Consider the following 81,398-nt stretch of genomic DNA (forward strand, 5'->3'; position numbering starts at 1 on the left):
TCCGGTCCGACAACCGCTCACCCGACAACTTCACCTGCCCAGGCCTTGGCACAACACATCCAACGACCAACACAGCTCAAAGTCACCGGTATTGGCCCTAGTTGTTCTGTCCGGGGAGGTTGTGGACGCGGCCGGCTGGGGTCTGACCGCCGATTCCGGTGTGTGGTCGGTGGTAGTTGTACCAGTCCAGCCAGTCGGAGAACGCTGCTTGCCGTTCGGTGCCGGAGGTCAAGGTCGTTGGTAGGCCCATTCATCGAGCAGGGTGCGGTGGAATCGTTCGACCTCGCCGTTGGTCCGGGGACGCCAGGGGCGGGTCCAGCGCGGGCCGATGCCCAGGTCACGGCAGGTCTGGCGCCAGGTGTTCTTGGTGCAGGCCCAGGCGTTGGCGGTCAGGACGCGTTCGACGGTGATGCCTCGTGCGGCGGACCGTGCTGTGGCGCGGATCAGGAAGGATGCGCAGGTCGGGGCGGTCTCGTCGGGCAGGTCTTCGGTGTGGGCGAGGCGGGTGCGGTCGTCCGGGGCGGTGGGTGTGCGCAGGGGCTGGTGGTGCGGGTGGCTGGACCGGTCCTCCATTCCTGCCGGGCCGTGTGACCGGTAGCGGCCGGCCCACCGGGCCGCGGTGGTGTGGCTGACCTGGAAACGTTCCGCGGCCCGCCGCAGTGGCCAGCCCCCTTCCACGACGCACCGGGCCAGACGTAGCCGGCCCGTCGGAGTCAGCGGGGCATTACGGTGGGAGACGAGGGCCTCCTGGCAGTCGGCGGTAGATGTAGCAATCCACACCGAACCCAGGAGGCCCTCACCTGTTCAAGCACCCAGCACGCGTGTCACCACCGTCCCGGGACAGCAGGGCGCCCTGTCGGCGGTGTTCATCGGCGGTTCCCTGCGCCGGACCAGAGTTCCGGGCGGGCCGGGGGTGCACTGACCGCGCGGGTGGTGGGGTGTTCTCTTCGGGGTGAGGGCCGGCGGCAGCGGCGGGCGGGCTTCAGCGGTCGTGCCGTGCGGCAACTGCGTCGTAGGTGGCCGTCAGGGAAAGGTTGACCGCTTCGGGACTTCGCTGGGCGACCCGGATGAACAGGATGTCAACCAAGGCGAGTTGGGCCATCCTGCTGGCCATGGCCCCGGGGCGGAACCGTGTCTCGTGGGACACGGTGGTCAGCACAGAGCTTGCGTGCCACGCCAGAGGAGTGTCCTGGAAGTTCGTGATCGCGACGGTGTACGCGCCGGCTTTTGCTGCGGTTCTCAGCGCGGCGATCGTCTCGCTGGTACGGCCGGAGTGGGAGAAGGCGATGGCGACACTGGCCGGGGGCAGCACGGCTGCGCTGGTGATGGCGAGGTGCGGGTCGATCCAGCAGTTGGTCAGGCGGCCGATCCTGCGCAGTTTCTGCTGCAGATCCTGGCCGGCCAGGCTGCTCGATCCCGATCCGTAGATGTCGACGACGGGTGACTGGATGATCGCTTCCACGACGCGGTCCAACTCCACGACGTCCAGTGCTTCGGCGGTACCTTCGATGGCGCGAGCTTCGTGGTACGCCAGTTTGCGGGCCACGGCGAGGGCGTCGTCCTCAGGGTTGATCTCGGCATCCTCGATACCGAAGCTGAGCCGTCTGCTTTGCTCGTCGGCGGCTGCGCGGGCGAGCGCGATGCGGAAGGCCGGGTAGCCCGATAGGTCCAGTGCTCGGTAGAGCCGGGTGACACTGGCTGCTGAAGTGCCGCACTGTTCGGCGAGCGTGGTGATGGTCATCTCCGACGCTTCCGCAGGTGTGGCGAGGGCGAGTTCGGCGATGCGGCGTTCGGCCGGTCGCAGGCCGGGGAGTGCCTGACGCAGTTTCTCCAGGACATCGGCAGTCATGGTGACTCCTCTGGTGTCTGATCGGCACAGGCGCGTCGGCGCTGCCGACTCCCCGGCGGGGCGGCCGTCACGGCGCACTCCTGTGCCTGAGGCCCACACTCTCCCATGCTCTGGCCTGGGAAAAGAGCATCATGAGAAAAAGTTACACGCTAGGCACTTGGCATGGAAATTTTTGTGAATATGCTGCTCCGCAGTATCCGGTGTCACGGAAGTCACGTGATGCCGCGGATCTGCAAGAGGAGAGCAATGCCCAGATCACACGCCCCCGCTGCCAAGCTCGTGCTGGCCGGCGGCATCGCAGCGACGGTTCTCATGACGACGACCGCATGTTCGGGTGGCGCCGGCGGAACCGGTGTCGGCCCCAACGGCGAGGCGCTGGTGTTCGGCATCGGAGCGGACCCCACCCAACTGCTGCCTTGGACGGCAACTGCCGTGCAGTCCAACCAGGTTCTTGGGCAGGTCTACAGCTCTCTGTTGGACGAGGACTCTCGCCTCGCGCCGGCCGCCGGCCTGGCCGACCTGCCCGAGGTCTCCGACGACGGACTCACCTATACCTTCACGCTGAAGCCGAACGTGACCTTCTCGGACGGATCGGCGCTGGATTCCGCGGACGTCAAGTACAGCCTCGAAAAGATCCTCGACCCGGACACCAAGGCGGTCGCGCGTACCTCCCTGGCGGACATCAAGGCCGTCACCGCGCCGGACGCCGGTCATGTCGTCATCAAGCTGAGCAAGCCCAACTCCTCGATCCTGTCCGCCCTGAGCGGTGTGAACAGCTCGATCCTGCCGTCGGACAAGTCTCTGAGTGCCCTCAAGACCAAGCCCGTCGGCACCGGCCCGTACTCTTTCAAGAGTCGCACCGCCAACCAGTCGGTCGTGCTTGAGCGCAACGACACCTACTTCCGCGGACGCCCCGGGCTGAGCACCCTTGAGTTCCGCGTCATCGAGGACAAAAGCGCCATGGCCTCCGCGCTGCGCTCCGGAACCGTCGACATGGCGATCTTCGACGACTCCGTCACCGCCAAGACGGCCACGTCCAGCTCGGTGAAGGTCACCGATGTCGACCAGCTCGACTACCACGCGCTCCAACTGCGCGCCGACGCCGCCGTCTTCAAGGACACCGACGTGCGTCTCGCCGTCCAGTGCGCCATCGACCGGGAACAGGTCGTCAAGACCGCTGCCCTCGGCCAGGGCGAGGTCGTCGGCCCGATCACCTCCCCCGCCTACGCCTCCTCGCCGGACGCCCGTCCCTGCCCCGGCCATGACCTCGCCGCCGCCAAGAAGCACCTCTCCGCAGCCGGCAAGTCCAAGGTGTCCTTCACCGCGATCGTTCCGCAGGGCCTGTACTCCAGCGCCGCCGACGAGGCCCAGAACATCCAGGCCCAGCTCGCCGAGGCCGGCATCACGATGAAGATCGAGACCCTGGACTCCAGTGCCTACGTCGACCGCTGGCTGGCCGGCGACTTCGACGCCGCCATCGCCCTCAATGGCACCGGCAGCGACCCGGCCACCTCGTACACCCGCTACTTCACCTCGGACGGCAACTTCAACAAGCTGGCCGGCTACCGTTCCGCCGGCCTCGACAAGCTGTTCGCCCAGGGCATCGAGACCTCCGACATCGCCGCACGCAAGGAGATCTACGGCAAGATCGCCAAGGAGTTGGAGGACAACGCGGTCTGGATCTGGCTCTACAGCGGCCGCAGCTACATCGCCACGAACACCCGGGTGACCGGCTTCGAGGCGATCACCGACGCCGGCCTGCAGAGCCTTTGGAAGACGAAGGTTTCCTGATGCGGACCCTGTCCTATCTCGCCGGTCACCCCGTCCTGCGCAGGGTCGGGGAGGCCGTCCTGACCCTGCTGGGCGTCTCGGTTCTGACGTTCGTCCTGCTGCGGGTGCTGCCCGGTGACCAGATCACCGCCTCCTACGGCATCGACGCAGGTGAGCTCACCCCGGAACAGATCGCCCAGCTGCAGGCCTACTACGGGGTGGACAAGCCCCTGGTGGAACAGTTCTTCTCGTGGCTCGGCGGTGTCCTCACCGGCAACCTCGGTGTCTCCTCGAACGCGGGACAGAGCGTCGCGGACCTGACATCGCAGGCCCTGCCCGTCACCGCGGAGCTGGCCGTCCTGGCGATCCTGCTGGCCCTCCTGATCGGCGTGCCCGCCGGCCTCCTCGCCGCCTCCCGTCCCGGCGCCCTGCGCGACACCACCGCGCAGACCTTCAGCCTGCTTTCGCTGTCCGCGCCGGTGTTCCTCACCAGCACGGTGCTGGCCACCGTGCTGGCCAACAGCTTCGGCTGGAACCCCAACGGACTGAAATACGCGCGGCTCGCCGAGGACCCGCTGCTCAACCTCCAGCAGATGCTGCTGCCCGCCCTGGTCCTGGGGGTGAGCATCGCCTCGCCGATCATGCAGACCACCCGGACCGCGATCCTCGACATCCGCGGCGAGGACTTCATCCGCACCGCACGAGCCAAAGGCGTACCCGAACGCCTGCTCCAGACCCGGCACGTGCTGCGCAACGCCCTGATCCCCATCGTGACGATGAGCGGCCTCCAGTTCGGATTCCTGCTGGGCGGAGCCGTCGTCGTGGAACAGATCTTCTCCCTGCCGGGGATCGGCCGCCAGGTCCTCATCGGCATGGGACAGAAGGAGTACTCCGTGGTACAGAGCACGGTGCTGGTCATCGCCGTTCTGTTTGTGCTGGTCAACCTGCTGACCGACCTCGTCTACCGGCTGGTCGACCCCAGGGTGTGGTCGCGATGACGACGGCCACGCTCGCTCCCGCCCCCGTGGAGGAGACGGCCAAGCGCGAGCACGTGTTCAAAACGCTGCTGCGCAATCGGTCCAGCCTGATCGGTGGCGTCCTCACCCTGATCGTCCTGCTCACCGCCGGCGTGGGCGTGCTCGGTCTGCTCCCCCACGACCCGACCACCCAGGACGTCGCCGCGGCCCTCCAGGGCCCCAGCGGCTCCCACTGGCTCGGCACCGACCAGTTCGGGCGCGACGTGTTCGCCCGCGTCGCCTCGGGCCTGGGCAGCTCGCTGCTGGTCGCGAGCGTCTCGGTCGCCATCTCCGGCGTCCTCGGCATCATGCTCGGCGTCCTCGCCGGCTTCTTCGGCGGGGTGACCGACCGGATCATCGGCGTGGTGACGAACATCCTGTTCGCCTTCCCGTCGCTGCTCCTGGCGCTCGCCCTGGCCGCCACGCTCGACCGGAGCTGGCAGACCGTTTCCCTGGCCATCGCCGTGGTCTACCTGCCGATCTTCATCCGCGTTGCCCGCGGCCCGGTGCTCACCCTGCGCTCCGCCGACTACGTGACCGCCGCCGCGGCCCTCGGACAGCGCAGGACGGCCACCCTCTTCCAGCACATCCTGCCGAACATCCGGAGCATCATCCTCGTCCAGGTGGCCCTCACCATGTCCTGGGCGATCCTCACCGAAGCAGCGCTGAGCTTCCTCGGTTTCGGCACCCCGCCCCCCGCAGCGTCACTGGGAGTCATGGTCTACGACGCCCGCGCGCTGAGCAGCATCGCGCCCTGGCTCCTGGCCGGCCCCGGTCTCGCCCTGGTCGTCATCGTCCTCGGTCTCAACATGCTCAGCGCCGGCCTCCGTGACGTCCTCGACCCCCGCTCCGGAGACCGCCGATGAGCTCCGCCGAACCGGACTCCACCACCCTCGACTCCCTGCTCACCGAGCGCATGGACGGCATCGGCGTCATGCTCGACGCCCTGCCCACCAGCGAACTCGTCCACCTGATGAACGACGGCGACGCGGAGATCGCGGGAGCCGTGCGCAGGCAGTCCGCCGCCATCACGGCCGTCATCGACGCGGCCTGCCCCCGCATGGCCGGAGGAGGACGCCTCGTCTACGTCGGTGCGGGCACCTCCGGGCGCCTCGGCATCCTCGACGCCTCCGAGATCCCGCCCACCTTCGGCGTGCCCCCCGGCCGGGTTGTCGGCGTCATCGCGGGCGGCTCGCGCGCCATCACCGACGCCGTCGAAGCGGCCGAGGACAGCGCCGAACAGGGCCGCGCCGACATCGACGCCCTCGGCGTCGGCTCCCTCGACACCGTCGTCGGCATCGCCTCCAGCGGCCGTACGCCCTATGTCCTGGGAGCCGTCGAACGTGCCGCCGAGCACGGCTGCCTGACCGTGGGCCTCTCCTGCAACGCGGGCGCCCCGCTCTCCGCAGTCGTGGAACACCCGCTGGAGGTCGTCATCGGCCAGGAGATCGTGCGCGGCTCCACCCGGCTGCGCGCGGGCACCGCCACCAAGATGGTGCTCAACATGATCTCCACGCTCGCCATGGTCCGCCTCGGCAAGACCTACGGCAGCCTCATGGTCGACGTACAGGCCACCAACGAGAAGCTGCGCCACCGCGCAGTCCGGATTGTTGTCACCGCCACCGGCACCGACGAAGACACCGCCCATCGGGCCCTGGCCGAGGCCGACTGGAAGGCGAAGACCGCCATCGCCATGATCGCCCTCGACTGCGACCAGGGCACCGCGAACGCAGCGCTGACCGCCGCCGCCGGCCGGCTCGGCGCCATCCTGGAGGACCACTGATGCGTGTACTGGGCATGATCTCCGGCACCTCCCACGACGGCATCGACGTGGCCGTCGTGGACTTCCGGCAGGACGGCACCACCCTGCACGGAACCGTCACCCACCACGACACCGTGCCCTACTCGGAGCAGCTCCGCGCCGACCTCGTCGACGCTCTGCCCCCCGGCCGGGTGACTGCGGCCGACATCTGCGCCCTGGACACCCGGATCGGCCAGGCCTTCGCCGACGCCGCCCGCACGGCGCTCGCCGCAGCCCCCGCCGACGTGGTGTGCACCCACGGCCAGACCGTCTACCACTGGGTGGAAGGCACCACCGCGCTGGGCACCCTCCAGCTCGGACAGCCCGCCTGGATCGCCGAGGCCACCGGGCTGCCGGTCGTCTCCGACCTGCGCAGCGCCGACATCGCCGCCGGCGGCCAGGGCGCCCCCCTGGTCCCGGCCCTCGACCGCATGCTCCTGGCCGCCGAGACCGAGCGCGGCCTGGCAGCCGGCGCCCTGAACCTCGGCGGCATCTCCAACATCACGGTGCTCGCACCCAACACCGAGCCCGTCGCCTGGGACATCGGCCCGGCCAACGCCCTCATCGACGCGGCCGTCGCGGCCGATCCCGCGCATCCCGACAGCTTCGACCGCGACGGCCTCCTCGCCGCCTCCGGCCGGATCGACCACCCCCTCCTCGCGGCCCTGCTCGACGAGCCGTACTACGACCTCGCACCCCCCAAGAGCTCCGGCAAGGAGATCTTCCACGCCGGGTACGTCGACGAGGTGCTGCGCCGCACCGGCGCCCGCCCCGCCCTGAACGACCTGGTCGCCACCCTGACCGAGCTGACCGTCGAGACGGTCGCCCGCACGGTCGAGGAGGCCGGGCTCGACGTCCTCTACGCGTCCGGCGGGGGAGTGCGCAACCCGGTCCTCCTCAAAGGGATCACGGACCGGCTGCCGCAGATCCGCTTCCACACCACGGACGCCCTCGCCGCCCCCTCCGACGCCAAGGAGGCCATCGCCTTCGCGCTGCTCGGCTGGAAGACGCTGCACGGCCTGCCCGGCAACGTCCCCAGCTGCACCGGCGCCGACGCCGAACGCGTCCTGGGCCGCCTCACGCCCGGCACCGCGCCCCTGACCCTCCCGGCCACCCCGGCGGTACGGCCCCGCATCCTGGTCCTGGGAGGGGCCGGCGCATGAGGCAGTACCTCACCTCCGTCGCCGAGGGGATCCGCCGCAGCGGCGGTGCGGGCGAGGGCCCGCCCGCCGGGGTGTGCCTCGGTGTGCTCACCCCCGCCACCGACACCGTCCTGGCCGCCGTCGGGTGGGCCGTGCTCCCCACCAAAACGGCCCCCGGCGAGCGCCTGACCACCTCGGCCGTCTTCGACCTGGCCTCGGTCAGCAAGATCGCGGGCACCACCGCCCTGGCCATGCGACTGACGGCGGCAGGGCTGCTCGACCTCGACGAGCCCGTCCACCGCCACCTCACCGGATTCCGGGGCGGCGACAAAGATCTCGTCACGGCCGCCGACCTGCTCGCCCATCGCGGAGGCCTCACGCCATGGTGGCCGCTGTACTGCGCCACCACCAACCGTGAGCAGGCCCTCGACCTCGCCGAGGGCCTGCCGCTGCGCCACCCCCGAGGCGAGCGGCGCCTCTACTCCGACGTCGGCTTCCAACTCCTGGGCCGTCTCATCGAGCGCATCACCGGGACCGGTATCGCCGAGGCCCACCAAAAGTGGGTGGCCGCGCCACTCGGCCTGACCCGCACCGGCTACGGGCCCGTCGATCCCACCCGGGCGGTGGTCTGCGCCGACGGCGACCAGATCGAGTACGCCATGATCGCCGATGGCGTCCCCTATCCCGTGCCCTTCACCCCGGCCGACTTCACCGGCTGGCGCACCACGGCGGTCCGTGGCCACGCTGCCGACGGCAACGCCCACCATGCCCTCGGTGGCACGGCCGGCCACGCCGGGCTCTTCGCCCCGGTCGAGGAGATGCTCCGGCTGGGGGCCGCGCTCGCCCGGGACGAGGAGTTCGTGCCGGCCGCCGTACGGGCCCGGTTCACCGCCGCCGCCTCGCCCGACGAACCCTCCCAGGGCCTGGGCTTCCGCCGGTTCGAACTGACCACCCCGAAAGGCCCGGTCCCCATGATCGGCCACGACGGATTCACCGGCACCCACCTCTCCGCCGCGACCGACCGGTCCCTGGTCGTCGCGATGGCCGCCACCCGGCTGCACGGCGCCACCGGCGCCCGCGCCGACCTCCTCTCCGTCGCGGACCTGGCCCACGACGCCCGCCAGGGCATCGTCCAGGCCCTCGACCTGGAGGTCGCGCTCCCCGCACCGTCCCGGTCCGCCGGCTTCGGCACCACCCCGCAGGCTCAGGAGTCACCATGAAAGCCACCCATGCCGCCCCGACCGCGGGCATCGACAACGCAGGCACCAACCCCAAGCTCCGCATCCGCGACCTCTCCGTGGTCTTCCGCACCGCGGGCGGCGACTTCACCGCCGTCGACGGGGTCGACCTCGACCTCGCGGCAGGCGAGACCGTCGCCGTGGTCGGCGCCTCGGGGTCGGGCAAGTCCACCCTGGCCGCCTGCGTCAACCGGCTGCTGGCGGAGAACGGACGGATCGCGGGTGGCACCATACACCTGGAAGACTTCGACATCACCGCAGCCTCCGACCGGGCCATGCGGCAGGTGCGCGGAGCCCGCGTCGGCATGGTGCCGCAGGACCCGATGACCAACCTCAACCCGGTCCTCAGCGTCGGCGCGCAGATCGTCGAGGCGCTCGAAGTGCACGGCCGTGCCCAGGGCGAGGCCGCTCGCAAGGAAGCCACCCAGCTCCTCGAAAGGGTCGGCATCACCGACGCCGCGGCCCGTTTCAAGCAGTACCCGCACGAATTCTCCGGCGGCATGCGCCAGCGCGTGCTCATCGCCATGGCCCTCGCCTGCCGCCCCGACGTCCTCATCGCCGACGAGCCCACCTCGGCCCTCGACGTCACCGTGCAGCGCGTCGTGCTCGACCAGATGGCCGCCCTGACCCGCGAACTCGGTACCGCCGTCCTGCTCATCACCCACGACCTGGCCATGGCCGCCGAGCGTGCCGACCGCATCGTCGTCATGCACAACGGCCGCCTCGTCGAGAGCGGCCCGTCCACGACCGTCATCGCCGACCCGCAGGACCCCTACACCAAGCGACTCCTCGCGGCGGCCCCCGGCATGGCCCGCCCCAAGATCGAGCCGGTGCCCGCCGACCCGGACCGTCAGGAGCTCCCGCCGGTGCTGGAACTGCGCGACATCACCAAGGAGTTCAGGCTCCGCGGCCGACGCGAGCCCTTGCGCGCCGTGGACGGCGTCAGCCTCAGTGTTCAGGCCGGGCGCACCGTGGCCATCGTCGGCGAGTCCGGATCCGGCAAATCCACCACCGCCCGCATCGCGCTGCGCCTGGAGGAGTCCGACACCGGCGAGGCCCGCTTCGACGGCTCGGACATCACCCGCCTCAAGGGCCGCCGCCTGCTGCCCTTCCGCAGCGCCGTCCAGCCGGTCTTCCAGAACCCCTACGCCTCGCTCGACCCCCGCCACACCATCAAGCGGATCGTTGCCGAACCGCTGCGTGTGCACGGCATCGGCGACCGCCGCGCCGACCACCGGGCACGGGTGGTCGAACTCCTCGACCAGGTGGCCCTGCCCGCCTCCGTGGCCGACCGCTACCCCCACGAACTCTCCGGCGGCCAGCGACAGCGCGTCGCCATCGCCCGCGCCCTCGCGCTCAAGCCCCGTCTGATCGTCATGGACGAGGCGGTCTCCGCGCTGGACGTGCTCGTACAGGAGCAGATCCTGGACCTGATGGTCGACCTCCAGCGCGAACTGGGCCTCGGCTACCTGTTCATCAGCCACGACCTCGACGTGGTCCGCCTCGTCTCCCACCACGTCCTGGTGATGCGCAAGGGCCGTGTCGTCGAGGAAGGCACCCCGGAAGCCATCTTCGACCACCCCACCCACCCGTACACCCGCGAACTCATCGACGCCATCCCCGGAAAGAGCATGCCCGTGTGACCGCATCCCGCGTCCTGGCCGTCCCCAACTCGCCGACCAGCAGCCTCGCACGGTTGCTGCCCCGGCTCCGGGGGAGGGGAGGGGCTGACGGTCGTGGAGACGGACGGGGCCGACGCCCAGTCGGCCGGCCCGTACGCGCACATCATGGCCTTGGCCCTGATGGCCGCTTCGATCTTGCCCTGGGTGGTCAGCAGCGCTTTCGTGCTGACCAGCCGGGCTTCTTCGAGGCCGAGGACAATGATCGTCACGCATCGGAGGAAGACGCCCGTGGGCCAGGTCGGTTCGCGTCACAGTGCCGGTTCTTCTGATCGTTTCAGAATGAGTTCGGGGTGAGGGCTTGGCGACCGGGCCTGGTCGCGGCAGAGTGTTGCAGGTGTCGGATGATCTTGTGCCTGATGACCTCTGGGAACGTATCGCTCCGCTGCTGCCGCCCCGCCCGCCGAGGCGCCATCGATACCCCGGACGTCTGCCGGCGGACGACCGTGCGGCCCTGCGGGGCATCGTTTACGTCCTGCGCAAGAACGTGAGCTGGAGAGACGTTCCGGCCGAGTGGACCGGCTGCAGCGGAGTGACGGCCTGGCGGCGGCTGCGGGACTGGACGGAGGCCGGCCTCTGGCCCCGCCTGCACGAAGTGCTCCTGGCCGAGCTGCGCAAAGCAGGTCTGCTGGACATGGACGACGCCGCGATCGACGGCTCGCACATCAGGGTCCTGAAAGGGGGGCTCACACCGGACCTTCGCCGGTCGGCCGTGGCCGGCCGGGCAGCAAGCACCACCTGATCGTCGACCGGCACGGCACCCCTCTTGCCGTGACTCTGACCGGCAGAAACAGTGACGATGTCACCCAGCTGACGCCGCTGCTGGATGCGATCCCCCGTATCCGAGGACTTCGCGGACGGCCGCGGCACCGGCCGGGTCGGCTGTTCGCCGACCGCGGCTACGACTTCGACAAGTACCGGCGCATCCTCCGGGCCCGTGGCATCACACCGAAGATCGCCCGTCGCGGCACCCCGCACGGCTCCGGCCTGGGCAAGACACGCTGGGTCGTGGAGCGGACCTTCGCCTGGCTCCACCAGTTCAAACAACTGCGGATCCGCTACGAGATACGCGCAGATCTCCACCTCGGCCTGCTCCAACTCGCCTGCAGCATCATCTGCTTGAGACGACTCCGAACCGCATTCTGAAACGATCAGTAAAGCCACCCGGAGGGTTTTACCTCCTGTCAGGTCGCCTCCCGCCATGCGGTGATCGCGTCCTCGTCGCGTTCGGCGGCGGGCCGGGCGGGCATCTGCACGCTGTAGCCCATGCGGTGCAGCAGCCGAGTGACCCCGGAGACCCTGTTAGGAGAGGTGGAACTTCCGCCCGATCAGCGTGCGTACCCGCGCGGCGGTCCACACCTGGTCGTCCGCCCAGCCGTGCGCGGCCAGTCCCTCATCAAGCCACATCGCGAGCTTGGTCTGCAGGTGCGGGCCGAGCCGACAGCCGTAGCCGCAGGGGCCTCTGGAACGCAGAGCCTCGCGTCCACCCGTCCTCCAGGTGCGGTGCCACTGGTAGACCGACTTCTCACTCACCCGTAACTCCCGGGCGATGCACGGGACTTCCACGCCCGCATCGAAGGGGTCAACGGCCCGCATCCGTACCTCTTCCCGGCGCCTGCGCTGCTCGGCGGACAGCCCGCCCCCCTCCGGAGACCGCATGCCTCCGGCGCACCAGCCCGGACGGACCGCGTCACCCCTCCCGACACAAATCCAGACCCCGAAACGCCGAAATCAGTAACGGCACCCCTTGATGGCCTGGCGCGAGCCACGCGCCAACTGCCTACGCACGTTGCCCCCACTCTGCCCTCAGGGGCCTGGCCCGACCGCCCGCGCCTCAGATATCCAGGGGGAGTCGTTGCCTGCGAAAGGGAGAGGCCGCATGTACTCCGAAGCCCAGGCCAGGTCGGCACGGGAACGGAAGGGCAGGGCACCGGCCCGCTACCCCCAGGCGGCGAGCCGGACGCTGCTCCCAGGCCTCCTCGCGTTACAGAGCAGCGTCGGCAACGCGGCAGTCGTTCAGATGCTCCGCTGGGCCGGACACCCAGGAGTCCAGGAAGAGCTCCAGCATGGCGCCGACCGCGACCACCCGCGGACAGAGCACCCCGTACAGCGATCCACCGTCCACGACGTCCTACGTACTCCGGGCCGTCCCCTCGACGACGACACACGCGAGGAGATGGAAGCTCGGCTCGGCACGGACTTCCCGAACGTCCGCATCCACACGGACGCGGCCGCGCAAGCCCCGGCGGCGGAAGTAGGCGCCCGCGCCTACACCTCCGGCAGCCACGTCGCCATCGGCGACGGCGGCGCCGACAAGCACACTCTTGCACACGAGCTGACGCACGTCATCCAGCAGCGCCGGGGCCGTGTGGGCGGGACCGACAACGGTGCGGGCCTGAAGGTCTCCGACCGGTTCGGACGCGAGGCGGAAGCCACTGCCTCGCAGGCACTGCGTGGACCAGCGCCGAGCGAACAGCAGCCGTCGAGGTCCAAGGCGAACACGTTCGCCCCCACCCAGCCGTTTTCCGTACAGCGGGCGATGGACGACGCATCCGACGATGCCCTGAAGATCGAGCAGTCGGCCTACGCTTCTGGAAACCAGTTCACAATCGCCGCGACGCTGATCGAGAACCAGGCGCAGGCGCCCGACCAGGCCCAGTCGAGCTCGGACAACGCCGCGGACCTGCCGATCTTCGCTCCCGGGACCTTCGAGTTCGTCACTGAGCTCAAGGGCGGATCCAGCAGCCCGTGGCACGTCCGGGTCGGCGGTGCCGACAAGGTCTTCAAATTCAGCCAGCAACGGGGCCGGAGCCCGTTGACGCCCGGCGGGGTCCCGGGGCCGATCACGGTGCCGAAGCCCGAAGACGCCGCTGAGAGCTCGGCCGAAGGAGCCAAGCAGGCCAAGAAGAGCAACTCCCTGCCGGCCGAGGAGATCATGCTGGCCGAGATGCTAACGGGCAAGATCTACCAGGCGGCCGGGGCCAAGGTGCTCCCGGCCGCGTTCGCCTGGGTGGCGACCGGCAACGAGACGACGGCGGAGTGGACCCTGGCCCAGGTCACCGACTTCCGGACGGTGGATCAGGATCGGCCGGACGCGGCGAAGATCGCCTCCATGGCGGACTTCCTGCCGTTCGTCGGCCTGGACGTGGTGCTGGCCATCTTCGACCTGCGCAAGCCGCCGAACTGGATGAAAATCGGCGCTGACCTGTACCGCCAAGACCTGGGCGGAGCCATGTACGTCAGCGCCCAGGGCACACCCAAGAAGTCGGGTGACTTCATGGGATCCACGGACGTCTCCCAGACGATCGCCAGCATGTCCACCGGGCCGCACAGCAGCGGCTCGCCCTACGCAGACGTGCCGCCGGAGAGGTTCGCCGAGTCCCTCATCGACCTGGACAAGCGGCTGCCCCCGGCGACGATCGAGCAGCTGGTGAACACGAGCGGCTTGCCCGAGGCCAAGCGCCCAGGGCTCATCGCGGCCCTCAACGGCCGGATCAGCTCGGGCGTCCGGTGGGCCCTCGGCTACGCGGAGCCGGTGGCTATGTTCGGCCAGCAAGTGAGTCAAGGCCTCGAACCAGACCCCGAACCAGAGACCGAGTCCGACTGGTCGAACGCTCTGGCCTATGATGCGCTGGAGTTCCGGGACATCCACCAACTCGTCGGCGAACAGCGCGCCCGGATCGAGACCGTGGTCACCAGCCTGCGGGCCAAGTTGTTCGATGCTGCCGAAGGTTCCCACCTGGCCGCGACGTTGCAGCAGCTGGACAAGCTGATCGACGCCGACAGGCAGCCGATCGGAGCGGACCGGGAACTGGCCGACACCGTGCAGAAGCTGTACAGCGAGATCAGGGACTGGCCGATGGAGGTCTGCCCCGAGCCGCTGCGGATCCTCGCCCGGGCACTGCCCGGTTTTGCCGACCTCGTCGGCGCCGGAGAGCAGGCCCTAGCCAGGATGACCGGCTTCGAGCGGTTGGAGCAGCGTTCCGACGACCCGTATGCCTCACCCCCGTTGGTCGGTCCGGAAGAGCTGCTGAACCCGAATCAGTACACGGCCGCCATGGCCAAGAAGCTGCACGACGATCTCCAGCGCCTGCAGGGCAAACATCTCGTTCGCCGGGTGAGTCAGGCGGAGGAGGACAAATACCGGATCGCGGCGAAGGCACAGGACGTCGGCAAAGCGGTCGAGGCCCTGTTCGACACCAAAGGCTACGAACGCGGTGAGATCGTCTTCTCCGTGGAGGACGTGTTCATCCTCTCCCGGGAGACCGCCTGGGCCGAGGCGGTCAAGGTTGAGGTCAAGCGGAGATTCGCCGGCGATCCCCCGGTGCGGGACGTGCCCGGCACGGGCGCCGGGTACGCACGCGTGGTTGAAATCCCGATCACTCCTGAGCTGTTGGGTTTCCTGAAGAGCTACGCGTACTTCAGCACCCCCGTGACGGCCAAGCCGAACGCGTTCATGCCCAACCCCAACGTCAAGTACGAGGGGGCGGCCGGCGGGACCGGTGACGCCGGGGGCATTCCCAACGTCGTAGTGAAGAAGCAGGGCTTCGGCCAGTTCCTGGCCGCCACCCGGGCGATCACGTTCATTGACGCTGCCGCGAGCGCGACGATGAAGAGGCTGTGGGAGAAAGAAGTGACGGAAGGCGTGGACCGCCTCCGAGAGCTCGCGCGACTGCAGGCGGAGAGCGCGGGGAAGGCTCCCGCCGAGGACAAGTGTGGCCTAGAGCTCGACGACGATGACTTCTTCGCCGGCCTCGAATTGTGACGGTGCCCGGCCGGACGACGTCCGGCCCGGACTCGCGGAGCCTCAGTTGGTCCAGATCTCGGCGTGGTCGATGCTGATCACCGGGCCGGTCGAGGCGGTGTTCTTGGTTCCGGTCACCCGTACGCGGACGGTGTGGGTTTCGGAGGCCAGCTTGGGGGACAGGTACACGAAGGAACATCCATCGCGATGGCCGTGGACGCTGGTTCGGACAAGGCTCCAGGTTCTCCTGGGTCTTCTCCTGGAGCAGCAGCAGGGCCTTGCGGGTGCCGACAAATCATCCGGCCAGGTCAGGAGCTTGAGCGTCACTGGCGGGCTTTCTGTTCGCGCGCCACTCGCGCTCGTGCTGTTCACCCGGATGGCCGTCGGCGGCATCATGATCTGTCGTGCTGCTGCGCCTGGTCTACCTCGCCGTCACCAATACGTTCACGCTCCTGCGGCTGCTGCCGATGAGTGAGCGGGACAAAGACGTCGAGATCCTCACGCTGCGGCACCAGCTGCTGGTCCTGCAGCGCCAGATCGGCAAGCCCGCGTTCACCGACACCGACCGTGCGCTGCTCGTCGGCCTGCTCCATCGTCTCCCGATGAACGGGCTGCGCCGGCTCCTGCTGCTGGTGCGTCCCGACACGATCTTGCGATGGCACCGCGACCTGCTCAAACAGCGCCATGCCCTCACGTGCGCACCGAGGCAGCGAGGGCGCCCACCCACAGTCCGCTCGATCCGTAGCCCGGTCCTGCGCCTGGCACCCGAGAACAGCTCCTGGGGGTACCGGCGCATCCACGGTGAGCTCGCGGCGCCCGGTATCAAGACCGCCGCCTCCACCGTCTGGGAGATCCTCAAGGAGCACGGCATCCCACCCGCCCCCGAACGCGAAGGCACGACCTGGGCCGACTTCCTGCGCAGCCAGGCCGACGCGCTCCTCGCCTGCGACTTCTTCGCGACCCGCACCCTGGCCGGGGCACGCCTGTACGTTTTCGCCGTCATCGAGCACACCACCCGCAGGATCCGGATCCTGGGCGCCACCGCACACCCCACCGCGGACTGGGTGGTACAGGCCGGACGCAATTCTCGCCATGGATCTCCAGGACGCGGGCAGCCAGGCGAGGTTCTTGATCCGCGACCGGGACTCGAAGTTCACACAGGCCTTCGACGCCGTGCTTGCCGCCGCCGGGCTGGAGGCCGTCACCAGCGGTGTCCGGATGCCCCGAATGAACTCCATCACGGAGCGCTGGATACAGACCTGCCGCAGGGAGCTGCTGGACCGCACCTTGATCTGGAACCAAAACCACCTCCTGCACGTGCTCCAAGAGTTCGAACCGTTCTACAACGGGCATCGGCCGCACCGGGCCCTCGGCCAAGCCGCCCCGCTCCGCCCGCTACCTGAACCGATCACCGAACCAGGACAGATCGCGCATTTGGAGGTCCACCGACGAGACCGGCTCGGCGGAAACCTGCATGGGTACCAACATGTCGCCTGAGCAAGTCGGATGACTAATCGGCACCCGCATCGTCCGCGCTGCCGGTTGCCCCCTGAAAGATCAGCACTCCGGTCAACCCGGCTACCACGGCCGCGGCCGTGCCCCACATCCGATGCCGCTTCACGCAGCCCCACCCCTCGCTCCGTCACCCTGCCAGCAGGGCTCACGCCGGTATCCCCGGATGCACCGGCTCGCCAGAAGATGCCCCGGCAGCTACCAACGTCCGTACATCGAATGAGAAGTGAAGGTGTCATTCAACGAAACCTGGGTAGACGCCCATAATTGACGAGGAGATGGTGATTCAGTTCACATGGCGCTCTTTCCTCGCGCTGTCGATCTTGAGCGCTCTTGTTACGCTTTCTCGTCTTTTCCCTCTCGATACCTTCACGTATGCATCACATAAGCGATGTGTACACAGCAAGAGACCGAGGGATGATGACGGTTCATATACCCGCGCGATCAGGGCGCGCTCGGCCATGGTCCAGCAGGAGCCTGCGCTTCATAGCGGGCACGCTCACGCTGGCCCTGTCGGTCACGCTGATCGACGGTGCGAGTCCGGCGGACGCCACAGCGTCCAAGGCACCTCCAGCGCCGAAGAAGTCGGCGGCCACGCAAGCAGCGGACATCCCCTCTGCGCGGGTTGCCGCGCGACTGTCCGGTAAGCGGGTGGAAGCACTCTCGGAGCGGACCGAGACGTCCACGACCTGGGCCAACAAGGACGGTTCGCTCACTACCGAGCTCGCCGCCGGCCCGGTCCGGTTCGAAGACGAAACCACTGGCGATTGGCGGGACGTCGATCTCGAACTCGTACAGGGCTCTGACGGCTCGGTCGAGCCTACGGCCCACCCCCGCGGACTGAAGCTCGCGGGCAAGACCGGCACTCCGCCCAAGTCACTCAAGGCCGCGCAGGCATCCATCGCTACCGACCTGGTGACGCTCGGTGAGGGTGAGCAGCAGATCACGCTGCAGTGGAAGGGTGGTCTCCCCGCGCCAAAGCTGGACGGCACACGGGCTGAATACGTCAACGCCGTGCCTGGTGCCGACGTGGTGGTCGAGGCGACCCGTACCGGATTCGAGCAGTTCGTCGAGATCAAGCAGAAGCCTGCCACCGACGGCTACACGTACACACTGCCTTTGAAGGCCAAGGGTCTGAAGGCCAAGCAGCAGGCCGACGGCAGCGTTCTGTTCACGGACAAGAGGAACAAGAAGCAGGCGCTTATGCCTGCGCCGGTGATGTGGGACGCCACTGTCGACGAGCGCTCCGGTGAGCACACCCGCCGGGTGCCGGTCGCTATGAAGGTGGTGGCCAAGGGCTCCAGCGTCGATCTGGTGATCACCCCGGATGTGGAGTTCCTCGCCGACCCGGCCACGAAGTATCCGGTGACGGTGGACCCCTCCACGTCGTCCCTGTCCAACGTCTTCGACACCTACGTGCAGCAGGGCGAGACCGTCGACTGGTCGAGCGACGTCGAGCTCGACCTGGGCAACCCGGGAACGAAGAACGCCGACGGCACGCCGCGCACAGCGCAGTCCTTCATCTCCTGGAACACTTCCCCTATCCAGGACGCTCTGGTCCTGGACGCGAAGCTGTCCCTGTGGAACTTCCACTCGGGCAACAACGTGGACTGCAAGGCGTATCCGTGGGAGGTGTGGTCCTCGCCCGCGGCCTCTACGTCCAGCCGGTGGACGAACCGGCCGACGATGACGGCCAAGAAAGCCACCTCCACCGAGACGCGCGGCAACACCTTGTGCACTACTCAGCCCGACGGGTGGATTAACGCCAACGTCACGACTCTGGTGCAGGAGTGGGCGTCGGCCAAGGCCACCCGCGGTCACATGGGGCTGCGAGCCACTGACGAAAGCGTGATTGCCCAGTGGAAGCGGGTCAACTCCGCGAACGCGGCCTCGAACCCGCCGAAGCTGGTGGTCAATTACAACTACCGGCCGCGCACCGGCACGAAGCAGGAAGCCGGCCCACCGTACTTCTCCTACGGCGGCGCCTACACCGTAAACACAGTCACCCCGACGCTGCGGGACACGTTCGTCGACTCCGATGGTGACAAGGTCAACGGCACCTTCCAGATCTTCGACAACGCCACCAACGCCCAGGTCGGCGATGTCATCGTGTCGAAGTACGTGTCCTCGGGCCAAGTCGCCTCGGTGACGGTCCCGGCAGGTGTGCTGACCAACGGCAAGACGTACAAGTTCCGGACCTCGCCGTACGACGGGGCGCACTACAACGTCGGCTGGTCGGCGTGGAAGACGTTCACCGTCGACACCAGTGCCCCGTCCGCCCCGACGAAGATCGTCTCGACGGACTATCCTTCGGCCGCGTGGGTCAAGGGCGTAGGCCAGGCGGGAGTGTTTACGGTGACTCCGCCGGCAGCCGATCACAACTGGCTGGAGTGGTCGCTGGACGGTGTGACGTGGACCAAGGTCGCTACCGGCGGTTCCACGGCGGCCAAGGGCATCAGCATTGTGCCGCCGAAGGACGGGACCCACACCCTGCAGGTGCGGGCCGTGGACAAGGCGGACAACAAGTCCGAGGCCATCGACTACACCTTCCACGCTGGCCCTGGCGGGTTCATTCAGCCGGGTGAGAGCGAGCGCACCGCGCGCCGTCTTCCCCTGGTGGCCGAGGCCGATGCCGCCAAGTACGACCAGGTGTTCTTCTCCTGGCGCCGTTCGGAGGCCGACCCCTGGGTGAAGATCCCGGCAGGCGATGTGACCTCCAGCGGCACGGCGCTGTCCACGTGGCCGGTCCCCATGACGGGCGGCAAGAACGCTCCGCTCGTGTGGAATGCCACCAGCACCGTCGACCCGGACGGCAGCGTGCAGATCAAGGCCGACTTCACTGGCCCAAGCTCTGCTTCAGGCAGCACCGAGCCCTTGACCGTGATCGTGGACCGCAACGCCGACGGCGCCGCCGGCAGCGAGGTGGGACCGGGCTCGGTGAACCTGCTGACCGGTGACTACACCCTGTCCGCCTCCGACGCCTCCGCGTTCGGTCTGTCGGTGTCACGCACCGCTACTTCGCGGACACCGGACAAGGGCGCCAAGCAGGAGGGCCAGGCGCCGATCTTCGGTAAGGAATGGGTGGCCGGAACGGGTGGCGAGCTGACGGACTCCGACTACTCGCACATTCGCCGGACCTCCGACACCGCTGTGGCCGTCGTCGACTCCGAAGGCGAGGAAACCCACTTCACCGCCAACGCCGGCAAGACCGGCTGGATATCCGAGCCCGGGTCCGAGGACCTGACTCTCAAGGGCAGTGTGAGCGGCAGCTTCACCCTCACCGACACCGAGGGCACGGTCACCGAGTTCACCAAGGCCGACGCGGCAGCCACGACCTGGCAGGTCTCCAGCACCCTGCTGGACGGTCTCGCCAACTCCACCACCACCGTGATCTCTGAAACGGTCACCGTGGACGGCAAGAAGCTGGCCCGGCCCAAGCGGGTCATCGCGCCGACCTCAGCCGCTACCGCCGCCGCCTGCACCACCGATTCGGCGACCAAGGGCTGCCGCGTCATGGAGTACGTCTACGCCACCTCCACCACCGCCACGGACGCCGCATTCGGTGACGTCAGCGGTCAGGTGAAGGAGGTCCGCCTGTGGTCCACCGCACCCGGAGCAGCAGCGGCAACGTCCAAGTCCGTACAGATGTACTTGTACGACGGCATTGGACGTCTGCGCCAGACCTGGGATCCGCAGATCAGCCCTTCGCTGAAGACGGAATACGCCTACGACACGGCTGGCCGGGTCATCCAGCAGACCACGCCCGGCGAGCTGCCCTGGACCTTCACCTACGGAAAGGCAGGCAACGCAGCCACCGCAGGAGAGGGGATGCTCCTCAAGGCCACTCGGCCCGGCCTTCAGCAGGGCACAACCGGTACTGAAGCAGGAACCGCGGCCACCAGCGTCGTCTACGACGTTCCGCTGACCGGTACCTCCGCCCCCTACAAGATGGGCGCCGCGGATGTGAAGACATGGGGACAGCTGGACGCGCCGACCGACGCGACCGCAGTCTTCCCCGCCGACTCCGTGCCGTCCTCCAACACGGGCAGCGCGCTCACCGCAACTGACTACAAGCGCGCCAGTGTCCAGTACCTGGGCGTCTCCGGCCGCGAAGTCAACTCCGTCACTCCTGGCGGGCACATCTCCAGCACCGAATACGACCGCTTCGGCAACACGGTCCGTGAACTCTCGGCCGCCAACCGCGCTGTCGCGCTCGGCCTCACCGCAGATGATAAGGCCGCCCAGGCCGACCTCGGCATGGGCCAGATCACCGGTGCCGAGCGAGCCGACCTGCTGTCCACCCGATCCGTCTACGACGAGACCGGAACCCGCGAGACGGAAGAGTTCGGCCCGTTGCGACGGATCGACCTCACCGCCGACCTCAAGTCCGGCACCACCACCCTCGTTCCGTCCGGAACGTCCGTGACCGCCCGTACCTGGACGGTCAACGAATACGACGCCGGACGTCCGACCGACGGAACCGCCAAGGTCAAGGACCAGATTACCAAGGTCACCACAGGTGCTCAGGTGCGGGAGCATTCGAGCATCCAGGGCGAGACCCGGGTGACGCAGACGGTCTACGACTGGGCCAAGGGCCTGCCGACCAAGACGATCAAGGACCCGAGCGGCCTCGCGATCACCGAGACCACCGAGTACGACACCCAGGGCCGGGTCGTCAAACAGCTCCTGCCTGGAGCCACCGGCACCGACGCCGCAACCCGGGTGACCACCTACTGGTCAGCGACCGGCAGTGGAACCTGCGCCGGACGCCCGGAGTGGGCGGACCTGCAATGCTCCACCAGCGCTGCCGGCGCGATCACCGGCGGTGGCTCCAACCCGACCGCACTGCCGACCACCACCACCGAGTACGACTGGTGGGGCAAGGCAGCCAAGGTCACCGACACCGCGAACGGCATCACCCGCACCACCACGACGACGTACGACGGCGCCGGCCGTCCCACCAAGGTCGCCGTCACCGGCGGCACCGGACAAGCAGTCCCGGAAGCCACCACCGAGTACGACCCGGCCACCGGCCAGGTCATCAAGACGGTCTCGCCGACCGGCGGGACAATCACCAGGGCGTACGACAAACTCGGCCGCCAGATCTCCTACACAGACGCAGACGGCGGCAAGACCACCACCGAGTACGACCTGCTCGACCGCCCCGTCAAGGTCACCGACACCTCCCCCTCCACCGTCACCTACACCTACGACCACACCGTCGAGCCGCGCGGCCTGGTCACCAAGACCACCGACTCCATCGCAGGTGCCTTCTCCGCCGCCTACGACGCCGACGGCTCCGTCAGCAGCGAAAAGCTGCCGGGCGGATACACGCTCAAGCAGACCGAGGACACCACCGGATCGGCTGCCGACCGCACCTACACCCGCGACAGCGACGGCACGATCGTCTACTCCGACACCGTGACCGAGTCGATCCACAGCCAGGTCACCAACCACGCGGGCTGGTCCGACCAGACCTACCGCTACGACAACGTCGGGCGGCTCACCACCGTTGAAGACACCTCCGAGACGGTATGCACCCGCCGGGCCTACGTCTTCGACACACGCACCAACCGTAAATCGCTCACCACGACGACAGCCGCACCCGGCCTCGACTGCGCCACCACCGGAGGCACCACCACCAGCCACACCTACGACAGCGTCGACCGGCTCGTCGACACGGGCTACACCTACGACGCCTTCGGCCGCACCACCGCCCTGCCTGGTAGCACCATCGGCTACTACGCCAACGACCTCGCCTACCAGCAGACATCGGGCGGCAAGCGCCAGACCTGGCAGCTCGACGCCAACCTGCGTTTCCGCTCCTGGAAGGTCGAGACCGGCAGCGGCACCACCTGGACCCAGACCCAGTCCAAGCTCAACCACTACGACAGCGAAGGCGACAACCCCCGCTGGATCACCGAGGACACCGCCACCGGCACGCTGACCCGTAACGTCGACTCCGCCTCCGGAGACCTCGCCGCCACCACCAGCAAGACCGGCGACACCGTCCTCCAGCTCACCACCATCCACGGCGACGTCGCCCTCCAGCTCCCGCTGGACACCAGCAAGGCCCCCGTCGCGCTGGACTCGGACGAATACGGCAACACCCGCCCCGGCCAGGAAGCCACCCGCTACAACTGGCTCGGCGCCAAGCAGCGCTCCGCCGAAACGCCCAACGGCGTTATCCTCATGGGCGCACGCCTCTACGACCCTCGCAATGGGCGCTTCCTGTCTGTGGACCCTGTCTACGGCGGTAGCGCCAATGCGTATTCCTACCCCGCTGACCCTGTCAACCAATACGACCTGGACGGCAGGCGATGGACGTGGAAATTCTGGCGGTACAAGAAGGTTCGCCGCTTGGGCGCCCGAGGCCTGGGCTACGGCCTTGCAGGCGCCAGTCGCTTCATGGGCTACAAATGTGGAAATCGGTATGGCATGAGAGTGTGCCGCGGCGGATGGGGCCTCCACGCCCGCGGAGGCACAACCCTCGGCACCACGTATTTCACTTCGAACAATCGCTCATACGTGACCCGAGACCGCATCAGACATGAAAAGAGGCACAGGTCCCAATGGCTGCGATACGGTCTCGGCTTCGGCGTCCGCTACCTGCGCGCAGGATCGAACCCCTGTCGCAACCGGTGGGAGCGCAGGGCAGGATGGCGAAGCGGAGGCTACAGGTGCTGATGATGTCGGGTTGGCGAAGCTCGATGAGTGGGAAAGTCGCTGGTGTTGCCGTGGTCTGCCTCGTCGGTGCGCTGAGCGCCTCATGCGGCCTGGTGCCCCAACACCCCGATGACGGAGCGCTGGTCGTGGGCTTCCGGGTTACGGATCGCACCGTCGAGGTGAAAGTCCCCATGTGTCCCGGCGACAAGCTGTCCCGCGTCGAGGTATGGGACCCGGGCAGCGAGACGAAGAAGGAGAAATTGCTGTGGTGGGGCGAGAGGCCGATCGCTGAAGGTTCGGACGATGGGCTGCTGCGGCTCTGGTCGCCCGCTGACTACCGGAAATCCTCCGCAGCACAGCAACCTCCGAACCTGCCACCTCTGATCGACGTATCTGCCACCTACGCAGATCAGGAAGACTCCGTTGGTGACCTCATCAGTCTCGACGAGGCCGGGAAAGAGGAACCGGACGAGTACTGGACGATCAAGGGAAAGTCCATGAGCGCACGGGAGATTGATGACCAGCTGACCTGCTCCAAATGATCGGATGGAGAAACTGGCCGCAGTGACCTCGGGACGGCCATGGGAGCACTGTTCACCGCGATTTCCTACAGTGAGTGAGAGCACCAGATGCAGCTGAAGCGGTTCGACTGACAAGGCGCCTCATCGCACGGGGGCGCGCAGGTGGGCGGGGCAGTTTGGGCTTCCCTCCCCGTAGGCGCTACCGGTCGAAAGTCTGGCCGGTAGCGCCTTTCGTGTTCCGTGTGCGGGACGTGAACGCGTGTCCGCGGTGATGTGTCCCTGTGCGGTCGGCTCGGGGCGCGGTGACCGCGTTGCCGCTGTTCCGTTTCCCCGAGTCGCCCGCACAGGGAAACGGCCGGCCTCCCCCGACCAACCGGAGTCCTGCTCAACTGGAGCTTCTCAGCCGATGATGGCGACAGGGGCGTCCCAGGCGTTGCGGTCGACTGTGATGGTGTAACCGCCCCGCGTTTCCTTGCTGTTTACCATGTACTGGTGGCCGCGGCTGTGGTTGGTGTACTGAGCGGGGTTCCACGGCCAGTCGGTGGTGGTCGTGTTCTTTTTGTCCCACAGCGCGTACCAGAGGTTGCCTGGCAGGTCCGTCTTGTTCGAGGCGGTGGCGATGGCCTTAGCACTGGAGCTGCTGAAGCCGTAGAGGCCGCTACGGTAGGTTGCGTTCCGCAGCGTTTTGGTGAAGGAACGCACGTAGGTGAGGGTGGCGTCGTTGCACGCCTTGTCGGTGATGTCGTACGATTCCATGTTCAGGTAGATCGGGCTGCCGGCTTTCATCCCGAGGGCTGATGCCTTGGCCACCGCGTCCTTCGCGTTACTCGCACCGACGGAGGCCGCAGTGGAAGCGGTGAACCTTTCCGGATTCGCGCTCTTCTGGCAGGGCGGCTGCGCCCCGACGTAGAGCGGTATGAGCTTCCAGCCGGTGGAATTGACCGACTTCACCCAGGACTTGGTCAGGTTGGGCTGGGCGCAGCCACGGTTCTTGCCTCCGATGTAGACAGCGGCGGCGCCGTAGAACTTCGTGTTCCATGCTTTCATCGCTGCGAGAGAGGGCGCGGTGCACGTATCGAAAGCTCGGCCGGTGTACGTCTTCTGCGCAGGCCAAACGCTGGCCGCCATGGATGTTTGTGCTGCGATCCCGGCACCCGCAGCGACGACGACACCCGTCGTCGCCCAGGCGATGTAGCGGCCCTTTTTGGACAGTCTATGACTGGACAATCCCCACCCCATTCGTATGGCGGACTACGGCCGCCGTGAATCCGACTTGCCTGCAGAGGACAGTTCTTGCGCTACTCCGCAACTCGACCGCAGCACGGGTGTAGCGTCTGCGCAGTGGCACGGCCTCCGCTTCGGGTGCCCGAAGCGCATCGCAGAATAGCCCACGTCCGTATAGCGATAGTGAGCAGCTTCGCGTGATGAACCGTTCCGGGTTCGATGGGGACGCGATTCCGTGAAGGGATCGAGTCATGGCACGTCCTTCCGCCTATCCCGTTGAGCTGCGGAAACGAGCGGTCCGTATGGTCGCCGAGGTCCGTGGTGACTATCCGAACGAGTGGGCTGCGCTGAGTACTCCAGCAGCGGTTCGTGTCCTGAACTGCGCTTTCGGTAGTGGCAGCTGCGGGCGATGGCCTGGCGACGTCTTCTCCAGGCCGACCAGTTCAGTGCGTGGGTGAGGCGGGGGGCGGTCGGCTCTTGGGCGAGGCGGGAGAGTGTCCAGGAGCCGTCGGATCCCTGCCACGGTAAGCAGGACGAGGGCTGACCCGTTTCTGCAGCCCCCTTTGCGGGCTCGCCGCCGGCTTCGCAGGACACGTGGCCGTGGCGATGGAGCTGGCAGGCCGGCGGCAGAAATCGGAGCCGGTCGCCCAGCTGCGCGAACGGGAGCGGATCTTTTACGACCCCTTCGGCATCGTTATCCAGCGGCTGTTCGCATCGGGTGCGGACCCGCAGGGCGTCCAACCGCTTGTGAAGCACCCTGAGGCCGCGGAGCGACTGGCCCGGACCCGGGACGATCTCGACACCACCATCAGGATCATCCGGTCCGTGATCTTCGGGCTGCATGCATCAGGAGAGAGCCCGGATGACCGGGAACGCAGTCCGGCGCCGAGCGACGTCGCCCCACACCCCGCTGAGTACCGAGGTCAGGCGGCGGCGGTACGAAGACTCCAAGGGCAAAACAGTCCCCGGTAGCTCTGCACGTGTCCTGGGGCTGCAGCCGTCACTGCCGCCTCGGTATCGCGCCGACTTGCCGGGGGCCTGAACCACATCCTGTCCGAGTTCGCTCCGTCGGCTAGACGTCCTCGTCGACTTTGCGAATCTTTCGGTGTTATGGGGTATTGACAATCATACAAGGTATATATTCAGAGTCAATAGGTTTTAGGTGAATACAGGTGAGCAGGCTCTGGCCTCTCGTGGCCGGGCGGGTTGCGGTGCCGGCTGTCCTCGCGCTGTCTGGAGAAACTCGCGGCGTATCTGGAGCAGGGCCCGGCCGCGCACGGCTGGGTGGAGGGCCGGGTGTGGACCGCGGAGAGGGTGGCCACACTGATCAGCCGGGAGTTCCGTCTCCTCCAGCGTCTCGGGAGCGACGAGGTTGATGCACTGGCTCGGCTTCAGCCCGCAGGCCCCCGGGCGGCGGGTAGCCGAGCGCGACGAGCAGGCCGTTACGGTGTGGAAGGAGGCGACCTGGGCGGAGGTAAAAGAGCCCGTGCGGCCTGCGGGGGCTGCATCTGCTTCGAGGACGAGGCAGGCTTCACCCGACGACCGCCCCGAGGACGTACCTGGGGCCGGCGCGGCGTGACCCCGGTCGTGACGGTGAGCGGACGGGCGCTCGGGACGGCTGTCCGTGGCCGGACTGCTCGCCATGCGGCCCGGCTCCCGCACCCGGCTGCGCACCCACCCCTCCGGCAAGGGCAAGCGCCGCAGTATGAGCGAGCGCGACTTCATCGCCCTGATCGACGGCGCCCACCAGCTCGTCAATCAGCCGGTCGGCCACAGACTTCGCCGACGCCGCCTCAGACGGCTCCACGGGCTCGGCCTCGGTCACGTTGTTGCTGGTCATCGATGCATCTTCCATGACCGGGAGTTACACCAAACGTTTTACGGACCCCTGCGAAATGGAGCAATTGTCAAGACCTGTGGATGGGAGCCGCGTCGACCCATTGGTGGTAGGCGTCTACATCGACGTTGCTGCCGCACACGATGGTGACGACGTGTCGGTCGGCGAAGCGGTCACGGTCTTCGAGGATGGCCGCGATGCCGAGCGCGGCCGACGGTTCGACGACGAGGCCGGCGTGGTCGAGGAGCATCCGCATACCGGCGATGATCGACGCCTCTTGGACCAGGACGGCGTCGTCAGCGACCAGGAGGAGGTCGTCCAGGACGGCCGGGATGGGACACCGACCGGCGACGCCGTCAGCGATGGTATCGGTCGAGTCGGTGGTGACGACGCGCCGCTGGCGCCACGAGTGTGTCAGCGCCGGTGCGCCCAGCGGCTGGACGCAGATCACCTCGACTTCGGGTGCCAATGCCTTCACCACATGGCCCACGCCGGTGGCCAGCGCACCGCCGCCGAGAGCGATCAGGACGGTGTCGAACGACGGCGCGGTGTCCACCAGTTCCAGGCCGATGGTCGCCGCGCCCTCGCAGGTTTCGATGTCCAGGCTGTCTTCGACCAGCCGGATGCCGTCGTATTTTGCGATGGCCGCCGCCCGCTCGCGAGCCATCTCGTGGTCGCCGTCCACCAGCTCCAAACCGGCACCCAACGCGCGGATGCGATCAAGCTTGGCCCGAGTCGCAAAGCGGGATGCCACGACGGTGACGTCGAGCCCCCGGCCGCGACCGGACCAGGCGAGGGCTTGGCCGAGGTTGCCCGCGCTCGCGCACACCGCGGCTCGCGGGCCATTGTCGGCGAGCAGGCTCGCGACTACCTCGGTGCCGCGGGCCTTGAAGCTGCGGACCGGGTTCGCCGTTTCAAGCTTGATGCTCACCGTGCACCCAAGGCCGGGCTCCAGCGCCTCGCAGCGGTACAGCGGAGTGTCGAGAAAGACCGGGTCGATCACCCGGCGAGCCGCTCGGATCCGAGCAGTGTCGAGACGCGTCTCCTGCACAGCACAGCAGCCTAGCGCTACCGGGCGCCGGTCCATGAGCAACTGTCAGGATTTGCAGGCCGGTTGAGGCGTGTCACGCTGCGGCGGGCTCCTCGGGACGTTCGACGAGGTGACCGTTCTCGAAGCGGGCCCCGTTGCGGACGAGGGCGACGAGGTGGGGTGCGGTGACCGCGCGCCAGCGGCCCTGGGCGGACTCGACAAGCTTGAACACCATCGCGAGGGTGGCTGCAGGGCTGCCGGCCCCACGGGTGACCTTGGTCCGCAGCTTTACCGTGCTGAAGGTCGACTCGATCGGATTTGTCGTACGCAGGTGGACCCAGTGCTCGGCCGGGAAGTCGTAGAACGCCAGGAGTTCATCGATGTCGTCGGTGATCTTCGTGACGGCCTTGGGCCACTTCGCGCCGTAGGCGCGCCCGAAGTCCTTCACCGCCTTCTCGGCGTGCTCACGGTCCTCGGCGTTGTAGATCTCCTGCAGGGCCTTCTTCGCTCCGGGTTGAGCCGACTTCGGTAGCGCGTTCATGACATTGCGGACCTTGTGGACCCAGCACCTCTGATGCCTGGCCTGCGGAAACACCTCTGCGAGAGCCTTCCACAGGCCCATCGCGCCGCCGCCGACGACGAGTTCGGGATCACGCATGCCGCGTCGACGGCAGTCACGCAACAGATCCGCCCACGACTCGGTCGATTCACGCAGCCCCTCGGCCAGCGCGATGAGCTCCTTGCGGCCGTCGGGGCGCACACCCATCAGGACCAGGACGCAGGAGTGGGCCTGGCCGAGGCGGACCTTGGGGTGGACGCCGTCGGCCCACACGTAGACGTAGTCGGAATCCGACAGGTCGCGGGCCTGGAAGGCGGTGTGGTCGTCGGTCCACTGCTTCGTCAGCCGGGTCACCGTCGCCGGTGAGAGGCCGGCCGTCGAGCCCAGGAACTGCTCCATCGCGGGCACGAAATCCCCGGACGACAGTCCGTGGAGGTAGAGCAGGGGCAAGACCTCGCTGATCTTCGGGGACTTGCGGCACCACGGCGCGAGGATCTTCGACGAGAACCGGTTGCGTTCACCGGTCTCCATGTCGACGCGCTTGTGGTTCACGCGGGGCGCCTTCAACGCGACCGGCCCGGCGGCGGTGGTCACCGTCGGTTCGCGATGATGGCCGTTGCGGACCACCAGACGACGGCCGACCTCGTCCCGCTCACCGGCCAACTCAGCTATGTACTGGTTGACTTCGGCCTCCAGGGCCGCAGCGAGCATCCGCCGGGCGCCCTCGCGGACGATGTCGTCCATCAGGGATCCGGTCTCGGTGGTTCCGTCGTTGTTGACTACGCTGAGCATGGGCGTGCCTTCCCAACCCGCGCTGCAACGCGGGTCTAATCGGTGACCATCAATCGATCACTCGGGAAGGTACGCCCTCCGCGTTCCGCGAGGCACCCCTCCCGAGGCCGATCCACAGGTCTTGAGCATTGCTCGCGAAGATGCGACCTCGACTGGATGGCGGCGGGACGAGGCACCAGATGACACAGTGGCGGCCCTTGCGGGGAGATGTCTTGGTCGGTGAGCTCAGTGAGTACGGCTGTGATCAGCCGTTCTTCCCGGGACGGGCGCGGGCGACCGGCGAGGGGCCGACGCCGGCCCTGGTTGGGACCGGTCTCTCAGCAGTGGGTTCTGATGTACGTGGCTGGGGAGCAAGCGGGGCGCTACGGGCACGCCGACCAACTGCGTCGGGAATCGGCGGAGTCCTCGGCCATCAGCCCGGAGCGCCGGGGATGCCGATGCTCGGTCCAGAGGAAGAGAGGCCCAAGTCGGTGCGTCGGCGTTCCTCGAGCAATTCGATGCGTCGGGCCTGTTCGTCGTTGATCACATCGCACACCCAGTCCCAGTGCAGCGCCACCCGGTCGCCGGCGGAGAGCCCGTCGAGCAGCGTCAGTCCACCGGCCGAGCAGCGTACGGTCTCCTCCCGCCACGAGCCGTCGGTCAGCCCCGCCCCGTCCCAGCACAGCGGGCGTGACCGCACGGTCGCCAGGTCTCTGTCGGCGGCCACGACCACTCCCGTACGGACCCGGCACTGGTCGAGCACGGCCAGGGCGGTCGGATGACCAGTCGAGCGCAGCATAGGGGCCCACGGATACACCTCGAACACCTGGAAGCTGTGATGGGCCAGGGCGCGCCGCCCGGCGTCGCGCCAGGTGCCGCCGAGCTGCCCCCGGAACCGGTCGGTCATGCGCTCCACCAGAGCGGCGGGATCGGCCCGGTCCAGCAGCTCGTTGCCGATCCAGTACGCCTCGACCACCCGCACGTCGAGCGGATCCGTCAGCCCGGCCGTCTCAGCGAGGAACTGGAGATAGCACCAGGCCCCCTCGAACTGCCGGGCCCGCCGCTCGATGTCGGCGGTCGCGTCACGGCACAGGAGGGCCATCGCATCGGCGGGGCCGCAGTAGCCGAGCTCGTTGGGCGGGTAGGCGTATCGTGCGAACAGCAGGGCGCCCTCGGCACTCACTCAGCAGATCCTCGGTAGTTGTTCGCCGATCGGCAGCCCGATCACCCGGCTCCCGCCCAGCCCTGTCTTCGCCACGACCATCCCGGCGTGATCCGGAACGCAACTGCCGATCCGGCAGGCGGATCTGCCCAGGGGATGCGTCCGCATGGCGGCCAGCACCCGGTCCGCGTCCCCGGCCGGGACGATCGCGATCAGTTTGCCCTCGTTGGCCACCTGGAGCGGGTCGAGCCCGAGCAGGCTGCACGCGTCGCGCACCGTGGGGGGCACGGGAAGCAGTCGCTCGACCAGTTCGACGCCCACGTCCGAGGCGCGGGCGATCTCGTTCAGCGAAGCCGATACGCCCCCGCGCGTCGGGTCCCGGAGCACATGGAGGTCGCTACCGGTGGCGAGCATGGTGGCGACCAGCCCGTGCAGCGCGGCGGTGTCGCTCTCCACCGTCGTACCGAATTCGAGGCCCTCCCGGCAGCTCATCACAGCCACACCGTGTACGCCGATGTCGCCGCTGACGAGCACTGCGTCGCCGGGGAGCGCCCGGCGCGCATGGATGTCCACTCCGGGAGGGATCACACCGATGCCCGAGGTGTTGAGGTAGACGCCGTCTCCACTGGCGTGTTCCACGACTTTCGTGTCCCCGGTGACCAGACGTACGCCGGCGTCCTCGGCGGCCCGGCCCACGGCCTGTGCGATCCGGCCGACGTCGCTCAGCGCGGTGCCCTCCGCGAGGATGAAGGCGGTGGACAGGAACAGGGGCGTCGCACCCGACATGGCCAGGTCGTTGACCGTGCCGTTCACCGCCAGGTCACCGATCGACCCGCCGGGGAAGAACATCGGCTTCACCACGAACGAGTCCGTGGAGAAGGCGAGTCGGGTGCCGGAGCCGACCGTCAGGACGGCCGAGTCACCGAGGTCGGCGGCGGCCGCGGCACCGTACGCGGGCAAGAACAGGTGCTCGATCAGCTCACCGGACATGGCACCGCCGCCCCCGTGGCCCATGACGACGGACGGGACGTCCCGCAGCGGCACCGGGCAGGTCCACCCCTCGAAGTCGAGGTCGGGCACGGCGTCCACCACGGCGGTCACGTCTTGCATCGCATCAGTCACTTCGCATCGACCAGTTCCAGGCGGCGGTGGGTGTAGTACGCGGCGCACGCGCCCTCGGACGACACCATGGTCGCGCCGAGCGGATTCCTCGGTGTGCACTCCTTGCCGAACGCCGCGCACAGATGCGGCTTGATCAGGCCCTGGAGGACCTCGCCCGAGCGGCAGAGCGACGACTCGGCGGTGTGGATGCCCGTCACGTCGAACCGCTGCTCCGCGTCGAACGCCCGGTACTTCTCGGAGAGCCGCCAGCCGCTGCGGGGAATCGCCCCGATGCCGCGCCAGGTCCGGTCGGTCACTTCGAAGACATCGGCAAGCATCTCCATGGCGGGCACATTGCCCTCCTCGCGTACGGCCCTGGGGTAGGCGTTCTCGACCTCGTGCCGACCCGCCTCCAGCTGGACGACGGTCCGGCGGACCCCTTCGAGAATGTCCAGCGGCTCGAAGCCGGTGACCACGATCGGCACCTGATACTTCCGGGCCAGCGGCGGATACTCGGCCGTTCCCATCACACTGCACACATGGCCTGCAGCGAGGAACGCCTGCACCCGACACGTCGGGGACTCCATGATCGCGGCGATCGCGGGCGGCACCAGCACATGGGACACCAAAAGGGAGAAGTTCCGCACCCCGAGCCGCTGGGCCTGGTACACCGTCATGGCGTTCGCGGGGGCGGTGGTCTCGAAGCCGATCCCGAAGAAGACGACTTCGCGGTCGGGGTTCTCCCGGGCGATCCTCAGCGCGTCGAGTGGCGAGTACACCACGCGTACGTCGCCGCCGGCGCTCTTGACGGAGAAGAGATCCTGGCTGCTGCCGGGCACGCGCAGCATGTCGCCGAACGAGCAGAAGACGACGCCCGGGCGGGCGGCGATCGCCAGCGCCCGGTCGATGGTCTCCAGCGGGGTGACGCAGACGGGACATCCCGGTCCGTGGATCATCTCCACACCCTCCGGCAGCAGTTGGTCGATGCCGTGCCGGATGATCGAGTGGGTCTGGCCGCCACAGACCTCCATCAGCGCCCACTTGCGCGTGGTGGCCGCGTGGATCTGGTCGATCAGCTTCTTCGCGACATCGGGATCACTGAACTCGTCGAGGTACTTCACCGGCCGGCTCCTTCGGGAAAGGCACCCCGTCGGGCTGCGTGTTCGAAGCCGTCTCCGAACTCCTCGGCCAGAATGCCGAGCCGCTCGAAGTCGGCAAGGGTGTCCAGGGCCGACCGTTCGTCGAGGCGCTGGATGGCGAATCCGACGTGCACGATGACGTATTCACCGACTGCCACATCGGGGATGTACTGGAGGCACACCTCCTTGCGCACCCCGCCGAAATCGACCTCGGCCATCACAGTGCCGTCGACTTCGGCGGTACTGAGGACACGCCCCGGAACAGCCAGACACATGGTTTCTCCTCTGTGGATCCCTCTTGAGCTACGGCGGTACGGTCGTACGGCGGCGTCAGCCCGATGCGGCGATCATGAGCTGGCCGAGGGCGATCCCGCCGTCGTTCGGGGGGAGCAGACGCGGTCGCAGGACGGTGAAGCCTTGCTCGGTCAGGCCGCGTTGCGTCGCCTCCAGCAGTACGGCGTTCTGGAAGACGCCACCGCCCAGTGCCACGGTGCCGAGGCCGGTGCGCGTGCGACAGAGGTCTGCAAGGCGGGCGGCCAGAGTGGCGACGGCGGCGTGGAAACGTGCGGCGATCAGCCCGGTCGGAAGGCCGTCCCGTACGTCGGACACCACGGCCCGCACGACCGGACCCGGATCCGCGACGGCGGGTTCCTCCCTCTTACCGGGCCGGATCCCGAAGCGATAGCCGCCCTCCGGTGCTGCGGAGCCGGTTGCCGCGGTACGGGCCAGCCCTTCCAATTCCATGGCCGCTTCCGCCTCATACGCCACCACGTGCCGGACGTCGGCCAGGGACGCGACCGCGTCGAAGAGCCGGCCCATGCCCGACGTGGGAACGCAGCCGAATCCGGTTGCGAACTGATGGGCCAGCACGTCGCGTTCGGCGGGCGGGCAGGCACGGACCGCGGGCATGTCGTCGTCCCAGGGGACGCCGGCCGCGTGCAGATGTGCGAGGGCCATCCGGTACGGCCGCAGCACACTCGCATCGCCCCCGGCCAGCGGTACGCAACCCAGGTGTGCGGCCCTGCTGAACGACGCGTAGCCGGCCACCAGGACTTCGCCACCCCAGGCCGTCCCGTCGGCACCGTGGCCGGTGCCGTCGAAGGCGATACCGATCACACGCTCGGCCGCGCCCAGGCCGTTCTCCGCCATCACGGACGCGATGTGCGCGTGGTGGTGCTGCACGGTGCGGACCGGCCGCCCGGCCGCGTGGGCACGAGCCCAGTGGCCGGAGTGGTAGCCGGGGTGGCGGTCGGCCACCAGCAGGGTGGGCGCCACCCCGGTGAGGTCCTCCAGGTGCTTCTCGGTACGGGTCAGGGCATCGACCGTGGACAGGTCGTCCATGTCGCCGATGTGTTGGCTCAGCCAGGCGTAGCGGCCCCCGGCCAGCGCACAGGTGTTCTTCAGATCGGCGCCCACGGCGAGCGTCGGGGGCACGTCGAAGGGCAGCGCGAGCGGCAGTGGGGCGTATCCGCGCGAGCGGCGCAGCGGCAGCTCGGCACCGGCGACCCAGCGGCTGACCGAGTCGTCGCACGGCACATGGATGCGCCGGTTGTGCCGTAGCCAGGCATCGACCAGCGGGGCCAGAACCGTCAGCGCGTCGCCGTCGTCGGTGACAATCGGCTCGCCCGACAGATTGGCCGACGTCATCACGAGCGCGTCCGGGCCCGGCGGGTCGTCACCGATCCCGAAGAGCAGGACGTGCAACGGGGTGTAAGGCAGCAGCAGTCCGAGGTGGGGGCTGCCGGGCGCCACGGCGTCGGAGACGCCCGTCCCGGGCCGGGCAGCGTGACGGGGGAGGAGGACGATCGGCCGGCGTCCACCACTCAGCAGATCCTCCTCGTCCGCCGTGAGAGTCACCAGCTCACGCGCGACGTCGAGGCCCGGCACCATTACCGCGAACGGTTTACCACCGCGCTGCTTGCGCCGGCGCAGCTCCACCACGGCCGCGTCGTTGCGAGCGTCGCACACCAGGTGGTAGCCGCCGAGGCCCTTGACCGCGATGATCCCGCCCTCGGCGAGAAGCTTCCGCGCGGTCCGCAGCGCGTCCGCGTCCTGCGACGGGAGCACGCCCTCCTTGCCCACGAGTTCGAGCCGCGGTCCGCAGTCTGGACAGGCGATCGGCTGGGCGTGGAAGCGCCGGTCGTGGGGGTCCTCGTACTCCGCCCGGCAGGCCCCGCACATTTCGAAGTCCGCCATGGTGGTGGCGGCGCGGTCGTACGGAAGACCGGTGACGATCGTGAACCGGGGGCCGCAGTGCGTGCACGTGATGAACGGGTGACGGTAGCGCCGGTTCGACGGGTCGCTCAGCTCCTCCAGGCAGTCACCGCAGGTGGCGATGTCGGGCGAGACCAGTGTCCTGGCCCGGTCGGACGCGCTGGACCGCTCGATGGTGAAATCAGTACCGCCGCGGGTCGGCTGTTCGCTCGTACGCACGTCCTCGACGACCGCGAGCGGTGGGGCATCTGCGCGGAGACGGCGGCCGAACTCCTCCACGGCCTCGGCCGTTCCCTCGACCTCGGCGAGCACCCCGTCGCCGGTGTTCGCAACCGAACCCGTGAGCAGCAGTTCCGAGGCGGTGGTATAGACGAAGGGCCGGAAGCCCACTCCCTGCACGACTCCGTGCACCTCGAATCTGCGCCGGATCCGCTGCTCCCGACCGCGGCCCATCATCTCCAGTCCCGACAAGGCCTCCCGGGCCTTCGCCCGGTCGATGAGCTCGACGGCGAAGCCCATATGGAGAAGCACCCAGTCGTCGCGACCGGGTGCCTCGTCGAGCATGCCGATGTTGACGCGGCGTCTGGCGCCCTCCACGTCCACCAGAGCCAGCTGGCCCGCATACCCGTCCAGGATCTCCACGACGCGGCCAGGAATGCCTAGGCACATGATCAGGATCTCCGGGGGTCGGTGCTTTTCACGGACGCGGTCGGTACGGTCGGCACGAGCTGTCGGACCAGGGTGTGCACTGCCTGCATTGCCTCGGGCACCACGCCGGCGACGGCTTCGCTGAGCCCGATGCCCTCCTCGACTCCGGCGGGTGTGCAACCGACGAGGTGGGTGAGCGGAAGCGTACCGCCCAATTGATCCAGATTTGCCAGGACAGCAACCGGATTCATCCCGTGGCCGTCGAATTCACCCGAACCGAGGTCCTCCACACCGATGCGGAGCACCGTCACCTCCCCGGGGGCGCCGCCCCCCGGGTACGCGTCGACCAGAACCAGCGCGTCGTACCCGTCGAGCAGGTCGTACGCGAGATGCATGCCGCGGATGCCGTAGTCCACCAGCCGGACCTGCGGGGGCATCCCGCCGTCGAGGGCCAGTCGACGCACCACCTCCGGGCCGAAGCCGTCGTCGCCGAGAAACAGATTGCCGATGCCCGCGACCAGCACCCGGCCGGCCGTGTCGGGTTCCTTCGTCATCCTCGGCTCAGCCGTCCCCGGACTGGAGGTCGGGCGATTCAGGGTCCTGGGCCTTCTTCGGCTGAACGGAGGTGTCGGACCGTTCGTCCGAGGTGCCCGAGGGCCGGTCGGCCGGGCCGCCCGAGGGCCGGTTCGAGCCGGTGTCGCGGGACCCCTTCGGGCCCCGTTCCTCCTGGGGCTCCTCCTCGACGCCGTTCTTCTTCTCCGGTGTGTCCGGCATGGGTGCTCCTCACTCACTTCACTCGGATCGGGATTCACATCGAACGGATGCGCAGGTAGCGGCGGATGTCGGGGATCGACCTGATCCCGACCGCCACGGCGACGAGCGCCACGGCCGCGGCCGCTCCGGTGGTGATGATGCCCAGGGTCTTCACGATCGTTTCTCCTCTCGGTGCTGTGCCGTCTCCTCGACACTCAGGGGTGTCAGTTCTTCGGGCGCGAAGTAGAAGTAGCGGCCGTACCAGTCGTGCAAGTCCGAGGCGGGGTCGTCGACGAGGACCAGGGCGATGTGCGTACCACCGTCCACGTCCGAGAGAACCGCGGTCACCCGGGCCACCTGGCCGGCGAAGAACAGATCCTGCGCGTCTGCCCGCCGGGAGGGGTGGACGCGGACCAGGCTGCCCCTGGCCACCCGGACCCCGCCGATCACGACAGCGTCGCTCCCGGGCCGGACCGAGGCGTCGGCCGCCGGGTCCCACCAGGGGGCGCCCGCGGTGTCGAAGGCGGCGGGCTCCACATCCCGGACGTCGGCCGCCGGGCTCACAGGAGCCTCGGGCGACGGCGGATGCGGGTCGCGCAGCAGGCCGTGCAGTTGCTGGAGACCGGCGGGCGACATGCCGTCGCACCGGTCGATGATCTCCCGGGCCCGGGGGTCGGTGGCCCTGGCCTCCGCCTTCTCCTCCTCCGTCATGGTCATCACACGGAGGGTCAGGATCTCGTCGATCTCGGTCGAGTCGAACAGGGCGCCGGGGCTCTGCTCGGCGACCTCCGGGTAGTCGTACAGGATGATCGGCGCACCGAGCAGGGTGTCCGTCGTCCCCTTCGGTCCGGCCAGCACGGGCCAGCACCTGCGCTGCCGGCAACGGCCGGCGGCCGCCGCAGCCCCGGCGGGCGGTTCGAGCAGCGAGACGAACTCGGCGTCGTGCGCCCGCAGCAGCAGATGCGCGCCGATCAGCGAGGACCGGATCGCGGCGTCCTTGGTATCCACGGGCTCCGGATGCTCGTTGCGCACCGACACGGAGAGGCGCACGTATCCGTCGTCGGCGACGGCCTGCGTGCGGACCCGGACCCTCAGCGGCAGCCGCCGTCGAACGATCCGGCCCACCACCACGCCCCGCGAGTCGGTCACCGGCTCGGTGTCCTCGCCACCCGGGACCTCGTGGACGGCGTCTGCCACCTCCCCCAACGGCAGGGCGGTCAGGATGACTTCACGCTCGACGGCCTCGTCCCAGGACATCACCGGCACCCCGTCGACGATGAGCTCCCCGACCGGTACGTCCACGCCGTCCTCGCCCGTGCCGCACACCTCGCGGACCTGGAGCTGGAGGAAGCGTAGATGCACGGTGACGGCCGCCGGCCCGTCGTGCGGTGCCAGCAGGCACTGCGTCTCCATCTCCGGCTCCTCGCCGAAACTCGCCGCCGTGGCGTGCGGCGGACCGAGGACCCCGAACTGCCAGCGCGACCGGTTCTTGTGCGAGCTCGCCCGGTACGGGTACAGGAGGTACCCCTCGTACAGGACGGCGTCGGCGATCGAGCGCACCTGGTCAAGACTCACAGGACCGCCTCGTCGTGCTCGGCCAGGAGGGCCTGGACCGTCTCGTCCCAGCTGATCAGCCCGTGCCGGGCCCGGAAGTCCGCGAAGCGCGCCAGCACGTCGTGGTCCAGCCGGATCCAACCGGAGTTCGGGTAGTGCGCCGCCACCATGCCTCGCCACACCTCGACCGGCATCGGGTGCCGGGCCTCACAGTCCCACGGCACCTGCTCGACCCCGAAGCCCTTGCTGCCGCGGGTGAAGACCGTGCCGGAGAACATCAGGGTGAGGGGCACCGAACCCTCGCCCAGGGCGTGCAGATAGCGGGAACCGACCACGTCGAAGTCGTAGGTGCAGGGCAGGGCGAGATCGACCTCGGTCGCTCCGCTGAATCCCTGCACGGTGGTGTCGCAGCTCATCCACCGGAACGGCTTCAGGGTGTCCCTCCAGCGGTCCCGGCCGCCGAACAGCGCCACCAGGCCGCTCTGTTCGGCCTCGTCGTAGTGGCGCCGCTGCGGCTCGATACGGATCTGGCAGTGCAGCGCGATGGCGTGGATCCGTCGGCCCGTCCGTTCCTCGATCCGCAGCCGCGCGGTCAGCTGCGGAGCGGCCGCGTACGGATCGGGGACGATGTCGAGCACAGAGAACGCGAAGTCGTTCACGGCGCCCCGACCCCCGCGGCGGGCCGACTGCGGTCCGCCACTCGCGCGAAGAAGCCGTCCATCACGGCACGGACCTCGGAGCCACCGTCGAACCCGCGCCACAGCGAACGCAGTTGTCCCACCAGCTCGTAGCAGGCGTCGATCGGCACCAGATGGCACGAACCGTCGCTCTCTGCCGTACGCCGGATCAGCAGCGCCTCCACATCCGGACGGAGCATGGCGAGCTCCGGGCTCGACTCGACGACGGCCGCCCAGGCGTCCAGCGGCAGTTCCGACTCGGTGGCCCCGGCGGGCCCGGGGTAGAACGCGACCATCCGGTCCTGGACGGAGTTGTGGAACAGGAAGGCGAGCCCCACGGGAATCTGCAACTCGTCCCAGGCGCGCCCGTCCACGGTCAGCCCGGCGAAGTGCAGATAGCGGTCGGGGACCGCCCGGTAGCGCAGCTCCGCGTTCTCGTCGGTGAACAGCAGATAGCAGGCCCGGCAGCCGCACATCAGGGCGCGGCTGTCGAGGTTCACGACATGGGGGTGGCTCTCGCCGATCGGTTCCGCGCACATCTCGCAGCGCTCGACGGCGGGCGGCCGCGGCCGGTTGCGTCTGAGCCGCAGCAGGGTGGAGACCGGTGAGGCGGAACGGCCGGCGGCGGTCACGGCGCCACCGCCGCGGGGACCGACACCGAGACCGCGGCACCGTCCGACAGCAGGGGCAGCGGCGCCAGATGCCCGCCGCCCTCGTCGAGGCAGACCCCGGCCCGTCGCACGTCGTAGTGCGCATGGCAGCCGATGCAGCGCAGGACCGCATCACCGGAGCCCCCGCCCAGCCGCCGTGCCAGTGTGGCGCCGTCGAACGGCCGCTCGCAGCGTGCGCACCGGTCCTCGAAGGCGAAGAGATCCGTACCCACGCGGCACGCCACCACCGGCATCCTGCCGACGGCGACCCGCGCCACTGCGCCGGCCTCCAGCCCGGACAGCTCCGGCACGACCTCCCACGACGCGCCGTCGTCGCCGGCCGACTCGGACTCCGCGTACAGCCGGGCGAACAGCGAGTCCACCGGTACCACCGGCCCCGCCGCCCCGGCGTTCTCGCTGGCCGTGGTCTCGACCTCGATCGAGGTGATCTCCGGCGCCGCCGCCTCCACAGCACCCTGCACGGCCAGCCTGAGAGTGACCGAGGACGACGGGCAGCCGTCACAACTGCCCAGCAGTCTCAACCGGACGGTTCCCTCGTCGGTGACGGCGAGCAACTCCACATCACCGCCGTGCGACCCCAGATACGGTCGTACGCTCTCCAGTGCCTGCTCGACCCGGGTCTCCACGCCGTATGGATGCAGCCCGTGCACCAGCAGGACGCCGGCCACCAGTTCGTCGCCGGCCAGGGCGGCCAGGACATCGTCGTCCAGCCGCCCCTGTTCGTGCACGAGGTTGAGCAGTCGTTCCAGCCCGGCACCGTAGAAGTCGGTGACGAGCCGGACCAGTTCCTCGCTGCGCTCGCGGGCGACGGCGCCGCCCGAGCCGCTGGCGGCGATCAGGGCGTCGATGCGTTCACCGGTCGTCCGCCAGTCGGGCGTGGCCCTGGACTCCTCCCGCGCCATCACTCACTGCCCGCGGACTGGGTGGGGGAGTGCAGGAGTTCCAGCTTCTTGCCCTCGCCGAGATACATGTGCACACCGCAGGGCAGACAGGGGTCGAAGCTGCGCACCGTGCGCATGATGTCGATGCCCTTGAAGCTCTCCCGGTCGTTCTCCTCGAAGATCGGCTGGCCCTGCACGGCGTCCTCATAGGGGCCGGGCGTGCCGTACGTGTCACGGGGGCTCGCGTTCCACGGAGTCGGCGGGTACGGGTGGTAGTTGGCGATCTTGCCGTCCCGGATCACCATGTGGTGCGAGAGGACACCGCGGACCGCCTCGCTGAACCCGCAGCCCACGCCTTCCTCGGGCACCTCGAACTTCTCCCAGGTCTTGGTGTTCCCGGAGCGGATCTCCACGAGCGCCTTCTCCGCGAAGTGCAGCGCACAGGCGGCCGCGTAGGCCTGGAAGTAGCTGCGCGCCCGGTTGCGCTCGATGGTGTTGCTCCACTTCGGGACGTGCCACTCCAGCTCCACCGGCCCCTTGAGAGCGGTCTTGGGGAGGTTGATCTTGACGCTGTGGCCGGTGGCCTGGACGTAGCCGATGTCGACCAGACCGGCCAGCGCGGTGGTCCACAGCCGCGCGAGCGGCCCTCCGCCCGTGTCGAGCGCCAGGTAGTCCTTGCCGTCGAACCACCGCGGTGACATCACCCAGCTGTACTTGTCGCCCAGATCCCGCTTCTGCGGCTGCGGGTTGGTGTGCTGGTTCCAGGGGTGGCGCCGGTCCACCGGATTGCCGAGGGGGTCGTGGGAAACAAAGGTCTCCTGCTCGTCCCAGTCGTTGTAGTACGACGAACCGAGCAGGATCCGGATGCCGAGGTTGATCTTCACCAGGTCGGTGGTGACCAGCTTCCCGTCGATGACGACACCGGGGGTGACGTACATCTTCCGGCCCCAGCCGGTCATGTCCTTGTACTCGAAGTTGCAGTGCTCCGGGTCCTGGAAGGAGCCCCAGCAGCCCAGCAGGATGCGCCGGTTGCCGACTTGTTCGTACCCCGGCAGGGCTTCGTAGAAGAAGTCGAAGAGATCGTCGTGCATCGGCACGACCTTCTTCATGAACTCGACGTACCGCTGGAGGCGGGTGATGTAGTCCGTCATCAGCTGGATGGTCGCCACAGTGCCGACCCCGCCGGGATAGAGCGTGGAGGGGTGGACGTGCCGGCCCTCCATCAGGCAGAACATCTCCCGGGTCATCCGGCTGACCTGGAGCGCTTCACGATAGAACTCGCCGGTGAACGGGTTCAGCGATCGCATGATGTCGCCGATCGTCCTGTATCCGTGCGCGTCGGCGTGCGGGGAGGGAGTGCGGTTGGCCTGTTCCAGCACCCCGGGATTGGTCTCCGCGACCATCTTCTCGCAGTAGTCGACCCCGACCAGGTTCTCCTGGAAGATGTTGTGGTCGAACATGTACTCTGCGGCCTCGCCGAGATTCACGATCCATTCGCCGAGGTGCGGCGGCTTCACCCCGTACGCCATGTTCTGCGTGTAACAGGAACATGTGGCGTGGTTGTCACCGCAGATTCCGCAGATGCGACTCGTGATGAAGTGCGCGTCCCGCGGGTCCTTTCCCTTCATGAAGACCGAATAGCCCCGGAAGATTGAGCTGGTGCTGTGGCACTCGGCGACCACCTTCTGCTTGAAGTCGATCTTCGTGTAGATACCCAGACTGCCGACGATCCGGGTAATGGGGTCCCACGCCATCTCGACCAGGTCGTTCTTGCCCTGGCCGCCTCCGGCACCTTTGTGCTGCGTCGCGGTCATTGGCCGCCTCTTCTTTCTGTCCATTGCGGTGGTGTACGTGCTCGCTCACCAGGTGCGTGTGGCGCCGGTCGTGAGTTTCCCGCCGGGCTTACGCCATTTCGGTTCGCGGTCCAGGGTGTGGGTGGTGAGGTGGCGCAGCCGCCGCATCGTCGCCCCGTACGGCCCGACCGCGTTGGTCGAGAGCTTTCCTCCGGGGGGCTCGTCCATGAACGGCATGAACTTGTCCGGGAAGCCGGGCATGGTGCAGCCGATGCAGATGCCGCCGACGTTGGGACAGCCGCCGATGCCGTTCATCCAGCCGCGCTTGGGCACATTGCACTTGACCGCGGGACCCCAGCAGCCCAGCTTGACGATGCACTTCGGCGAGCCGTACTCCGTCGCGAAGTCGGCCTGCTCGTAGTACCCGGCCCGGTCACAGCCCTCGTGGACCGTCGACCCGAACAGCCACGTCGGCCGCAGCGCGTCGTCGAGCGGGATCATCGGGGCCTGGTCGGTGGCCATGTAGAGCAGGTAGGTGAGCGTCTCCGAGAGGTTGTCCGGCTGGATCGGGCACCCGGGGACGCACACGATCGGGATGCCGGCTTTGGACTTCCAGTCCCAGCCCAGGTAGTCGGGAACCCCCATTGCACCGGTCGGGTTGCCCGCCATGGCGTGGATGCCGCCGTACGTCGCACAGGTGCCGGCCGCGACGACCGCGGTCGCCTTCGGAGCCAGCCGGTCGAGCCACTCGCTGGTCGTCATGGGCTGGCCCGTGGCGGGATCGTTGCCGAACCCGCACCAGTAACCTTCGTCGTGCAACCGCTCGTTCGGAATGGAGCCCTCGACCACAAGAACAAACGGTTCAAGTTCTCCGCGATCGGCTTTGAAGAACCATTCGAGAAAATCGTCGGCGCCGCCGTTCGGACCGCATTCGAAATCGATGAGCGGCCAGTGGACAGCGACCTGCGGAAGTCCCGGCAGGGCGCCGAGCGCGATTTCCTCGATGCTCGGCTGCGTGGCGGCGGTCAGGGAGACGGAATCGCCGTCGCAGCTCAGGCCTGCGTTGATCCACAGCACATGGATCAGTGTGTCCTCCGCCTTTACCGCTTCTTCTGTCGGCATGGCAGTGCCGCCTTTCAGAATGACGGCCTACCGGCCATCGGCCCCCACAGGTGGGTATGCGCACATTGCTACCATCACGCCTCGATTCGCGGACACCGGCAACAGGGGAATTCGCCGTCCCGCCGCGTCACCGGGGCCCGAATGACGGCATACGGTGGGCCGCTCGGGTGGTCCGGGCGGGGGACCGGTCCTGTCGGGCGGTGCCACGGTCCTTCCGTGGCCCTACGGTCGGAGCCACCCGCGGAAGGTCGAGGCACCGGTGCACGAGCTGGCCATCACACAGAGCGTCGTCGATTCGGTGTGCGAACGCGCCGGGGGGCGTTCGGTCCGGTCGGTCCGCGTCCGCGTCGGCGTGCTCACGGCCGTGGTGCCCGACTCGATGCGGTTCTGCTTCGGCCTGGTTACGGAGGGAACGGCCGCTGAGGGCGCGCAGTTGGAGATCGACCAGCCGCCCGGCGCCGGCCGCTGCCGCACCTGTACCGTCGAATTCACCTTGACCGACCTGATTCTGCTGTGTCCCTGCGGCAGCGCGGATGTGGAGATCACATCGGGACGGGAACTGCAGATCGTTTCCATGGAAGTGGGCTGAACCATGTGCGGTACCTGCGGCTGTGCCGAGGAGGCCGGTGGGACCAGGATCGTGATGCTGCGGGAGGATGGTGCACCGGAGCACGGTCATCCGCATCCGGACCCGCACCCTCATCCGCACGAGCGTCGTCAGCCGAGTGGAGCCGGTGAGACCGTCACCATCGAGCAGAAGGTACTCGCCAAGAACGACCTGCTCGCGGAGCGCAACCGGACCTGGATGACCGACCGTGGCGTGGTGGCCGTGAACATGATGAGCTCGCCGGGCGCAGGCAAGACAACCCTGCTGGAACGCGCCGTCACCGACCTCGGCGGCCGTCGGCCGGTGGCCGTCATCGAGGGCGATCAGGAGACGAGACTCGACGCCGACCGGATCAGGCGTACGGGCTGCGCCGTGGTGCAGGTGAACACAGGGGCGGGGTGCCACCTCGACGCGGAGATGATGTGGGATGCCCTCACGGCGCTGTCCCCGGCCGAGGGGTCGCTACTCATGGTGGAGAACGTCGGAAACCTGGTGTGCCCCGCCCTGTTCGACCTCGGGGAGCGCAGCAAGGTCGTGATCATCTCGGTCACCGAGGGCACGGACAAGCCGCTGAAGTACCCGTACATGTTCGCCGCTGCCGACCTGATCCTGATCAACAAGTCCGATCTGCTGTCCCATGTCGACTTCGACGTCGAGCAGTGCGCGCAGCACGCGCGCTCGGTGAACCCGGACGTGCGCGTGCTGACGGTCTCCGCGACCACCGGTGAGGGGCTGGCGCACTGGTACGACTGGCTGGCGGAGCAGCGGTAGCCGCTCCGCCGCCGCACCGTCGTCAGTCCCGGGGGACCAGGGGGTGCGGGACCGCGGCGCCGGACGCGGGACGCTCCTTGCGGACGAAAGCCCGGCGCAGCCCGTGGTACGGGTGGTGAGGGTCCGCGAAGATGCGATGCATGCGGACAAGTTCGGCCTCCCTGTACGGGGCCAGGTCGACCCGGTCCCGCTCCTCCTTCTTCGCGTGGATCCGGGACTGCGTCGCGGGCAGGGCTGCCAGGCGGGTTGCCAGGGCGCCGACTTCCGAGTCGAACCACTGGGGGGCGCACGGGATCACCCTGTCGATCAGCCCGAGCCGGTGCGCCGCGGCGGAACTGACCGGCAGAGCGTCCCGCATGAGCCGGTCGGCCGCTGCCGCCCCCACCCGTCGCGGCAGCGTGTACGTCCAGTACTCCGATCCGTACAGCCCCATCAGGCGGTAGTGCGGATTGAGTACCGCGCCCGCCCTGCACCACACCTCGTCGGCGGCGAGGGCCAGCATCACCCCGCCCGCTGCGGCGTTCCCGGCCAGGGCGGCGACGACGAGCCGGTCCGTGGTCGTCAGCACCGCCTCCACCAGGTCGTCCATGGCGTTGATGTTGGCCCAGGACTCGGCGCCGGGATCGGCCGCTGCCTCGATCACGTTGAGGTGGATGCCGTTGGAGAAGAAGTCCCGGCCGCCACCGACGACCAGCACCGAGGTGGGCCGGGAGCAGGCGAACCGGTAGGCGCACAGCAGGCGTCGGCACTGCTCCGTGCTCATGGCGCCGCTGCGGAAGGAGAACGACAGGAAGCCGGTCCCGGCCCCCTCCCGGTAGCCGATCTCGGACCAGGTGTCGTCGTCCCCGGTCCGGTGCAGCGGAGCCGGCCGCTCGGGCACGGCGGACAGTCGCCCGGACAGCGCCGTGGTGGCGGGGAGCTTGAAGGTGGCCGGGCCGCCCGGCGTCCGCCGTGGCCGCAGCTCGGGGATCCACACCGCGCCATCGGTGGTCGCCCGACAGATCGCGCCGTTCCGGGTGGCCACCACATCCCCCGGACGCCCACCCAGCCGGGACTCGGGACACCCGCCGTGCAGGAACCACTCGCCGCCCAGCAACTCGTCGAGCACACCGGGCTGGGAGTCCGCCGCCCTGAGTTTGCGGACCACCGTCGCGGTGGAGTCCGACCGCCAGTCGATGCGGCGCAGCGACTGGCGGAACAGGGGGCGGCAGCCGCCGCCGGAGGCCTGCGGCACCGGGGTGTACGTCCCCGACGCGAAGCGTCCGACCGCCAGAAGCACCGCCTCCACGGCGGCGTCCGAAATCTCGTTGCGGTACAGGTCGCTCTTGCCCACCGGGGGCAACGGACAGGTCACGGACGCCCAGACGTCACCCGCGTCCATCTCCGCGTTCGCCTGAAGCACGGTGACGCCCCAGCGGTCCGCTCCCTCATGGACGGCCCAGTCCAGGGAGGAAGGCCCGCGGTCGCCGACCGGCCCCGGATGGACGACGAGACAGGTGTGGACCGACCAGATGTCTCTCGGGATCGCGGACTTCAGGTACGGCGCCACAATAAGGGCCGGGCGCTCCCGGCGGACGGCTTCCCGGACCGGGCCTTCCTCGTGCGCGAGTTGCACGGCAACGGAGTGCCCGTGGTCCCTCAACTCGGCCTGGACACGTTGGGTGAGGCTGTTGAAAGCGCTTGCGACAAGCAGGATGTGCATGGCGATCTCCCAGGGGCTTGCAGTCCGTCCTGATCGAGCGTGGGCGTGGGTTCTTGCCCAGAGGGGCTCACTCGGCAAGAACATGCCGGGAATTCACCCGAAGCGCACAGAGCGGCCAGGGAGCCGACGCGCTACTGCGCTTGCCGGGCTCACAGCACCGAGCCGGGCCACAACCTGGCAGAGGCACCGTCCGGGCATGGGACGGCCCGAATTGTCTCCACACGAATGCAGATCTGATTTCACGGGAGGAACGAGTCGTGGCATCGCCTCCCCGTTACCCGCTTGAGCTCCGCCGCGGCGCGGTGCGCATGGTCGCCGATGTGGGCGACGGCTACCCGAACGGGACGGCCGCTCCGCAGGCGGTCGCCGACAAGCTCGGCAGCGGCTCACGCGAGACACTGCGGAACTGACTGAAGCAACACGAGATCGATGCGGGGATGGGGTCAGGGGCAACGCGAGGCTGATCTCCAGGAGTGGACACCGGGTTTCACGCGACGAGTGACCGCGTACGTGATGTGGACAGTTGCTGTTCGGACCCGGCTGGTGTGAGGTGGCCGAGCGCGGAGTGCCGACGGCGCCGGTTGCAGTACGACAGCCGGCGGAACAGCTCGGGCCGGGCCTGGGCCTTCGGGGTCCGGCGGCGGCCGTGGAGCAGCTCGCGCTTGAGGCCGTGGAAGACCGGCTCCTCGGCCGCGCCCTCGCTGCCGTCGCGGCCCCGGGCACGGCCCCGGCCCCGTCCTTGCGCACCCAGGTCCGAAGCGACTCCGCGGTGATGCCGAGATCCGCGGCCACCGCCGCGTACGTCCGCTGCCCGGCCGCGACGTGGTAGAGCGCGACAGCGTCCTTATGGAACGTGGCGCATCCGCCCGCACGGATGTTGGTGCTGTGCCGAGAGGACATCTGATCAGTGTTCACGTCGGCGGGAGTGGGCTGTCTGTTTTGATTCGCCAGGTTTGCGGAGCAGTTCCGCGCCCGGGAAGGGCACCTGCAGGTGCCCCGGCGCCTGGAAGCCGGGAAGTGTCTTTTCGAGCTGTCGGAACGCTGCTGACGGGATCGTGGTGGTCGCCGCGGAGGGGCCGATCCGCGGGCCGGTACCGCTCCTGCTCAGGCGGCGCGGTCGGCGCCGCGCAGGCGTGGACATCGAGTGGGCGCTCGGCTCGGTGGCGGGGCAGCGGGTGTGGGTGCTGTCACCTGTCATGGCGACGACGGAACATCGCGCGATACTCCCCCGGCCGTCGACCCGTGTGTCTGGCGAAGACGCCGCTGAATGTCCCGGGGTCGAGGTATCCGACGTCGGCGGCGATGCCCGCGACGGTCTTGTCGGTCGTCTCCAGCAGGTGTCTGGCTCGACGCACCCGGACCGTCTGCAGGTAGGCGAGTGGCGTCTCGCCGGCTTCGTCGCCAAAACGACGGAGCATGGTTCTCGTGCTCACGTGAAACTTCTGGGCGAGGGCGGGCAAGTCGTAACGAGCGCTGAGATTCTGGTCGAGCCAACGCTTGACGCCGAGCGAGAAATCACCGCCCGCGGTGGGGACGAGCCGCGAGTCGACATAGGGAGCCTGCGTGGAGCGTGCGTCGTCGACGAGCGCGATGCGCGCGGTGCTGCGGGCGACGCGGGGGCCGTCGTGTTCGCGGATGAATTGCAGCGCGAAGTCGTACATGGCGCTGAAGGCCGCCGTGGTCGTTATCCCCCGGTCGGTCACAACCAGTCTCTCAGAGCGGAGACGTACGTCGGCGTACCGGCGGGCGAACCGGTCCGCGAACAACCAGGACGTGGTCGCCTCGCGTCCGCCGAGCAGCCCGGCTTCAGCGACCAGGAAGGCGCCCACGCAGATCGATACGACGGCGGTCCCGGCGGCAGCCTGCGATCGAATCGATGCCACTTCCGGCCTCAGGTTCGCGAGGGTCGCGTCGAGATCGAGCGTGGGCGAAAGCTCGAAGCCCGGCACGATCAGGACGTCCACCGGGCGGACCGCTGAGACGTCGAGGGCCGAGCCGCCGGACGCGATCACACGCCGCCGGGGCGAGATGACCGACGTCTCGTGAGCCGGCTGAACCGACCCGTTCGCCGCAGCGACGTGAGTGGCCATCGTCAGGAGGTCGGGGACTCCGAACACCTCCGACGCGAAGCAGCCGGGGTAGGCCAGCACACCTACGCGCAACGGACTCATACGGCCCCTCCGGCACCTTGATCGGATGGCGATATTACCGGGATACATGGCGATACCGCCTCTTCTCCAAGAGGGCGGCCACTCGTCACCATCTCGGTCATGACAATCATGCGAGGACAGAGTGACCCCTTGGACGACTTCGCGCGGAGGACCGTCGGCGTCGATGACGTCGACAAGACCGTTTATGTCTCCGGGGCAGGGCCGGCCGTCGTCCTCATGCCCGAGATGCCGGGCATCAGCCCCGACGTCGCCCGGTTCGCTCGCTGGGTGCGCGATGCCGGCTTCTCCGTGTACATGCCCTCTCTTTTCGGGGTCGACGGTGCTTATCCGCTCGCCGAGGCGCAGGAGACCGTCGTACGACGCGCGTGTGTCAGCGCCGAGTTTCGAGCGTTTGCCGGTGGAGGTACCAGCCCCGTCGTCACATGGCTGCGCGGCCTCGCTCGCCTGGCGCACACCGAGCGCGGCGGGCCCGGTGTCGGCGCCGTCGGTCTGTGTTTCACCGGCAACTTCGCCTTGACCATGGCGCTCGAACCCGCTGTCGTCGCACCGGTGGTGAACCATCCGTCGCTTCCGCTCGACGACGACGCCGGTCTGGAGATCGGTGACGAGGACGCTGCTGCCGTGGCCGAACGCGTGGCGCGAGACGGGTTGAAGGTTCTCGCTTACCGATTCGACAACGACAGGTGGTGCACCGGTCGGCGGTTCGCGGCCTACCGGGCACTGCTCGGGGACGCGTTCGACGGCCGCGTACTCAGATCCGGGACGGCGAACACCAACCCGCCACCCTTCTTCCGTGATGTCGTCGGTTGCGCCCACAGCGTCGTCACAGCGCATCTCGTCGACCAGGACGGTCACCCCACCGTGCAGGCCCGGAACGAGATCATCGCCTTCCTGGCCGAACGGCTCGGGACACGGCAGGAATGATCCCTGCACGGCCCGTCCCGGCCTTGCTGGTCGGGGGCGACACCGACGGTGGCAAGGGTCCGACAGGCGGCCGGGTCGGGACGGGGGGAAATCTTCGCCGGCCTGGATGACCATGAACGGGAACACGTGCCCCAGTGACCTGAGTCAGAGATTCGGTTGCAGTAAGCGCTGTCCCGTAATTGCTGGTCAGAGGTGAGATGATCTTGCCGTGGTTGGTGTGATTGTGGCGTCGGAGCCGTCCTGGATAGTCCCGTTCACCGGGCTGAGCCCGCGGCAGTTCGGCAAGCTGGTCACCGCGCTGCGGCGCGAGGGTGCCGACCCGGTCCGCAAGGGCCGGCCCTGGAGTCTGCCGCTGGAGGACCGGGTCCTGCTGGTCGCCGCGTACCGGCGCACGAACTTCACCCTGCGCCAACTGGCTCCGTTGTTCGGGGTGTCGAAGTCGGCGGCCGACCGGATCGTCGATCACCTGGGTCCTTCGCTCGCGCTCCAGCCGCGCAGGCGGTTTCGCAAGGACACCGTGCTGATCGTGGACGGCACTGTGCGCCACGAGGCGCTTGATGACCGGGCGGGGGTGGAAGGACTACGCCACCGGGCTGTCGCAGCAGTCCGGTTGAAGCTGAGGGCAGCCTGATCCGGGGGGGCGCCGGTGTGGGTGGGAAGCAGCCCTGACAACGCCGGGACGTGCTGGCACTGCCAGACAGTGCGGGTCCGGCAAGCGAGACGAGAAGGTGTACGAGAGGAACCAGTGGCAAAGCTCCGTAAGCGACGAACCGGCTCCAATCTGGTGGATATGGGCCGGGATGCAGTGCGTGACCACTCTGGTGGTCAACTCCGAAGCCGCGTAGTGCCGTCGGTGGGGAGGCCACGATGAAGGACTGCGGCGTAGTCGTGGCGATGCTGCCGGAGCAAGAGCTGGGCGCCTCCCTCGTCGACCGGTCATCGAGTGAACGTGGGAACCATCCCCGGTCGCCCTACGGACCAGGCCGCCAGCTTGGTCCAGGGCAGGCCCGTCGCCGGCCGAGGGCCGTGGGATGGGGCGGAGGTCCCGTAGTAGTCCGAGCGCGCGAGAGGCACGCACATGGCGAAGTTGCGCCGTCTAACTCGGCGTTGGATCACTCTCTCAGAGAGTAGAGGTTCGGAAGGAGAAGCCTCTGGACTACCCGCCTCACCTGGACGCGAAAGCGCGAGGGGACAACAGCATGGCGGGAAAGCGTGGAGCGTTGTGAAGGCGTTTATAGCGCTGCCGCGCAAAGTCCGTGTGATATGGCGAAGACCAGACTGTTTGAAGCCCAGTTCCCAGGGATGGAAATGTGCATCCTCCGACATACAACGCCCGGAGCGGAGCCACCAGCATCAGGCGAATCCCCTTTGCTTCGCCCCAACCCTTCCGACTGGTGGACGGTGGGCAACGAGCTCACTCAAGGGAACGGACAGGCCGCCTACGTCACGCTCGATACGTCCAACGCAAGAGGAATTCGGGATCACCTAAGGGGCGCGAGCCCTACGGTGACGGAGTGCCAGTAGTAGTCGTGGGAGTAACGCCCCACCGAGGAGAGCGGGAGAGCCGCTTACAGGGCCAAGTGGCACAGGTGTCCACGATATCCGGAGAGGCAAGGTACGCGTAATGCAGAGAGCCGAAGCCCTGATGGAGATCATCCATGAACGCGGCAAGAGAGGATTGCCACTGGAGAGGCTGTATCGGCACTTATTCAACCCAGAGCTGTACTTGCGGGCCTACGGGAAGATCTATCGCAATGACGGCTCTATGACACCCGGCTCCACCCAGGAGACCGTGGATGGTATGAGTCTGAAGAAGATTCAGGCGATCATCGATGCGCTGCGGTATGAGCGCTATCGGTGGACCCCGGTTCGACGCGTATACATCGAAAAGAAGGGATCTCCCGCGAAGCGTCGCCCTCTGGGTCTGCCTTCGTGGTCGGACAAGCTGCTGCAAGAAGTGATCCGCTCCCTGTTGGAAGCGTATTACGAGCCGCAGTTCTCCGACCGCTCTCACGGCTTCAGACCAGAAAAGGGATGTCACACTGCGCTCACGGAAGTATCTGAGACGTGGCGTAGTGTCACCTGGTTCGTCGAGGGAGACATCTCCCAGTGTTTTGACCGGCTGGATCACGGAGTCTTGCATTCCGTCCTGGCCGAGGACATTCACGACAGCCGCTTCCTGCGGCTGATCGACGGACTTCTCCAGGTCGGATATCTGGAGGAATGGCGCTACCACGAAACATTGAGTGGTGCGCCACAAGGGGGTGTTCTGAGCCCCTTGCTCTCCAATATCTACCTGAACCGGTTGGACAAGTACGTCGAGACAACACTCTTACCCCTCTTCAACCAGGGAGCCCGCCGCAAGCCGTATCTTCCGTACATGCGGATACACAAGGCGGCTTGGAAGCTGGAAAAACGCGGACAGCGCGAGGAAGCACGACAGTTGCGTCGTCAACTGCAACAGCTCCCCTCGCACGATCCAAACGATCCTGGCTTCCGACGGCTGCACTACGTCCGCTACGCGGACGATTGGCTGCTGGGGTTCTCCGGTACACGACGGGAGGCCGAGTACATCAAGGAGAAGATCGGGAAGTTCCTGCGGAACCGGTTGAAGCTGGAACTCTCCGAGCCGAAGACCTTGATTACCCACGGGCGGACACAGGCCGCTCGCTTCCTCGGCTACGAAATCGTGGTCCTGCACGACGATGCCAAGCGCGATCGGAACGGTCATCGCTCTATCAACGGGCAGATCGGCCTGAAAGTGCCAATGGACGTCGTGCGCGGAAAATGCAAGCCCTACATGCGCCGCGGCAAACCGGCCGCCCTGCTGGAGCGCGTGCACGACTCGGATTTCCGGATCGTCACGCGGTTTCAGTCAGAGTTCCGGGGCCTCGCGGAGTATTACCAGCTGGCCTACAACCGGCATCGCCTCGGCCTGCTGAGGTGGATCACGGAACGCTCCCTGACCAAGACGCTGGGACATAAGAACAAGATCAGCGTCAACAAGGTCTGGAATCGCTACCGTGCCACCTGGCAGACACCTGCTGGACCCCGAAGGGGTCTACAGATCAAGGTCGAACGCGGCAAAGGAAAGAAGCCACTGGTCGCCCGTTGGGGCGGGGTCTCGCTGGCCCGAAGGACCACGAGGGTAACTCTCAAAGACGACCTTCCTGCGGTTTGGAGGAAGCGTCCCGCAGAACTCATCGACCGGCTCATGTCCGGCCGTTGCGAACTCTGCAAGGCGCGAACAGAAGTCGAAGTGCACCACATTCGGCGTCTGAGTGACCTTCGCTCCGGGAGTCAGGCTGAACAGCCTGACTGGGCAAAGCAGATGGCATCGCGCCGCCGCAAAACCCTGATCGTCTGCCGTGACTGCCACAACGGAATCCACAGCGGATTCCCTATTCGGCAGGACTCGATTGAATCGACGCTGGAGAGCCGGGTGCGGTGATAAGTCGCATGCCCGGTTCGGTGGGGGGCCGTCGGAAAAGGGTCCGCATCAGCGGACACCTCGCCGGCGGCCTACCCTGCGGGACCAGCAAGTCAGCAGGGAGGAAACTGGAATGCCAGGAGGATTTCGCCGGTGAATACCGACGAACTGGAGTCGGCCCTTTACTGGGGCGAGCGCCGGGTACTGGAGATTCAGACCAAGCTGCACCAGTGGGCCAGCGGTGATCCTCACCGCCGGTTCGACGACCTGTTCAACCTTGTTACCGATCCCGCCTTCCTTCTGGTTGCGTGGGCTCGGGTGCGGGGTAACAAGGGTGCACGCACCGCCGGAGTGGACGGACGAACTGCTCACTACGTGGAGGCGGTGCGAGGAGTCGAGGTATTCCTCGACGAACTGCGGTCGGCGTTGAAGGACCGTAGTTTCCGCCCGTTGCCGGTGCGGGAGCGGCTCATTCCCAAGGCGAACGGAAAGCTCCTTCGCCTCGGAATTGCGACCGTCACCGACCGCGTGGTCCAAGCATCCTTGAAGCTGGTGTTGGAGCCGATCTTCGAGGCGGATTTTCACCCACAGAGTTACGGGTTCCGTCCGAAGCGCCGGGCCCATGACGCGGTGGCGGAAGTGCGTCACCTTACCTCCCGCTCGTATGAGTGGATCGTGGAAGGTGACATTGCTGCCTGCTTCGATGAAATTTCGCATCCAGCCTTGAGGGACAGGGTGCGAAGGCGCATCGGAGACAAACGCGTTCTGGCCCTGGTGAAGGCATTTCTCAAGGCAGGCATCCTCGGCGAGGACAAGTCCTTGAGGCCGACTGACGCCGGTACTCCGCAAGGGTCGATCTCTCTCCATTGCTGAGCAACGTGGCCCTGTCCGTGCTGGACGAGTACATCGCCCAGGCGCCGGGCGGACCTCGTGCCAAGCAATATCAGCAGGCCAAGCGTCGCCGGAACGGTCTGCCCAACTACCGGTTGATCCGGTACGCGGACGACTGGTGCCTGGCGGTATCGGGTACCCGAGGTGACGCAGAGGGACTGCGTGAGGAGATCGCGATTGTGCTTGCCACGGTGGGCTTGCGTCTGTCGCGGGAGAAGACACTGATTACCCATATCGAGGATGGTCTCGACTTTCTCGGCTGGCACATCCAGCGCCACCGGAAACGAGGCACCAGCAAACACTTCGTCTACCTCTATCCGGCCAAGAAGGCGCTCCGCTCCATCATGGCCAAGGTGAAGAAGTTGTGCTGGCAGGACGTGAACCTGCCACTCGATGCTCTGCTGCACCAGCTCAATCAGGTGCTGCGGGGCTGGACCGCCTACTTCAAGCACGGTTCGTCGAAGGCGACCTTCAACTACCTGCGGGCCTACACCTGGAAGCAGGTCTTTGGATGGCTGCGCCGCAAACACCGGCGAACCAACTGGAAGGAAATCCGGCGCAAGAACACCAGCGACGGATGGTGGCCCGCCACCAGCGAGACAACCCTCTTCAATCCGGGGGCAGTAAAGATCGTCTATTACTCCTACCGGGGAAGGGAAATCCCCTCGCCATGGCCGAGCACAGCATGAGGAAGGCCAGTTGAACCACCGGGACTTGCGGAGCGCCCGTTGCGTGGAAACGCGCACGGCGGGTGCGGGAGGCGGTTCGGGGAAACCCACCGACGGAAACGTCGGCAGGGCGCCCCGGGTCGACCTCACCTGGTGCCCACCCGCGACCACACCATCGCCGAGCGGTCGAAGAACTACCGGTACTCCACCAACCACCAGGTCGTCATCGACGCGGACACCCGGCTCGTCGTCGCCGTCGGCCGGCCGCTGCCCGGCAACCGCAACGACTGCAAAGCGTGGGAGTTGTCCGGCGCGAAGGACGCCGTCGGCAGGACCACGGTGATCGCGGACGGTGGCTACCGCGGCACCGGCCTGATCATTCCGCACCGCCGCGAACGCGGCCAGACCGAACTCCCGGACTGGAAAGAAGAACACAACGCTTCCCACCGCAAGGTCCGCGCCCGAGTCGAGCATGCCTTCGCGCGGATGAAGACCTGGAAGATCCTCCGAGACTGCCGCCTGAAAGGCGACGGCGTCCACCACGCCATACTCGGCATCGCCCGCCTCCACAACCTCACCCTCGCCGGATGACCGGGAAACAACGCTGGTCAACCAGCATGCCGTAGATCATTTACGGGACAGCGCTACTGCAACGGTGCTTGCTGTGACGGGTGGGCAGGTCGATCGTTGGTGTGGTCATGGGTGGGCATCTTGCTGAGGTCGGTTCGTGGGCCGGTGAGTTGAGTGCGGTGCAGGGGCGCTTTCTGCATCGGTTCAGCAGGTCGGAGCCGCGTGAGTCTGCTCTTGCCCTATATGCGGGGGTTGATGGCGCCGCTGGAGCGGAAGAACGGCTGGACGTTGGCTGAGGAAGCGGGCCATGCAGGCCCGGACCGCATCCACCGGCTTCTGAACCGGATCGAGTGGGACGCCGACGAGGTTCTGGACGATGTGCGTGCGTACGTGGCCGAGCATCTCGGCGACCCGGGTGCGGTCCTGATCGTGGACGACACCGGCTTTCTGAAGAAGGGCACCGGCTCCGCCGGGGTGCAGCGGCAGTACTCCGGCACCGCCGGCCGCACGGAGAACTGCCAGGTCGGTGTCTTTCTCGCCTATGCGGCCCCGCTCGGGCGGACGCTGATCGACCGTCGGCTGTATCTGCCCGCCTCCTGGACGGACGACCGTGAGCGTTGCCGCCGGGCCGGCGTCGACGATGCGGTCGGTTTCACGACCAAGGTGGCGATGGCCAAGGCGATGGTCCGCCGGGCGATTGCCGACAAGATCCCGTTCCGCTGGGTGACCGCGGATGCCGGCTACGGTTACAGCAAGGGCTGGCGCTCCGAGCTGGAACAGGCGGACGTCTTCCACGTCATGGCCACCACCCGCCACGACACGGTTGTCACTCGCTGGGCGATCGACCACCCGGTGAGCGATCTCTTCCCCGGCCTGCCCCGGCAGAAGTGGAAACGCCGCTCGTGCGGTGCGGGCGCCCACGGGCCCCGCGTCTACGACTGGGCGCGTGTCGAGGTGCGCCCCTGGCACCGGCCCGACCGCCGGCACTGGGTGATCGCCCGCCGCAGCGTCGCCCGCCCCGAAGAACTCTCCTACTGCATCGCTTACTGCCCCGACGACACCACCCTGGACGAGCTGATCCGCATCGCCGGCAGCCGCTGGGCGATCGAGGAATGCTTCGTGCGACACGAGGCTGCTTGAGCTGAGTGAACTCACCGAGAGGAGGTTCCGTTGAGGAAGGTGTAGTTCCGGGCCAGTGTTCAGGGCCTGTCCCCGCCCCGGCGTGCGTTCCTGGTAACGGGAGGGTGCGAAGCCCGGGGGAAAAGCCCAAGGACTCCTGTTCCATCCGGGAGTTACAGGCAAGGGGAATGAGTGGACGGGTGAATGCGAATGAACCCTTGGCTATGCCTCGTAACTTCGAACCCCGCCGATGGGATGTTTCAGCGGGGTAAAGGACTGGCCGTTGAGAAGCGGCAGGCGCCGGCTGGAGAGAAGCAGTCAGCCGGGAGAGCACCGCCGTCCCGGGGTAGAGAGGGCACCCACCCCGCTCGCATCTCGCTCATGCAGAACGTGGAAACCCCGAAGGGGTCCTGGTCGCTTCGTGCACCGGGTAGGCCGACCGCAAGGAACGCTCAATCCCCCGGCGGGAACAGGATGACCCAAGAAGCAAACGCCGGTGGCCGAAAGGCAACAGGAAACCGGGACACAACAGCTGGTCACTCCACCAGCCATCCCGCATAACTGGCCGGACAGGGTCCAGGTGACCCGGCCCGAAAGGGTGCTGACGTGGGTCAGGTGAGCCTGCGAAGAGAACGATGACAAGGACGATGGAACTGAAGGACACGTTAGACGCTGTGCCGCCGAGCGGCCCGGTGAACGGACCCGAAGACGAGCTGCTCGACTGGCATGCGATCGACTGGGATGCCGCCGAGGGGAACGTACGTCGTCTGCGCCAGCGCATCTTCGCGGCGTCGCAGGCCGGGGACCTGAAGAGGGTCCGCAACTTGCAGAAACTGATGCTCCGCAGCCGCAGTAACACGCTGGTCAGCGTGCGACGGGTGACGGAGACCAACGCTGGTCGCCGGACGGCGGGCATCGACGGCAGAGCCGTGCTCACAAACCCGGGAAAGGCCGAGTTGGCCACCTGGGTCCAGCACGGCTCAGCTTCGTGGAAGCCCAAGCCCGCCCGGCGCGTCTACATTCCGAAGAGCAACGGAAAGCGGCGTCCCCTCGGGATTCCGGTCATCATTGACAGAGTCCTGCAAGCCAAGGCAGTCAATGCGCTGGAACCCGAATGGGAAGCCCGGTTCGAGCCGAAGTCTTATGGGTTCAGGACGGGCAGGGGATGTCAGGATGCGATCCAGGCGATTTTCACGGTCGCGCACGGGAAGATCCCGAAGCGGAAGTGGGTACTGGACGCGGATCTGGCAGCGGCATTCGACCGCATCGATCACGCTCACCTCATCGAGATGCTGGGAACCTTTCCCGCCACGAGAATGGTCACCCGATGGCTGAAGGCCGGAGTCATCGAGAAGGAGTGCTTCACCGCCACTGAGGAAGGAACGCCTCAAGGCGGCGTGATCAGTCCCCTTCTGCTCAACATTGCTCTCCATGGAATGGAGGAGGCTGCCGGAGTCCGCTATTTCACCGGCGGATCACACGCCGGTGAAACAAGACCGGGCTCGCCGGTGCTGATCAGATACGCTGACGACCTGCTTGCCTTTGCTCATTCCAGAGTTGAGGCCGAGCAGATCCAGACGCGACTGGCCACGTGGTTGAAACCCAGAGGTCTGGTCTTCAACGAGGACAAGACGAGCATCGTCCACCTCAACGAGGGCTGCGATTTCCTGGGCTTCAACATCCGCCGCTACCGCGGCGGGACGGTGCTCCTGATCAAACCCAGCACGGCAGCCGTGCGACGCATCCGGAAACGGCTGGCCGCCGAGGTCAAGGCCCTGCGAGGGGCCAACGCCGAAGCGGTGATCCACAAGCTCAACCCGATCATCCGGGGATGGGCCGCCTACTACCGGAGCGCGGTGTCCAGCCGCATCTTCCATGCCCTGGACGCCTACGTGTGGAAGCTCGTCTACAAGTGGGCAACTCACACACACCCGAACAAGCCGAAGCACTGGGTCACTGCCCGCTACTTCGGCATGTTCAACAAGGCCAGGCGGGACCGGTGGGTCTTCGGCGACCGCGACAGCGGCCGCTACCTCACCAAGTTCTCCTGGACCAAGATCGTCCGGCATCAGATGATCAAGGGCGCGGCGTCCGTCGACGACCCAGCCCTTGCCGACTACTGGGCCGAACGACGTCGCAAACACAAGCCAGCACCTGCATACGCCCGCGAGCCATCAGGGCTTGCTTGAGCCGTGTGCTCGGACAACGGGCCCGCACGGTTCTGAGGGGGGACCGCCGCAGCAACGCGGCGGTCCTACCCGACCAGACCGCGAAGCAGGAGTGCGGCCTGGACGACTACCAAGTTCGCCGCTACCCCGGCTGGCACCGCCATATCACCCTGGCCATGGCCGCCCATGCCTGCCTCACCGTCCTGTGGGCCCGCGAACTGGACACCGGGAAAGCAGAAACGGATCCTCCCAGCTCATCCACCTCGGCCTCGCCGAGATCAGACGCCTGATCCACCGCCTCACCAACCGGCGGCCCGCACCGGTCGAGCACATCCTGCACCGGTCGACCTGGCGCCGAAGACGACAACACCAAGCCCGCACCAGCCACTACAAACAACGCGGCCACACACCACCAGAAACCGACCCACTATCATACAAAAGACCGTTGCAGTACTAGTCGTTCGTGACCCCAGCTGACCGCAGGTGCCTCGGTCTGTGCAGGAGCTCGGAGGCATCCCGGTGAGGTGAGAGGTTCACCCTGCGGAGGGCTCGGACCACGGGTATTCGATTATCCGCGCGACTGCGGCCGTGAGGGTGCCAGACGCAGGGGCCCGCCGGTCTCTTGCTGGAGGTCAGGGCCTGATACCTCACACACGACGGGATACAGCCATTGCTCCAGGCCCTTCAGGGACTTCGCGCAGATTCACCCCAACGAGCCGAAGTCAGTAGGATCTAAAGGCCCGCATCCGCGGCCCGTGAAGCGAACACCTTCACGACCGGTGGTGCGGGGCTATGGATTCGCTTGCGAGAGCCCATAAGACGGCCCGCGGTCGCGGGCCGTCCGTGACCAGTGGAGTTCGAACAACATGAGACCTGTACGTCCGCGCCCCTACACGTGCATAGGAACCCTCCTCGCCGTCGGCCTTCTGGCCGGCTGCTCCTCATCGGACGGGTCGGCCGAGCCGACGCGTTCGGAATCGTCGTCCGGCCGGCCCGCGCCCGGGAACGAGAGCCCTAAGGCGTCGTCCCCGGCCTTCGCCACCCCGTCCGAGTGCGACGGCCTCCAGCTCAAGGGCGGTACGACCCTGGCCGGTTCGGCCCTGTCGAAGTGCCTGGTGGCCGCCCTGAAGGCGTACGGATCGGGGACGGAGGCCGTGCAGTCGGGGGACGAGTCGGGGACGTCGCGGTTCCTCTTCGGGGACGAGCCCGCGCTGGCCGGGTCGATGACGGGGCCGGAGGGGGAGAAGGCGTACGTCTTCAAGGGCGAGGACGAGTGGATCAAGACGCCGGGGCTCGGCAAGTGGGTCAAGGGGGACAAGAACAGCAGTGACCCGCAGGAGCAGATCGTGGCCGCCACCGGGAAGCTCTACCGCGCGCTCGCCGATCCGGAGATGACGGCCCAGATGATCGCGTCGGCGCCGGAGTGGACCGTCGAGCAGGAGCGGCCCGTGCTCTCCCTGGAGAACGGGGAGGACGTCACGGCGTGGCGGATCGTGAACAAGAAGCCGTACACGTTCATGGGCGCGGCCGTGCGCGAGCACATCCTCTGGTTCGGGGACGACTTCACGCCCTACGGCGGGCAGGCCGAGTCCCGGACGGCTGGCGTGATGAGCACGACCACGCAGCACTTCTACGACCTGGGCAAGCCGGTGACGATCGAGGCGCCCGAGTAGACCTTTCGCGCTCCGCGTTCAGGGGCCGGCGGACGGCTCCGGGGCGCGGGGCGCGCACGGCCGGGCGCCTACAGCGGGACGATGACGAGGGCCGTGTCGTCGTCGGCGCCCGTCGGCAGCAGATCCGCCGGCAGCGCGTCGGCGAGCACTTCGGCCCCGGCCCCGTGGTGGCGGGCGAGGGAGGCGGCGAGCCGGTCGAGCCCGGTGTCGATGTCCTCGTTCCGGCGCTCGATCAGGCCGACGTCGAAGCTGGTCACGGCGATGCCGTGCAGGACCTCGAACCCGAAATCGGAGTTGTGACGTCCCCACCGGCCCAGGACCTCGCGGTGGTAGAGCAGCGCGGTGCCGATCCCGCTGCGCGACGGGAGCAGCGGGGCCGCGTCCAGGTCGCGCATGGCGCGGGCAAGCGGCTTGTGGCCGTAGCGGTCCCACCCGGTGGCCTCCTGCAGCAGCACGGCGTCGACCCGCCGGGCGTCGACCCGCTCGGCCGCGCTGTTGATGCGCTCGGCCAGCAGCGGCCAGCGATGGTCCGGGTCCCCCGACCCGGTACGCAGGCCGCCGAGCCCGAGATTCTGCACCACGATGGTCAGTTCCATGCACACTCTCCCCTTGCGTCTGGTGCGTCTCCCGCCCGGAAGACCGTCCGGACGCCCCGGGGACGCCGTAGCCACAACCCGCCGCCCATGGGCCGGCCACCCCAAGCCTTGGCGAGCGGGCCCGGCCACGCATGGCGAGTGGGGCCGCCTGCCCAGCACCGGCTCCGTCACCTACCCTCCCGGTCGCCTACCTGCCCGGCCTGACGATGCGCCGGATCGCCGACCTCTACCCGGGCGAGGCCAAGACGGATGTGAAGGACGCGTTCATCATCGCGGACGCGGCCCGGGCGATGCCGCACACGCTGCGGGCGATCGACGGCGAGGACGAGACGATTGCCGAGCTGGAGATGATCGTCGGGTTCGACGACGACCTGGCCGGCGAGGCCACCCGGGTCGCGAACCGGCTGCACGGCCTGCTGACCCAGATCCATCCGTCGCTGGAACGGGTCCTGGGGCCGCGGTTGCAGCACCCGGCCGTCCTCACCCTGCTGGAGCGGTTCGGGTCACCGGCCCAGATACGCAAGGCCGGCCGCCGGCGGCTGGTGACCCTGCTGCGGCCGAAGGCACCGCGGATGGCCGAGCGGCTGGTCGAAGAGATCTTCGCCGCCCTGGACGAGCAGACCGTCACCGTTCCGGGGACCGAGGCGGCCGCGCTGATCGTCCCGAGCCTGGCCGCCTCGCTGACGGCCGTGCTCGACCAGCGCAAGCTACTGGCCGGGCGGATCGAGGAACTGCTGGAGGTCCACCCTCTTTCCAAGGTCCTGACGTCGATGCCGGGCGTCGGCATCAGGACCGGAGCCAGGATCCTGATCGAGGTCGGCGACGGCAGCACCTTCCCGACCGCCGGCCACCTCGCCGCCTACGCCGGACTCGCCCCGGCAACCCGGAGCTCGGGCTCCTCGATCCGCGGCGAACAGCCCTCCCGGAGAGGAAACAAACAGCTCAAACGAGCCTTCTTCCTCTCCGCCTTCGCCGCCCTGGGCGACCCCGCGTCCCGGGCCTACTACGACAAGAAGATCGCCCAAGGCAAGCACCACACCCAGGCCCTGCTCTGCCTCGCCAGACGCCGGGCCGACGTCCTGTTCGCGATGCTCCGCGACGGAACCTTCTACGAGCCCCAACCCGTTGCGGCCAGGTGAGGAGTCCAGACTGCTCGATCACTCCTCCGGCCGAAGCCGCTGACGAGCCGCCTCAAGCCGCTGGTCATAGTCAGGCGTGAACAGCTCAGGAAGCGCCTTGTCGAGCGTTCCGGCGATCCGATGGATCGGCGCCCAGACCGCCGGATCGTCGACAACGCGGCTGAGGTCCGTCATCTGGAGCTTCTCCAGCCAGTGCGACAGCACCAGTGCCTCATCACCCGTGAGCTTGATCGTCACCTGGCTATCACTCATGCACACCCCTACGGCTCGGCCCGCCCTTGACCGCACGAACCTACTGGCCTTGGACCTTGACCAAACACATAGGGGCACCCCCCCCGGGACCGGGCGCCGCCGCCGAGCACGCGGCGCTCTGCCCCCGCTGGTCGGGGCCCGGGTCCTGCGCGCCACTCTTCACCCGGGCCGTTCATCTGCCGCGCGTCGCTTCCCGGTACACAGCCGTCAGCGCGTCGTCGATGGGCTGGTGCTGCGGCTTCCCTGAGGAATCCGCATCGGCGATCCCGGACGCGCCGCGCCCTATCCGGCCGGCCTCGCGCACCTCGGCCCGTACACCCGCGGCACACCCACGCGGTGGACGGCATCCAGATGGACTCAAAAGGCCCCGGACCGGGGCCGTCCGACAGGCTCGCGTCGCCGGCCGGTGCGGTCGCTGCGTCTTGGAAGCGGGCGCTGCCGTCACCGCGTCCGCACAATCACGCGGCGCGGCGCGGCGCGGCACGGGATCGGCGGCCCCTGCTCGTCACGCGCCCGCAGCGTCATCGCCGCGGATTCCCACGTCGGCGCCGGACACTCCGAGGGCGATCGAGCGCCAGGCGGCAGCCCACGAGACCTCCACCGCACCGGAGTTGTCGGCCGTCTGTCCGGGCAGGCCCGGCTATGGGAACTCGGGGAGTTACCCGGTCTCGCGGCGGGCCGCACGGGAGTTCCGGTAGGCCCTGCCAATGCCCTGATCCTCCTCGGCACCACCCTGGGCAAGCAGTGGGCGCACCGGTCGTCCCGGCTATGCGGTGTTTGCGTCGCCGCGCGGGTTGCCGGCCGCGGCGTGGGCGGTGACCAGCCCCGATTCGTAGGCCGCGATGACCGCCTGGGTGCGGTCACGGACGTCGAGCTTGCCGAAGATGCTGGTGATGTAGTTCTTGACCGTGGAGACGCTTATGTCCAGGGCGTGGGCGATCTCGGCGTTGTCGAGACCGGTGGCCATCAGACGCCACACCTCGACCTCCCGGGGTGTGAGTTCGCCCAGGTCGGTGGGGAGCGGCTGCGACCCGCCATGAGGGGCACGCACGTAGGTGGAGATCAGCCGGGTGAGCAGACGCGGCGCGACGACGGCCTCGCCCGCGTGGACGGTGCGGATCGCCGCGCTCAGGTCCTCCGGCGAGCTGTCCTTGGGCAGGAACCCGCAGGCTCCGGCGCGCAGGGCGCCCACGACGTACTCGTCCATGTCGAAGGTGCTGAGGGCCAGGACCCGGCAGCCGGGCACGGTGGCGGAGAGTTCCTCGGTCGCGCCGACACCGTCGAGGACAGGCATCCGGATGTCCATCACCACGACGTCGGGACGCAGCCGGCGGGCGAGGGCGACAGCCTGCGCGCCGTCCTCGGCCTCTCCCACGATCTCGAAGGACGGCTCGGGGGAGAGGATCAGCGACAGGCCGCGCCGGACCAGCGACTGGTCGTCCGCGATCAGCACCCTGATCCTCGGTGTGTTCGGCCGGATGTCGATCATCGGGGTCCCCTCTCGTGCCGGACGGCTGCTTCGGCCGCCTCGTCCGTGGTCAGTGGCAGGTCGGCCACCACTGCGAACCCGCCATCGGCCTGCGGGCCGACGGTGAGGGCGCCGCCGTGCAGGGCGACGCGCTCGCGCATGCCGATCAGGCCGTAACCACCCGAGCCCACCGACGACGCCCGCTCCTGCGGCGGGGTGCTCCCACCGTCGTCCCGCACTTCGACGGTGACTCGATCCCGGCGATATGTCAGCCGTACGGACACGCGGGCGGGCCCCGCGTACTTGCGGGCGTTGGTGAGAGCTTCCTGGGTGATCCTGAACACCGTGAGGCCGACGGTCGGGGGCAGCGGGCGCTGCGGCCCGTGGACGCGGAACTCGGTCGACAGTCCGGCAAGGCGGGATTCGACCACCAGACGGTCGAGGTCGTCGATGCCCGGCTGGGGCTGCGACGGCGCGGACTCCGGTTCGTCACCGGCCCGCAGCACATCAAGGAGCTGGCGCATCTCGCGCAGGGCGAGCCGCCCGGAGGATTCCAGGGTGACCAGGGCATCCCGGGCCACCTCCGGCCGGGCGAGGTTGGCCCGGGCTCCGCCGGACATCAGCTGCATGGTGGTGATGTGGTGGGCCACGATGTCGTGCAGCTCCCGTGCGATGCGGCGGCGTTCGTCGGCCACCGCACGGTCGGCGAGAAGTCGGCGGTTCGCCGCCACCTCCCGCTGCCAGCGGTTGACCGCCATGGCGGTGCCGACGACGATCAGGGCGGTGAGGGGCGTGACAGCGGCATCCTGCCAGGGCGGAATCCGGCCGTGACTCTGGCTCAGCAACGTCAGCGACACCGTCGCGACAGCCGCGACCGCTGTCACCCGGCCGGTGCAGGCCCTGGCGACCGAGTACAGGGCGACCAGCAGGACGGCACCGAAGTGTCTGGGCAGCGGCGCGGTCAGGGTGGCCGTCGTGTCGAGTGCCAGTACGGCGGCGAGCGCCACCACCGGGTGGCTGCGCCGGACGAGCAACGGCAGGGCTGCCAGCGCGACGAGGAGGAACCCGGCCACGCTCACGGCGTACCGGCCGGCGGGGTCGTCGAAGAACACGTAGCTGAGCAGGTTCATCACGCAAGCCCCGCCGGCCACGAGCGCGTCGTTACGGGACCACGGCGGCCCGGCGCCGTCGATGTGCAGCGGCTCCCGGGCATCGCCGGGCCCGATGTGTCGGCGCCTGCGCATGTCTGTTCTCCTCGTGGCCGGCCTCCCGGCCCTCGGTAGAGGGTTTCACAGCAGCCGCGGTGGCAGCACCGCCGGCGGCAGCTCGCGGCCCGCGACCAGGACCATGACCCGGATCGGGACCAGGACCCGGGTCCTGGTTTCCGGCCGGGGCAGGACCCAGGGCCCCGCCCCGGATCATCCGCTGCCAGGACGCTTTCCAGCCTCTCGGGGTGATGGTCTGGAGACCGGCCGGGAGCCCCCGGCAGACGTCCGCATGCAAGCCCGTCCGCCGGAGGACACCGTGATCCGAGCTCTGACCGGATACTCCACCAGACACCCGTGGAAAGTCATCGCCCTCTGGACGGTGCTGGGTGTCGTGCTGAGCGCCCTGGCCCCCACACTGATCGACCGCGTCACCCAGAACCAGACTGGGGATTTCCTGCCCAGGAGCTACGACTCGGCCGCCGCCCTGGAGATCGCCGAGAAGCAGTTCGGGGTGAACCCCGATGCCACCACCGTGACGATGCTGGTCGCCCGGACCGACGGCAAGGCTCTCGGCGCCGCCGACCGGAAACGGATCGAGGCCGAGGCGGCGAAGTTGGCGCAGCGCCGGGTGATCATGCCCAGGGAGGACGACAGGCCGACATTCCTGGTCCCGGACCACTCCCAGACCCCCCGGATCGCCCCGACGATGGTGGCACCCGACCGGAGTTTCGAACTGCTCTCGGTCGAGCTGATCGGGAACCGTACGGACAAGGGGGTCCAGGGCGTCTACCGGGCCTTCCGGGATGCCGCCCGGACGCAGTTCTCCGAGGCGGGGATGCGCACCGGCTTCACCGGAAGTCTTGCCGACACCGTCGACACCACCGATTCCCACGAGACCGCCGCGAAGGTCGGGGGCGCCCTCCTGATGGGGCTCATCCTGCTGATCAACGTGCTGGTGTTCCGCAGCGTGCTGGCGGCCCTGTTGCCGCTGGTCGCGATCGCCATGATCATCGGCGTGGCGGGGGGAGCAGTCGCGGGTGCCGCGATACTCACCGGGCGCAAGCTCGATGCGGGCACCCCTGATCTGATCAGCGTGGTCCTGCTCGGCATCGGCATCGACTACCTGCTGTTCCTGCTGTTCCGCTTCCGCGAACAACTGCGCGCCCGGCCGGAGCGGTCCGCCCGCGAGGCGGCCGGGCAGGTCTCGGGACGGGTGGGCACCGCGATCACCTCGGCGGCGCTGACCATCGTGGCCGCGTTCGCCACGCTGGGCGTGGCGACCTTCGGCCAGTTCCGCTCGCTGGGCCCCGCCATCGCCGTCGCGGTCCTGGTGATGCTGCTCGGCAGCCTCACCCTGCTGCCGGCGCTCCTCGCGGCCGCCGGACGCAAGATGTTCTGGCCCTCCAAAACCCTTGGCCACGAGCCCGACGAGGGCCGCGCCGCCCGCTTCGGGGCTCTGGTCGCACGACGACCGCTGACGATGGTGGTCGCCTCCATCGCCCTGCTTGCCGCGCCGGCCGCCGGGCTGATCGGGATCCGCATGGACTACGGCCAGGGCAACGCCGCTGCCAAGACCCCTGCGGCGGCCACCGCCACCGAGATATCCCGTGCACTGCCGGCCGGAGTCTCGGACCCGACGAGCGTCTTCGTCACCGCCACCGACGGCGGCACCCTCACCGCAGGCCGGCTCGACGGCCTCTCCCGTGCTCTTACCCGGGTCAAAGGCGTGGGCCAGGTCGCACGGACCGTTCTGAACAAGGACCACCGCGCCGCCCGGATCGACCTCTACCCGACCGCGGACCCGCAGAGCCAGCAGGCCCGCGACCTGGCTGCCGGACCCGTGCGGGCAGCGGTCGCCCAGCACACACCCGCCGGAACGGCCGCACACGTGGGCGGAACGGCGGCGATCTCCGCCGACATCTCCACCGCCGTCGACCACGACCTGAAGATCGTGCTCCCGGTCGCGGCCGCACTGATCGCGCTGATCCTCCTGCTGCTCCTGCGCAGCCTGCTCGCACCGGTGATCCTGATGCTCTCCGTCGGGCTCGGCTTCGCCGCCACCCTCGGCGCCGCCACCCTGTTGTTTCAGCACGTTCTCGGCAAGCCGGGCGTCAACTTCTCCCTCCCGCTCGTGCTGTTCCTGTTCGTCGTGGCACTGGGCACCGACTACAACATCCTGATCAGCGACCGGATCCGGGAGGAGATGCAGCGGCCGGGCCCGGCCCGCGCCGCCGTGGCCCGCGCGGTGCAGCACACGACACCGGCCATCGCGACCGCAGGCCTGGTCCTTGCCGGCTCCTTCGCCACCCTCGCCACGACCCCGGGCAACGAACAGATCGCCTTCGCGATGACGCTCGGAATTCTGCTCTCCGCGCTCGTCCTCTCGCTGGTGCTGGTTCCCGCCCTCACCGCACTCCTCGGACGGAGCATCTGGTGGCCGGTCCGCCCACAGCCCACCAAGGGCAGCCGCCCCCAACACCGTGCGAACGCACCTGCCCCGGAACCCGACCAGGTCATGACGGCGGCCCGGCCGAACGGCTCAGGGGACCTGTGAGCACCTCATCCGTCCGGCGTGGCCCCGCATGGTTGAGCGCGCGCACCCGTGACAGCCACCAGATGTTTCAAGAGCTGTCGGAAACACCCTGGAAGACCACTGGAAATCTTGAAATCACGCCCGGTCCAGGCAAATTTGCCCCGATCGACGTCCAGGGGCGAAGCGGTTGAGTCAGGCAGTCAGAACAAGATCTTCACCGGACTTCCAACTCCACAGCAACGTGGTGCCCGGTACCGGGCCGAAGTCGACTTCCGCGTCGCCCCGGACACCGCGTTCCGCGCCACCGACCGTACTCACCAACCCAGGGAGACCTGTGACCCTCCTCAGCCCCACCGCGCGGCGCGTCTCCGTCGTGGGCCTCATCCTCGCCGCCTGCGTCATCACTTTCCCCGCCCCGGCCACAGCTTCAGAGGCCCCCGCCAAGAACGGCACCGGAGCCGGGCTCGACCAGTACTACCGGCAGCACCTCGGCTGGGGCAGCTGCGGCAAGGGCCCCGTCGACACGACGGGCCGCGTTCTGGACAAGGCCGGTGTGCAGTGCGCGGACGTCACCGTGCCGCTCGACTACGCCCACCCCGCAGGGCGCACGATCACCGTCGCAATATCCCGGCTCAAGGCCACTGACACCCACCACCGCATCGGATCGATCCTGCTCAACAACGGCGGGCCGGGCGGACCTTCGGTCCAGTCGCCCCCGGACGTCCGCAAGGCGATGAAGGACGCCGGCGCGCGCTACGACATCGTCGGCTTCGACCCACGCTTCGTCGGCCGCAGCACCCCACTGGACTGCGGCTGGCCCGTCGGCACGTCCTGGTTCTCGGCCGGCACCAGCCGGACGAGCTTCGAGCGCCAGATCGTCCTCCAGAAGGACCTGGCCGACAAGTGCCGCACCCCTGACGCCTCCGTGCTGCCGTACATCAGTACCCGTAACACGGCCCGCGACATGGACCTCATCCGCGGCGTGCTCGGCGAGAAGAAGATCTCCTACCTCGGCTACTCGTACGGCACCTACCTGGGCACCGTTTACACCCAGATGTTCCCCGGCCGCTACGACCGCGTCGTGCTCGACGGCGCGGTCGCCCCCGCCGACTACGGCCCCCGCCTGACGAAGGGCACCGAGCGCGCAAGTGAGAAGGCGCTGTCCGACTGGGCCGCATGGGCGGCGGACCGCGACACCGCGTACGGCCTCGGCCGCACCCGCGCCCAAGTGCTCACCACCGTCGACCGCGTCCTCGACGCGTCCGCCCGCGGTCCGCTGACCGTCGGCACCGGCTCGGACGCCTTCCGGATCGACGACACCCAGGTTCCGGTCCTCCTCTACTCCAGCCTCGGGGACGACACCGACCCGACCCGGGAGTTCCTCGCCGAGCAGCTGGCCGTGCTGAGCAGAGCCGCACGGGGCACGGCGCCGACGCCGCTCTCACCGGAGTTCGCCGCGAGCCTCCGGTACCTACTGCACGGCGCGGCCGAACCGTCGGGAGTCCAGGCCGCGGTTCTTTGCGGGGATGTGGCCGCCCCGCGCGACCCCGAGGTCTACTGGCGCGACATCGAACGGAGCCGCACCACGCACCCGGTGTTCGGCCCGATGACCAACAACATCGGCCCCTGCGCCTTCTGGGACCGTCCCCGCGAGAAACCCACCCAGGTCCGCCGCGACGCCCCGGTACTGATCGTGGCCGCTACCGGCGACCCGCGCACCACCTACAAGAGCAGCGTGACCCTGCACGAGCAACTGCCCGGCTCCAAGCTGCTCACCCTCAAGGGCGCCGACCGGCACGCCCTCTTCGGCCGCTATGGCAACGCCTGCGTGGACGACGAGGTCAACAGGTACCTGGCTACCGGCAAACTGCCGACGAAGGATCAGACCTGCCTCGAGCACGCCGGTGAGGCATCTTCGTCGGATTCGATGACGACGAAGGTATTGTCCGCTCCGATGGGGGCGCCGCTCGGCATCAACACTGCGGCGATCACTGGTGCAGCCGCCGTGTTGGTCGTCGCCGGTGGCGGCACCGCCGTCGCAGTACGCCGCCGCAGGACCCGTCGTGCCGCCTGAACGGAACCGGTGCGGCCAGGGGCGGCACCCCCTCGGCGGGATGCCGCCCTTCGCCGGCGCCCGGCCCACCGCCATCCGCCGATGTGCAGTGCCTCGTCCAGGCCGGCTCCGTCCTCGGCGATCTTTCCCGTAGGGAGCGAGAGGCCGTGCAGGCGCTGAGCTGCCCGGGGAGTCGGATGCCACGAGTGATCCAGCCCTGACAGCCCTCAAGGTCGCCTTTCGAACCTCGAATTCCGAAGATCGCACTGCGGGAACGTCAGGAGCCCGCAGAGTCCTGCTGGCCGCCACCGGATCTCTTGGACCGACCGGTGGGTGTTCCCGGACATACCGTGTCCGCGTTCGTCGGCGCTGCCACCGCTCAGGGCCTCCCCTTCCGGGGCCATCGGTCACGGAACGCCGAGTTCGAAAAGGCCGTAGCCCGCGTACGAGCCGGACGCCACGGCCGCGATGCCGAGGAGCACGAGCTGGTGGGGGAGGCTGAGGCGGCGCAGGGCGAGGGCGACCGGAAGAAAGAGCGGGAAGAGGGGGAGCAGATAGCGGGAGACGTTGGCGAATATCTGCTGGCTGCCGAGGACGAGGAGAAGGGTGAGGACGGTGTAGACCACCAGGACGGCCGGGGGACGCAGCCGGATCAGCAGCGAGAGCAGCACGATCGCGAGCAGGACGACCCCGACGCCGATCAGGTCCGCGAAGGGCCAGGCGGAAAGGTAGTCGGAGTGGCCCACCGGGACGGATGTGAGGACGTCGAGGGTGTGCCGGCCGTAGTCCCACTCGTGGGCCCAGGCATCGGACTGAAGCCTGAAGTAGCCGCTGTAGTCCCCCATTCGGTGCCCCACCCAGCCGAGATGGGCGAGGAGCCCGAGCGGGGCGACGGCCATCGCGGCCACCGGGCGCAGGATGCCGTCCCGGCGGTGGTGGAGCGCGAGCAGGGCCGCGACGACGACGGCGCCGATCAGCGCCACGGCGGTGGGCCGGTTGAGCCCGGCCACGCAGGTGAGGAGACCGGCGGTGAGCCAGCGGCGGCCCAGGACGGCATGGCAGGCCCAGACGGCCAGGGCCACGTAGAGGGAGTCGGAGTAGACCGCCCACTCCACGCCGGAACCGGGCCAGACGGCCCAGAGTCCGGCCGCGGCCAGCCCGGCCCGTCTGCCGCCGAAGCGTTCGGCGACGGCGTAGATGCCCAGGGCTGCGGCCAAGGAGGCCACGACGGAGACCAGCAGGCCGGCGCCGTACGGGCCGAGGCCGGTGAGTTCGGAGACCAGCCGCATCAGCGCCGGGTAGAGCGGGAAGAACGCCGCGGAGTTCTCTTCGAGGGTGATCGGGCCGGTGGCGCCGGGGATCGGGACCAGCCGGGGGTCGTACCCGTGCACGGCGATCTGCTGGTACCACCAGCCGTCCCAGCTGGCCAGGACGTCCCACGGGTGGGCCCCGCCGCCGAAGCGCGGGTTCTTCGCGCGGTAGTCCCCTGCGGAGTGCAGCAGCCACATGAAGACGGCGAAGCCGATGAGCTTGAGCGTGCCGTAGAGGGCCAGTACGGGGCTGTAACGTTCGGCTGTGTGACGCAGCCGGCTCCGGGGATCGGGGCCCGTCCCGGTGGGCTGCTCCGACAGCCTCGCGTTCCAGCTCGGGGTGCCGGCCCCGGTCGTACGAACGACGGTCCTGATCATGCGCGGAACACCCACGTCCGGAAGAGCAGGAACCGCAGCAGCATCGCGGCCAGGTTGGCGACGAGGAGCACGGCGAGTTCGGCGGCCTGCCCGGCCGAAGGCGCCGCGTGGTGCAAGGCGGCGAGCGATCCGCCGGTGAACGCCAGACCGACCAGGAGAACGAACAGCCCCCTGTTCTGATGGCGCAGCACACCGCCACGGCCACGGAGGCCGAAGGTGAGCCGTCTGTTCGCGGCCGTGTTGGCGACGGTGCAGACCAGCAGCGCGAGTGCATTGGCGGCCTGGGAGCCGGTCATGGGGCGCAGCCATGCGTAGAGGAGCAGATACGCGAGGGTGCTGACGGCTCCTACGGTGGCGAAGCACAGGAGTTGGGCGGCGAGCCCGCCCCGGGCGGCGGCGCCGTCGTCGCGGAGCGATCTGCCCGGCGGCAGCGTGCCCCGCGCCAGGGCCCCGCCGATCCTGGCGATGCCGCGCAGGTCGGCCAGTGCAGTGGCGAGGATGTCTACCCGGGTGTCGGGATCGTCCACCCAGTCGACCGGCACTTCATGGATGCGTAGCCCGGCACGCTCGGCTATCACCAGCAGTTCGGTGTCGAAGAACCACTCCGAGTCCTGTACGAGCGGCAGCAGTTGCTCGGCCACCTCGCGCCGCACCGCCTTGAATCCGCACTGCGCGTCCGAGAAGCGCACGGCGAGGACGGAGCGCAGGAGGGCGTTGTAGCAACGCGAGGTGATCTCTCGCTTGGGGCCGCGCACCACCCGGGAACCGGGAGCCAGCCGGGTGCCGATGGCGATGTCGGAGTGGCCGGAGAGCAGCGGGGCCACGAGCGGCAGCAACGCCGTAAGCTCCGTGGACAGGTCCACGTCCATGTACGCGAGTACGGGGGCCGACGAGAGGGACCAGGCTGTACGCAGCGCCCGGCCGCGCCCCTTCTCGGCCAGCCGAAGCCACTGCGCTTCGGGCAGTTCGTCGGCCAGCCGGGCGGCGATCCGCGGGGTGCTGTCCGTACTGGCGTTGTCGGCGATGGTGATACGGAACGGGTAGGGGAAGGTCTCGCGCAGGTGCGCGTGGAGTCGCCGTACGCTCGGTTCCAGATCTTTCTCCTCATTGAACACGGGTATGACCATGTCCAGGACGGGCTCCGGATGGTGGGGCGCCACTGATGCGCGGTGCGGCAGCCGGCTCAGGTTCTTCAGGGCAACTGAACCTTGATCTATCACGTTTGGTCCTCTTTGTGACTTGGTGCGGGGCAGGCCGAAGACACCTGGGGCTACGGTGCGTTACGGGGTGACGAGCGAGGACGAGACGGTCAACGGCTGGTGCCGCGCGGTCGCCGTGCCCGAGGGCGGGGCCGAGGACGAGGGCGGCGACGTGCCCCCCGTGCTTCCCGGTGCAGTCCCGGTGGCCGTGGCCGTACTCCCGGTCGTGGCCGACGGCGCGATCGTGGCGGTCCCGTCCGGGGGCGCGGGGACGGTGGAGGTGCCCGAGGGGGAGGGCGCGCTCGGGGACACGTCGGGTGTTGCGGGCGGGGCGGAGGCCGACGGGCTCGTCGTGGGCTGTGGGCCGGGGTGGCTGGGCTCGACCCGGGCCGCATGGCCGGGCAGCAGGGACAGCCCGATGCTGAGGCCGGCGACGGCCAGGACGGAGCCGACCGCCCTCCGCGCGGCGCGTCTCCGCTGGCGGGCACGCACCCTTGCCCAGAGGCGTTCCCGATGCCTCGACTCGAACGGTGCGGGCGCCGTCCCGGTGTCGCGCATCATCTGCGCCAGCTGCCGTTCGAAGTGATCCATGGGGTTCTCCTTCACCGCACCGGCTCGTTCACATGGCCCAGGAGCTGCCTCAGCCGGGCCACTCCGCGTGCGGCATGGGACCGAGCCGTGCCCACCGGGCACCCGAGCACCTCCGCCACCTGCCCCTCGGGCAGGTCCTGGTAATAGCGCAGCACCACCGCCACCCTCTGCTTCGGCGACAACTGGGCCAGCGCGGCCTCCAGGCGGGAACGCTCCACCACGTCCGCTGACACATCGCCGACCACAGCCGTCTCGGGCAGCTGCTCGACGGGGCGTTCACCCCACCAACGCCGCTGTCCCGAGCGTGCCGCCGCACGCATCATCACCTTGCGGACGTACGGCTCCGGCGCCTCGTCCGCGACCTTGGGCCAGACGAACCAGAGCTTGACCAAGGACTCCTGCAACAAGTCCTCGGCCCGATGCCGATCGCCTCCGACGAGCAGACGGGCCAGGTGGATCAGCACCGACCACCGGGCAGCCACGAACTCGTCGAACGCACGGGCTCGACTCTGCTCCATCCGCACTGTCCCTGTTCTCGCCGGTCGCCTACACCCTGTAGAAGGCACTGGGAGGCGGCCCACGATGCACCTGCGGACCATGATCTGGATCACAGGACGTATCGACGACAAGCACATCGGGTCCTGGAACCGTTGGCTCAGAACGAGTCGCCATGCCAGTGGGTTGCTCCCGTGGCCTGCAGCGTGGCGCGTACCGCCTCCGGCGGGGCAAGGAGCGGGCGGGCCATACCCACCGTCTGCGTCCGTTCCCGGACCTGATCCTGGGCGAGGAGCCGGGGCAGGGCAGCACGGACGGCCGGGTCCTCGGGGAGGTGGGCCCGGCCGACTGCGGCGCCCGCCGCACGGGCCCGACGGGCCACCTCGGCGAGCAACTCGCCGAGGGCAGCCGGTGCGGCTTCCGCCACCGCGCACTCGCGGACCTCGACGGCCTCGCCGATGCGCCGGGTCACGGTGTAGCCGACCGCCGTCCCCTTGTTGTCCTCGGCGATCAGCCATTCGGCGCCGGGGCCGTACCAGGCGGGCACGCGGTGGATCCAGTCGTTGGCCGTCCGCACCGAGGCGAGGGGGCGTGCGGCGTTGAATCCGGCGTGCAGTTCTGCCAGCCGCGGGGCGTCGGCCGGGGTGGCCGCACGGATGCGGAAGCGGGGTCCGGACGGGCCGGTCGCAGTGAGCGGGCCCTCGGCCCAGGAGGTGCGGAAGCCGGTCCAGCCCGAGCGCTCGTAGACCCCCGGAGTGGCCGTGAACAGCAGGGACCAGGCACAGGACTCGACGGTCATGGCCTCGGCGGCAAGGGCGAGCAGTCGGCGCACCAGGCCCTGGCCCCGTGCCTCGGGGCGGGTGGCGACATTGCCGATGCCGCCCACCCGTTCGACCCGGCCGTGGGCGTCGCGGAGCTGCCGCGGTACGTAGCAGACGACGGCATCGACCGTGTCGCCGCGCACGGCCACGAAGGTCCGCCGGTGGCGGCCGGGGTCCAGGGCGTGCAACGCGGGGAGGTGCGGGGCGTCGAAGCAGATCGCCCATAGCGCGTGCACGGCTGCCTCGTCGGCCGGGGCGAGGGTGCGCAAGGTGTGTGTCATGACGTCAGGTTCCCTTCTGTGCTGACCCGGCCACCCAGGGGCGGCAGAGCTGATCGTCGTACGCCGCGTACACGGCGGATGAAGTGCATCCGGTACGTCTGTCCGGGGAGCACGCCGCCGTCCACGAGTTGCTGCACGCCCCGGCGTCCGAGGCGAACAGCAGCAGCGCGCCCCTGTTCTCGTCGGGCACCGAGTAGCGGCCAAGCGGAATGCGTTCCCGGTAGGCCGTCCTGACCGCATCGCGGTCGAAGGGGAACGCGCCGTCGACCGGCGTCCGGACCGCGCCGAGTGGGAGGGGGCCGGCGGTGATGCCGTGCGGTGCGGGTCCGACGGCGAGGGTTGAGCACCGCTTCGACGACACCGGGCCACGGCGTACGGTCGCCGTGGCCCGGTGTCCGCGCGGGTGCGTCACCCGCGCCTGGTCCGTTGGAGGCTCACCGCGTCGACGTACCCGGTCATGAGGTTCCACACGGACGAATACAACGAGACGCGGACCGACGCCGTACCGGGCGGAGCCGTACCACTTGCCTGCGCGTCGATCCAGCGCCGCTGGTCCACGCCGCGGAGCGGTGCGCTCGCCATCCGGCCGACCGGCTTACCGGCCCTGTCGAAGAAGCTCAGCAGCAGCACCGAATCGTCGGTGCTTCCGTCCTCGACGTACACCTTGGCACGGGCCCGGTAGTACGCGCCCGCGGCGGCCGGCACCGGCTCACCGGTCAGCTCCGCCGACGCCTCGGGACCGCTCCGGGCCGCATCGACGATTTTCATGCTGCGTCTGCCGGTGTACGCCCGTTCTTGGGAGAGGGCGAACAGGCTGCCACCGCCCTGCCACCCCGGGGCGGAGCCGTTGGCCGACGGTGCCACCTCGAAGCCGGCGTTGTCGACGGCCACCGCGCCGGCCGGGCCGCGGCGCACCGGGATCATCCGCAGCCGGGACTCCGCCGCCTTGCCCAGGAAGTAGATGTTCTCGTGGCCGTCGGCGTCCCGGGCCAGGGTCATGAAGGCGACCTCCTCGCCGTAGTCGCCGAGTGTCACATGGTCCATGGTCCGGGGGTCCACCACGGTGAGCTTGCCGGCCAGGGTGCTGTACAGCAGGCCGTCGGCGCCCCAGCGGAGGTAGACCGGCCGCCACATGCCGTAGTTCTTCACCGCGGGGTAGATGTTCTTGTACTTGACGACCCGGAGGGTGTCCGGGTCCATCGCGAACAGGAATCCGTCGGCCGTGCCCCACAGCAGGCCGTCGCGACCGAAACCGAGACCGCTGATCATCTTCGGGCCGTCGAGGCCGGGGAGGCCGGGAGTGAACTCCTTGACCTTGCGTTCGCCGGCGACATCCCAGACGAACATCTTGGCCTCGGACTCGGTGGCCTCGGTCCCCAGACCGCCGTGGACGGTGGTGGAGCCGTAGATCCGTCCGCCGCGCTGGGCGAGCCCGACGACGCTCTGGTTGTGGACGATGTCGGGGTAGGTCTTCTTCTCCCCCTTGTCGGGGTCGTAGATGGTCAGCGCGCCGCCGAGCTTCCCGTAGTCGGGGATGGAGCCGATGAGCAGCTTGCCGTCGTGGGCCTTCATCACGTACGGCCGGTCCTGTCCGGAACCGAGCCGGAACTTCTCGGAGACGGCCGGGGCCGCCGCGTCCAGCTTCGCCGAGGAGATGATGCCTCCGGGGTAGATGCCGAAGTACATCGTGTCGCCCAGGCCCGCCATGCCCTCGGCCTGGCCCATCGGGAAGCGGGTGGTGCGGCCGGTGCGCGGGTCGAAGCGGGACCCGGTGCCGCCGGGGTAGCCGCTCATGAACAGCGTGCCGTCCGGCGCCGCCTCCAGGTTGTGCAGTGGGTTCGGCGCGCCCTGCACCACCGAGGGCAGCGCCTTGCTCCGCCGTGACGCGATGTCGAAAGCGGTGATGCTGCCGCCCGACTGCAGGGTGACGAGCGAGGTCCCGGGGAGGTCCGGATCATCGAGCGGTATCCAGGCGGCACCGCGCAGCGAGGTGCCGAAGGAGATTCCGGTCGAGCGGGACTCCAGCGTCGCCGTGTCGATCTCGTACAGCTCGCGGTTGTTGGTGACGTACACCTTTCCGTCCCGCGGCTGAAGCTGGTTGAAGGAGAAGACCCCCGCGTCCGAAGGCGTGTTCCTGCCCACGGACTTGTCGCTCCACTTGCCGGCACCGAGGTCATAGAAGAGCAGCTTCATCTGCGGGTCGGCGAACTTGACGAACAGCCAGCCGTCGACGACCGCCATGTCGTAGGCGAAGGGCACCTCCTGGGGCTGCACTCCGAGGAGCGCCGGGACCTGGTCGGAGATCTTCGTCTTCGTACCGGTGGCGGTGTCGAGCCGGATGACGTCACCGACGGAGCCCACACCCGCGTAGACGGATCCGCCGTGGTAGGCGAGGGAGCGCACGTACTGCTGGCCGGGCACCACCTGCCCGTAGTCGTGGAAGTCCTTGCTCTGCGGGTCGTATCTGAACACCTTGCCATTGGGGAAGGTGCCGATCCAGACGTTGCCCTCCGGGTCCGTGGTCATCGACCACGGCGACTTCTCGCCCGGAACGGTGCCGAGCTTGCGCACTTCCTTGCCGGCCGGGCTGTAGCTCCACAGCTCTGCCGTCTGGCTGCCGGTGATGGCGGCGATGTAGACGGTGCCATCGGGGCCGATCGCATGCCGCCAGGACTGCTGCACGCCGGGCAGCGTGAACGAGCGCAACAGCCGGTTGTCCCGGACGTCGATGACGTTGAAGATCGCGTTCTCGGCCGAGACCGTCGCGTACATCGTGGGCCGGCCGTCCTCCGTGCCCACCACGGCGTCGTTGATGGAGACCGTTTCCTGCTGGACGCCGAGATCGGCCTCGGGGCCGAACCACGTCCGGTCCAATGCCGATCTACCGGTGCCGTCACCTCCCCGGGCCGCGGCCAAGGGCGCAGGAACCGCGACCAGAACGGCCAGGGCCAGCAGCAGGATGAGGAGTGGTCTAGGGCGTTTTCGGGCCACCGTGATGCCTCCAGATTATGAGAGTCTTCCAAATAACTAGGCGTTTTGTTCGCAAGCTCGCGCGGCTTCGGTGCTCTCCTGACGCTTGACCGCTGCAATATTTTCGTGGACTCTCTGATTAATCCCTACGGCCGAAACGACGTCAAGAGGAGTACATGGACACATCCCGACCCACCGGTGGTGACCTGGCGCAACTACGTCGGCTCAACGCGTTCGGCGCGCTGCAGGCGCTGAAAAGTGCCGACGCGCCGGTGACACTGACCGAGCTGGCCACGCTCACCGGTCTCTCCCGCGCCTCGGCGGAGGACCTCGCCACCGAGCTCACCGACCAGGGGTGGGCGGTCGAAGTCCCGCCCGCCCCCGGCACGGTGGGGCGACCGGCCCGCCGTTACCGGTTCCGGGCCGATTCCGGTTACGTCTTCGGGCTGGACATCGGCGCCCACAGCGTCCTCGCCGTGCTCGCCGACCTCTGCGGCACGGTCGTCACCACGGCCCGCCGAACGGTGCCGCCGGACATCCGGCGCGCCGACCGGCTTGCCGCCATCGGCGACGTGATGACCGAGTGCCTCGACGACGCGGGCATCGACCCCCGCCAGATCTGGACGATCAGCGCCGGCACCACCGGCGTCGTCGGCCCGGAGGGAGACGTCGTACTCGCGGGAGCGGCCGCCGACTGGACCGGTGTACGACTCGCCGAGCACCTGGGCGAACGCTGCGCCGGGGCGGTCCTGGTGGACAACGACACCCGGCTGGCCGCACTCGCCGAGCAACGCCTCGGTGCGGCACGGGACATCGAGGACGCCCTCTACATCCACGCCGGTCTCGGCCTCAGCGCGGCGCTGATCATCGGCGGCCGGGTGCACCGGGGACACGGCGGCGCGGCGGGCGAGATCGGCAGCTTCCCCGTCACCCCCTGGGCGACCGCCGCCACCCGCCTGGCGTGTTCTCCCGCTGTTCCCTCCGACGTACCCCCGCGGAACGCCGCCGCCCATGTGCTGGCCGCCGCCCGCCGGGGCGACACCGTCGCCGTGCGCGCCGTCGACCGCTACGCCAGCGACGTGGCCCTCGGCCTCGCAGCCATGGTGCTGACCATCGACCCGCAACGGGTCGTGCTGGGCGGGGGACTGGCCCAGTCCGCCGACATCCTGCTCCCTCGCCTCCGTAACCGCCTGGAGCCGCTGTGCATCCGGGTCCCCGATCTCCAGCCGTCCTCGCTCGGCGACGACCGGGTCGCGCTCGGTGCGATCTGGCGAGCCATCGAGCACGTCGAGACGACGTACCTCGCGCACAACCGGCGGCCCACGGCGGCCACCCCGTGAACAGCCGTTCCGGACCTCCCGTCCTCACCCCGGGCAGCCCGTGTCCCGCATCGCGGGGACCCCTGCGCGATCCGCCTTCCGGCTTTCAGGCGGCGCCGGCACCCGCCGTATGCACCGGCAGCCGGCCCCTGTCAGTCCTCCGCACCCGGTAACCGTTGCCGGCTTCGCGGCCAGGCATCGCCGCAGGAGACGCCTCCCGGCCCACCGCGCGCCTCGTCCGTCGCATGTCTCTCCTCCACCTCCAGGGAGCTCTTGGGAATGTCCATGCACCTTCCGATATCCGGCCGACCCGTCCGTGTGGCTCTCGTCGGCGCCGGCAACCGCGGCCTCACCTATGCCGCGTGGATCAAAGCCCACCCCGAACGCGCCCGCCTCGTGGCCGTGGCCGATCCCCGGCCGGCGGCCCGCGCCGCGGCCGGGGCGGAGCTCGAGTTCGACGACTGGCGCCCGCTGGTCGAGAACCGCATCGCCGACGCCGTCATCGTCGCCACCCAGGACCGCAATCACGTCGAGCCCGTCCTGGCACTGGCGCGGGCCGGGTACGCGATCCTCGCCGAGAAGCCCCTGGCACCCAGCGAGGCCGAAACACGCACCCTCATCGAAGGCGTGGAGAAGGCGGGCGTACTCTTCGCCGTCTGCCATGTCCTGCGCTACACCCCCTACACCGACCTGGTGAAGGAGGTTGTCGGCTCGGGCGTGCTGGGCGAACTCGTCAGCGTCGAGCACCTGGAGCCCGTCGGCTGGTGGCACTACGCGCACTCCTACGTGCGCGGGCCGTGGCGCAGCGAGAAGGACTCCTCCCCGATGCTGCTCGCCAAGTCCTGCCACGACCTGGACTGGATCTCCTACATCACCGGGGAACGCATCGAGCAGGTCGCCAGCTTCGGCGGACTCAAGCACTTCCGGCCCGAGAACGCCCCGGCCGGTGCCGCGGAGCGCTGCCTGGACTGCGCCGTCGAGGACGGCTGCCCCTACTCCGCACTCAAGCTGTACGTGCCGAGGCTGCGTGAGCACGGTTCCATCTGGCCGGTCACCCACGTCACGGACTCCACGGACGAGACCGAGCTGCTGACCGCGCTGCGCGAGGGCCCGTACGGCCTGTGCGCCTACCGCGTCGACAACGACGTGGTCGACCACCAAGTCCTCGCCATGCAACTGTCCGGCGGCATGACCGCGACGTTCACCATGGTCGCCTTCACCGAACAGACCGACCGCCAGACCCGGATCTTCGGCTCGCACGGCTGGCTGCGCGGCGACGGCAAGCGCGTCACCGTCCATGACTTCCGTACCGACGAGGTCACCGTCCACGAGGTCGAGGCGAGCGGTTCCAACGCCGCCGAGGGACACGGCGGCGGAGACACGGCGCTGGTTGACGCCTTCGTCCACGCCGTCGCCACCGGCGACCCGGCCGCAGTCCGCTCCGGCACCAAGGCCACGCTCGGCAGCCATCTGGCGGCCTTCGCCGCCGAACGCGCCCGCCTCACCGGCTCCGTACAGAGCGTGCCGGCGCGCTGATCCACGTCCCCGAACAACACCCTTCCCCGCTCATTCCAGGAGGTTCCCGCTCATGTTCCCTATCGCCCGTCGCCGGCCGAGACCCCGTGCCGTCACCGTGCCGTTGCTCTCGGCTGCTCTCGCCACCACCGTCCTCGCCGGCTGCGGATCCGGGACCGACGACGACACCATCACCATGTGGACCTACCCGGTCATCTTCGACGAGGCCAAGAACAAGGCCTACTGGGACGGCCTGGTGAAGGCGTTCGAGAAGAAGCACACCGGCACCAAGGTGAAGGTGGAGACCTTCCCGTGGGCCAACCGCGACACCGCACTGGCCACCGCGATCGCCTCCGGCAAGGGCCCGGACGTCGTCTACCTCATCCCGGACCAGCTGCCGAAGTACGAGCGGAACATCGTGCCCGCGGACCAGTACATGCCGGCCGACGCCAAGTCGGACTACACCAAGTTCGCCCTCGGCTCCGTGACCGTCGACGGCAAGGCACTCGGCACCCCCGTCCTGACCAGCGCCAACCCCCTCATCTGCGACAAGCGCGTCTTCAAGGCCATCGGCGAGAGCGAATACCCCACCACCTGGGACGAATTGGCCGGTCTGGCGCCGGAGCTGAAGAAGAAGGGCTACTACGCCACCAGCTACGGCGGTGACACCCAGCAGACGCTGAACATGACCTTCTACCCGCTGCTGTGGCAGGCCGGCGGCGACGTCTTCTCCGAGGACGGCAAGCAGGTCACCTTCAACGACGCGGCCGGCGTGAAGGCGCTGACGTACCTGAAGAAGCTCGTCGACGGCGGCTACACCGACAAGGACCTGGTCACCACCACGCCGAAGCTGGAGCAGACCCCGACCGCCAAGGGCAAGGTGGCCTGCACCTGGCAGAACACCCCGGCGGACGTCGAGCCGTTCTGGGGCAAGGAGAACATCGTCGTCCAGCCGCCGCTGAAGGACGTGAAGTCGGTCGGCTACGGCACCGTCGGCGCGCTGTCCATGCTCAAGGGCGCCGACGTCAAGACGGCTGGAAAGTGGATCTCGTTCGTCGCCGAGGCCGAGAACGCCGCTGGACTACAGAAGCAGTCCGGTACCTTCCCGGCCCGCACTTCCGCCGGGAACCTCTACCCGGGCGACGAGCTCCTCACCGCCGTCGCCGACACACTCCCGGCCATGGTGGCCGGGCCGCTGGAAGAGAAGGCCCGTGAGGTTCAGGGCGTGCTCGCCCCGGAGATCCAGGCCGCGATGCTCGGCAAGAAGTCTCCCCAGCAGGCGCTCGACGACGCCGCCAAGGCGGCCGGTCCGCTGCTCGCCCGCTGACACCGGCACCCCCGCCCGTCCGCCGAACCACACGTCCGGCGGACGGGGGACCACCGCTCCCCGCATCTTCCCGGGGCGTTGCCCCGACCTCCGCAATCCCCCCGTACCGCAAGGAGATCCCCGTGGCAGTCGTCGCGGAACCCACCCGCCGGGGCCGTCGCAGCGGGCCGCAGGC

At 68.5% G+C, this 81,398-nt stretch carries 61 protein-coding genes and 9 pseudogenes; 34 read left to right on the forward strand and 36 right to left on the reverse strand.

Features of this window, described 5'->3' with window-relative positions:
• Nucleotides 1-97 precede the first annotated feature (97 nt).
• Both ACFYW1_RS34055 and ACFYW1_RS34060 read right to left on the reverse strand, forming a co-directional pair.
• Nucleotides 98-774: pseudogene (locus tag ACFYW1_RS34055) on the reverse strand (integrase core domain-containing protein).
• Between the two features lie 208 nt (nt 775-982).
• Complete coding sequence (locus tag ACFYW1_RS34060) at nt 983-1,849, reverse strand: MurR/RpiR family transcriptional regulator (RefSeq protein ID WP_389002207.1); 867 nt, start codon at nt 1,847-1,849, stop codon at nt 983-985.
• A gap of 246 nt (nt 1,850-2,095) precedes the next feature.
• Here ACFYW1_RS34060 and ACFYW1_RS34065 point away from each other — a divergent pair, with 246 nt between their 5' ends.
• From ACFYW1_RS34065 to ACFYW1_RS34100, 8 genes are all read left to right on the forward strand, one after another.
• A complete protein-coding gene (locus ACFYW1_RS34065) occupies nt 2,096-3,640 on the forward strand; it encodes an ABC transporter substrate-binding protein (RefSeq protein WP_389002210.1) in 1,545 nt (514 codons plus the stop codon).
• Entirely contained in the window at nt 3,640-4,617 is a 978-nt protein-coding gene (locus ACFYW1_RS34070; protein ID WP_389002213.1) for an ABC transporter permease, read from the forward strand. The genes ACFYW1_RS34065 and ACFYW1_RS34070 overlap by 1 nt, the downstream gene beginning before the upstream one ends.
• Nucleotides 4,614-5,501 (forward strand): ABC transporter permease, encoded by an 888-nt coding sequence (locus tag ACFYW1_RS34075; protein WP_389002216.1) that lies wholly within the window; start codon nt 4,614-4,616, stop codon nt 5,499-5,501. Before ACFYW1_RS34070 ends, ACFYW1_RS34075 begins: the two co-directional genes overlap by 4 nt.
• Nucleotides 5,498-6,418 (forward strand): N-acetylmuramic acid 6-phosphate etherase, encoded by a 921-nt coding sequence (gene murQ, locus ACFYW1_RS34080; protein ID WP_389002219.1) that lies wholly within the window; start codon nt 5,498-5,500, stop codon nt 6,416-6,418. Before ACFYW1_RS34075 ends, murQ begins: the two co-directional genes overlap by 4 nt.
• Nucleotides 6,418-7,599: an anhydro-N-acetylmuramic acid kinase gene (locus ACFYW1_RS34085; RefSeq protein WP_389002222.1), complete on the forward strand. Its 1,182-nt coding sequence runs from the start codon at nt 6,418-6,420 to the stop codon at nt 7,597-7,599. Before murQ ends, ACFYW1_RS34085 begins: the two co-directional genes overlap by 1 nt.
• The gene (locus ACFYW1_RS34090; protein ID WP_389002225.1) at nt 7,596-8,798 is read left to right on the forward strand and encodes a serine hydrolase domain-containing protein; all 1,203 of its coding nucleotides are present in this window, start codon (nt 7,596-7,598) and stop codon (nt 8,796-8,798) included. The genes ACFYW1_RS34085 and ACFYW1_RS34090 overlap by 4 nt, the downstream gene beginning before the upstream one ends.
• Complete coding sequence (locus tag ACFYW1_RS34095; protein WP_389002228.1) at nt 8,795-10,459, forward strand: ABC transporter ATP-binding protein; 1,665 nt, start codon at nt 8,795-8,797, stop codon at nt 10,457-10,459. Before ACFYW1_RS34090 ends, ACFYW1_RS34095 begins: the two co-directional genes overlap by 4 nt.
• 373 nt (nt 10,460-10,832) lie before the next feature.
• Nucleotides 10,833-11,641, forward strand: a protein-coding gene (locus tag ACFYW1_RS34100; protein WP_389002231.1) for an IS5 family transposase whose coding sequence is annotated in 2 segments (ribosomal slippage) — nt 10,833-11,172 and nt 11,172-11,641 — 810 coding nt in all. Because the reading frame shifts where the segments join, the coding sequence is not laid out codon by codon here.
• Nucleotides 11,642-11,679: 38 nt separating this feature from the next.
• On the opposite strand, the gene ACFYW1_RS34105 is transcribed toward ACFYW1_RS34100, so the two are convergent.
• The 3 genes from ACFYW1_RS34105 to ACFYW1_RS34115 all read right to left on the reverse strand — a co-directional run bounded on the left by ACFYW1_RS34105 (nt 11,680) and on the right by ACFYW1_RS34115 (nt 12,620).
• Nucleotides 11,680-11,763 (reverse strand): winged helix-turn-helix domain-containing protein, encoded by an 84-nt coding sequence (locus ACFYW1_RS34105; protein WP_389002374.1) that lies wholly within the window; start codon nt 11,761-11,763, stop codon nt 11,680-11,682.
• A 34-nt stretch (nt 11,764-11,797) separates the two neighbouring features.
• The gene (locus ACFYW1_RS34110; protein ID WP_389002234.1) at nt 11,798-12,154 is read right to left on the reverse strand and encodes a helix-turn-helix domain-containing protein; all 357 of its coding nucleotides are present in this window, start codon (nt 12,152-12,154) and stop codon (nt 11,798-11,800) included.
• Between the two features lie 325 nt (nt 12,155-12,479).
• Nucleotides 12,480-12,620 carry a hypothetical protein gene (locus ACFYW1_RS34115; RefSeq protein WP_389002237.1) on the reverse strand — a complete coding sequence of 47 codons (141 nt, stop codon included), beginning with the start codon at nt 12,618-12,620 and terminating at the stop codon, nt 12,480-12,482.
• Between the two features lie 51 nt (nt 12,621-12,671).
• Here ACFYW1_RS34115 and ACFYW1_RS34120 point away from each other — a divergent pair, with 51 nt between their 5' ends.
• The gene (locus ACFYW1_RS34120) at nt 12,672-15,260 is read left to right on the forward strand and encodes a DUF4157 domain-containing protein (RefSeq protein WP_389002240.1); all 2,589 of its coding nucleotides are present in this window, start codon (nt 12,672-12,674) and stop codon (nt 15,258-15,260) included.
• 42 nt (nt 15,261-15,302) lie between these two features.
• On the opposite strand, the gene ACFYW1_RS34125 is transcribed toward ACFYW1_RS34120, so the two are convergent.
• Nucleotides 15,303-15,428, reverse strand: coding sequence for a hypothetical protein (locus tag ACFYW1_RS34125; protein ID WP_389002243.1), 126 nt, complete (start codon nt 15,426-15,428; stop codon nt 15,303-15,305).
• A 203-nt stretch (nt 15,429-15,631) separates the two neighbouring features.
• Nucleotides 15,632-15,925, reverse strand: a complete 294-nt coding sequence (locus ACFYW1_RS34130; protein WP_389002380.1) for a hypothetical protein — start codon at nt 15,923-15,925, stop codon at nt 15,632-15,634.
• Here ACFYW1_RS34130 and ACFYW1_RS34135 point away from each other — a divergent pair.
• From ACFYW1_RS34135 to ACFYW1_RS34145, 3 genes and pseudogenes are all read left to right on the forward strand, one after another.
• Nucleotides 15,842-16,736, forward strand: a pseudogene (locus ACFYW1_RS34135) (integrase core domain-containing protein). The gene ACFYW1_RS34130 and the pseudogene ACFYW1_RS34135 overlap by 84 nt on opposite strands.
• A gap of 435 nt (nt 16,737-17,171) precedes the next feature.
• Complete coding sequence (locus ACFYW1_RS34140) at nt 17,172-23,438, forward strand: RHS repeat-associated core domain-containing protein (RefSeq protein WP_389002246.1); 6,267 nt, start codon at nt 17,172-17,174, stop codon at nt 23,436-23,438.
• Nucleotides 23,432-23,959, forward strand: a complete 528-nt coding sequence (locus ACFYW1_RS34145) for a hypothetical protein (protein WP_389002249.1) — start codon at nt 23,432-23,434, stop codon at nt 23,957-23,959. Before ACFYW1_RS34140 ends, ACFYW1_RS34145 begins: the two co-directional genes overlap by 7 nt.
• A 378-nt stretch (nt 23,960-24,337) precedes the next feature.
• Here ACFYW1_RS34145 and ACFYW1_RS34150 read toward each other — a convergent pair whose 3' ends face one another.
• On the reverse strand, nt 24,338-25,165 hold the full coding sequence (locus tag ACFYW1_RS34150; RefSeq protein ID WP_389002252.1) for a glycoside hydrolase domain-containing protein: 828 nt from the start codon (nt 25,163-25,165) through the stop codon (nt 24,338-24,340).
• 597 nt (nt 25,166-25,762) lie between these two features.
• On the opposite strand from ACFYW1_RS34150, the gene ACFYW1_RS34155 reads away from it, so the two are divergent.
• Nucleotides 25,763-26,134 carry a hypothetical protein gene (locus ACFYW1_RS34155; RefSeq protein ID WP_389002255.1) on the forward strand — a complete coding sequence of 124 codons (372 nt, stop codon included), beginning with the start codon at nt 25,763-25,765 and terminating at the stop codon, nt 26,132-26,134.
• Between the two features lie 403 nt (nt 26,135-26,537).
• Nucleotides 26,538-26,741, forward strand: a complete 204-nt coding sequence (locus ACFYW1_RS34160) for a winged helix-turn-helix domain-containing protein (RefSeq protein WP_389002258.1) — start codon at nt 26,538-26,540, stop codon at nt 26,739-26,741.
• On the opposite strand, the gene ACFYW1_RS34165 is transcribed toward ACFYW1_RS34160, so the two are convergent.
• From ACFYW1_RS34165 to ACFYW1_RS34245, 17 genes are all read right to left on the reverse strand, one after another.
• Nucleotides 26,694-27,002, reverse strand: coding sequence for a hypothetical protein (locus tag ACFYW1_RS34165; RefSeq protein ID WP_389002382.1), 309 nt, complete (start codon nt 27,000-27,002; stop codon nt 26,694-26,696). The genes ACFYW1_RS34160 and ACFYW1_RS34165 overlap by 48 nt on opposite strands.
• A gap of 67 nt (nt 27,003-27,069) precedes the next feature.
• The gene (locus ACFYW1_RS34170; RefSeq protein WP_389002261.1) at nt 27,070-28,050 is read right to left on the reverse strand and encodes a threonine/serine dehydratase; all 981 of its coding nucleotides are present in this window, start codon (nt 28,048-28,050) and stop codon (nt 27,070-27,072) included.
• 73 nt (nt 28,051-28,123) lie between these two features.
• Nucleotides 28,124-29,380, reverse strand: a complete 1,257-nt coding sequence (locus tag ACFYW1_RS34175; RefSeq protein ID WP_389002264.1) for an IS256 family transposase — start codon at nt 29,378-29,380, stop codon at nt 28,124-28,126.
• A 412-nt stretch (nt 29,381-29,792) separates the two neighbouring features.
• Entirely contained in the window at nt 29,793-30,542 is a 750-nt protein-coding gene (locus ACFYW1_RS34180; protein WP_389002267.1) for a DUF6390 family protein, read from the reverse strand.
• The gene (gene hypE / locus ACFYW1_RS34185; RefSeq protein ID WP_389002270.1) at nt 30,543-31,631 is read right to left on the reverse strand and encodes a hydrogenase expression/formation protein HypE; all 1,089 of its coding nucleotides are present in this window, start codon (nt 31,629-31,631) and stop codon (nt 30,543-30,545) included.
• Nucleotides 31,632-31,639: 8 nt separating this feature from the next.
• Entirely contained in the window at nt 31,640-32,743 is a 1,104-nt protein-coding gene (gene hypD / locus ACFYW1_RS34190) for a hydrogenase formation protein HypD (RefSeq protein ID WP_389002273.1), read from the reverse strand.
• Nucleotides 32,740-33,036: a HypC/HybG/HupF family hydrogenase formation chaperone gene (locus ACFYW1_RS34195; protein WP_389002276.1), complete on the reverse strand. Its 297-nt coding sequence runs from the start codon at nt 33,034-33,036 to the stop codon at nt 32,740-32,742. The genes hypD and ACFYW1_RS34195 overlap by 4 nt, the downstream gene beginning before the upstream one ends.
• A gap of 55 nt (nt 33,037-33,091) precedes the next feature.
• Nucleotides 33,092-35,644 (reverse strand): carbamoyltransferase HypF, encoded by a 2,553-nt coding sequence (gene hypF / locus ACFYW1_RS34200; protein ID WP_389002278.1) that lies wholly within the window; start codon nt 35,642-35,644, stop codon nt 33,092-33,094.
• A gap of 2 nt (nt 35,645-35,646) precedes the next feature.
• Nucleotides 35,647-36,177, reverse strand: coding sequence for a hydrogenase maturation protease (locus ACFYW1_RS34205; RefSeq protein ID WP_389002281.1), 531 nt, complete (start codon nt 36,175-36,177; stop codon nt 35,647-35,649).
• Between the two features lie 7 nt (nt 36,178-36,184).
• Nucleotides 36,185-36,397, reverse strand: coding sequence for a hypothetical protein (locus tag ACFYW1_RS34210; RefSeq protein ID WP_389002284.1), 213 nt, complete (start codon nt 36,395-36,397; stop codon nt 36,185-36,187).
• Nucleotides 36,398-36,431: 34 nt separating this feature from the next.
• Nucleotides 36,432-36,551, reverse strand: a complete 120-nt coding sequence (locus tag ACFYW1_RS34215; protein WP_376299118.1) for a DUF6893 family small protein — start codon at nt 36,549-36,551, stop codon at nt 36,432-36,434.
• A complete protein-coding gene (locus ACFYW1_RS34220; protein ID WP_389002288.1) occupies nt 36,548-37,951 on the reverse strand; it encodes a hypothetical protein in 1,404 nt (467 codons plus the stop codon). Before ACFYW1_RS34220 ends, ACFYW1_RS34215 begins: the two co-directional genes overlap by 4 nt.
• Nucleotides 37,948-38,589: a DUF6084 family protein gene (locus ACFYW1_RS34225; protein WP_389002290.1), complete on the reverse strand. Its 642-nt coding sequence runs from the start codon at nt 38,587-38,589 to the stop codon at nt 37,948-37,950. Before ACFYW1_RS34225 ends, ACFYW1_RS34220 begins: the two co-directional genes overlap by 4 nt.
• Complete coding sequence (locus tag ACFYW1_RS34230) at nt 38,586-39,239, reverse strand: DUF5947 family protein (RefSeq protein ID WP_389002293.1); 654 nt, start codon at nt 39,237-39,239, stop codon at nt 38,586-38,588. Before ACFYW1_RS34230 ends, ACFYW1_RS34225 begins: the two co-directional genes overlap by 4 nt.
• Nucleotides 39,236-40,180, reverse strand: coding sequence for a NifU family protein (locus ACFYW1_RS34235; RefSeq protein WP_389002296.1), 945 nt, complete (start codon nt 40,178-40,180; stop codon nt 39,236-39,238). Before ACFYW1_RS34235 ends, ACFYW1_RS34230 begins: the two co-directional genes overlap by 4 nt.
• On the reverse strand, nt 40,180-41,973 hold the full coding sequence (locus tag ACFYW1_RS34240) for a nickel-dependent hydrogenase large subunit (protein ID WP_389002299.1): 1,794 nt from the start codon (nt 41,971-41,973) through the stop codon (nt 40,180-40,182). The genes ACFYW1_RS34235 and ACFYW1_RS34240 overlap by 1 nt, the downstream gene beginning before the upstream one ends.
• Nucleotides 41,974-42,018: 45 nt before the next feature.
• Nucleotides 42,019-43,074, reverse strand: a complete 1,056-nt coding sequence (locus tag ACFYW1_RS34245; RefSeq protein ID WP_389002302.1) for a hydrogenase expression protein HypE — start codon at nt 43,072-43,074, stop codon at nt 42,019-42,021.
• A 259-nt stretch (nt 43,075-43,333) separates the two neighbouring features.
• Here ACFYW1_RS34245 and ACFYW1_RS34250 point away from each other — a divergent pair, with 259 nt between their 5' ends.
• Nucleotides 43,334-43,663, forward strand: coding sequence for a hydrogenase maturation nickel metallochaperone HypA (locus ACFYW1_RS34250; RefSeq protein ID WP_389002305.1), 330 nt, complete (start codon nt 43,334-43,336; stop codon nt 43,661-43,663).
• 3 nt (nt 43,664-43,666) lie between these two features.
• Nucleotides 43,667-44,452: a hydrogenase nickel incorporation protein HypB gene (gene hypB, locus ACFYW1_RS34255; RefSeq protein WP_389002308.1), complete on the forward strand. Its 786-nt coding sequence runs from the start codon at nt 43,667-43,669 to the stop codon at nt 44,450-44,452.
• A 22-nt stretch (nt 44,453-44,474) separates the two neighbouring features.
• Here the strand turns inward: hypB and ACFYW1_RS34260 are convergent, their stop codons facing one another.
• Nucleotides 44,475-46,154 (reverse strand): hydrogenase maturation protein, encoded by a 1,680-nt coding sequence (locus ACFYW1_RS34260; RefSeq protein ID WP_389002311.1) that lies wholly within the window; start codon nt 46,152-46,154, stop codon nt 44,475-44,477.
• A 257-nt stretch (nt 46,155-46,411) separates the two neighbouring features.
• On the opposite strand from ACFYW1_RS34260, the gene ACFYW1_RS34265 reads away from it, so the two are divergent.
• The gene (locus ACFYW1_RS34265; RefSeq protein WP_389002314.1) at nt 46,412-46,564 is read left to right on the forward strand and encodes a hypothetical protein; all 153 of its coding nucleotides are present in this window, start codon (nt 46,412-46,414) and stop codon (nt 46,562-46,564) included.
• Nucleotides 46,565-47,341: 777 nt separating this feature from the next.
• Here the strand turns inward: ACFYW1_RS34265 and ACFYW1_RS34270 are convergent.
• Nucleotides 47,342-48,325, reverse strand: coding sequence for a GlxA family transcriptional regulator (locus ACFYW1_RS34270; protein ID WP_389002317.1), 984 nt, complete (start codon nt 48,323-48,325; stop codon nt 47,342-47,344).
• Between the two features lie 129 nt (nt 48,326-48,454).
• Between ACFYW1_RS34270 and ACFYW1_RS34275 the strand changes: the two genes are divergently transcribed.
• The 10 genes and pseudogenes from ACFYW1_RS34275 (at nt 48,455) to ACFYW1_RS34320 (ending at nt 59,768) form a co-directional block, all read left to right on the forward strand.
• Nucleotides 48,455-49,249 carry a dienelactone hydrolase family protein gene (locus ACFYW1_RS34275; protein ID WP_389002320.1) on the forward strand — a complete coding sequence of 265 codons (795 nt, stop codon included), beginning with the start codon at nt 48,455-48,457 and terminating at the stop codon, nt 49,247-49,249.
• A 208-nt stretch (nt 49,250-49,457) separates the two neighbouring features.
• Nucleotides 49,458-49,790, forward strand: a pseudogene (locus tag ACFYW1_RS34280) (transposase family protein); the annotation flags it as partial.
• A 1,083-nt stretch (nt 49,791-50,873) separates the two neighbouring features.
• Nucleotides 50,874-52,700 carry a reverse transcriptase domain-containing protein gene (locus ACFYW1_RS34285; RefSeq protein WP_389002323.1) on the forward strand — a complete coding sequence of 609 codons (1,827 nt, stop codon included), beginning with the start codon at nt 50,874-50,876 and terminating at the stop codon, nt 52,698-52,700.
• A gap of 507 nt (nt 52,701-53,207) precedes the next feature.
• Nucleotides 53,208-53,779: pseudogene (locus tag ACFYW1_RS34290) on the forward strand (reverse transcriptase/maturase family protein); the annotation flags it as partial.
• A 135-nt stretch (nt 53,780-53,914) separates the two neighbouring features.
• Nucleotides 53,915-54,259 carry a group II intron maturase-specific domain-containing protein gene (locus ACFYW1_RS34295; protein WP_389002377.1) on the forward strand — a complete coding sequence of 115 codons (345 nt, stop codon included), beginning with the start codon at nt 53,915-53,917 and terminating at the stop codon, nt 54,257-54,259.
• Between the two features lie 129 nt (nt 54,260-54,388).
• Nucleotides 54,389-54,829 (forward strand): annotated as a pseudogene (locus ACFYW1_RS34300) (transposase); the annotation flags it as partial.
• A 107-nt stretch (nt 54,830-54,936) separates the two neighbouring features.
• Nucleotides 54,937-55,927 (forward strand): annotated as a pseudogene (locus tag ACFYW1_RS34305) (IS701 family transposase); the annotation flags it as partial.
• Nucleotides 55,928-56,574: 647 nt separating this feature from the next.
• On the forward strand, nt 56,575-58,116 hold the full coding sequence (gene ltrA / locus ACFYW1_RS34310; RefSeq protein ID WP_389002326.1) for a group II intron reverse transcriptase/maturase: 1,542 nt from the start codon (nt 56,575-56,577) through the stop codon (nt 58,114-58,116).
• A gap of 74 nt (nt 58,117-58,190) precedes the next feature.
• Nucleotides 58,191-58,385, forward strand: a pseudogene (locus tag ACFYW1_RS34315) (IS701 family transposase); the annotation flags it as partial.
• Between the two features lie 576 nt (nt 58,386-58,961).
• Nucleotides 58,962-59,768, forward strand: a complete 807-nt coding sequence (locus tag ACFYW1_RS34320) for a hypothetical protein (protein WP_389002329.1) — start codon at nt 58,962-58,964, stop codon at nt 59,766-59,768.
• A gap of 68 nt (nt 59,769-59,836) precedes the next feature.
• Here ACFYW1_RS34320 and ACFYW1_RS34325 read toward each other — a convergent pair.
• Nucleotides 59,837-60,007, reverse strand: a pseudogene (locus ACFYW1_RS34325) (SpoIIE family protein phosphatase); the annotation flags it as partial.
• Between the two features lie 539 nt (nt 60,008-60,546).
• On the opposite strand from ACFYW1_RS34325, the pseudogene ACFYW1_RS34330 reads away from it, so the two are divergent.
• Nucleotides 60,547-61,503, forward strand: a pseudogene (locus ACFYW1_RS34330) (IS110 family transposase); the annotation flags it as partial.
• Between the two features lie 18 nt (nt 61,504-61,521).
• On the opposite strand, the gene ACFYW1_RS34335 reads toward ACFYW1_RS34330, so the two are convergent.
• The 3 genes from ACFYW1_RS34335 to ACFYW1_RS34345 all read right to left on the reverse strand — a co-directional run bounded on the left by ACFYW1_RS34335 (nt 61,522) and on the right by ACFYW1_RS34345 (nt 64,467).
• A complete protein-coding gene (locus ACFYW1_RS34335) occupies nt 61,522-61,755 on the reverse strand; it encodes a hypothetical protein (RefSeq protein ID WP_389002332.1) in 234 nt (77 codons plus the stop codon).
• Nucleotides 61,756-62,521: 766 nt separating this feature from the next.
• Nucleotides 62,522-63,244 carry a response regulator gene (locus ACFYW1_RS34340; protein WP_389002335.1) on the reverse strand — a complete coding sequence of 241 codons (723 nt, stop codon included), beginning with the start codon at nt 63,242-63,244 and terminating at the stop codon, nt 62,522-62,524.
• Entirely contained in the window at nt 63,241-64,467 is a 1,227-nt protein-coding gene (locus ACFYW1_RS34345; protein WP_389002338.1) for a sensor histidine kinase, read from the reverse strand. Before ACFYW1_RS34345 ends, ACFYW1_RS34340 begins: the two co-directional genes overlap by 4 nt.
• Nucleotides 64,468-64,747: 280 nt before the next feature.
• On the opposite strand from ACFYW1_RS34345, the gene ACFYW1_RS34350 reads away from it, so the two are divergent.
• On the forward strand, nt 64,748-66,985 hold the full coding sequence (locus ACFYW1_RS34350; protein WP_389002341.1) for an MMPL family transporter: 2,238 nt from the start codon (nt 64,748-64,750) through the stop codon (nt 66,983-66,985).
• 313 nt (nt 66,986-67,298) lie between these two features.
• Nucleotides 67,299-69,038, forward strand: coding sequence for an alpha/beta hydrolase (locus ACFYW1_RS34355; protein ID WP_389002344.1), 1,740 nt, complete (start codon nt 67,299-67,301; stop codon nt 69,036-69,038).
• A 386-nt stretch (nt 69,039-69,424) separates the two neighbouring features.
• Here ACFYW1_RS34355 and ACFYW1_RS34360 read toward each other — a convergent pair whose 3' ends face one another.
• The gene (locus ACFYW1_RS34360; RefSeq protein ID WP_389002347.1) at nt 69,425-70,705 is read right to left on the reverse strand and encodes a glycosyltransferase family 39 protein; all 1,281 of its coding nucleotides are present in this window, start codon (nt 70,703-70,705) and stop codon (nt 69,425-69,427) included.
• Nucleotides 70,702-71,832 carry a glycosyltransferase gene (locus ACFYW1_RS34365; RefSeq protein ID WP_389002350.1) on the reverse strand — a complete coding sequence of 377 codons (1,131 nt, stop codon included), beginning with the start codon at nt 71,830-71,832 and terminating at the stop codon, nt 70,702-70,704. The genes ACFYW1_RS34360 and ACFYW1_RS34365 overlap by 4 nt, the downstream gene beginning before the upstream one ends.
• 160 nt (nt 71,833-71,992) lie before the next feature.
• On the opposite strand from ACFYW1_RS34365, the gene ACFYW1_RS34370 reads away from it, so the two are divergent.
• Nucleotides 71,993-72,490 (forward strand): hypothetical protein, encoded by a 498-nt coding sequence (locus ACFYW1_RS34370; protein ID WP_389002353.1) that lies wholly within the window; start codon nt 71,993-71,995, stop codon nt 72,488-72,490.
• A gap of 16 nt (nt 72,491-72,506) precedes the next feature.
• Here the strand turns inward: ACFYW1_RS34370 and ACFYW1_RS34375 are convergent, their stop codons facing one another.
• The 3 genes from ACFYW1_RS34375 to ACFYW1_RS34385 all read right to left on the reverse strand — a co-directional run bounded on the left by ACFYW1_RS34375 (nt 72,507) and on the right by ACFYW1_RS34385 (nt 77,083).
• Nucleotides 72,507-73,013 carry a SigE family RNA polymerase sigma factor gene (locus ACFYW1_RS34375; protein ID WP_389002356.1) on the reverse strand — a complete coding sequence of 169 codons (507 nt, stop codon included), beginning with the start codon at nt 73,011-73,013 and terminating at the stop codon, nt 72,507-72,509.
• Between the two features lie 137 nt (nt 73,014-73,150).
• Entirely contained in the window at nt 73,151-74,092 is a 942-nt protein-coding gene (locus ACFYW1_RS34380) for a GNAT family N-acetyltransferase (RefSeq protein ID WP_389002359.1), read from the reverse strand.
• Between the two features lie 408 nt (nt 74,093-74,500).
• Nucleotides 74,501-77,083 (reverse strand): hypothetical protein, encoded by a 2,583-nt coding sequence (locus ACFYW1_RS34385; protein WP_389002362.1) that lies wholly within the window; start codon nt 77,081-77,083, stop codon nt 74,501-74,503.
• A 155-nt stretch (nt 77,084-77,238) separates the two neighbouring features.
• Here ACFYW1_RS34385 and ACFYW1_RS34390 point away from each other — a divergent pair, with 155 nt between their 5' ends.
• The 3 genes from ACFYW1_RS34390 (at nt 77,239) to ACFYW1_RS34400 (ending at nt 81,223) form a co-directional block, all read left to right on the forward strand.
• Complete coding sequence (locus ACFYW1_RS34390; RefSeq protein ID WP_389002365.1) at nt 77,239-78,402, forward strand: ROK family protein; 1,164 nt, start codon at nt 77,239-77,241, stop codon at nt 78,400-78,402.
• A 258-nt stretch (nt 78,403-78,660) separates the two neighbouring features.
• The gene (locus tag ACFYW1_RS34395) at nt 78,661-79,917 is read left to right on the forward strand and encodes a Gfo/Idh/MocA family protein (RefSeq protein ID WP_389002368.1); all 1,257 of its coding nucleotides are present in this window, start codon (nt 78,661-78,663) and stop codon (nt 79,915-79,917) included.
• Between the two features lie 52 nt (nt 79,918-79,969).
• Nucleotides 79,970-81,223, forward strand: coding sequence for an ABC transporter substrate-binding protein (locus ACFYW1_RS34400; RefSeq protein WP_389002371.1), 1,254 nt, complete (start codon nt 79,970-79,972; stop codon nt 81,221-81,223).
• Nucleotides 81,224-81,398: the final 175 nt, after the last annotated feature.

Source organism: Streptomyces sp. NPDC002669, from assembly GCF_042889165.1.
GTDB lineage: Bacteria > Actinomycetota > Actinomycetes > Streptomycetales > Streptomycetaceae > Streptomyces.

What these genes read in the sequence shown, in the direction of transcription:
- ACFYW1_RS34065 (WP_389002210.1), top strand. Translation starts at nt 2,096, where the DNA reads ATGCCCAGATCACACGCCCCCGCTGCCAAGCTCGTGCTGGCCGGCGGC.
- ACFYW1_RS34105 (WP_389002374.1), bottom strand. Translation starts at nt 11,763, where the DNA reads ATGGGCTACAGCGTGCAGATGCCCGCCCGGCCCGCCGCCGAACGCGAC.
- ACFYW1_RS34390 (WP_389002365.1), top strand. Translation starts at nt 77,239, where the DNA reads ATGGACACATCCCGACCCACCGGTGGTGACCTGGCGCAACTACGTCGG.
- ACFYW1_RS34365 (WP_389002350.1), bottom strand. Translation starts at nt 71,832, where the DNA reads ATGGTCATACCCGTGTTCAATGAGGAGAAAGATCTGGAACCGAGCGTA.
- ACFYW1_RS34235 (WP_389002296.1), bottom strand. Translation starts at nt 40,180, where the DNA reads ATGGCGCGGGAGGAGTCCAGGGCCACGCCCGACTGGCGGACGACCGGT.
- ACFYW1_RS34245 (WP_389002302.1), bottom strand. Translation starts at nt 43,074, where the DNA reads ATGCCGACAGAAGAAGCGGTAAAGGCGGAGGACACACTGATCCATGTG.
- ACFYW1_RS34260 (WP_389002311.1), bottom strand. Translation starts at nt 46,154, where the DNA reads ATGCACATCCTGCTTGTCGCAAGCGCTTTCAACAGCCTCACCCAACGT.
- ltrA (WP_389002326.1), top strand. Translation starts at nt 56,575, where the DNA reads ATGGAACTGAAGGACACGTTAGACGCTGTGCCGCCGAGCGGCCCGGTG.
- ACFYW1_RS34195 (WP_389002276.1), bottom strand. Translation starts at nt 33,036, where the DNA reads ATGTGTCTGGCTGTTCCGGGGCGTGTCCTCAGTACCGCCGAAGTCGAC.
- ACFYW1_RS34205 (WP_389002281.1), bottom strand. Translation starts at nt 36,177, where the DNA reads ATGACGAAGGAACCCGACACGGCCGGCCGGGTGCTGGTCGCGGGCATC.
- ACFYW1_RS34060 (WP_389002207.1), bottom strand. Translation starts at nt 1,849, where the DNA reads ATGACTGCCGATGTCCTGGAGAAACTGCGTCAGGCACTCCCCGGCCTG.
- ACFYW1_RS34285 (WP_389002323.1), top strand. Translation starts at nt 50,874, where the DNA reads ATGCAGAGAGCCGAAGCCCTGATGGAGATCATCCATGAACGCGGCAAG.
- ACFYW1_RS34075 (WP_389002216.1), top strand. Translation starts at nt 4,614, where the DNA reads ATGACGACGGCCACGCTCGCTCCCGCCCCCGTGGAGGAGACGGCCAAG.
- ACFYW1_RS34270 (WP_389002317.1), bottom strand. Translation starts at nt 48,325, where the DNA reads ATGAGTCCGTTGCGCGTAGGTGTGCTGGCCTACCCCGGCTGCTTCGCG.
- hypF (WP_389002278.1), bottom strand. Translation starts at nt 35,644, where the DNA reads ATGTGCCTAGGCATTCCTGGCCGCGTCGTGGAGATCCTGGACGGGTAT.
- hypB (WP_389002308.1), top strand. Translation starts at nt 43,667, where the DNA reads ATGTGCGGTACCTGCGGCTGTGCCGAGGAGGCCGGTGGGACCAGGATC.
- ACFYW1_RS34085 (WP_389002222.1), top strand. Translation starts at nt 6,418, where the DNA reads ATGCGTGTACTGGGCATGATCTCCGGCACCTCCCACGACGGCATCGAC.
- murQ (WP_389002219.1), top strand. Translation starts at nt 5,498, where the DNA reads ATGAGCTCCGCCGAACCGGACTCCACCACCCTCGACTCCCTGCTCACC.
- ACFYW1_RS34210 (WP_389002284.1), bottom strand. Translation starts at nt 36,397, where the DNA reads ATGCCGGACACACCGGAGAAGAAGAACGGCGTCGAGGAGGAGCCCCAG.
- ACFYW1_RS34320 (WP_389002329.1), top strand. Translation starts at nt 58,962, where the DNA reads ATGAGACCTGTACGTCCGCGCCCCTACACGTGCATAGGAACCCTCCTC.
- ACFYW1_RS34360 (WP_389002347.1), bottom strand. Translation starts at nt 70,705, where the DNA reads ATGATCAGGACCGTCGTTCGTACGACCGGGGCCGGCACCCCGAGCTGG.
- ACFYW1_RS34070 (WP_389002213.1), top strand. Translation starts at nt 3,640, where the DNA reads ATGCGGACCCTGTCCTATCTCGCCGGTCACCCCGTCCTGCGCAGGGTC.
- ACFYW1_RS34240 (WP_389002299.1), bottom strand. Translation starts at nt 41,973, where the DNA reads ATGACCGCGACGCAGCACAAAGGTGCCGGAGGCGGCCAGGGCAAGAAC.
- ACFYW1_RS34160 (WP_389002258.1), top strand. Translation starts at nt 26,538, where the DNA reads ATGCACTGGCTCGGCTTCAGCCCGCAGGCCCCCGGGCGGCGGGTAGCC.
- hypE (WP_389002270.1), bottom strand. Translation starts at nt 31,631, where the DNA reads ATGCAAGACGTGACCGCCGTGGTGGACGCCGTGCCCGACCTCGACTTC.
- ACFYW1_RS34340 (WP_389002335.1), bottom strand. Translation starts at nt 63,244, where the DNA reads ATGATCGACATCCGGCCGAACACACCGAGGATCAGGGTGCTGATCGCG.
- ACFYW1_RS34175 (WP_389002264.1), bottom strand. Translation starts at nt 29,380, where the DNA reads ATGCTCAGCGTAGTCAACAACGACGGAACCACCGAGACCGGATCCCTG.
- ACFYW1_RS34090 (WP_389002225.1), top strand. Translation starts at nt 7,596, where the DNA reads ATGAGGCAGTACCTCACCTCCGTCGCCGAGGGGATCCGCCGCAGCGGC.
- ACFYW1_RS34095 (WP_389002228.1), top strand. Translation starts at nt 8,795, where the DNA reads ATGAAAGCCACCCATGCCGCCCCGACCGCGGGCATCGACAACGCAGGC.
- ACFYW1_RS34295 (WP_389002377.1), top strand. Translation starts at nt 53,915, where the DNA reads ATGGCCAAGGTGAAGAAGTTGTGCTGGCAGGACGTGAACCTGCCACTC.
- ACFYW1_RS34130 (WP_389002380.1), bottom strand. Translation starts at nt 15,925, where the DNA reads ATGGCGCTGTTTGAGCAGGTCGCGGTGCCATCGCAAGATCGTGTCGGG.
- ACFYW1_RS34120 (WP_389002240.1), top strand. Translation starts at nt 12,672, where the DNA reads ATGGAAGCTCGGCTCGGCACGGACTTCCCGAACGTCCGCATCCACACG.
- ACFYW1_RS34335 (WP_389002332.1), bottom strand. Translation starts at nt 61,755, where the DNA reads ATGAGTGATAGCCAGGTGACGATCAAGCTCACGGGTGATGAGGCACTG.
- ACFYW1_RS34165 (WP_389002382.1), bottom strand. Translation starts at nt 27,002, where the DNA reads ATGACCAGCAACAACGTGACCGAGGCCGAGCCCGTGGAGCCGTCTGAG.
- ACFYW1_RS34400 (WP_389002371.1), top strand. Translation starts at nt 79,970, where the DNA reads ATGTTCCCTATCGCCCGTCGCCGGCCGAGACCCCGTGCCGTCACCGTG.
- ACFYW1_RS34140 (WP_389002246.1), top strand. Translation starts at nt 17,172, where the DNA reads ATGACGGTTCATATACCCGCGCGATCAGGGCGCGCTCGGCCATGGTCC.
- ACFYW1_RS34345 (WP_389002338.1), bottom strand. Translation starts at nt 64,467, where the DNA reads ATGCGCAGGCGCCGACACATCGGGCCCGGCGATGCCCGGGAGCCGCTG.
- ACFYW1_RS34110 (WP_389002234.1), bottom strand. Translation starts at nt 12,154, where the DNA reads ATGCGGTCTCCGGAGGGGGGCGGGCTGTCCGCCGAGCAGCGCAGGCGC.
- ACFYW1_RS34380 (WP_389002359.1), bottom strand. Translation starts at nt 74,092, where the DNA reads ATGACACACACCTTGCGCACCCTCGCCCCGGCCGACGAGGCAGCCGTG.
- ACFYW1_RS34375 (WP_389002356.1), bottom strand. Translation starts at nt 73,013, where the DNA reads ATGGAGCAGAGTCGAGCCCGTGCGTTCGACGAGTTCGTGGCTGCCCGG.
- ACFYW1_RS34395 (WP_389002368.1), top strand. Translation starts at nt 78,661, where the DNA reads ATGTCCATGCACCTTCCGATATCCGGCCGACCCGTCCGTGTGGCTCTC.